We start from the raw sequence: 113,364 nt of genomic DNA, 5'->3' as shown, positions 1-113,364 counted from the left end.
TCTGCTCGATCTCCTCGTCCCGGCCGATCACCGGGTCGATACGGCCCCGGCGGGCGAGGTCGGTGAGGTCGCGGCCGTACTTGTCGAGGGTGGGCGTACCGGTCTCGACGCGCGGTCGCTGGTCGACTCGGGGCCGGGACTGGGAGCTGTCCGAGGCCTCGGGCGGCATGCCGGGGCCGGAGGGGGCGAAGCGGGCCGCGTTCAGGATGTGACCGGCGGCGGAGTCGGGGTTCGCGGCGAGGGCGCTGAGCACATGCTCCGGGCCGATGTAGCCGGTGCCCCGCGCCCGGGCCAGGTCGTGCGCGTCGAGCAGGGCCCGCTTGGCGGCCGGGGTGAGGGACAGCGACGTCGGCGGCGGGACCTCGCCCGGCGGGTGCTGGACCGGGCCCGACCGCTCGTCGATCTCCGTCGCGAGCGAGTCGGGGTCCGCGCCCGCCCGGGTGAGCAGACTCCGGGTCGGCTCGGCGGACAGCGCGGCACGCAGCAGGTGCTGGGTGTCCAGGTCGCGGCTGCCGTGCTCGGCGGCGTACTGGGCGGCGCCCTGCACCAGCTCGCGGGCCGGCTGACTGAGCAGGCGGCCGATGTCGATCTGGCGGGGGCCGGGGCGCGGTCCGCCGAAGAAGCGGGCGAGGAATTCCCCGAAGGGGTCGTAGTCTTCCGGACCACCAGTGAAGCCGCTGGTCATGGCGTTCCCATCCGGCGTCCCTGCGCGGGCAGGGTCGCCCTCGCTCATCGACGTGCCGGAGTCGGGTAACCCGGGCGCAAGCCGGTTACACCTGGCCGCGTTCGTAGAACACCTTCGCACGATCGGTGGCCGGGGGCACCTTCAGGGAAACGGCGCCCGAGGGCGCCCGCCGAGCCTCACCGGCGGGGGCGCCGCCTCAGCGTGCCGTGAGGATCCGGGGCCCCGACTCCGTGACCGCCACCGTGTGCTCCGCGTGGGCGGCGCGGGAGCCGTCGTTCGTGCACAGGGTCCAGCCGTCCGGTGCCGCGTGGTAGCCGTCCTCGCCGCCGGCGATGAGCATCGGCTCGATGGCGATGACCAGGCCGGCCCGCAGCGGCATGCCCCGGCCTGGAGGGCCTTCGTTCGGCACCGACGGGTCCTCGTGCATCTTGCGGCCGATGCCGTGCCCGCCGAAGCCGTCCGGGATGCCGTATCCGGCCGTCCGGCACACCGAGCCGATCGCGTGGGCGATGTCGCCGAGACGGTTGCCGACGACGGCCGCCTCGATGCCCGCCGTCAACGCCCGTTCCGCGGTCTCGATCAGGCGTATGTCGGCCGGGCGCGCGCTGCCGACCGTGAAGCTGATCGCCGAGTCGCCGGTCCAGCCGCCCAGTTCGGCGCCGCAGTCGATGGAGACCAGGTCGCCGTCGCGCAGGCGGTAGCCGGTCGGGATGCCGTGCACGATCGCGTCGTTCACCGAGGCGCAGATGACCGCGGGGAAGGGGACCGGGGCGAAGGAGGGGCGGTAGCCGAGGAAGGGCGACGTCGCCCCCGCGTCGCGCAGCACCTCGCGCGCCACCTCGTCCAGCTCCAGCAGGGAAACCCCCACGTCGGCGGCCTTGCGTACGGCGGTGAGGGCCTGGCCCACGACCTGCCCCGCCTCGTACATCGCATCGATCGACCGGTTCGTCTTCAGCTCCACCATGCCAATTACTATACCGGTATTAGAATGGTCGCATGGTGCGCACCCCTCTCACCCCCGAAGAGCGTGAACGCGGCGAGCGGCTCGGCCGGCTGCTGCGTGAAGCTCGCGGCGGCCGCAGCATGACGGACGTCGCGGCGAGCGCCGGCATCTCCGCGGAGACGCTCCGCAAGATCGAGACCGGCCGGGCGCCGACGCCGGCCTTCTTCACGGTGGCGGCGGTGGCGCATGCCCTCGGCCTGTCGATGGACGAACTGGTCGGGCGCTGCGCGCCGGTCGCCGAAGCGGCCGCCTGAGGCTGCTGACATGCGGCCCGAGAGGGTGTGCACGTCACGCTCCGGCAGCCTCGGCGTACTCTGCGTCCAGCCGGAAAACTCCTCGTAGCACGTTCGTAACATCACTGGTGTTGCCTAACGGACCGGAGTGCTCCGGTCTGGCGGGAGTTGGGCGATGTCAGTGGATCAACTCCCGGCTCGGATGCGGGAGTTCGTGGACTACCTGGACGGCCTTGTGGCGCGCCTGGACCAGGGCGGCGGCTGGTGCGGGGTGTTCTGGCAGCGCGACCCGGAGGGCATGCAGGCCTGCCTCGACGGACGCGAAGTGCCGCCCTGGGACGTGGTGGAGTCACTCCTGCACGACCTCGCCGGCCAGTACGGCCCCGGCGGCGCCGGCCCCGAGACGGAACGCGCCCGCGCCCTGCACACCGGTGCCCTCGCCACGTACGACGCCCGACCCGGCGGCCGTGACGCCCTCGGGGACCGCCTCGACGTCATGCTCCGCGAACAGCGCTACGCCACCGAACGGCAGGCGGAACTGGGCCGGTTGCTCGCCTCGGCTCCCGACCCCCGGGATGTCGACACCATCCGCCTGGACCTCGCCTGGGCCCGCGACGACCACGTACGTGCCACCGCTCGATGCGCCGAACTCCGCGCACGGATGGCCGACTCGGACCGCAGGGCGGCGCGGGCACGGGGGCAGGCGATACTGCGGGGCCGGTCGGGGGAGGAGGGCTTCTTCCGGGCCGACGTCGGGTTCGAGGGTGAGGGCTCCCAGGGTGGCGGCTTCGAGGGCGAGGGGTCCGGGGGCGCCGGCGTCGAGGGGGGCCGGTCCGGAGGTGACGGGTTCGGCGGAGGTGGACCCGGCAGCGGCGCATTCGGACGTGAGGGCCTCGGGGGAGGCCTCCAGGAAGGCGGTCCCGGACGCGATCGGTATGGACGCGATCGGTATGAGGGAGCCGGCCTCTCCGGACCGACCGCGCCCGGAGGCGACGGGTTCAGGGATGGCGGGCCCGGAGACAACAGGTTCGGGCGTGACGGCTTCGGGCGCGGCCCGTCCGGGGACGGCGGCCCCCAAAGCGACCGGTCCGCCACTGCGGGCACGGTCAGCGAGGGCTTCGGCGGCGAAGGGCCCGCGGCCGTCGACCGTACGCAGCCGAGCGAGGCCTATTCCGCCGGCGGTGGCAGTCACACCATGCCGCGTCAGCGCGCCGCGCAGCCGGGGGCGGCGGAGCATGGGAGGGCGTCCGGGGCGGCGCCGGAAACCTGGCGCGGAGGGCGTGGAGATGCCTCTGCCCCGTCGGCGGCCGAGCCGATGGCTGACGCGGCGCGCCCGGTCGAGGAGCAGGCAGACGCCTCCGTCCGCGAAGCCGGCCGGCCCGACGAGCGACCGGCGCCGCGCAAACGCCGTCGAGGCAGCGCCCGCTTCGCCGGGATCGACGAGGAGGAGGCCGCTCCCGTAGCCGTACCGCCGACCGCCCTGCCCAGCCTCCCCGCTCAGCCCGTCGCCACCCGCCGCACCCCACGCGGAGCCCGATTCGCCGGCGCCGCCGAGGAAGCGCCCGCTTCCCCGGACCTCCAGCCGCAGGCCGGGCCCGCCGATGCCGAGGACCGGCGGGAGGTCGCCGGCGTCGTGGAGACGCTGCTGCGCCTGCGCGCCGCGGGGCGTAGTGGTGAGGCGCACGCGCTGCTCGTCGAGGCCGCGTACTGGCCCGCCCGCCGCATCCCGCTGCTCGCCGCCCAGATGCAGCGTGCCGGTCTCGGAGCCGACTGGGCGACCCTGCTGTGGGAGGCCGCCTCGCTGCCCGCCGAGCGGCTCGTCGCCGCGGCCGACGCACTGACCGCGGCGGGGCGTGCCGACGACGGGGAGCAGATCCTGCGCCAGGGCGTGGTGCGGCCCGCGAACGAGATCGGACAGGCCGTCGTGGGGCTGGCCGGTGCGGGACGGCACCGCGAGGTCCGCGCCCTGCTCGACGCATACGTCCGCGTCCGCACACCGGAGGAGGCCGCCCGCAGCGCCGCACCCGACCCGAAGACGCTCGTACCGCTGCTCCTCGCAGCCGCGCAGGGTGTCTCGGACGAGTGCCAGTGGGACCTCGTCCACGCCCTGCGGGTGGCCGGCTTCACGGCGTGACGCCCTCGGTCCCCGGCGACAGGCGCCCCTGAGTGACGTCCACCCTGGCGCCACTACCGTCACACCCACCCCACCGGCCCCATCCATCACCCGCAGGAGTGTGAAACGTGATCGACTCAGCGGGTTAACGACGATGGTCTTGGCAAGGCTGTTCCAGGGGCTTACTTTCGAGCCTCTACGGCCCCCCTCTACGGGCGTAGAGGCTCTGACGTCCCGTCGAAGGAGCAGCTCATGGCCAACGTCGTACGCGCCGCTCTGGTCCAGGCCACCTGGACCGGGGACACCGAGTCCATGGTGGCGAAACACGAGGAGCACGCCCGCGAGGCGGCCCGGCAGGGCGCCAAGATCATCGGCTTCCAGGAAGTCTTCAACGCTCCCTACTTCTGTCAGGTCCAGGACCCGGAGCACTACTCCTGGGCCGAGCCGGTCCCCGACGGGCCGACCGTGCGGCGTATGCAGGAGCTCGCCCGCGAGACGGGCATGGTGGTCGTCGTCCCCGTCTTCGAGGTCGAGCAGTCCGGCTTCTACTACAACACCGCCGCAGTGATCGACGCCGACGGATCCTTCCTCGGCAAGTACCGCAAGCACCACATCCCGCAGGTCAAGGGCTTCTGGGAGAAGTACTACTTCAAGCCCGGCAACATCGGCTGGCCCGTCTTCGACACGGCGGTCGGCAAGGTGGGTGTCTACATCTGCTACGACCGCCACTTCCCGGAGGGCTGGCGGCAACTCGGCCTCAACGGCGCCCAGTTGGTCTACAACCCGTCGGCCACCCACCGCGGGCTCTCCTCCTACCTCTGGCGCCTCGAACAGCCCGCCGCGGCCGTCGCCAACGAGTACTTCATCGCCGCGATCAACCGGGTCGGTGTCGAGGAGTACGGCGACAACGACTTCTACGGGACGTCGTACTTCGTGGACCCGCGCGGCCAGTTCGTCGGGGAGACCGCGAGCGACAAGAACGAGGAACTCGTCGTCCGTGACCTCGACTTCGACGTGATCGACGAAGTGCGGCAGCAGTGGGCCTTCTACCGCGACCGCCGCCCCGACGCCTACGAAGGGCTGGTGCAGCCGTGACCAAGGACCTGCTGGGACGCCACCGCGCCGTCATGCCGGACTGGCTCGCCCTGTACTACGAGGAGCCGCTGGAGATCACCCACGGCGAGGGCCGCCACGTGTGGGACGCCGCGGGCAACCGGTACCTCGACTTCTTCGGCGGCATCCTGACGACGATGACCGCGCACGCGCTGCCCGAGGTGACGAAGGCGGTCAGCGAACAGGCCGGGCGGATCATCCACACCTCGACCCTGTACCTCAACCGGCCGATGGTCGAACTCGCCGAGCGCATCACTCAGTTGAGCGGCATCCCGGACGCCCGCGTCTTCTTCACCACCTCCGGCACCGAGGCCAACGACACCGCCCTGCTGCTCGCGACGGCCTACCGGCGCAGCAACACGATCCTCGCGATGCGCAACAGCTACCACGGCCGCTCCTTCAGCGCCGTCGGCATCACCGGCAACCGCGGCTGGTCCCCGACCTCGCTGTCCCCGCTCCAGACGCTGTACGTCCACGGTGGGGTGCGCACCCGCGGTCCCTACGCCGCACTCGGCGACGAGGACTTCATCGCCGCCTGCGTCGACGACCTGAAGGACGTCCTCGGCCACACCCGCCCGCCCGCCGCCCTGATCGCCGAGCCCGTCCAGGGCATCGGCGGCTTCACCTCCGGGCCCGACGGGCTGTACGCCGCCTTCCGCGAGGTGCTCGCCGAGCGCGGCATCCTGTGGATCGCCGACGAGGTGCAGACCGGCTGGGGCCGCACCGGCGACCACTTCTGGGGTTGGCAGGCGCACGGCCGGTCCGGTCCGCCGGACATCCTGACCTTCGCCAAGGGCATCGGCAACGGCATGTCCATCGGCGGTGTCGTCGCCCGCGGCGAGATCATGAACTGCCTGGACGCCAACAGCATCTCGACCTTCGGCGGCACCCAGATCACCATGGCGGCCGGCCTCGCCAACCTGTCGTACCTGCTGGAACACGACCTCCAGGGCAACGCCCGGCGCGTCGGCGGGCTGCTCCTCGAACGGCTGCGGGCCGTCGCGGCGCAGGTGCCGCACGTGCGGGAGGTGCGCGGCCGGGGCCTGATGCTGGGCATCGAACTCACCCGGCCCGGCACCGACGAAGCCGACCCGGTCGCCGCGGCGGCGGTGCTGGAAGCGGCCCGCGAGGGCGGCCTCCTCATCGGCAAGGGCGGCGGTCACAACACCACGGCCCTGCGCATCGCCCCGCCCCTGTCCCTCACCGTCGCGGAGGCCGAGGAAGGCGCCGCGATCCTCGAGAACGCTCTGAGGAGCATCTAGCAGGAGTCACCTGAGTACCTGTGAGTACCTGAGCAAGGGAACGCCGCCATGACCATCGCCTCGGAGCCTTGGGAGCCCTTGGAGCCTTCGGAACCCCTGGAACCCGCTCTGTCGGTCCGGCAGGTCCTCACCCTGGAGCGGGTGCTCGCCGGGGAGCCCGAGGTGGTGGCCGGCGCCGGTCAGCTCGACCGGCCGGTGCGCTGGGTGCATGTCGCCGAGGCGCCGGACGTCGGGGTGATGCTCAGCGGCGGCGAGATGGTGCTCACCACCGGGGTGCTGCTCGCCGGGGACGAGGACAAGCAGGCCGAGTACATCCGCTCCCTGCACCGGGCCGAGGCGGCGGCCGTCGTGCTGGGCCTGGGCCGGGCGTTCCCCGCACCGCCGGACGTGATGCGGCGGGCGGCCGAGCGGTGCGGGCTGCCCATGGTCGTCCTGCACCGGCCGTTCCCCTTCGCCGAGCTCACCGAGGAGGTCCAGTCGCGGCTCGTGCGGCGGAAGTTCGCCGCGGTCAGCCTCTCGGAGGCCGTACGGACCGCACTCACCGGACTCATCACCGCGGGCGCCCCGCTGCAACGGCTCCTCGACGAGGTCGCCTCGCACAGCGCCTGCCCCGTCGTCGTCACCAACCTCGCGCACCGCGTCCTCGCCACGGCGGGGGAGCGGTCGGCCGTGGACGACGTGCTGCGCGACTGGGAGCGGATCGCCCGTCAGGCCGGCGGCAGCGAGGGCGACGGCTGGATCCGGGCCGAGCTCGCCGGGCGCGGTGAGCGGTGGGGCCAGATCATGCTGTGCGGCCATCGCGGTGACACCGCCACCGGCCGGCTGCTCGCCGAGCGCGCCGCCGAGGCCCTCGTCCTGCACCGGATGCTCGGCGGCAACTCCGCGCACAGCTGGGAGGAGCAGTCCGCGCAGAGCCTGCTGACCGACCTCGTCAGCGGGGTCGTACCGGCGAGGCAGCTGCTGCCACGTGCGCGAGCCGCCGGTCTGCCGGTCAACCGGCGCACCTTCGTACCGCTGGTCGTGCGGGACTGCGAGCCGGCCCAACTGGAGCGCGTGCTGCGGATGCTGGGCCTGTCCGGGATCGCCGCCGAACTCGCCGAAGGGGCGACCGCCGTGCTGCTCAGCCTCGCCCGGGACCAGGACGCCGCCGTGCTCGCCGCGAACTTCGCCGCCCGGGTGCGCTCCGAATCCGGGGCCGAACAGACCGTCGTGGCCGCCGCCGACGCTCGCTGCGGTTGGGACGACGTGCCCGCCGGACTGCGCGAGGCCCAGCATGTCGCCGAAGCCGTCGCCGACTCCTCCACCGCCCTCGACCTCCCGGCCGTCGTCCGCCTCAAGGACGTCCATCTGCGCGGCCTGATCCGGCTGTTGCGGGACGATCCGCAGGTCCAGTCGTTCGCGGAGCGGGAGTTGGACGGGCTGCTGTGCGCGGCCGACGAGGACATGCTGGCCGTACTGCGGACGTATCTCGCGACCGGCCGCAACAAGTCCCGCACCGCCCAGCTCCACCATGTCTCGCGGCCCGCGCTCTATCGCCGCCTGGAGGCGATACAGACGCGGCTCAGCGTCGACCTCGACGACTTCGAGCAGGCCGCATCCGTGCACATCGCACTCCTCGCGCACGACGCGCAACAAGCCTGAAACCTGCCACGACCTGGGAAAACGGCGGTGAAACATGGGATCACGACAGGGTGACACCGTGGCACGCCGCATGCCCGTAGACGTGACACCGTGCAACTCAAACCGGCGTACCGGACTTCCTAGCCTTCTCGCACACCGAGCGACCGGAGGTCCCCATGAGCCGAGTGATCCGTGCCGCCCTCTTCCAGACCGCGTGGACGGGCGACAAGGAATCGATGATCCAGGTGCACGAGCAGGCGGCCCGCGACGCGGCCGCGCAAGGTGCTCAAGTGCTGTGCTTCCAGGAGCTGTTCTACGGGCCCTACTTCTGCCAGGTCCAGGACAAGGCGTTCTACGAGTACGCCGAGCAGATCCCCGAGGGCCCGACCGTCCGCCGCTTCCAGGCGCTGGCCAAGGAGCTGGGCATCGTCCTCGTGCTGCCGATGTACGAGGAGGAGCAGCCCGGGGTCCTCTACAACACCGCCGCAGTGATCGACGCGGACGGCTCCTACCTCGGCAAGTACCGCAAGACCCACATCCCCCAGGTCCAGGGATTCTGGGAGAAGTTCTACTTCCGCCCGGGGAACAGCGGCTGGCCGGTCTTCGAGACGGCCGTCGGGAAGATCGGCGTGTACATCTGCTACGACCGCCACTTCCCGGAAGGCTGGCGGGCGTTGGGCCTGGCCGGCGCCGAGATCGTGTTCAACCCCTCGGCCACCTCCCGTGGGCTCTCCCGCTACCTGTGGCAGCTGGAGCAGCCCGCGGCGGCCGTCGCCAACGAGTACTTCGTGGGCGCGATCAACAGGGTCGGCGTGGAGGACCTCGGCGACAACGACTTCTACGGCACCACCTACTTCGTGGACCCGGAGGCCCAGTTCGTCGGGGAGGTGGCCTCCGACAAGGAGACCGAACTCGTCGTGCGCGACCTGGACCTGGCCAAACTCCGCGAGGTCCGCGACCGCTGGCAGTTCTACCGCGACCGGGCGCCGGGGGCCTACACGCCGCTGACCGCCCCCTGACCGCACCGACCGCACCGTTCACATCGCGAGTCACACTGCGAGGAGAGGGACCATGACCAGCCGTACCGTCATCCGCGGCGGTCTCGTCATCACCGCGTCCGACGAGATGCACGCCGACGTCCTGATCGAGGACGGCCGTATCGCCGCCCTCGCCGCGAGCGGCACCCAGGTCGCCGAGGCCTGGACGGCCGAGCGGACCATCGACGCCACCGGGAAGTACGTCATCCCGGGCGGCGTCGACGTCCACACCCATATGGAGCTGCCGTTCGGCGGCACCTTCGCCTCCGACACCTTCGAGACCGGCACCCGGGCCGCCGCCTGGGGCGGTACGACCACGATCGTCGACTTCGCCGTGCAGAGCCAGGGCCACTCGCTGCGCGAGGGCCTCGACGCCTGGCACGCCAAGGCGGAGGGCAACTGCGCGATCGACTACGGCTTCCACATGATCGTCTCCGATGTGAACCAGGAGACGCTGAAGGAGATGGACCTGCTGGTGGAGGAGGGGGTGACCTCCTTCAAGCAGTTCATGGCCTACCCCGGCGTCTTCTACTCCGACGACGGCCAGATCCTGCGCGCCATGCAGCGCTCCGCCGAGAACGGCGGCCTGATCATGATGCACGCCGAGAACGGCATCGCGATCGACGTGCTGGTCGAGCAGGCGCTGGCGCGGGGCGAGACCGATCCCCGCTACCACGGCGAGGTCCGCAAGGCGCTCCTCGAAGCCGAGGCCACCCACCGGGCCATCAGGCTCGCCCAGGTCGCCGGCGCTCCCCTGTACGTCGTGCACGTCTCGGCCACGGAGGCGGTGGCCGAGCTGACGCGGGCGCGCGACGAGGGGCTGAACGTCTTCGGGGAGACCTGCCCGCAGTACCTGTTCCTGTCCACGGACAACCTCGCCGAGCCCAACTTCGAGGGCTCGAAGTACGTGTGCTCGACGCCCCTTCGGCCCAAGGAGCACCAGGCCCAGCTGTGGAAGGGGCTCAGGACGAACGACCTCCAGGTCGTCTCCACCGACCACTGCCCCTTCTGCTTCGTCGGCCAGAAGGAGCTGGGCCGGGGCGACTTCTCGAAGATCCCCAACGGTCTGCCGGGCGTCGAGAACCGGATGGACCTGCTGCACCAGGCCGTCGTCGACGGTCACATCTCGCGCCGCCGCTGGATCGAGATCGCCTGCGCGACCCCGGCCCGGATGTTCGGCATGTACCCGAAGAAGGGCACCATCGCGCCGGGTGCGGACGCCGACGTCGTGATCTACGACCCGCAGGCCGAGCAGGTCATGTCCGCCGTCACTCACCACATGAACGTCGACTACTCGGCGTACGAGGGCAAGCAGACCACCGGCCGGGTGGAGACGGTCCTCTCGCGCGGCGAACTCGTCATCACCGAGCGGGAGTACACCGGGCGCGCCGGGCACGGCGTCTACACGCCCCGCTCCACCTGTCAGTACCTCAACTAGGAGCGGAGCACATGGACTTCGGACTCGTCCTGCAGACCGACCCGCCGGCCTCGCGGGTCGTCAGCCTCATGAAACGCGCCGAGCGCAGCGGCTTCAGCCACGGCTGGACCTTCGACTCGGCCGTGCTGTGGCAGGAACCGTTCGTCATCTACAGCCAGATCCTCGCCAACACCCAGAAGCTGACGGTCGGCCCGATGGTGACCAACCCGGGCACCCGTACCTGGGAGGTCACCGCCTCCACGTTCGCCACCCTCAACGACATGTTCGGCAACCGCACGGTCTGCGGCATCGGCCGCGGCGACTCGGCCATGCGCGTCGCCGGCCGCAAGCCCAACACCCTGGCCCGCATCAGCGAGGCCATGAAGGTCATCCGCGCGCTCGGCAGCGGCCAGGAGGCCGACCTCGGCGGCGGCACGGTCGTCAGGTTCCCGTGGATCAAGCCGGGCGCCCAACTCCCCGTCTGGATGGCGGCGTACGGCCCGAAAGCCCTGAGGATGACCGGCGAGGAGGCCGACGGGTTCATCCTGCAGCTCTCCGACCTCTATCTGACCGAGTACATGGTCAAGGCGGTGAAGCAGGCCGCCGTCGAGGCGGGTCGTGACCCGTCCGAGGTGAAGATCTGCGTCGCCGCGCCGGCGTACGTCACCGAGGACGACTCGCCCGCGCAGCTCGCCCACGCCCGCGAGCAGTGCCGCTGGTTCGGCGGAATGGTCGGCAACCACGTGGCCGACCTGGTGTCGAAGTACGGTGAGCACTCCGCCGCCGTGCCCGACGAACTCACCGAGTACATCAAGGCCCGCGAGGGGTACGACTACTCCCACCACGGACGCGCCGACAACCCCGACACCGCGTTCGTGCCCGACGAGATCGTCGACCGGTTCTGCCTGATCGGCCCGGTCGAGAAGCACATCGAGAAGCTGAACGCCCTGCGTGAGCTGGGCGTCGACCAGTTCGCCGTCTACGACATGCACGACGCGCAGGAAGCCGTGATCGACGCATATGGCGCGTCGGTCATCCCGGCCGTCAACTCCTGATCCCCGCCCGCACCCTGGCGCCACCCGACCCCCCCACCCCCTTGTCTCCCTCCCCGCGGTCCGGGCCTCCCCGCCGCCGTCCTCGGGGAGGGCCCAAGGCCCCCGCGCGGCCTTTCCCGTCCCGTTCTGATCGATTGGCCTGCCCATGACCGAAACAGTCCCCACGGGGTCGCCGATATCCCAGTCCGCCGACGCCGGCGGACGGATCGAGCTCGCCCCCGAGGCATTCCCCGCCAACAGCCCCTTCGCCAACGAGGACCTGCGTCCCGTCCCGGTCGCCGAGCGCAAGTGGACGACGTACAACTTCGCGGCCCTGTGGATCTCCATGGCCCACTGCATCCCCAGCTGGACACTCGCCTCCGGCCTGGTCGCCCTCGGCATGGACTGGAAGCAGGCCGTCTTCACCATCGCCCTGGCCAACGTCATCGTGCTGCTGCCGATGCTGGCCACCGGGCACGCCGGGCCCAAGTACGGCATCCCGTTCCCGGTGCTGGCGCGGGCCTCCTTCGGGCTGCGGGGCGCCAACATCCCGGCGCTGATCCGGGCGGCCGTGGCCTGCGGCTGGTTCGGCATCCAGACCTGGATCGGCGGCAGCGGCATCTTCGCGCTGGGGTCCAAGCTCACCGGCGGCGGATGGGAGAACGCCGGGAAGATCGCGGGCAATCCATGGCCCCTGTGGCTGTGCTTCCTCCTCTTCTGGGCGCTGCAGATCGCGATCATCTACCGCGGCATGGACTTCCTGCGGCACTTCGAGAACTGGGCCGCGCCCTTCGTGATCGTCGGCGCGCTCGTGCTGCTGGTCTGGATCGCGGTCAAGGCGGACGGGTTCGGCGCGCTGCTCGACCAGCCGTCGAAGCTGGGCTGGGGCCCCGACTTCTGGCCGGTCTTCTTCCCGTCCCTGATGGGGATGATCGGTTTCTGGGCGACCTTGTCCCTCAACATCCCCGACTTCACCCGCTTCGGCGCGAGTCAGAAGGCGCAGACCTGGGGGCAGACGCTGGGCCTGCCCACCACCATGACCCTGTTCGCCATCCTCGCCGTCCTCGTCACCTCAGGGTCCGAGGTCGTCTACGGCGAGGCGATCTGGGACCCGGTCACCCTCGCCGCGAAGACCGACAGCACCTTCGGTCTGCTCTTCGCCCTGATCGTCGTCCTCGTCGCCACCGTCTCCGTGAACATCGCGGCGAACGTCGTCTCCCCGGCGTACGACCTGGCGAACCTGGCGCCGAAGCTCATCAACTTCCGTACCGGCGCGCTGATCACCGGTGTCGTCGGCATCCTGATCTTCCCGTGGAAGCTGATCTCCACCCCGGAGTTCTACATCTTCACCTGGCTCGGCGTGGTCGGCGGCCTGCTCGGCACGGTCGCGGGCATCCTGATCGCCGACTACTGGATCGTCCGCCGTACGGTTCTGCACCTCGCGGACCTGTACACGCCCGGCGGGCGCTACTGGTACACGTCCGGCTGGAACTGGCGCGCGATCCTGGCGTTCCTGGTCGGCGGCGTCCTGGCGGTCGGCGGTTCGTACTCGGGCGTCGGCGCCGACGGCTCGAAGACCGGACCGTTCCCGGCCGACGGACTGATCCCGTTCCTCAAGCCGCTGGCCGACTACGGCTGGGCGGTGGGCCTGGGCACCTCGCTGGTGCTGTACGTGCTGCTGATGGCCGGCCACAAGGAACGCGTCGAGGCCTGAGCCCCGGAGGACGGTCAGCCCTTCTGACCGTCCTCCAAGGCGGCCACCGCCTCCCTGGCCGCCTTGATCGCGCCCTTGTTGATCTCGGCCGTGGCAGGCGCCTTGTTCGACTCGAAGTCACTGCCGCTGTAGGTGATGGAGACAAGCGCGTTGGCCGCGCGGACCAGCACCACGCCCTCGCGGGTCTGCTGCTCGTCCTCGGTGGTGAGGTTCACGACGGAGTACCCCGCGTCGCCGACACCGGGGACCTCGCCGCCGCCGCTCTTGTCCGCGACGCGCTCCTTGTAGGACTTCTCCGCCGCCTCGTCGGACTCCGTGACCTCGTAGGACACGTCCAGCCACCGGTAGTCGAAGCCCTGGAGCGCGTTCCACGAGCAGGTGCGGCGCACCTTCGCGTCCGTGGACGGGATCTCCTTGCCGGCCGTCTTGGCGCCCGGGACGAGCTCCTTCACCGACTTCGAGCTCAGGCTGTCGCAGGGTGCGGGCGCGGCGGCGTACGTCTTCGACACGGCGGCCGTCGCGGGGGCCGAGGGCGACTCGTCCCCGCTCTTCTGCGTCGCCGTGTCCTCGGCGGCCGGTGTCGCGGGTCCGGACGACAGTGCCCAGCCCGCCGCGGCGAGCACGACGACGGGCGACAGGCGCGCGGTGAGGGCGAGCGGCAAGGGAAGAGAACGCACGGCGCACATTTCGTGGGGGACGGTGCGGAGGGAGTCCGCACTGCGGACGGGACGCCAGTGTCACATGACTCCCTGTGGGGCGGAAGTGCCAACTCGCTCCGTGCTGACGCGGTTACCGCCGGGTCGCCGGTCGGCCGCAATTACGTGGTGCCCTGGGCCACTTGCTCGGCATCCCGGACGATTTGCGAGGAAAGCGAGCTTTCGATGCGGTCCACGGCCGTGAAGGCGCCGTACGCGACGAGGTGCACCAGACAGTGGTCGGTGTGCTCCGGCCGGCGCCACGCCCGCACGTCCTCGTCCGTGATGCGGTACGGCGCGAGGGCGGCCAGCAGCGCCAGCCGCGCCCCCGGACGCTCCCTGCGGTCCGGGAACCCGTCGAGAGTGAGCGGCGGATGGGTGCCGTCCCAGTCCTGCAAGGTCGCCTCCACGAGGTCGTGGTCGTCGGCGTCGAGGAGGCCCGCGCCCGACATGGCCGCCCTGAGCAGCGCCGCGTACGCGAGGCCGACGGGCGTCCCGGCCGCCCACGCGGGGGCCTCGCCGGGGTCGATCGGGTCGAGCAGGGGCAGGGACACGCCGGGCCGGGCGGGGCGGCGTACGGACCGGGCGAGAGTACGGCCCGCGAGGCTGCGCACCGCCCGGAACCGCTGGACGCCGGCCGGGAGCAGGTTCTCGGTCAGCAGGGCCGACGCGATGCGGTTGATGAAGTGGAAGGTGAGCGCGGTGCCGAGATAGGCGGGGGCGTGCTCGCGCGGGAACGGATACGGCGTGAGGTCGGCGCCGGGCACGCGCGTGTGCCGCCCCCAGTCCAGCACGCGTGCGTGCTCCTCGTTCTCCGGTTGCTCCCCGCGGGCCAGCCGCTCGGCGAGCGCGTGGTCTCCGGTGGCGTGCAGGAGCACGGTGTGCGCGTCCACGCAGAACGGGCACTTGTTGGCGAGCGACACCCCGAGGGCCGCCAGTTCCTTGCCGGTCCGGCTGCCGGCCCCCGCGATCAGCGACTCGCGCAGCAACGCCCAGGCGGGGGCGAGCAGTCCGGGCGCGGAGGACAGCACCACGAAGGTGACGGGTTCGGCGATGCCGAAGTCGAGGGCGATCTGCGCGTACACCTCGGCGACGGTGCCGGTGGCCGACTTGGGCGGGAGGGGCTCGGTGTGACGGAAGGGTGTGGACATGGGCAGTAGCCTGCGCCGCCGGGGTGGGCCCGGTCGTCGTACCGGCGATGGCAGTCGGCGCTGCGACGGCGGGCCGGGCCGGTGCCGGGCACTACTGCGTGGGGAGTAGTCGCAGAGCCGTCCACAGGGGTGACGTCGCTGTCGGTGGCGCCGTCTAGTGTGCGGGCATGAGCGAGCACCGGGTCACACGCGAGCGGCTCGCCGACGCGGCCGTCGGGGTCGTGGTCGGCGTGATCGTGCTGCTCGCCGCCGTGGCGGACGACCGTGCCGGGCTCCTCGACTGCGCGCTGATCGCGCTCGGTTCGCTGGCCCTGGCCGCGCATCGCACGGCCCCGCGCGTGGTCCTCGCCGTCACCACCGGCGCTCTGCTCGCCGAAGTGCTCCATGCCGGGCCTGCCGCCACCCTGGCCATCCCCGTCGTGGGCGCCGTGCACACGGCGTCGCGGACCGGACACCGGGGCACCGCGGCGGCGACCGCCGCACTGTTCCTCGGCGGCTATGTGGCGGCGGGTTCGGCGACCTCGGCCATCGCTCAGGAAACGCTGCTGCTGGCGGGCTGGTTCCTGTGCGCGGTGGTGACGGGCCTCGCCGACCGCAACTGGCAGGCGTATCTGCGCCAGACGGAACAGCGCGCCCTGGAGGCCGAACGCACCCGGGAGGAGGCGGCGTTGCGCAGGGCGGGCGAGGAACGCCTGCGGATAGCGAGGGAGTTGCACGACTCCCTCACGCACAGCATCTCGATCGTCAAGCTCCAGGCGGGCGTCGCCGTGCACCTCGCCCGCAAGCGCCGCGAGGAGGTGCCGCCCGCCCTCCTCGCCATCCAGGAGGCGAGCGGCGAGGCCATGCGCGAGCTGCGCGCCACGCTGGAGGTGCTGCGCACCGACGAGTCGACGGGCACACCGGCGCTGCTCGTGGAGCGGGCGCGGGCGGCGGGGCTCGCGGTCGAGCTGACGGTGACGGGGGAGGAGCGGCCACTGCCGGCGACGGTCGACCGGGCCATGTACCGCATCGTCCAGGAGGCACTGACGAACGCGGCCCGGCACGCGGGTCCGGCGAAGGTCAGCGTTCAACTCACTTACGATGACGGTGACTTGACGATAGGCGTCGAGGACGACGGCGCCGCCGATCCGTCCCGTCCGCCCACCCCCGGCATCGGCCTGACCGGCATGCGCGAACGCGTCACGGCCCTCGGCGGCACTCTGGACGCCGCCCCGCGCGAGGAGGGCGGGTTCGCGGTGCGGGCACGGCTGCCCGTGGGGGAGGCGGGATGACGGACGGCGTGATCAGGGTGGTGCTCGTCGACGGCCAGGCGCTGATGCGGGCCGGCTTCCGGGCCCTGCTGGACGCCGAGGACGGCATCGAGGTGGTCGGCGAGGCGGCGGACGGTGAGCGGGGCCTGGCGCTGATCCGCGCGCAGGTGCCCGACATCGCGCTGATCGACGTACAGATGCCGGTGATGACGGGCATCGAGGCGACCCGCCACATCGCCGCCGACCCGGCCCTGTCCGGAGTCCGAGTCGTGATCCTCACCAACTACGGCCACGACGAGTACGTCTTCGAGGCGCTGCGGGCCGGTGCGAGCGGGTTCCTGCTGAAGGACACCGAACCGGCCGACCTGCTCCAGGCGATCGAGGTGGTGGCGGGCGGGGAGGCGTTGCTGTCGCCGTCGGTGACACGCACCCTGATCGGTGAGTTCGTCTCGCGGCCACCCGACCGGGCCACGGCGCCCGGCCTGGAGTGCCTGACCCGCCGCGAGCGTGAGGTGACGGCACTGGCGGCGCGCGGGCTCACCAACGAGGAGATCGCCGCGCACATGGTGATCAGCCCGTTCACGGCGAAGACCCACATCAGCAGGGCGATGACGAAGCTCGGCGCCCGCGACCGGGCCCAACTCGTCGTGTTCGCCTACGAGTCGGGGCTGGTGGCTCCGCGGGGTTCCGACGCGTCGGCGTGCTGAGCCGCCGGGCCCGACGGTCGCCCCGAGGGTGCCACCTCGAACGCCGCGAGGATCCGCTCGGCGGCCAGCGTCGCCGTCAACTCGCCGTTCCTGACCTGCTCTTCCAGTGTCGGCGCGAGCGCACGGACCGCCGGGTCGGCGTGCAGGCGGCCGAGGAGTTCGTCGCGGACCATGGTCCACGTCCAGTCGACCTGCTGGTCACGGCGCTTGGCGGCGAGCCGGCCGGTGGAGTCGAGCAGGGTCCGGTGCTGTTCGAGCCGGTCCCACACGCCGTCCAGGCCGACCGACTCGCGTCCGCTGCAATGCAGGACGGGCGGCGTCCAGGCGGCGTCCTTGCCGTGCATCAGCCTGAGCGCGCCCGCCAGTTCGCGCGCGGCGGCCCGCGCGTCGCGCTCATGGGGGCCGTCCGCCTTGTTCACGGCGAGCACGTCGGCCAGCTCCAGGACACCCTTCTTGATGCCTTGGAGCTGGTCGCCGGTGCGGGCAAGGGTGAGCAGCAGGAAGGAGTCGACCATGTTCGCGACCGCGGTCTCGGACTGGCCCACCCCGACCGTCTCCACCAGCACCACGTCGTAGCCCGCGGCCTCCATCACCACGATCGACTCGCGGGTGGCCTTGGTGACCCCGCCCAGCGTGCCGGCGGTGGGGGAGGGGCGGATGAACGCGGCCGGGTCGACCGACAGCCGCTCCATCCTCGTCTTGTCGCCCAGGATCGAACCGCCCGTACGACTGGACGACGGGTCCACCGCCAGCACCGCGACCCGGTGGCCGAGCGCGGTGAGCATCGTGCCGAACGCGTCGATGAACGTCGACTTCCCGACCCCCGGCACCCCGCTGACGCCGATCCGCCGAGCCCGCCCGCTGTGCGGCAGCAGCTCGGTCAGCAACTGCTGGGCCAGCACCCGGTGCTGGGGGCGGGTGGACTCGACGAGCGTGATGGCGCGTGCGACGATCGCCCGCTTCCCGTCGAGAACACCCTTCACATACGCGTCGAGATCGATCACAGCTCGTGCCCGAGGTCGGCACCCAGCCGCTGCACCAGGTCGTAGGCCGCGTCCGGGATCACCGTCCCGGGCGGAAACACCGCAGCCGCGCCCATCTCCAGCAGCGTCGCGACGTCCTGCGGCGGGATCACCCCGCCGACCACGATCATGATGTCCTCGCGGCCCTCATCGGCCAGCGCCTCCTTGAGCGCCGGGACGAGGGTGAGGTGACCGGCGGCCAGCGACGACACCCCGACGATGTGCACGTCGGCCTCGACGGCCTGGCGGGCCACCTCGGCCGGGGTCTGGAACAGCGGGCCGACGTCGACGTCGAAGCCGAGGTCGGCGAAGGCGGTGGCGATCACCTTCTGGCCCCGGTCGTGGCCGTCCTGGCCCATCTTGGCGACCAGGATGCGCGGGCGGCGGCCCTCGGACTCCTCGAAGTCGGACACGAGGGTGCGGGTGCGGTCCACGGACGGCGACTCCCCGGCTTCGTTGCGGTACACGCCGGTGATGGTACGGATCTGGCTCGCGTGCCGGCCGTACACCTTCTCCAGGGCGTCCGAGATCTCCCCGACGGTGGCCTTCGCGCGGGCCGCGTTCACCGCGAGCTCCAGCAGGTTGCCCTCGCCGCCGGCGGCCCGGGTGAGCGCGTCCAGCGCGTCCTGGCAGGCCGTCTCGTCCCGCTCCGCCCGCAGCCGCCGCAGCTTCTCGATCTGCTGGGCGCGCACGGAGGAGTTGTCGACCTTGAGCACGTCGATCTGCTCGTCGCTGTCGACGCGGTACTTGTTGACGCCGATGACCGGCTGCCGTCCGGAGTCGATCCGGGCCTGGGTGCGGGCCGCGGCCTCCTCGATGCGCAGCTTGGGGATGCCGGCGTCGATCGCCTTGGCCATGCCGCCCGCCTGCTCGACCTCCTGGATGTGCTGCCAGGCACGGCGGGCGAGGTCGTACGTCAGCTTCTCCACATAGGCGCTGCCGCCCCAGGGGTCGATGACCCGGGTCGTGCCCGACTCCTGCTGGATCATCAGCTGGGTGTTGCGCGCGATGCGGGCCGAGAAGTCGGTCGGCAGCGCGAGCGCCTCGTCGAGGGCGTTGGTGTGCAGCGACTGCGTGTGCCCCTGCGTCGCGGCCATCGCCTCGACACACGTGCGCGTGACGTTGTTGAACACGTCCTGCGCGGTCAGCGACCAGCCCGAGGTCTGCGAATGGGTGCGCAGGGACAGCGACTTGGAGTTCTGCGGCTCGAACTGCTTCACCAGCTTCGCCCACAGCAGCCGCGCCGCGCGCAGCTTGGCGACCTCCATGAAGAAGTTCATGCCGATCGCCCAGAAGAACGACAGCCGGGGCGCGAACGCGTCCACGTCCAGGCCGGCCTCACGGCCCGCGCGGATGTACTCCACCCCGTCCGCGAGCGTGTACGCCAGCTCCAGGTCGGCCGTGGCACCGGCCTCCTGGATGTGGTACCCGGAGATGGAGATGGAGTTGTAGCGCGGCATCCGCTGCGAGGTGAAGGCGAAGATGTCGGAGATGATCCGCATCGACGGCTTCGGCGGATAGATGTAGGTGTTGCGGACCATGAACTCCTTGAGGATGTCGTTCTGAATGGTCCCGGCCAGCTTCTCGGGCGGTACGCCCTGTTCCTCCGCCGCCACGATGTACAGCGCAAGCACCGGCAGCACGGCGCCGTTCATCGTCATCGACACGGTCATCCTGTCGAGGGGAATCCCGTCGAACAGCTGTCGCATGTCGTAGATCGAGTCGATGGCGACACCGGCCATGCCGACGTCGCCCGTCACACGCGGGTGGTCGCTGTCGTAGCCCCGGTGCGTGGGCAGGTCGAAGGCGACCGACAGGCCCTTCTGGCCGGCGGCCAGGTTGCGCCGGTAGAACGCGTTGGACTCCTCGGCGGTGGAGAAGCCCGCGTACTGGCGGATCGTCCAGGGCTGGTTGACGTACATCGTCGGGTACGGGCCGCGCAGATACGGCGCCATGCCCGGGAAGGTGCCCAGGAAGTCCAGGCCCTCCAGGTCACGGCCGGTGTACAGCGGCTTGACCGCGATGCCTTCCGGGGTCTCCCACAGGGGCTCGTCCCCGCCCGTGGCCTGCTTGACGGCCGTACGCCACTCGTCGGCGCCGCCCGCGGCGGCCGGGGTCCCCAGCTCGATCCCGGAGAAGTCGGGGATTCCCATCAGGACACTCCCATGCGGTCGAGGGCGGCGGACAGCACGGTGACCGCGTCGCAGCCCGCGAAGACGTAACTGTCGACATCGGTGTACTGCCCGGGGCGGCCCGCGAGGAACACGTGCGTGGCGCCCGCCGACCTGAACTCGGCGGCCACGGCCTCGGCCTGCTCCTCGTAGAGGGCGTCACTGGAGCACAGGCACACCTCCGTGGCGCCGCTCTCCTCGAAGGTGCCCTCGGTGACCGGCTCGACGCCGCCCGCCTGGAAGAGGTTCGAGGCGAAGGTGAGGCGTGCGGTGTGCGCGGCGGCCGGGCCGAGCGCGGCCAGGAAGATCCGCGGCCGGGAGCCCGTGGCGGCCAGGTGGGCGTCGGAGCGGGCGCGCAGGGCCTCGTACGCCTCGTCGCGGCGGACCCGCGGGAGGCCGCCGGACCGGGGCTGCGGCGCGGGCGCACGCTCCACGGGCGGCTCGGTGAGGTTCGGGAACTCGCTGACGCCGGTGATCGGTTCGCGCCGCTTGGCGAGCTTGCCGGTGCGCGCCTGCCACGTCTCGGCCAGGTCCTGGCCCAGCTGCCCGGAGCGCAACGCGGCCGTCTGGCCGCCGGCCTGCTCGATCCGCTGGAAGAACGCCCAGCCCGCCCGGGCCAGTTCGTCGGTGAGGGACTCCACGTACCAGGAGCCGCCCGCCGGGTCGATCACCCGGGCGAGGTGCGACTCCTCGATGAGGATGGTCGAGGTGTTCCGGGCGATGCGCCGCGCGAACGCGTCCGGCAGGCCGAGCGCGTGGTCGAAGGGCAGCACGGTCACGGAGTCGGCGCCGCCCACCCCGGCGGCCAGCGTGGCGACCGTCGTGCGCAGCATGTTCACCCAGGGGTCCCGGCGCGTCATCATCACCGGCGAGGTGACGGCATGCTGCACCTGAGCGCTGGGCGCCCCGCAGACCTCGGTCACCCGCGCCCACAGCCGGCGCGCGGCCCGCAGCTTGGCGATCGTCAGGAACTGGTCGGCGGTGGCCGCGTAACGGAACTCCAGCTGGGCGCACGCCTGTTCGGCCGTCAGCCCCGCCTCGGTGAGCTCGCGCAGATACGCGACACCGGTCGCCAGCGACGAGCCCAGCTCCTGGGCGGCCGAGCCGCCGGCCTCGTGGTACGGCAGCGCGTCCACGGTCAGCGCCCGCAGCCCCGGGTACTCCTCGGCGCACTGCCGAGCCAGCGAGGCGACCGGCGCGAACTGCGAGGACGTGCCCGTACGGGCCTCATGGCCGAGGGGGTCGGCGCCGAGGTTGCCGCGCGCCGCCTCCTTGGCGACGCCCCGCTCCTCGTACTGCCGCAGCAGCTCCCGCGCGGCGGGCTCCACGTCGGCTCCGGCGTCGAGGACGACGGGGGCCAGGTCGAGGTAGACGCCCTCCAGGGCCCGGCCGAGCGACGACACCGGGATGCCGCCCTCGCCGAGGACCAGCCAGAGCGAGGTGACGCCGTTCTCCAGGTCCGCGAGCACCAGGCCGTCCGTGAGCGCCGTGTGCCGCTGCCGCAGGTCCCAGCCGCCGGCCGTGCTGCCCTCGGCGCGACCGCCGCGGACGAACGGGGCGAATCCGGGCAGGCCGGGATCGGGCGCGGCTTCGCGCGAGGTGTAGAGGGGGCGGGTGCGCAGCCCGTCCTCCAACGCAGTGGACAGGGCGTCTTCCGCAGCCGGGCCCGAGACGTCCTTGCCCGACTTGCGCAGCACGCCTTCCACCAGGCGTTGCCATTGCTCATGGGTTGCGTCAGGGAACTCGGCGGCCAGCGAGAGCCCGTCGTCAGGCAGGACCGTCATGCTCGGATGCTAGGTCAGATCATCAAAGGAGCAGCAGAGGGCACGGCTGTGACCTTGCCCTCTTCCAGGTTGTGACCTGGGTCTCCGCACCCTGTCGGGCCGCCGGACACCCGAACGAACGACCCGGCCGCAAGCTGGGCTTGATAGCCTCCGAGAGCCAGTCGAGCCACACCCGAGGCCAGGGAATCCGGTGCGAATCCGGAACTGACGCGCAGCGGTGAGGGGGACCGGCGGGGCACAGACGCACGCCACTGGGAGACCGGGAAGGCGCCCCGTCGGGACGAACCCGAGTCCGAAGACCTGCTGGCACCTCCACGCCCGCGCGCGGAGGACGTCCGTAGGCCAGGCTCCGCGTACGAGCCCCGACAACCGAGGCACGCCTGTGTACCGATCTGCCCTCCGTCCCGCTGCCCTGCTGCTCGCGCCCGCCCTCCTGCTCACCGCGTGCGGCGGCTCGGGAAGCGGCAGCGCCGAGGACACCGGGAAGTCCGCCGCCGCGGGCTACCCCCTCACCCTCGACAACTGCGGCCACAAAGTCACCCTGAAGTCGCCCCCGAAGCGGGCCGTGTCCCTCAACCAGGGCACCACGGAGATCCTGCTCGCCCTCGGCCTCGCCGACCGGGTGGCCGGCACGGCGACCTGGACCGACCCGGTGATGAAGGGCCTGGACAAGGCGAACGCCTCCGTGCCGCGGCTCGCGGACAACGCGCCCTCCTTCGAGAAGGTCCTGGACGCCGAACCCGACTTCGTCACCGCCTCCTTCGTCTCCACCCTCGGCAAGGGCGGCGTCGCCACCCGCGAGCAGTTCGAGAAGCTGGGCGTGCCCACCTACGTCTCGCCCTCCGACTGCTCGGCGGGCAAGGACAACGACAGCGGCGGCGACGGCTCGCGCTCCACCCCGCTCACCCTCGACACCGTGTACGGCGAGATACGCGACCTGGCCCGCGCGTTCGGCGTCGCCGACCGCGGCGAGAAGCTCGTCGCCGAGCTGAAGGAGCGGGTGCGCAAGTCCACCGCCCAGCTGGACGTCTCCGATGTCACCCTCATGTACTGGTTCGCCAACTCCCAGTCGCCCTACCTCGCCGGCTGCTGCGGCGCGCCGGGTGCCATCACCCGCGCCGTCGGCGCGCGGAACGCCTTCTCCGACACCCACGACGAGTGGCCCCAGATCGGCTGGGAGACCGTCGCCGACCGCGACCCCGACGTCCTCGTGATCGGCGACCTCACGCGCAAGCAGCAGACCGCGGAGACCGCCGAGGCCAAGATCCGCTTCCTGGAGACCAACCCCGCCACCCGCAATCTGACCGCCGTGAGGAAGAAGCGGTACGTCCTGCTCAGCGGGCAGGCGATGAACCCGTCCGTCCGCACGGTCGAAGGGATCGAGAAGGTCGCCGCGGGCCTGCGCGACTTCGGGCTCGCCGGGCCCGCAGGATCCGCCAGGTGAGCGTCCGTACGCCGCTGCCGGCCCTCGGCGGCCTGGCGGCGGCGCTGCTCGCGTCGGTCGCCGTCGCCGTGACGATCGGGCCGGCCGACATCTCCACGGCGGACGTGTGGGCGTCCGTGGCCGCCCATCTCGGCCTCGGCGAGGGCACGTTGGCGCCGCTGCGGGACGGCATCGTGTGGAACCTGCGCATGCCGCGCACGCTGCTCGCCGCGGTGTGCGGGGCCGGGCTCGCCGTGTGCGGGGCGGTCATGCAGTCGCTGCTGCGCAATCCGCTGGCCGATCCGTTCGTCCTCGGCGTGTCCTCCGGTGCGTCCACGGGAGCGGTCGCCGTGGTCGTGCTGGGGGTCGGCGGGGGAGTGCTCTCGCTGTCGGCGGGCGCCTTCCTCGGCGCGCTGCTCTCCTTCGCCATGGTGCTGCTGCTCAGCCACGTCCTCGGCGGCAGCACGGACCGGGTCGTGCTGTCCGGGGTCGCGGCCATGCAGCTGTTCTCCGCGCTGACCTCGTTCATCGTGCTGACCTCCGCCGACGCCGAGACCACCCGGGGCGTGCTGTTCTGGCTGCTGGGCTCGCTCACCGGCGCCGACTGGGGACAGGTCCTGCTGTGCACCGCCGTACTGGCCGTGGTCCTCGCCCTCTGCCTCGGGCACGCCCGCACCCTGGACGCCTTCGCCTTCGGGGACGACGCCGCCGCCGGACTCGGCGTCCGCGTCGCGCGCACCCGGCTGGTCCTGCTCTGCGCGACCGCGCTGCTCACCGCCGCCCTGGTCAGCTGCGCCGGCGCGATCGGCTTCGTCGGCCTGGTCCTGCCGCACGCCACCCGGGCCCTCACCGGCTCCGGCCACGCCCGTCTGCTGCCGGTCACGGCACTGACCGGAGCCGTCTTCCTCGTGTGGGTGGACACCGCCGCCCGCACCGTCCTCGACCCCCAGGAGGTCCCCGTGGGCGTCGTCACGTCCCTCATCGGCGTACCGGCCTTCATCGCCGTGCTCTACCGAGGACGGAGGACGGCGGCATGACCAGCCTGCGCACGGACCGTGTCGTACGGCGCCTCGCCGACAAGGTCGTCGTCGACGGCGTCACGCTCACCCTGACTCCCGGCGAGACCGTCGGCCTGCTCGGCCCCAACGGCTCCGGCAAGTCGACCCTGTTGAGACTCCTCGCCGGGGTCCTCGCCCCCACCGCCGGGGTCGTCACCCTGGACGGACGCCCGCTGCCCGAGGTCGGCCGCCGCGCCACCGCCCGGCGTGTCGCCACCGTCGAACAGCACGCCCACACCCAGACCGAACTGACCGTCCGCGACGTCGTCGCCCTCGGCCGCATCCCGCACCGCCGTGCCTGGACGCCACCGACGGCCGCCGACGCCGAGGCCGTCACCGCGGCCCTCGCCCGCACCGGCCTCACCGACCGGGCCGCCCAGTCCTGGCACACCCTCTCCGGCGGCGAACGCCAACGCACCCAGATCGCCCGCGCCCTCGCCCAGGAACCCCGCGAGCTCCTGCTCGACGAACCCACCAACCACCTCGACATCCAGCACCAACTCGACCTGCTGGCCCTCGTCGCGAGCCTCCCGGTCACCACCGTGATCGCCCTGCACGACCTCAACCTCGCCGCGATGTACTGCGACCGCCTGCTCGTGCTGCGCGCAGGCCGCGCGGTCGCCGAGGGCACCCCGGCCGAAGTCCTGAAACCGGCGCTCATCGAGCAGGTCTACGGCGTCCATGCCGAGGTCACCGACGACCCCGGCCACCCGGTGATCCGCTTCCTGCGCCCGGCCGGCCCCGTGGGGCGGTGCTGACGTGCGGACACCCTCAGAACAGCCGGTGCCCAGCCGGATCGTGGTGTGCCGGGACTGCTGCTGCGGGACCCCGAAGGTGCCCGGAGTCGATCACGCGCAGCAGACCGCGCGACTTGCCGAGAACGCGCCCGTACGCATCTCCGAGTGCCTCGGCGTGTGCGAACACGCCAATGTGATCGTCGTCCAGCCCTCCGCCGCAGGCCGCGCCGCGGGAGCCCGCCCCGTCTGGCTCGGCCTCGTCAACGATCCCGACGCCACCGAGGACATCATCACCTGGGTCAGGGCAGGCGGCCCCGGCGTCGCACCCTGCCCCGACGTGCTCGACCTCTACACCTTCACTCCGCCCAGGCGCGCACGATGAATCGGACGAGCACTCACGGGCCACTCACCACTCACACCGAACCGGCCCCTGCCGGAAGGTTGAACCCCGAACGGGTAGTCCCTGAAGATCGGATGGACCGATCCGCGCGACAGCGAGGTGTCAGACCCGATGTTCACCACCCGCCCCACGCTCCAAGGCACGTTCGGCATGGTGTCCTCCACCCACTGGCTCGCCTCCCAGTCGGCGATGGCCGTGCTGGAGGGCGGCGGCAACGCGTATGACGCCGCCGTGGCGGGTGCGTTCGTGCTGCACGTCGTCGAGCCGCATCTCAACGGCCCGGCCGGCGAGGTGCCGATCCTGATCGCCCCGGCGGACGGCGAGGTGCGGGTGGTGTGCGGGCAGGGCGTGGCGCCCGCCGGGGCGACCGTCGCGCACTACCGGGGGCTCGGACTGGACCTCGTACCCGGGACCGGACCGCTCGCCGCCGCCGTGCCCGGCGCGTTCGACGCCTGGATGCTTCTGCTGCGGGACCACGGCACCAGGACGCTCGCCGACGTGCTCAAGTACGCCATCGGGTACGCCGAACACGGGCACGCGCCCGTGGAGCGGGTCGGCGAGACCGTAGAGACCGTGCGGGAACTGTTCGAGACGCAGTGGCCGTCGTCGGCCGCCGTGTACCTGCGGGACGGCAAGGCGCCCCGGCCCGGGGAGCTGTTCCGCAATCCCGCCCTCGCCGCCACCTGGAAGCGGCTGCTCGACGAGATCGCCGGGGCCGGGGACCGGGTCGCGCAGATCGAGGCCGCGCGGGAGGTGTGGCGCTCCGGTTTCATCGCCGAGGCCCTCGTACGGCAGGCCCGGCGCCCCACGATGGACACCAGCGGCGAGCGGCACTCCGGCACGCTCACGGCCGCCGACCTCGCCGGCTGGTCCGCGACCTACGAGGCACCGGCGACGTACGACTGGAACGGCTGGACCGTGTGCAAGGCCGGCCCCTGGAGCCAGGGCCCGGTCCTCCTCCAGCAGCTCGCGCTGCTCCCGCCCGAACTGCCCCGGTACGGGTCCGCCGAGTACGTCCATCTGCTGATCGAGGGCTGCAAGCTGGCCATGGCCGACCGGGAGGCCTGGTACGGCGACGCGGCCGACGTACCGCTCGCCGCGCTGCTGTCCGACCGGTACAACGCGGACCGGCGGGAACTGGTCGGCGAGAAGGCCTCCCACGAGCTGCGGCCCGGCAGCCCGGGCGGCCTCGCCCCACGGCTGTGCGCGCACGCGCGCGTGGCGGCCGCCGAAGGGCCCGGCCTCGACGCGCTGGGCGGCGGGGAACCGACCGTCGCCAAGCGGCCGACCTCGCCCGTGCCGGGAGAGCCCGAGACCTCCGCCGACGGGGGCACCCGCGGCGACACCTGCCACCTCGACATCGTCGACCGGTGGGGCAACATGATCGCGGCCACGCCCAGCGGCGGCTGGCTCCAGTCCAACCCCGTCGTGCCCGAACTGGGCTTCCCGCTCGGCACCCGGCTGCAGATGACCTGGCTGGAGGAGGGCCTGCCGAACTCGCTGACCCCGGGCCGGCGGCCCCGCACCACCCTCACGCCCTCCATCGCCCTGCGCGACGGCGTGCCCGTCATGGCCTTCGGCACGCCCGGCGGGGACCAGCAGGACCAGTGGCAGCTGCACTTCCTCCTCGCGGTCGCCCTGCGCGCCCCGGTCCGCGGCGGCCTCGACCTCCAAGGCGCGATCGACGCCCCGAACTGGCACAACGACAGCTTCCCCGGCTCCTTCCACCCGCGCGGCATGCGACCGGGGAGCGTCACGGTGGAGTCCCGGATGGACGCCGGGGTGGTGGAGGAGCTACGGCGGCGTGGTCATGCGGTGACCATCGGTGACGACTGGTCGGAGGGCCGGCTGTGCGCCGTAGCGAGGGACCCGGAGACCGGCGTCCTGTCGGCGGCGGCGAATCCGCGGGGCATGCAGGGGTACGCGGTCGGCCGCTGACCTGCAGATATCGGCACCACGAGTTCACGGCGATGCCATCCGGTGTCCATCCGGCGGGCGGGGGTTGTCAGTGGGACGTGCTCTCATGGAGGGGTGATCGAAAACAACGAAACCATCGACGAGTTTCTCGCACAGCACGCGGCAGACGTGGAAGAAGCGGTCCGCAAGGCGGCCGCGGCCGAGATCATGCCCCGCTTCCGGCAGCTCGCCGCACACGAGGTCGACCAGAAGAACGGACCGCACGACCTGGTGACCGACGCCGACCGGCTCGCCGAGCAGTACCTCACCGAGGCGCTCGGAGCACTCCTGCCCGGCTCGGTCGTGGTCGGCGAGGAGGCGGTGCACGCGAACCCCGCGTCGTACGACGCGATATGCGGCGACGCCCCGGTCTGGATCGTCGACCCCGTCGACGGCACCCGCCAGTTCGTGCACGGGGACGACGGCTTCTGCACCCTGGTCGCGCTCGCCCGGCACGGCGTCCTGCTCGCCTCCTGGACCTACGCCCCGGCCCGCGACCAACTGGCCACGGCGACAAGGGGCAGGGGCGCCTTCCTGGACGGCGAGCGACTGCGGTCCGGCGCGCCGGATCCCGGCCGTGACCTGCGGGTGGCCACGTCCCACCCGGACTACACGACCGACGAGCAGAAGCAGGCGCTGCTCGGCCTGTGGACCGAGGGCGTACGGCCCCGCGCCTGCGGTTCGGCGGGGCTGGAGTATCTCGCCGTCGCCCGGGGCGAGTTGGACGCGACCGCGTTCAGCTGGGAGGCCGCCTGGGACCATGCGGCGGGCATCCTCCTCGTCGAGGAGGCGGGCGGCGCCCACCTGACCCGCACGGGCGAACCGTTCCGCATCACGGGCGGCAACGAGCTGCCGTTCACGACGGCCCGGGACGCGGCCACGGCTCGGCGGGTGGTGGAATTGCTGTCGGACGGAGCCTGACCTGCGGGTGGGAGCGGCCGCCGACACGCAGGTCGACCACCTCGAACTGCGCGCGTGTGCCGTCCTCGGGCCACCGGCACCCCGCTTCCAGGAGCACCGCGGCGTCCACGAAGCCCAGGGCCGGCAGACCCACGTCGACGAACACGCCCGTCACCCCGGGCCCCCAGGGTGACCTGGTGAAGGTGCCGGTCAGACGCGTGCCGACGGGCAGGGGACCGCTGTCGTGCCGTACCTCGCACTGGCGGTGGGACCGGGCGCGGCCCCACGCGAGATCGAACTCCCGACGGTCCACCGGCCGTGCGTCCGGCGGCTCCACGACCGGTTCTCGCGCCGGCACCCCGTACACGACCTCGTACAGCCGAACGCCCCAGTCCCCGCACGTCTGCCGGGCCATGGCGAGCTCGGCGGCCTCGACGGCGACCACCGGCAGCGAGGCGTGCCCCCGGAACGAGATCTGCCGCACCACCCGGCCCGTCGCCCCTACCTCGAACCAGTGCCGGACATCGTCCTCGGGCACGTGGATGAGAAAGCGGCGCGTCACCCGGCGGACTTTACCCGTGCCCTGAGGCTGTCAGCGGCCCGGCATATCCTGACCCTCAATGGCCATCGGCTGACGAAGGAGTCCGAAGGTGCCGTCGATGCTCGATGCGGTCGTGGTGGGTGCGGGGCCGAACGGACTGACCGCTGCCGTGGAGCTGGCCCGTCGCGGCTTTTCCGTGGCCGTGTTCGAGGCGCGTGACACGGTCGGCGGAGGAGCCCGCACCGAGGAGCTGACCCTCCCCGGCTTCCGGCACGACCCGTGCTCCGCCGCGCACCCCCTCGGTGTCAACTCGCCCGTGTTCCGGACCATGCCGCTCGACCGCTACGGCCTTGAGTGGCTGCACCCCGAGCTGCCCATGGCCCACCCCTTCACCGACGGCACCGCGGCCGTGCTGGCCCGGTCGGTCGCCGAGACCGCCGCCTCCTTCGGGCCGCGCGACGCGGGCACGTACCGCAGGCTGGTGCATCCGTTCCTGAGCAAGTGGGACACCCTGGCCCGCGACTTCATGTCCCTGCCCCTCACCGCGCTCCCCCGGGACCCGGTCACGCTCGCCAGGTTCGGCCTGGTCGGGCTGCCGCCGTCGACGTGGCTGATGCGGCGCTTCCGCGACGAGCGGGCCAGGACCCTGTTCGCCGGCCTCGTCGCGCACGTCATGGCGCCCCTGGGCGGCTTCGCCACCGGCGCCATCGGCCTGGTCTTCGCCCTCGCCGCGCACGCCCGCGGCTGGCCCGTGGCCCGCGGCGGCTCCCAGTCCATCTCCGACGCCCTCACCGCCTATCTCAAGGACCTCGGCGGCACCGTCCACACCGACTACGAGGTCAAGCGGCTCGACGATCTGCCGCCCGCGCGGGCGTACGTCTTCGACACCTCGCCCACCGCGCTGGCCCGCATCGCCGGCTTCGGCCGCTACTACGAGGGCTTCCGCTACGGCCCCGGCGTGTTCAAGATCGACTACGCGCTGGACGGCCCGGTGCCGTGGACGTCGTCGGACGCCCGCCGCGCGGGCACGGTGCAGATCGGCGCGAACAGCGCGGAGATCGCCACCGCGCTGCGCGCCGCGTCCCGGGAGGGCCGGGCACCCGGCAAGCCGTTCATGATCACGGTGCAGCCCGGCGTCGTCGACCCCACCCGGGCCCCCGCGGGCAAGCAGGTCTTCTGGGCGTACGGGCACGTGCCGAACGGCTGGACCGGAGACCTCACGGACGCCCTCGAACGTCAACTGGAGCGCTTCGCCCCGGGGTTCCGCGACCGCGTCCTCGCCCGCGCGACGGCGGGCCCGGCCGAACTCGTCGCCCGCAACGCCAACTACATCGGCGGCGACATCGGCTCCGGCGCGGCCTCCGGACTCCAACTCCTGCTCAGGCCCAAGCTGTCGCTCTTCCCCTACCGCACCCCGCACCCGGCGGTCTTCATCTGCTCGTCGGCCACTCCGCCCGGTCCCGGCGTGCACGGCATGTCCGGGCACAACGCGGCCAAGGCGGTCTGGCGGCGGCTGCGGCAGGAGCCCTGAGACCGAGCCGACTCAAACGACCTACCTTTACCGGTAGTTCGGGACCCGCGTAAGAGAAATCCGTGTTCTCTTTGTCACTTCTCTTACCGGGCGGTAGGTACCTGAAGGGCCAACAGCCCCCGAGTAGGGTGCGGCCATGAAAGATCGGAAAGCGGTTGTCCGCTTCGGATCCCGGTCTGCCGTGCGCCTCGCCGACCTCGCGCAGCTTGTCAGGGCGCCGGCCGCGCTGAGTGTCCCCGGTGACGTGATCGCGGGTGCAACCGCCGCCGGACGCCCGCTGGGCGCCCGTACGTTCGGCGTGATCGGTTCCTCCGTCTGCCTCTACTGGGCCGGCATGGCCCTCAACGACTACGCCGACGCCACGGTCGACTCCGTCGAGAGGCCCGAGCGGCCGGTGCCGTCGGGTCGCGTTCCTCGGCGTACGGCTCTCGCGGTGGCCGGCGGGCTCACCGCGGCGGGGCTGGGGCTTGCGGCCGCCGCGGGGGGTCGTCGCAGTGTGGGCGCCGCGCTGCCCTTGGCCGGGCTGGTGTGGGCGTATGACCTGAGGCTCAAGTCGACCCCGGCGGGGGGCTTCGCCATGGCGGGGGCTCGGGTTCTGGACGTGTTGGCGGGAGCGGTTGTGCCTGGGCCGGGTGCGGAGTCGGTCGGCGTCGCGCTTCGTCGTGCCGCCGTGCCTGCCGGGCTGGTCGGCGTCCATACCGGCACGTTGATGGCGCTCAGTCGGCACGAGGTCGGTGGGGCGCCGGTGCGGGTTCCTGTCGGGACTCTTGCTGTGTCGGCAGTGACTGCGATTGCCACGGCCGTTCCAGTGGTCCGAGGCGAAGCCGGGAGTGCCGCGAAAAGTTGTGTGTCGTCTGCCGCGCCGTCGGGGCTGGTCGCGCAGTTCCCCGCGCCCCTGAAGGGCGTTGCCGTTGCCGCTCGTTCCAAGATGGTCCGCACCGCCCTCACCGCCGCCGCCTCCGGAAAGTTCCGGATCGCCGTCACCGCCGCCGGTGCTCTTGCCTACCTCGGCACCTACGGCACCGCCCAGGCCCGTGCCGTGCAAAAGCCCTCGGCCGAGAACGTACGGCGTGCCGTCGGGGCCGGGATCATGGGGCTGATGCCCCTTCAGGCGGCGCTGACCGCACGTGGCGGGGCGCCTGCCGTGGCCGCCGCGCTCGGCGTCGTCCATCCCCTCGCGCGACGGCTCGCCCGACGCATATCCCCCACCTGAGACCCACCACCTCCGTGTGAGGAACGCGCACCATGAGACCTCCCCCCACCCCACTCAAGTTCGGCTACGGCACCAACGGCTTCACCCACCACCGGCTGACCGACGTCCTCGTCGTCCTCGCCGACCTCGGCTACGACGGCGTCGCGCTCACCCTCGACCACGGTCACCTCGACCCGTACGCCGACGATCTGCCCCGGCGGGTCACCGCCCTCGCGCGGCAGCTCGCGCGGCACGGCCTGGACGTGACGGTGGAGACCGGAGCGCCGTACTTCCTCGATCCCTGGGGCAAGCACCTGCCCACGCTGATGTCGGACGGCTCCGAGCCGAGGATCGACCTGCTGCGCCGCGCCCTGCGGATCGCCGCCGACCTCGGCTCGCCCACCGTCCATCTGTGCAGCGGCCCGGCGCCCGTCGGGCTGCCCGAGCGGGACGCGTGGAAGCGGCTCGCGGCCGGTGTCGAGACCGTGCTGGAGTCGGCGGAGAAGTACGGGGTGGCGCTGGCCTTCGAGCCGGAGCCGTACATGTTCGTCGACACCGTCGAACGCTGTCTGCAACTCGCTCGGCTGGTCGGCGGGCACGAGCTGTTCGGTATCACCCTGGACGTCGGCCACGCACACTGTGTGGAGGAGCGTTCCGTGCTCGACTGCGTGCACCAGGCGGCACCGATCCTGCGCAACGTGCAGATCGAGGACATGCGGCGCGGCATCCACCAGCACCTCGAATTCGGCGCCGGCGAGATCGACTTCCCGCCTGTGCTGGATGCCCTGCGCGATCTGAACCACCGTGGTCCGGTCTCCGTGGAGATCCAGGGCGGCTCGCTCGACGCGCCCGACGTCGCCCGCCGCTCGATCGAGTTCCTGCGCGCGGCCGAACGTGCCGGCGCCCGCGTCTAGCCCCCTCCCCACCTCTTCCATTCGCCTCGACTCGCCCCACCCTCCCGGAAGTTGTCCCCCCATGGTTGTCACAACCGGCTCCCCCACGGCTCCGCCGGACCACCCCCGCCCCGCCCTGACCGACGTACTGGACCCCACCGCCCGCACCTGGCTGGACGACAGCGCCGCCAGGGTTGCCGCCGAACCCGGCGCCGTACGGCGTCTCTTCCCCGCCGCCCGAAGGCGCTGCGGACACGGGCGCCTCACCGCGTACTGGACCGTCGACGAGGCCGCCCGGGCCGTCCTGCTCACGGCCCTGCCCCTGCGCGGCCAGGCGCTCGCCGACGAGGTCACCCGCCTCCACCGGCACGGCGACCCGGCGGAGCAGCGCGCCGTCCTGCGCACCCTGCCGCTGCTCGACCTGGGCGACCTCGCGCTGCCCCTCGTACGGGAAACCCTGCGCGGCAACGACACCACCCTGATCGAGGCCGCCCTCGGCCCCTACGCCGCCGCGCACCTTCCGGACGCCGAGTACCGCCAGGCCGTACTGAAGTGCGTCTTCTGTGAGATCCCGCTCGACCGCGTCAGTGGCGTCGGCGCCCGCGCGGACCGCGAACTGGCCCGGATGCTCGCCGACTTCGCCCAGGAGCGGATCGTCGCGGGGCGGGACGTACCCGAGGACATCCTGCCCGTCGTCCGTGCCTTCCCGGACGTCATCGGCGCAGAACTCGACCAGGCACTCAAGGAAGAGGGCTGACCGTGCGGATCTTCGACCCCCATATCCACATGACCTCCCGGACGACCGACGACTACGAGGCGATGTACGCCGCCGGGGTGCGCGCGGTCGTCGAGCCCGCCTTCTGGCTGGGGCAGCCCCGCACCTCGCCCGAGAGCTTCTACGACTACTTCGACGGGCTGCTGGGCTGGGAGCCGCACCGCGCCGCCCAGTTCGGCATCCAGCACTTCTGCACCATCGCGCTCAACCCGAAGGAGGCGAACGACCCCCGCTGCCTCCCGGTCCTCGACGAACTGGACCGCTACCTCGCCAAGGACCGGGTCGTCGCCGTCGGCGAGATCGGCTACGACTCGATGACCCCGGAGGAGGACGAGGCGCTCGCCCGTCAGCTCCAGCTCGCCATCGAGCACGAGCTGCCGGCCCTCGTGCACACCCCGCACCGCGACAAGGCCGCCGGTACCCGGCGCACCCTGGACGTCGTACGGGAGTCGGGCATCGCCCCCGAACTCGTCGTCCTCGACCACCTCAACGAGCTCACCGTCGGCATGGTCCTCGACAGCGGCTGCTGGGCCGGGTTCTCGATCTACCCGAAGACCAAGATGAGCGAGGACCGGATGGTCGAGATCCTCAAAGAGCACGGGACAGCGCGGATGCTGGTCAACTCGGCTGCCGACTGGGGGCGTTCGGACCCGCTGAAGACGCGGAGGACCGCCGACGCCATGCTCGCCGCCGGGTTCGACGACGACGCCGTGGACGAGGTGCTGTGGCGCAACCCCGTCGCCTTCTACGGCCGGAGCGGACGGCTGGAGCTGGAGGAGCCCGAGCCGGACGAGGCGGCCACCTTCCAGGGCAACTCCATACGCCGCGGGGGAGCGTGAGCATCAGATGCGCTTCCTGCATCCCGACGGTACGACCGTCCACCTCGGCTACTGCAGCAACGTCCACCAGGCGGAGGACCTCAAGGGCGTGATCGCCCAGCTCGCGCAGTACGCCGAGCCCGTGCGTGAGCGCCTCGGCGCCGACCGGCTCGGGATCGGCCTGTGGCTGGCGCGCCCGGTGGTCACCGAACTCGCCGACGACGAAGCGGCGTTGGAGCGACTGAGGACGGAGCTGCGGGCACGCGGCCTGGAGACCGTCACCCTCAACGCCTTTCCGTACGCCGGATTCCACCGCGAGGTCGTCAAGAAGGACGTCTATCTGCCCGACTGGGCCGACGAGGCCCGGCTGAAGTACACCCTGGACTGCGCCCGCGTCCTGGCCGCCCTCCTCCCGGACGACGTCGGCCACGGCAGCGTCTCCACACTGCCGCTCGCGTGGCGCACCCCGTGGACGCGCGCCTGTGCCGACGAGGCCAGGCACGCCCTGGACCGGCTGACCACCGGGCTCGCCGCGCTGGAAGCGTGGACGGGCCGCCGTATCCGCGTCGGCTTCGAACCGGAACCCGGGTGCGTCGTCGAGACCACCACCCAGGCGGTACGGGAACTGCGCGGACTGGACCCCGACCGGCTCGGCGTCTGCCTCGACGCCTGCCATCTCGCCGTGCAGTTCGAGGAGCCGGCCGAGGCGCTGCGGCGGCTCGCGGAGGCCGGGCTGCCCGTGGTCAAACTCCAGGCGTCCTGCGCGGTGGAGGCCGAGCACCCGGCCGACCCGGCCGCCCGCGCGGCCCTGCACCGGCTCGCCGAACCCCGGTTCCTGCACCAGACCCGCACGCCGGCCGACGGTGACGTCCTCGCCGCCGACGACCTCCCGGACGCCCTCGACGGTGACCTGCCCGCCGACGGCGGCCCCTGGCGGGTCCACTTCCACGCCCCGCTGCACACCGAGCCCGAACCCCCGCTGCGCACCACCGCCGGCCAGCTCGACCAGGTCCTCGCCGGCCTGCTGGGCGCAGCCTCGGCCGGCTGCGACCACATCGAGGTCGAGACCTACACCTGGTCCGTCCTCCCCGAACCGCCCACCGACCTGCCCGGCGGCATCGCCGCCGAACTCGCCTGGGCCCGGGACCGGTTGACCGGCCTCGGCCTCAAGGAGGACCCCTCATGACCGCATCGGCGAACCGCGTGGTCGTACTCGACATCGTCGGTCTGACCCCGAATCTCCTCCGGCACATGCCCGCCGTGGCAGCCCTCGGCGAGCGCGGCTTCCAGTCCCGCCTCGACACCGTGCTCCCCGCCGTGACCTGCACCGTCCAGTCCACCCTGCTCACCGGCGAACCCCCGGCCACGCACGGCGCCGTGGCCAACGGCTGGTACTTCCGCGACCTCGGCGAAGTCATGCTGTGGCGCCAGCACAACGCGCTCGTCGGCGGCGAGAAGATCTGGGAGACGGCCCGCAAGGCGAACCCCGACTACAAGGTCGCCAACATCTGCTGGTGGTACGCGATGGGAGCCGACGTCGACTGGACCGTCACCCCGCGCCCCGTCTACTACTCCGACGGCCGCAAGGAACCCGACTGCTACACCTGGCCGCCGTCCCTGCACGACGAACTCACCGACCGGCTCGGCCCGTTCCCCCTCTTCACCTACTGGGGCCCGAACGCGGGCATGCCCTCCACCCAGTGGATCCTGGCCGCCGCCCGCCAGGTCTTCGACGAACACCGCCCCGACCTCACACTCGTCTACATCCCGCAGATGGACTACGAGCCCCAGCGCTCCGGCCCCGGCTCACCCGCCACCATCGCCGCGGCCCGCCGACTCGACGACGCCCTAAGCCCGTTGATCGACCACTTCCTGAGCGCGGGCGCCACCGTCGTCGCGCTCAGCGAGTACGGCATCACGCCCGTCTCCCGCCCGGTCGACATCAACCGCGCCCTGCGCCGGGCAGGCCTGCTGGAGGTGTACACGCAGGACGGCATGGAGTACCTCGACCCCTGGACCTCGCGCGCCTTCGCGGTCGCCGACCACCAGGTCGCCCACGTCTACGTCCGCGACCCGGCCGACATCGACGCGGTCGCGAAACTGGTCGGTGAACTCGACGGCGTGGACCAGGTGCTGGACGCCGACGGCAAGGCGGCCCACGGCCTGGACCACGAGCGCTCGGGCGAGCTCGTCGCACTCGCCGACCCCGACGCCTGGTTCACGTACTACTACTGGCTGGACGACGATCGGGCCCCCGACTTCGCCCGCCAGGTCGAGATCCACCGCAAGCCCGGCTACGACCCCGCCGAGCTGCTCTACGACGAGACCGTCCCCGCGGTGAAGCTGCGCGCCGTCGGCCAGGTCGCCCGCAAGAAGCTCGGCTTCCGCTACCGCCTCAAGACCGTCCCGCTGAACCCGTCCGGCGTCCGCGGCAGTCACGGCCGGCTGCCCGCCGACCCCGACCACGGCCCCGTACTGCTGTGCTCGGAGCCGGACGGAGCGAGGGAGGCGTACGCGGCGACGGAGGTCAAGTCGCTGCTGCTGGATCTCGCGGGCCTGCCCACGGAAGGAACGGAGAAATGACGATCCACCCGCCGCTCCCCACCATCCGGCCCCTGCTCGACCCGGCCCCCGAATACGCCAAGTGGCAGTCCGAGGAGCCGATCCGCCGGGTCACGATCCGGGGCGACAACAGCCCCTGGCTGATCACCCGGTACGAGGACGCCCGTACGGTCCTGGCCGACGAGCGTTTCAGCGCCGACGCCAACCACCCCGACTTCCCCCACACCCGACCGGGCGCCCCGCCGCAGGCCCCCGGCCTCTTCCACCAGATGGACCCGCCGGACCACACCCGGCTGCGCCGCATGCTGATCCCCGACTTCACCTTCCGGCGCATCGAGCAGCTGGACGGCGCCATCCAGCGGATCTGCGACGACCTCCTGGACGCGATGACCGGCGGCGACGCGACGGAGGCCGACCTGGTCGCCTCGTACGCGCTGCCCCTGCCCACCCTCGCCATCTGCGAACTGCTCGGCGTCCCCTACGAGGACCACGGCTTCTTCCGGGAGAAGTCCAACGCCCTCACCAGCGTCGCCGGCGACCCGGCCGAGGCGATGGCCGCCCGCATGGCGCTCTACGGCTATCTGCGCGGCCTCATCGAGCGGCGCACGCACGACCCCGCCGACGACCTGATCTCCCGTCTGGCCACGGAACGCGTCGCGACCGGCGAGGCCACGCTCGACGAGGCGACCGGCATGGTCTCCCTGCTCCTCCTGGCCGGCCACGAGACGACGGCGAACATGTTCCCGCTGGCCGTGATCGCCCTGCTGCACAACCCCGCCGGGCTGGACGCCCTGCGCGCCGACGACACGCTGTGGCCGGGCGCGGTGGAGGAACTCCTGCGCCATCTGACCGTCATCCACTCCGGGATACGGCGGGTCGCCACCGAGGACGTCGACCTGTCCGGCGTCCGTATCCGCGCGGGAGAAGGCGTGGTGGTGGCGTTGCAGTCCGCCAACCGCGACCCGTCCGTGTACGCCGACCCCGACGCCCTCGACGTCCGCCGGGACGCGAGCGGCCACGTCGCCTTCGGGCACGGCCTGCACCAGTGCCTCGGCCAGTCGCTGGCCCGCGCCGAACTCCGCCTCGGCCTGTCCACCCTGTTCCGCAGGCTCCCGAACCTGCGCATGACGGCCCCGCCCGAGTCGCTCGCCCTGTCGGCGAGCACGGTCCACGGGGTGCGCTCGCTGCCGGTCGCCTGGTCATGACCGGCCGACGGTGCCCATGGCTGCTATAGAGGCAGTCATGACCACCATCAGGCTCGTCCAGGGCGACATCACGCGAGAGTCCGTCGACGCGATCGTCAACGCCGCGAACTCCTCCCTCCTCGGCGGGGGAGGAGTCGACGGTGCGATCCACCGCCGGGGCGGCCCGGCGATCCTGGCGGAGTGCCGCGAGCTGCGCGCCTCCCGGTACGGCAAGGGTCTGCCGACCGGGCAGGCGGTCGCCACGACGGCGGGGGAGCTGGACGCACGCTGGGTGATCCATACGGTGGGCCCGGTCTGGGCGGCCACCGAGGACCGCTCCGAGCAGCTGGCCTCCTGCTACCGGGAGTCGCTTCGGGTGGCCGACGAGCTGGGTGCCAGGACGGTCGCCTTCCCCGCCGTCTCCACCGGCGTCTACGGCTGGCCGATGGACGACGGCGCCCGGATCGCGGTCGCGACCGTGCGGGCGGCGAAGACGTCGGTCGAGGAGGTCAGATTCGTCCTCTTCGACAAGGCGGCGTACGAGGAGTTCGCCCGGCAGGCCGGGTGAGCGCGGTCCGCCGTCAGAGGTCCAGCAGATCCCGCGTCCGTACCGGCAGGCCCGTCTCGAAGGAGCGGTTCGCGGCGAGGCCGGTGACCAGGGAGCGGGCGCCGTCGGCCGCGTCCGCCGCGCGGTGCAGGGGGTCCGGCGCCCGGGTGCCGAAGAGGTCCACCAGCATGCGTACGTCACCGCCGCCGTGCCCGCCCTCGCCGGTCGCCACCTTGATCTCGCGCGGCTTCTCCCAGAAGCGGCGCAGCAGCAGCTCGGTGCGTCCGGCGGTCTCCTCCACCTCGGCGCCGTGCAGGACGGGGTCGGAGGTGTCCGTGCGCGGCCGGGGGCGGGTCCACGTCGACTCCTCCACCAGCAGCTCCAGGCGCCCTTCGCTGCCGTTGAAGGCGATCCGGTAGCCCTCCCAGGGGGAGTACGCCGTCAGGTGGTAGGTGAGGGTGGCGCCGGTGGCGTAGCGGACCAGGACCGCCATGTCGTCCTCGATGCTCACGCCGGGCGCGAACACGTTCCGGTCGCGGTGGTAGCCGTCCTCCGCCTCCGCGTCCAGGTACAGGGCACTGAGCAGGGGCGAGTCGGCCAGGTGTACGGCGAAGGGGTCGGTCCCGGCGGCGGGGGAGCCGTGGGCGCGGTCGTAGTCACGGGCGAGGCCGCGGCGCCGGCCGGCCTCGTCGCCGTAGAAGAACAGGCCGCCCTGCGCGTAGACGGTCTCGGGACGGCTGCCCAGCCACCAGTTGACCAGGTCGAAGTGGTGTGTGGACTTGTGCACCATCAGGCCGCCGGAGTTGGCCTTGTCGCGGTGCCAGCGGCGGAAGTAGTCGGCGCCGTGCCGCAGATCGAGCAGCCACTCGAAGTGCACCGAGCCGACCTCGCCGATCTCCCCGGACGCGACGATCTCCCGTACCGCCGAATGCACCGGGTTGTAACGGTAGTTGAAGGCGACCCGCACCTCGCGGCCGGTGCGCTGCTGTGCGTCGAGGATGCGGCGGGCCTTGTCGGCGTCCGTGGTCATGGGCTTCTCGGTGACGACATCGCAGCCGGCCTCCAGAGCCCGCACGATGTAGTCGTCGTGGGTGTGGTCCACCGTGCACACCACGACCAGGTCGATCCGCTCGCGCCGCAGCATCTCGTCGAAGTCCCCGGCTCCGTACGACGGTACGGGCGCCCGGCCCGGGTGGGCATCCGCGAGCCAGGCGTTGTGGACGGCCATGCGGTGGGAGTTGACATCGCAGAATCCGGCCGGCTCGAACCGTTCCGCATGGGGACCGGCCAGGGCCTCGGTGAACAGCCGGGCACGGGCACCCAGACCGGCCACGGCGGCGCGACGGTGTGCGGTGTCGGGGGGCATGCAGGACTCCCATAGGTTCGGTATGTCGAACGTCATGCGTAACTGCGACCAGAACATAGGGGTGAGCGCTGACCCCGTCAATGAAACCGACCGCGTGCCTGTCTACCGTGGACCCATGACGGCATCCCTGGACGTGCTGGTGGTCGGCGCCGGGCCCACAGGGCTCGCGCTCGCCGCGCAACTGCGCTCCTACGGAACCGAGTTCCGCATCGTCGACCGCTCCCTCGACCGGGTGCGCGAGTCCAGGGCGCTCGGCATCCAGCCCCGCACCCTGGAAGCGCTGGCGGGGTTCGGTGTCACCGACCGGCTCGTGGCCCGGGGCAATCCCGCGGTGCGGCTGAGCCTGCACCTGACCCGGCGCACGGTGTCGGTGCCGCTCTTCGACATCGGGGTGACCGACACGCCGTACCCCTTCCTGCTGTTCCTCTCGCAGGCCGAGACGGAGAGCGTGCTCGCCGAGCATCTGGCGGCGGGGGAGGTGCCCGTCGAGCGCGGCACCGAGCTGGTCGGGCTGGAGCGGCAGGGCTCCCACGTCGTCTGCCGACTGCGCGGCCGGGACGGTACGGAGGAAGCCGTGACGGCGCGCTACGTCGTGGGCTGCGACGGCGCACACAGCACGGTGCGCGCCGAGGCCGGCATCGGCTTCGAGGGCTACTCCTATCCGCACACCTATCTGCTCGCCGACCTGGAGGTGGACGGGCTGGAGCCGGGCTCCGTGCACTCCTACATGACCGGGGGCGGGATGGTGTTCTTCTTCCCGCTGGTCACGCCGGCATCCTGGCGCATGCTCGCCGTGCGGCCGGCCGACGCACCGGACGGCGAGGTGACGGTGCCGCTGCTGCAACGGATCGCCGAGCGGTACGGCGCGCAGGGACTGGTCCTGCGGGATCCCGTCTGGATGACCGACTTCCGGCTCCACAACCGCGGGGCCGCCCACTACCGTTCCGGACCCGTTTTCCTGGCGGGCGACGCCGCCCACATCCACAGTCCGGCCGGGGCGCAGGGCATGAACACCGGCATACAGGACGCCCTCAACCTGGGCTGGAAACTCGCCCTCGGGTGCCGGGGCGCCGCACCGCAGGAGCTGCTGGAGACGTACGCGAGCGAGCGTGCCCCGGTCGGCCGCGAGGTACGGCGGTTCACCGACCGCGCGTTCGTCATCGGCACCAGCCCCCACCCCGTCCTGCGCTTTGCCCGCGAGCAACTCGTCCCGCGCCTGGCCCCGTTGGCGGTGCGCGCGACGATGCCCCGCCGCCGGGTCTTCCGTACCGTCTCCGAACTCGGCATCCACTACCGCCGCAGCCCCGCCTCGACGACGGGCACCCGATCGCTCCGCCGCGGACCACGCGCCGGGGACCGCCTGCCCGACCGGCCGCACGGGCTCCAGGCCCGCGTCGCCGCACCCGGCTGGCATCTGCTCCTGACCGGACCCCCGCGCCTCTGGCCGGACCAGCGGCTCGCCCCGCTCCTGGCCGGCCGGACCGATCTGATCACCGTGCACCGCCTCGCCGACCGGAGCCCCTGGCCGGGCGTCGCCCAGGCGCTCGTACGCCCCGACGGCCACGTCGGCTACGTCGCGCGCGGTGCCGGCCTGGAGGGGCTGCGCGCCTACGCCGCCCGCTGGCTGCCGATCGCCACCGCGTGACACCACGGGTGAACGGTTCGCGGCGCTGATCCGTACCACTCTGCGCGCCGTCACACCGAGGAAGCACCGGGGAAGAATCGTGCAGTCACACCGAGGAAGCATCGGCCGTATCGCGACGGTCGGCAGTCTGGCCCTCCTGCTCCTGACCACCGCGTGCGGCGGAGGTGAGGACGACGGAGCCGCCGCGAAGAGCACCCCGGCGAATGTCTCCGCCACCGTCGCCGGCGTCGTGGCCCCGGCGAAGGTCGAGGTGATCGCCGGCCTGACGGGCTGCAAGGTCAAGATCCGGACCGAGGCCGACGAACTGCGCGAGGGCGTCTGCCACACGAAGAAGGGCGACTACCTCATCACCACGTTCCCGCAGGAGAAGTTCAAGCTCACCTGGCTGGACGCGGCTGCCGTCTACGGCGGCAAGTACCTCGTGGGCACCCGCTGGGTGGTCAGCGCGAAGCCGGAGGTGCTGGACCGGCTCCGGCCCCAACTGGGCGGAAAAATCCAGCAGTTGCGGGGTGTGGGCCCGAAGCCCGCGCCGAGCGCGTCGTAGCGCCGCCGTCGGCGGAGGCGGCCCCGGGTCGTCCGGCGCGGCTCACTCAGTCGTGTCGCTGATGCCCAGGCGCAGATGCTCCACGTGGTACACGGCCTGGTCGAGCAGCTCGGCGACATGGTGGTCGTGCAGCGCGTAGACGACCGAACGACCGCGCCGCTCACCCACCACCAGTCCCAGGTTGCGCAGCAGCCGCAGCTGGTGCGAGCAGGCGGACTGCTCCATGCCCACCTCCGCCGCCAGCTCCGTGGCGGGCAGCGGCCCCTCGCGCAGTCGCGCCAGGATCAGCAGGCGGGAGGGGGTGGAGAGGGCCTGGAGGGTGGTGGCCACCTTGGCGACGTTGGCCGCGTCCAGGCGTACGCGCTCGGCTGCGTCCTGCGCGGCGGTGACGGCTCCATGACCCATGCCGGGTATCTTACTCATCGTACATGAACACATGAATGCTTCTTCATGTGTCTCGGATCGGGCTCGGGCGGGGCTCGGGTGATCCGGCGGCTCCCAGCCCAGCCGAGGTTGATGTCGGATTCTCGCCAGCCCGCCTCGCCCCGCGTGGACGATGCTGGACCCATGCAGAAGGGGATGCACACCGACACCGAGCGCTGCGTGCGCGCCGTCCAGTCCAAGGACGCCCGCTTCGACGGCTGGTTCTTCACCGCGGTCGTCACGACCGGGATCTACTGCCGGCCCAGTTGCCCGGTGGTCCCGCCCAAGCCGGAGAACATGCGGTTCCACCCGAGCGCCGCCGCCTGCCAGCAGGCCGGATTCCGGGCGTGCAAGCGCTGCCGGCCGGACACCAGCCCCGGCTCCCCGGAGTGGAACCAGCGCGCCGATCTCGTCGCCCGCGCGATGAGGCTCATCGCCGACGGAGTCGTGGACCGCGAGGGCGTCCCCGGCCTCGCCGCCCGCCTCGGCTACAGCACCCGGCAGATCGAACGCCAGCTTCTCGCCGAACTGGGCGCCGGCCCCCTCGCCCTGGCCCGCGCCCAGCGCGCCCAGGCGGCCCGCCTCCTCATCGAGACGACGCCCCTGCCCATGGCGGACATCGCCTTCGCGGCCGGGTTCGCGTCCATCCGCACCTTCAACGACACCGTGCGCGAGGTCTACGCCCTCGCCCCGACCGAGCTGCGCACCCGCGCGGCACCGCGCAGCAGCCCGGTGACTTCGGGATCTCCGGGGATTCCCGGGGTCTCGGCGAACACCGCCGGCGCCCTGACGCTGCGCCTGCCGTTCCGCGCCCCCCTCAACCCCGACAACCTCTTCGGCCACCTCGCGGCGACCGCGGTCCCCGGCGTGGAGGAGTGGCGGGACGGCGCGTACCGGCGCACGCTCAGGCTGCCGTACGGCCACGGCATCGTGTCGCTGACCCCCCAGCCCGACCACATCGCCTGCCGCCTCACCCTCAGCGACCTGCGCGATCTGACCGTCGCGATCAGCCGGTGCCGGCGGATGCTGGACCTGGACGCCGATCCGGTGGCGATCGACGACCAGTTGCGCACGGATCCGCTGCTGGCGCCCCTGGTCGACAAGGCGCCCGGCCGGAGGGTGCCGCGCACGGTCGACGAAGCGGAGTTCGCCGTACGGGCCGTGCTCGGCCAACAGGTCTCCACGGCGGCAGCCCGCACCCACGCGGCCCGTCTGGTCACCGCCCACGGCGAGCAGGTCGACGACCCCGAGGGCGGCCTCACCCACCTCTTCCCGGCCCCCGAGGCTCTGGCCTCGCTGGACCCGGAGACACTGGCGATGCCCCGCTCCCGCCGTACGACCTTCACCACCCTGGTCCGCCAACTCGCCGACGGCGAAGTCCGCCTGGGCCCGGACAGCGACTGGCCACAGACCCGGGCCCGGCTCCTGGCCCTGCCCGGCTTCGGCCCCTGGACGGTCGACGTCATCGCGATGCGCGCCCTCGGCGACCCCGACGCCTTCCTCCCCACCGACCTCGGAATCCGCCGCGCCGCCCAGGAGTTGGGCCTGCCGTCCACTCCCGCGGCCCTCACGGCCCGGGCGGCCGCGTGGCGCCCGTGGCGGGCGTACGCCGTCCAGTACCTGTGGGCGACGGACAGCCACCCGATCAACTTCCTCCCCGTCTGAGCACGTCAAGGACCTCCTGATGAAGCAGCACACCCTCATCGACAGCCCGTACGGCCCCCTCACGCTGGTCGCCGAGGACGGCGTCCTGTGCGGCCTCTACATGACCGACCAACGGCACCGACCACCGGAGGAGACCTTCGGCACCCGCGACGAGTCACTCTTCCGGGAGGCCGAGGACCAGCTGGAGGCCTATTTCGAGGGTGAGTTGAAGGAGTTCACCCTCGAACTCCGTCTGAGCGGAACACCGTTCCAGCGCAGCGTCTGGGAGCACCTACGGAAGATCCCGTACGGCGAGACCCGCTCCTACGGCGAACTCGCCGACACCCTCGGCAACTCCGGCGCCTCCCGCGCGGTCGGCCTCGCCAACGGCAAGAACCCGATCGGCATCATCGTCCCCTGCCACCGCGTCGTCGGCGCGAACGGCAGCCTCACGGGCTACGGCGGCGGCCTGGACCGCAAGCAGCGCCTGCTGGACTTCGAGAACGGAAGCGCGCTGTTCTGAGCCCCGGCTAGCCGACCCGCTCCGCAGCCCCGCGCTCCACGCAGAACTCGTTGCCCTCCGGGTCGGCCAGGACCGCCCAGCCCCGGCCGTCCGGGGTGCGGCGGTCGTCGACCAGGGCGGCGCCCAGGGTCAGGAGCCGCTCGACCTCCTCGTCACGGGTGCGGTCCTGCGGCTGAAGGTCCACATGGATCCGGTTCTTGAGGGTCTTGCGCTCCGGGACGGTGACGAACAGCAGGCCCGCGCCCTCGATCAACACCTCCTCGTCCCCGGGCTCGTCGTCCTCGTGCACGGGCAGGCCGAGCACCTGGGACCAGAAGCCGGCGAGGGCGTAGGCGTCGGCGGAGTCGATCGTCACATGGCGTATCCGAGAGGTCATGATCGCATTCTGGGCTACTCGCCCAGCCCGCGCAGCAGCTTCGGCAGCGCGGTGCCGATCGGCTCGCGGATCACCTCGTCGGCGCGGTCGTCGTACGGCGTCGGCTCGGCGTTGACGATGACGAGCCGGGCGCCGTGGTCGGCGGCGACGCCCGCGAGGCCTGCGGCGGGCTGCACCTGGAGGGTGGTGCCGACGGCGATGAACACCTGGCACGCCTTGGTGATCGCGACCGCCTCACCGAGGACCACCGGATCGAGCCGCTCGCCGAACATGACGGTCGCCGACTTGAGGACACCGCCGCACTCCAGGCACGGCGGGTCGTCCTCCCCCGCCTCGACCCGCGCGATCGCGTCCTCCATCGGCCCGCGGGCGTGGCACTTCGTGCAGACCACACTCCGCGCGCTGCCGTGCAGTTCGAGCACCTTGCGGGTGGGCATCCCGGCGAGCTGGTGCAGCCCGTCCACGTTCTGCGTGATCACCCGCACCGGCACCCCGGACCGCTCCAGCTCGGCCACCGCCCGGTGCGCCGCGTTGGGTTCGGCCTTGAGGGTGCGGTTCTTGCGTCGCATCTGCCACGAGCGCCGCCGGATCTCCGGGTCGCCCATGTAGTACTCGTACGTCACGAGCTTCTCGGCCTCGGGGTCCCGCCGCCACAGCCCGTTCGGCCCGCGGTAGTCGGGGATGCCGGAGTCGGTCGAGATACCGGCGCCGCTGAGGAGGGCGACGAGGGGCTTGGTCATGCTGCCGAGGGTAGGACGGGCGTCGTACGGGCCGCGAATGGATATTCGAGGTGCCCCGAGCCCGCCGCCGTCGGCCGGTCCGGTGCTCCCGCCGCCGGTCAGCCCACCCGGTGACCGTTCTCCAGCTCCACCGTTCCCCCGCCGTCCGCGAGCACGTCCAGTGCGGCCAGGACGCGGCGGCCCAGAGAGCCCGGCAGATGAGCCGTGATCTCCTCGCGCGCAACGAGCCGCCAGGACAGCAGCTCCTCCTCCTGCAACCGGATCGCCTTCAAGTCGTCCTCGCCGAGGACCCCGCCGTCGTACAGGTACGCCATCAGCGGCGGCCGCCCCGTGCCGTGCGACCAGTCCACCGCGAGCAGCCGGCCCAGGTCACGGTCCAGGCCGATCTCCTCGGCCGTCTCACGGCGCGCTCCCTGGCGGGGCGTCTCGCCGTCGTCGGACTCGATCGTGCCGCCCGGAAGCGCCCAGCCCTCGCGGTAGTTCGGCTCCACGAGCAGCACCCGGCCCTCGGCGTCCCGGAACAGGGCGGCGGCACCGGCGAGGATGCGGGGGAGCGTTGCGATGTACGCGGCGAAGTCAGGCGTGGTGGTCATTGGGGAAGCGTAACCAGCCCGGACACCCGGCCCCGCCCGTCGCCCGGACGACAGGCTAGGGCAACACCCCCTGTACCGCCGCCTCGGCCTCCGCCTCCGCCAGCCGCACCGTCCGCTCCGCCAGCTCGCTGATCCGCATCCCGTCGAACCCGAACACCGCACTGCGGACGGTGTCCTCCAGCGGCCCGGTCCACTGGTCCGGGATCGCCTGCGCCCCGGTCAGCACACCCGCCACCGAGCCGGCCGTCGCCCCGTTGGAGTCGGTGTCCAGGCCGCCGCGCACGGTGAGGGTGATGCTGCGGGTGAAGTCGCCGTCGCCGTACAGCAGCCCGGCGGTGAGCACGGCCGCGTTCGGGATGGTGTGGATCCAGCCGAGCCCGGCGGTCTCCTCGGCGACCGTGGTGAGCGTGTCCTCCCAGGTCATCCGGGTGTCGTGGAGCGAGACGACGCGGCGTACGGTGCGGGCGAGGCGGCTGCTCGCCGGGATGACGGCGAGCGCCTGGTCGACCGCCTGGCGGACCGTGGACGCCGTGAACGCCGCCGCGACCAGCGCCGCCGCCCACATCGCGCCGTACACCCCGTTGCCGGTGTGCGACAGCACCGCGTCCCGGCGGGCGAGGGCGGCGGCGCGACGCGGGTCGCCGGGGCACGTCCAGCCGTAGATGTCGGCGCGGATGAGGGCGCCGATCCACTCCTGGTAGGGGTTGTCGTACGTGGCGGTGAGCGGCGGTTTCAGACCGTTCGCGAGGTTGCGGTACGCGGCCCGCTCCGCCGTGAAGGTCTGCAGATACGGCAGCCGCAGCAGCCACAGGTCGCCGACCTGCTCGGTGCTGAAGCCGAAGCCGTGGGTCTCCAGCAGGTCGAGGCCGAGGATGGCGTAGTCGACGTCGTCGTCGCGGCAGCTGCCGTGGATACGGCCGCGCACGCACTGCCGCCACTCGGGGCGCAGCTCGAAGCCGTCGTCCTCGCTGACCGGCTCGGGGAGATAGTCGGTGAGGGGCAGGGCTGCGGCCTGCCGCAGATAGCGGTCGATACGGTCCCGCGTCCACAGGTCGCCCTGCTCGACCGGCTTGCCGAGCATGTTGCCCGCGATCCGGCCGAGCCAGCCTCCGAGTACGCGGTCGGCGAGCTCCGGCTCAGTGCCCACAGGGGTCATAGGACCGGTTTACCCAATTCCGGGGGCGTCCGCTCCGGGTTCGGCCGGTACGCACAGCGGGCCCGCAGGGCGTTCTCAGGCTCCGGGCAGGGCATGACGTCACGGGCCTCCTCCGGTTAAGGTCGCAGCGGCGCGACTGGCCTTGACATGCGCGAGGCCCGGAGAGCAAGGGGAAAACAGGTGACACAGCGCGTGCTCATCGCCGCGGACAAGTTCAAGGGGTCGCTGACGGCCGTGCAGGTCGCCGAGCGGGTGACGGCCGGTCTGCGCCGGGCCGTGCCGGGCGTCCGGGTCGAGGCCATGCCCGTGGCCGACGGCGGCGACGGGACCGTGGACGCGGCGGTCGCGGCCGGTTTCGAGCGCCGGGAGGTAAGGGTCGCCGGGCCCCTCGGGCACGAGGTGACGGCGGCGTTCGCGCTGCGCGGCGACACGGCGGTCGTGGAGATGGCCGAGGCGAGCGGCCTGCAGCGGCTGCCCGCCGGAGTCTTCGCGCCGCTCACGGCGTCCACCCACGGTTCGGGCGAGCTGCTGCGGGCCGCGCTGGACGCGGGCGCCCGCACGATCGTGTTCGGCGTCGGCGGCAGCGCCACCACCGACGGCGGCGCCGGAATGCTGAGCGCGCTGGGCGCGCGGTTCCTGGACGCGGACGGGGAGCCGGTGACGCCGGGCGGGGGAGGCCTGGGCGACCTGGCCACCGCGGACCTCTCCGGCCTGGACCCGAGGCTGGCCTCGGTCGAACTGGTGCTCGCCAGCGACGTCGACAATCCGCTGACCGGCCCGAAGGGCGCACCGGCGGTGTACGGCCCGCAGAAGGGCGCCTCGCCGGACGACGTGGCGACGCTGGACGCGGCGCTCGCGCACTTCGCGAAGGTGCTGGAGGAGTCGGTCGGCGCCAAGGCCGCCGAGCACGCCGCCGCACCGGGTGCCGGCGCGGCCGGTGGCATCGGCTACGGCGCCCTCCTCATCGGCGCCCGCTTCCGCGCCGGCATCGAGGTCATGCTCGACGTCCTGGGCTTCGCGCCCGCGCTGGAGCGGGCCGATCTCGTCATCACCGGCGAGGGCTCCCTGGACGAGCAGACCCTGCACGGCAAGGCCCCGGCGGGCGTCGCCGCCGCAGCCCGCGCGGCCGGCAAGGAGGTCGTCGCGGTGTGCGGCCGTTTGGCCCTCCCCCCGGATGCCCTGGGCCACGCGGGCATCCGCCGCGCGTACGCCTTGTCGGCGCTCGAACCGGACCCGGCGAAGTCCATGGCCCAGGCGGGTCCTCTCCTGGAACGCGTGGCGGAGTCGATCGCGCGGGACTTCCTGACCTGACCGTCGCCGGGACGGCAACCCCGGAGGCTGCCGTCCCGCACCCGGCCATGACCGGGACCGGCGCCGCCTGCGTACAACGCGGCCACGGAACCGGCCGGGCCACATGCTCCGGGCCGCTCAGGCGAGGCCCGACGCGGTTGGGGACATTGTCTGGCTGGTCCATCGCCGTGGTGCTTGCCGTGTCCGTCGTGATGGGGCCGTGGGCTGCTCGGATCGCCTGGCAGCAGGCACGCAACCGGCGAGCTTGGTTGCCACTTCCGGCTCGGCCCGCCTCCGGCGTCTCAGGCGTCGCATCAGACGCCCGAGGCCGACTTCGGCCGGTTCCGCCATCCCAAGGACCTGAACGACTCCATGAGCTGCCCCATCACCATCCTGCGGCGCTGCCCGCCGGGTCTGGCTGATACCACTGCCGTGGACCTCGCCCTGGGCCTGTGGGGGCTGTCCCGGCAGTACAGCGTGTGGCGGGACGAGGCCGCGACCTGGCAGATGGCCCGGCGGTCCGTCGCCGACATCTGGCTGCGGCGGGAAACCCGAGGGGCCCGGACCGAATCACGATTCGGTCCGGGCCCCTCGGGTTACGTACAAGCCGGCCTACGGGACCTGTGCCGCCCGCGCCTCGCGGCTCTCACGCCGGTTGTCACGGAAGGTATTCACCCGGCGAGCCGTGGCGAACAGCGGAATCGTCGCCGCCATCACGATCTGCAGCGCGCAGCCCATCTGCAGCAACACCTGGCCGCCCGGCGCGTCGAACGCCCACGCCGCCAGCATGCCCATGGCCGTCACGATCCAGCCGAGCACCGCCACTGCGAGGACGCCCCGTGGCTTCGGGTACTCGACCCGGCTCACCATCAGCCACGCGGTGCCGACGACCGCCAGCAGCGTCGCCTCGAACGGCAGCTCGAGCAGCACGATCGAGACGACCGTGAGTGCACCGAATGGCGAGGGCATGCCCTGGAACGTGCCGTCCTTCACGGTGACGCATGAGAAGCGGGCAAGCCGCAGCACCACCGCCAACAGCACAACGATCGCGCCCACCGCGGCGACCCGCTCATGCGCGTCCCTCGCGACCATGCCGTACACGAGCACGAAGTACGCGGGCGCCAGCCCGAAGCTGATCAGATCGGAGAGATTGTCCAGCTCGGCACCCATCGGCGACGACCGGAGCTTGCGGGCGACGAGGCCGTCGAACAGGTCGAAGACAGCCGCGCACAGCATCAGTATCACTGCCGTGGCCGCGCTGTTGCGGGCCATGCCCGAATTGTCACCCGTGAGGTGCGGGATCAGGATGCCGGTGGTGGTGAAGTACACCGCCATGAAGCCGCACGTGGCGTTGCCGAGGGTGAGGGTGTCCGCTATCGACAGGCGGAGAGAAAGAGGCATCTCCTCCTCTTCGTCGACCTCGTCGGCCTCGGGCACCCAGCCCGGCTGTGTCTCAGGATCAATCACGGTCAATGCGAGTCACCCCAGCCACGGTCTTCTGCCCGACCTCGACCGCGACCTCCACGCCCTCGGGCAGGTAGATGTCGACGCGCGAGCCGAAGCGGATCAGACCGATACGGTCGCCCTGCTCGACCTTCGTGCCCTGCGGGATGTAAGGAACGATGCGACGGGCCACCGCGCCGGCGATCTGGATCATCTCGATGTCGCCGAGTTCGGTGTCGAAGTGCCAGACTACGCGCTCGTTGTTCTCGCTCTCCTTGTTGAACGCCGGAACGAACCCGCCAGGGATGTGCTCCACGGACGTGACCGTGCCGGAGAGCGGCGCACGGTTGACGTGGACGTTGAGCGGGCTCATGAAGATCGCGACGCGGGTGCGGCCGTCCTTCCACGGCATGATGCTCTGCACCACACCGTCGGCGGGAGAGATGACCCGGCCCTGGGCGATCTCGCGCTCGGGGTCGCGGAAGAACCACAGCATGCCCGCCGCGAGCGCGGTGGCGGGCACGGCCACGGCCTTGGCGACGCCGGAGCGGCGTGCGCGGGCCAGGCTGAGGGCTGCGGTGGCGACGGTCGGGAGAAGCCACGGCGATGCTCCGCGCGCGAGGCGTACGCCGGCCCGGCTGTCGCGAGGTGCAGAGGTTTGGCTGTGGGGCATGGATGACCTTCGTAGCGGATGATGCCGCGCTTCGACGGGGGACGGCGGCTTTCCGGGGATCGTACCGGGCGCGGGCCACAACTGGGCAAGCCAGGAAGCCGAGTCGGCGGCTGAAGAGTATTGACGGGGTGTGATCTTCTTCTCGAAGAAAACACCCCGAACCCGTACATCTATCCCTGGAACCGATACTCTTCGAGCAACCTGCGACCGATGATCATTTTCTGGATCTCGGCGGTACCTTCACCGATAAGCAGCATCGGAGCCTCTCGGTAGAGGCGCTCGATCTCGTACTCCTTGGAGAAGCCGTAGCCGCCGTGGATCCGGAAGGCATCTTCGACGACCTCCTTGCAGTACTCGGAGGCGAGGTACTTCGCCATCCCAGCCTCGAGGTCGTTTCGCTCCCCGGAGTCCTTTTTGCGAGCCGCGTTCACCATCATGGCATGCGCCGCCTCGACCTTGGTAGCCATCTCGGCCAGCTTGAACTGGATGGCCTGGTGCTGGGCGATCGGCTTGCCGAAGGTGTGACGCTGCTGGGCGTACCGGACACCGAGTTCGAAAGCACGCTGAGCGACGCCGCAGCCACGCGCCGCCACATTGACGCGGCCGACCTCGACGCCGTCCATCATTTGGTAAAAACCTCGGCCGGTGACGCCGCCGAGCACCCGATTGGCCGGAATGCGCAGGCCGTCCATGATGAGCTCGGTCGTGTCGACGCCCTTGTAGCCCATCTTGTCGATCTTGCCGGGGATGGTGAGGCCGGGGCGGGCCTCTCCGAAGCCGGGCTCCTTCTCGACGAGGAAGGTCGTCATCGACTTGTGGGGCGCGGTGCCCTCGGGGTGTCCTTCGTCACTTCGGACGAGAACGGCGACCAGAGAGGACGTGCCGCCGTTCGTCAGCCACATCTTCTGGCCGTTGAGGACGTACTCCTCGCCGTCCTTCACCGCCTTCGACGTGATGGCCGACACGTCGGACCCCAGACCCGGCTCCGACATCGAGAAGGCACCGCGGATGTCGCCGGCCGCCATGCGCGGCAGGAAGTGGTCCTTCTGCTCCTGCGTGCCGTGCTGCTTGAGCATGTACGCCACGATGAAGTGGGTGTTGATGATGCCGGACACCGACATCCAGCCGCGGGCGATCTCCTCGACGCACAGCGCGTACGTCAGGAGCGACTCGCCCAGACCGCCGTACTCCTCGGGAATCATCAGGCCGAACAGGCCCAACTCCTTCAGACCGTCGACGATCTGCTGCGGGTATTCGTCGCGGTGTTCCAGCTCGGTGGCGACCGGGATGATCTCCTTGTCCACGAAGTCGCGGACGGTGGAGAGGATCTCCTGCTGGATGTCGGTCAGACCGGCGGTCTGGGCGAGTCGCGCCATGGCTACTTCTCCTGCTCCTTGAGCTCGGGGCGGCCCGGCTGCTCGCCGCCGCGCTCCTTGATGTACGTCTCGGTCGGCACCATCACCTTGCGGCGGAACACGCACACGAGCGTGCCGTCCTGCTTGTAGCCCTTGGTCTCGACGTAGACGATGCCGCGGTCGTTCTTCGACTTCGACGGCCACTTGTCGAGCACGGTCGTCTGGCCGTAGATCGTGTCGCCGTGGAAGGTCGGCGCCACGTGCTTGAGCGACTCGATCTCCAGGTTGGCGATGGCCTTGCCGGAGATGTCCGGGACCGACATGCCGAGCAGGAGGGAGTAGATGTAGTTGCCCACGACGACGTTCTTGCCGAAGTCCGTCGTCTTCTCCGCATAGTTGGTGTCCATGTGGAGCGGGTGGTGGTTCATGGTGAGGAGACAGAACAGGTGGTCGTCGTACTCCGTGACCGTCTTTCCCGGCCAGTGCTTGTACGTCGCCCCGACCTCGAACTCCTCGTAGGTGCGTCCGAACTGCATCGCGCTCAGGCCTCCGGGATCTCGAACTTCGACGTGCGCTGCATGCCGGCCGCGCGGCCCTTGCCGGAGATGACCAGCGCCATCTTGCGGCTGGCCTCGTCGATCATCTCGTCGCCGAGCATCGCCGAGCCCTTCTTGCCGCCCGCCTCGGACGTGTAGTAGTCGTACGCGTCCAGGATCAGCTCGGCGTGGTCGTAGTCCTCCTGCGAGGGCGAGAAGATCTCGTTGGACGCCTCGACCTGGCCCGGGTGCAGCACCCACTTGCCGTCGAAGCCGAGGGCCGCGGCGCGCTGGGCGACCGCGCGGTAGCCGTCGATGTTGCGGATCTGGAGGTACGGGCCGTCGATCGCCTGGAGGTTGTTGGCGCGGGCGGCCATCAGGATCTTCATCAGGATGTAGTGGTAGGCGTCCGCCGGGTAGCCGGGCGGCTGCTCGCCCACGACCAGCGACTTCATGTTGATGGACGCCATGAAGTCGGCCGGGCCGAAGATGATCGTCTCGACGCGCTGGGACGCCGTCGCGATCTCGTTGACGTTGTTCAGGCCCTGCGCGTTCTCGATCTGCGCCTCGATGCCGATCTTGCCGACCTCGAAGCCCATCGTCTTCTCGATCTGGGTCAGCAGGAGGTCGAGGGCGACGACCTGCTGGGCGGTCTGCACCTTCGGCAGCATGATGCAGTCGAGGTTCTGGCCGGCACCCTCGACGACGGTCACGACGTCACGGTACGTCCACTCGGTCGTCCAGTCGTTGACGCGCACGACCCGTGTCTTGCCCGTCCAGTCGCCCTCGTTGAGGAACTTGACGATGGTGTGCCGCGCCTCGGGCTTGGCGAGCGGGGCGCACGCGTCCTCCAGGTCGAGGAAGACCTGGTCCGCCGGCAGGCCCTGCGCCTTCTCGAGGAAGCGGGGGTTGCTTCCCGGGACCGCGAGACACGAGCGGCGGGGACGCAGACGGTTGACGGTCATGCGGGGACCTCCAGGGGGTCGAGCTTGTTCGCTTTCCGGATCTCGTCGACGATGCGGCCGATGATTCCGGTGATGTCGAAGTCCTTCGGGGTGAAGACGGCGGCCACACCCGCGGCCCTGAGCTGCGCGGCGTCGCCATTGGGGATGATCCCACCGGCGATGACGGGTATCTCTGTGGCACCGGCCACACGAAGGCGATCCAGCACGTCCGGCACGAGCTGGGCGTGCGAGCCGGACAGGATGGACAGGCCGACCGCGTGCACGTCCTCCGCGAGGGCCGCGTCCACGATCTGCTCGGGCGTCAGGCGGATGCCCTGGTAGACCACCTCGAAGCCGGCGTCACGCGCCCGCACGGCGATCTGCTCGGCGCCGTTGGAGTGTCCGTCCAGGCCCGGCTTGCCGACCAGGAACCGCAGCTTGCCGACGCCCATGTCCTTCGCCGTCAGGTCGACCCTGCGGCGCACGTCGGCCATGGCCGAGCCCTCCTCCGCGGGGACGGCAACCGGCGCCGACGACACGCCCGTCGGCGCCCGGAACTCCCCGAACACCTCGCGCAGCGCCCCGGCCCACTCGCCGGTCGTGACACCGGCGCGGGCGCACTCCAGGGTGGCCTCCATGAGGTTGGCGGTGCCCTTGGCGGCCTCCTTCAGCCGGTCCAGCGCCTTGCACGGGCGCGGGTGGTTGAAGGGCGGCTGGTAGCGGGTGTCGCGCCAGTGCTCGAGGGAGCCGATGACCCGGGCCTCGACGGCCGGGTCGACCGTCTGGATGGCCGTGTCGAGGTCGGCGGTGAGGGGGTTCGGCTCGGTCGTCTCGAAGATGTTGACGCCGATGATCTTCTCTTGACCGGACTCGATACGACCGCGGCGCTCCGCGTGCGAGGAGACGAGCTGCGACTTGAGGTAGCCCGACTCGACGGCGGCCATCGCACCGCCCATCTCCTGGATCCGGTCGATCTCGGCGAGAGACTCCTCGACGAGCTTCGCGACCTTCGCCTCGATGACGTGCGAGCCCTCGAAGATGTCCTCGTACTCCAGCAGATCGCTCTCGTGCGCCAGCACCTGCTGGATGCGCAGCGACCACTGCTGGTCCCAGGGCCGGGGCAGTCCCAGCGCCTCGTTCCAGGCGGGCAGCTGCACGGCACGCGCGCGTGCGTCCTTCGAGAGGGTCACGGCCAGCATCTCGAGGACGATCCGCTGGACGTTGTTCTCCGGCTGCGCCTCGGTCAGACCGAGGGAGTTGACCTGGACGCCGTAGCGGAAGCGGCGCTGCTTGGGGTTCTCGATGCCGTAGCGCTCGCGCGTGACCTGGTCCCAGATCCGCCCGAACGCCCGCATCTTGCACATCTCCTCGATGAAGCGGACGCCCGCGTTCACAAAGAAGGAGATACGGGCCACGACGTCCCCGAACTTCTCGACGGGGACCTGCCCTGAGTCGCGTACGGCATCGAGAACCGCGATCGCGGTGGACATCGCGTACGCGATCTCCTGGACCGGCGTGGCGCCCGCTTCCTGCAGGTGGTAGCTGCAGATGTTGATCGGGTTCCACTTCGGGATGTGGGAGACCGTGTACGTGATCATGTCCGTCGTCAGCCGGAGTGAGGGCCCCGGCGGGAAGACATGGGTCCCCCGCGACAGGTACTCCTTGACGATGTCGTTCTGGGTCGTGCCCTGGAGCTTGGTGATGTCCGCGCCCTGCTCCTCGGCGACGACCTGGTAGAGCGCCAGCAGCCACATGGCGGTGGCGTTGATCGTCATCGAGGTGTTCATCTGCTCCAGGGGGATGTCCTGGAACAGCCGGCGCATGTCACCGAGATGGGCCACCGGTACGCCGACCCGGCCGACCTCGCCGCGGGCGAGGATGTGGTCGGAGTCGTAGCCGGTCTGTGTCGGCAGGTCGAACGCGACCGACAGACCGGTCTGGCCCTTGGCGAGGTTGCGCCGGTACAACTCGTTGGACGCCTCGGCCGTGGAGTGACCGGCGTACGTGCGCATGAGCCACGGCCGGTCCTTCTCCCGCTTGCCTTCGGCGGGCTGACGCTCAGTCATCTATGACCTCGGGTGTCTCAGATGTTGCGGAAGCGGTTGATGGCGTCGATGTGCTTGGCGCGCATCTCCTCGTCGCGCACGCCGAGGCCCTCCTCGGGGGCGAGGCACAGGACGCCGACCTTGCCCTGGTGGAGGTTGCGGTGCACGTCGTAGGCCGCCTGGCCGGTCTCCTCCAGGGAGTAGACCTTCGACAGCGTCGGGTGGATCTTGCCCTTCGCGATGAGCCGGTTGGCCTCCCAGGCCTCGCGGTAGTTGGCGAAGTGCGAGCCGATGATCCGCTTCAGCGACATCCACAGGTAGCGGTTGTCGTACTCGTGGTTGTAGCCCGAGGTCGAGGCGCAGGTGACGATGGTGCCGCCCTTGCGCGTGACGTAGACCGAGGCGCCGAAGGTCTCGCGGCCCGGGTGCTCGAAGACGATGTCGACGTCCTCGCCGCCGGTGAGCTCGCGGATGCGCTTGCCGAAGCGCTTCCACTCCTTCGGGTCCTGGTTGTTCTCGTCCTTCCAGAACTTGTAGCCCTCGGCGTTGCGGTCGATGATCGCCTCGGCGCCCATCGCCCGGCAGATGTCCGCCTTCTGGTCGCTGGAGACGACACAGATCGGGTTGGCGCCACCGGCCAGCGCGAACTGCGTGGCGTACGACCCGAGTCCGCCGCTCGCGCCCCAGATCAGGACGTTGTCGCCCTGCTTCATGCCGGCGCCGTTGCGGGACACCAGCTGCCGGTACGCGGTGGAGTTGACCAGGCCCGGAGCGGCGGCCTCCTCCCAGCTCAGGTGGCCCGGCTTGGGCATGAGCTGGTTGGACTTGACGAGCGCGATCTCGGCGAGGCCGCCGAAGTTCGTCTCGAAGCCCCAGATGCGCTGCTCGGGGTCGAGCATCGTGTCGTTGTGGCCGTCGCTGGACTCCAGCTCGACGGACAGACAGTGCGCGACGACCTCGTCACCGGGCTTCCAGGAGTTGACGCCCGGGCCGGTCCGCAGGACGACACCCGCGAGGTCGGAGCCGATGATGTGGTACGGCAGGTCGTGGCGCTTGGTCAGCTCGGAGAGCCGGCCGTAGCGCTCCAGGAACCCGAAGGTCGACATCGGCTCGAAGATCGACGTCCACACCGAGTTGTAGTTGACCGAGGAGGCCATGACGGCCACCAGGGCCTCGCCCGGGCCGAGCTCGGGCAGCGCCACGTCGTCGAGGTGGATCGACTTGCGCGGGTCCTTGTCGCGGGTCTCCAGGCCCGCGAACATCTCCGTCTCGTCCTTGTGCACGGTGATCGCGCGGTACGACTCGGGGAGCGGCATGGCGGCGAAGTCGGCGGGCGTGGAGTCCGGCGACTGGATCGCGTCGAGGATGTCCTTCACGGTCACGGTGTTGCCTCCGGCGATACGCACCCTGAGGGAGGGGTGCTGAGGGTTACGTCGGTGCTGCTGAGGGTTTTGGTGGTTGCCGTCGGTTCGGCTGTTGTGCTGTTCGGCAGCGCTTTGTGGCGCGGGAGGTTGCCTGTGACGCAGGCGTCCGGGCGCGCAGGCCCCTGGAGGGGTTTGCGGGGACAGCCGACGTACGAAAGGTCTCTGCACGCCGGCCGCCCGGACACTTTCAACGTATGACACGCCGTGCCATCCGGCAAGGCACTGGGTGCCAGAACTTGCTCTCAGATGAAATCTTTACGTAACAAATGAGCGATGATCGATCAAAGCTACCGACGAGTAGGCGGTAATCGGGCGCTATCGGTCACCAATCGCCGTCAGCCGGTCGCCTGCGGGGCATCGGCCAGACATGCCAGGTACATGGCCATCGCGGTGCGTGCCTCGCGCACCCCGCGCCCGCTCAGCACGTCGATCTTCGTCAGCCGGTGGAGCAGGGTGTCGCGGTGGACGGCGAGGCGCTCCGCGGTCCGCACGAGCTGGAAGCCGCACTCCGCCCAGGCGATCAGCGTCTCCCGCAGCACCGGCCAATCCTCCCGCTCACGCAGGCCCGCAAGGAGCGCGGCCGCGTACCGGGCGCGCGTGCCGCACCACGACGTACGAGCCGACGATCCTCACCTCGCTCGGACTCGAACACGGCGACAGCGCCTATCTCGGGTCGGTGGCGCTGCAGATCTTCTACATCCTGGGCTCCCTCTCCGGGATCCTCTTCATCAACAAGGGCCGCAGGCCTCTGCTGTTGTGGAGCTTCGCGCTGTCGGCCGCACCGCTGCTGGTGCTGTCGGTGCTCGCCGACCCGGGGCCGGCGGCCGTCATCACGCTGTTCGCGGTGTTCGGGCTCGCGTCCTTCTCCAGCCAGTGCCTCCAGGCGATCCACCCGTCCGAACTGTTCCCGACGGGTGTGCGCGCCACCGCCAACGGCTTCGCCACCGGCGCCAGCCGCATCGGCGCCGCCGTCGGCACCCGGGGCACCCCCGTGGTCCTCGGCCACGGCACCCGCCTCGCCATGTTCCTCGGCGCGCTGATCTGCGGGCTCGGCCGGCTGGTGTCGTACCGGCTGGCCCCGGAGACCAGCGGGAAGAGCCTTGCCGAGGCGAGCGGTGACGGGAGTGTTCCGCCGGCCGACCTGCCCTCTGTGAAGGAGCTTTCGTGAGCCCGTCGCCCTCCTCGGTCCTCGTCGTCGGCGGTGGCGTCGTCGGCCTGGCCTGCGCGCACTGCCCCGGCCGGCCGGCCTCACGGTCACCGTCCTGGAACGGGACGGGCTCGGCAGCGGGGCGTCGCGGCCAAGGCCCTGACCGGTGTGTTCCGGCCGGACAGCCCGCTGTGGATCAACCCGGTGCCCAGCGTTGCGCTGCTGCGTTTCCTCGCCGGCCTCGGGCTGCGCAGCACGGCCCGGCACCACAGGTCCGGCGCCAACGCCCTGGCCGCCCTCGCCGGGGACACCTTCGGGCTCTTCGAGGAGCTGGTGGCGCTCGGGGTGGACGGCGGGGCCGGGAAGGACGGCTTCCTGTTCGCGTACCCGTCGTACGAGGACGCGGCGCACGGGCTGGCGGGCTTCCGCACGCTCGGCGCACCGGTCGCGCCGGAGGGGGTGCTCCGGAGTGCGGCGCCGGCCGAGACGGAGCCCGCCCTCGGGCCCGCTGCCCGGGCCGGGTTCCTGGTGGAGCGTCAATGGGCCGTGGATCCCGGGCAGTTCGTGGACACGCTCGCCGAGCGGCTGCGGCGCGACGGGGCCGAGCTGGTCGAGGGCGCTCGGGTGACGGCGGTCCGGGAGGACGCGGATCGCGTCGAGGCCCGTACGACCGCGGGGACCTACCGGGCGGACGCCGTCGTGATCGCCGCGGGCGTCTTGTCCCGGGAGGTGTGCGCCTCGCTCGGCGTACGGATCGAGATGGCCGCCGGGAAGGGCTACAGCTTCTCGGTGCCGGCCGAGTCGGTGCCGAAACGCCTGGTCCACCTGGGCTCGGCGAAGGCGGTGCTGGCGCCGCTGGGCAAGGGGGTGCGGGTCGCCGGGACCATGGAGTTCGACCGGGACTTGGACCGGTTCCGACAGGGCCGCGTGCAGGCGCTGGTGGCGGCTGGCCGGCCGTATCTGCCGGGCGCCGACTGGGAGCGGCGGGAGCAGGAGTGGATGGGGCCGCGCCCGATGACCCCGGACGGCCTGCCCCTGACCGGCCCGGTACCGGGCCGCCCCCGGATCCTGCTCGCCACCGGCCACAACATGCTGGGCCTGACGCTGGCCCCGGCGACGGGACGGCTGGTCACGGGGGAGGCGGACCCGGGACTGGCGGCGAGGTTCGCCCCGTCCCGATCGGTCCGGCTGCGCCGGGGACGGGGCCTGTCCGGCTGATCATGCCGCCGCGAGGTCTGGGACGCCCGCCCCGAGCGGTCGTCGCTCAGGGTGGCCCCGGTCCGCCCCGGTCAGCCGGGCCGGTCCTAGGCCCCCAGCCCGAGCAGGGCCACCTGCAGGGGGAGCGCCGGCTCCTCGGGGAGGGCGGGCGGCTCCTCGCCGCGGCCCGTGTGCGTGGGCGCGACGGCGCGCAGGCCCCCGATGCCGTCGGCGGCCCACTTCGCGTCCGTCGCGGGGAGGGACAGGGTCATGCGCCGCCCGTCGGCCAGCGTGGCCCGGAGCTTGGTCGGGTCGTTCGTCTGCATGGCAACCCACTTCCGTCGCACACCACGAAGATCATCCTTCGACATGGAGGACGGACGGGTCGGGCAATTGGTTCCCGCGGAGGGCCCCGCCGCCAGGAGGCCCCGCAGCCGCAGGAGGCCTCCCACAGCCCGGTGACGCTCTACGCCCGCTCCTTCAGCGCCTGCTCGATGGTCCGCATCACCTCGTCGAGCGGGGCGTCGGTCCGCGCCACGGTCACGAGCACCTCGCCCTGGCCGGCCACGGAGGCCGGCACCGTACGCGGCGCGGTCTCCCGCCCCGCACCGATCCCCGTCCCGAACGTCCGCCGCACGATCGCGAAGGCGTGGTCGAGCTGCGCCTCCACATCGCCCTGTCCACCGGCCCGCAGCCAGCGCCGCAGGACGTGGTTGTGCGCGGTGACCACGGCCGACGCGGCGACCTCCGCCAGCAGCGGGTCGTCGTTGGCGTCGTCGTCGTGGGCGTGCTCGTCGAAGTGGCCGAGGAGATAGCGGGTGAACAGGCGCTCATAGCGGGCCACCGACGCGATCTCCGCCTCCCGCAGGGTGGGCACCTCGCGTGTGAGCTTGTAGCGGGCCACCGAGATCTCCGGCCGGGCCGCGTACATCTTCATGACTTCCTTGATGCCCCGGCACACGGTGTCGAGCGGGTGCTCGTGCGCGGGCGCCGCGTTGAGCACCGCCTCCGCGCGGATCAGCGTGTCGTCATGGTCGGGGAAGATCGCCTCTTCCTTGGAGCGGAAGTGGCGGAAGAACGTGCGGCGGGCGACCCCGGCCTGCGCCGCGATCTCGTCGACGGTGGTTGCCTCGTACCCCTTGGTCGCGAACAGCTCCATGGCCGCGGCCGCCAGTTCGCGGCGCATCTTGAGCCGCTGGGCGGCCGCGCGACTGCCTGCGGCACTTTCCGGCGCGTCGGGCGTGGCTGGTGTACGTGAGGACTTGGCGGGCTGGGGCATGACCCGAACGTACTGCATGTGCGCAGCTTGATGCGCATGTACGGGGTTTCCCCCGCCCTCGGCGGGCGGGGGAGCGCCGGGTTCGGCGGGCGGGGCCGAGCCGCGCCGGGTGACCGGGGGAGAGCTGCCGGGATCCAGCAGCCCGCCCCACTCCTGACCCGCTCCGAACCAGTCCCCGGGCCGCTCAGCGCCGGGCATATTCGCGGAAGCCACGGCCCGTCTTTCGGCCGAGGCAGCCCGCGGCCACCAGGTGCTCCAGCAGCGGCGCCGGAGCCAGGCCCGGGTCGCGGAACTCGCGGTGCAGGACCTTCTCGATCGCGAGGGACACATCGAGCCCGACGACGTCCAGCAGCTCGAACGGGCCCATCGGGTAGCCGCCGCCCAGCTTCATCGCCGCGTCGATGTCGTCGAGCGTCGCGTAGTGCTCCTGCACCATCTTGATCGCGTTGTTCAGGTACGGGAACAGCAGCGCGTTGACGATGAATCCGGCCCGGTCGCCGCAGTCCACGGCGTGCTTCCTGATCCTGCCGCAGACCTCGCGGACCGTCGCGTGGACGTCGTCGGCCGTCAGCACGGTGCGGACGACCTCGACCAGCTTCATCGCCGGCGCGGGGTTGAAGAAGTGCATGCCGATCACGTCCTGCGGACGCGAGGTGGCGCGGGCGCAGGCGACGACGGGCAGCGACGAGGTGGTGGTGGCCAGCACCGCACCCGGCTTGCAGACCTTGTCCAGCGTCGCGAACAGCTGCCGCTTGATCTCCAGGTCCTCGGCGACGGCCTCGACGGCCAGATCGACGTCGGCGAACGCGTCGTACGAACCCGCCGCGGTGATCCGGTCCAGGGTCTGCGCGGCGACCTCGGCGGTCATCCGGCCCTTGTCGACAGAGCGGGAAAGGGACTTGCCGATACGGGCCTTCGCGGTCTGCGCCTTCTCCTCGCTGCGGGCGGCGAGCACGACCTCGTACCCGGCCTTGGCGAAGACCTCCGCGATCCCGGACGCCATGGTGCCGGAGCCCGCGACACCGACCGAGCGGACCTCACGGCCCGGCGTGAGGGCGGCGCCGTCCAGCGGCGTCAGCGCGTCCCGCACGACGGCGGCGCTGCCCGGCGCCTCGTACGTGTAGAAGCCGCGGCCCGACTTACGGCCCGTCAGGCCCGCCTCGCTGAGCTGCTTGAGGATCGGCGCGGGGGCGTGCAGGCGGTCGCGGGACTCGGCGTACATGGCCTCCAGGACCTTGCGCGCGGTGTCGATGCCGATCAGGTCGAGCAGCGCCAGCGGGCCCATCGGCAGTCCGCAGCCCAGCCGCATCGCGGCGTCGATGTCCTCGCGGGAGGCGTACTTCGCCTCGTACATCGCGGCCGCCTGGTTGAGGTAGCCGAACAGCAGCCCGTCGGCGACGAATCCGGGCCGGTCGCCCACCGCGACGGGCTCCTTGCCGAGGTCCAGGGCGAGGTTGGTGACCGCGGAGACGGCGGTCGGCGCGGTCAGCACGGAGGAGACGACCTCGACCAGCCGCATCGCCGGCGCCGGGTTGAAGAAGTGCAGACCGAGCACCCGCTCCGGGCGGGACGAGTCAGCGGCCAGCCGCGTGACCGAGAGGGCGTTGGTGCCGGTCGCCAGGATCGTCTCGGGGCGCACGATTCCGTCGAGCTCGCGGAAGATCTGCTGCTTGATCTCGTACGACTCCGGCGCCACCTCGATGACCAGGTCGGCGTCGGCCGCGGCCCGCAGGTCGGTGGAGGTGCGGACGCGGGCGAGGGCGTCGGCGCGCTCGTCCTCGGTGAGCCTGCCGCGCTCCACGGCGCGGGCGGTCGAGGCCTCCAGGGCGGCGACGGCCTTGGCGGTCGCGGCCTCGCTGATGTCGATGCCGATGACGTCGCGGCCGGCCTTGGCGAGGACCTCGGCGATGCCGGTGCCCATGGTGCCGAGGCCGACGACGGCAACGGTCTGCAGCGGGGACAGAGGGGTGTCGGACAGGGGAGTGGCCATCGCGGGACTCCAGGAATGAGGGTGACGACTGGGAGCGCGCCCGGGTGCGCCGAGGCCGGCCCAATCGAGGCCGAACTGTGAGCGCACCGGGTGCGAGAGGAGTGAGTGCGGGTGTTGCCGGGCTACTGGCGCACACGCCCGGTGCCGTCGCCGAGGGGCGTGCACACGCCCCGGGGAACGGAGGATCCGACCGGCCCTGTCCCGGAGCCGAGTCGTACTGAGGTACGCGATGTACCGAACCGACCAACACTCGCGGCGGCTGCGTCACCAGGCCGCTGCAAGCAAATCTGCGAGTGGGTGACTCGCTCGTATGAGCTTAACCGGTGGGTAACGAGCACGCCAGCCCCCGTCTTTGTGATGTAGGTCCCGAGAAGCGGGCCGCTTGCATACGCTCGCCTTCATGGACGAAGAGTTGCGATCACTCACGGAGCGCTTACGGCAGGAGTCCGGGGCGTCCGCCGCGTACGACCGCCTCGTGACGACCGGGGACCTGGGCGAACTGGCCGACGTGCTCACCGCGCCGGGGCAGCCGCTGTGGGCCAGGGAGCTGGCCGCGTTCCGGCTGGGCCTCGCCGGGGACCGGCGGGCCTTCGAGTCCCTCGTCCTGCTCCTCAACCATCGCGACCCGCAACGCTGCGCCTCCGCCGCCCACGCCCTCGCCCGCCTCGGCGACCCGCGCACCGCCCGCGCGGCCGCCGCCCTCGCCACCAACGAACTCCGCGTCGCCTACGCCCTGCACCCGGTCCGGCTCCTGGTCGAACTGCGTGCCCCCGAGGCCGTGCCCGCTCTGATCACCACCCTGGAGCGACGTCTGCGCCCGCACGACCCCTACCGCCGCGTGGCCCTCGCCTGCGTGGACGGCCTCGGCACCCTCGGCGACACCCGGGCCAGACGCATCCTGAACGAGGCCCTGGCCCACCCGACCCTCGCGGAGGCCGCGGTGCGAGCGCTGGCACGCATCCCGCACCAGCGGTGAGGCCCCGGCCGGCGGGCGGCAACGCGCAAGAACGGACGACGGCAACGCGTAAGAGCGACGCCCCTGTCAAGCGACGCCCCTGTCAGTCGGCCCTCAGCGCACGCGCGTACCGCACCTCGGGCACCTCGACGCCGTCCACCTCGAAGGGCTCCTCGGCCCCGTCCGGCCGGAAGCCCGCACGTTCGTAGAAGCGCCGGGCGCGGTCGTTGTCCTTGAGGACCCACAGGAGCATGCGGGCGTGTCCGGCGGCCGTGCACCGGCGTACCGCCTGCTGGAGGAGGGCCTGCCCGATGCCGGCCCCGTATCGCACCGGGTCCACGTAGATGGCGTACAACTCGGCGTCCCCGGTCCGCACTTCGCCGTCGCGGTACGGGCCGTGGCAGGCCCAGCCGACGATCCGGCCGTCGTGCTCGGCGACCAGGTCGACCACACTGCCGTCGGACTGCGAGAAGTAGCCGCGGCGGCGTTCGGCGTCCCGGGCCACGTCCAGGGCGTCCAGGTACGACTGCGGGATCAGGCCCTTGTAGGCGGTCTGCCAGCCGCCGATGCGGATCTCGGCGACGCGGTCGCAGTCGGCCAGGGTCATGGGGCGGATCCGGATCCCGTCGTCATCCATGACGGCACCGTAGTCACTCCCCGACCCGGCCTGCCCTCGATTAACCCGGCAGCACCGCGAACGCCTCGATCTCCATCAGGAACTCCGGGCGCACCAGCCCGGCGACCTGGACCGCCGACGCGGCCGGCAGTCGGTCGTCGGGTATGTGCTCGGCGCGGGCCGTGCGGAGGGCGGGCATGTGTGCCATGTCGGTGACGAAGTAGGTGAGCTTGATGACGTCGTCGAAGGTCGCGCCGGCCGCGGTCAGGCACCGTCTCAGGTTCTCGAAGACCTGGCGGGCCTGGGCCTCGGGGTCGCCCTCGCCGACCGGCTTGCCGTCCTCGTCCAGGGCGAGCTGTCCGGAGACGGCGACGAAGCGGCCGGTGCCGAGCACGACATGTGTGTACTGGGCGGCGGGGGCGACCCCGTCGGGGGCGGGAATCCTGGTCAGCTCACTCATGGGTCCATGGTGGACCATGGGTCTGACAACGCCCCCGACGGACCGTCAGGCGATCGGTGACCGGCGATCGGCGATCAAGCGCTCAGTGGCGGAAGCCGACCAGCCGGTGCAGCTCCGCGCCGCGCGCCGCCGCCGACACCACCTTGGAGCTCAGCGGCTTCGGGTCGGGCCGCGCCTCGCACACCGCGTCGACCTCACCTGCGCCGCGCGGCACCGTGCCGTCGGCGAGGTAGGCCGCGAGGTGCTTGTCCAGGCAGGAGTTCCCGCCCAGCGTGACGGCGTGGTTCCCACCGCCCCGCTCGACCACCAGGCTGGAGCGGGCCAGTTGCCGGTGCACCGTGACGGCGCCCTGGTACGGGGTGGCCGCGTCGTCGGTCGACTGGAACAGCAGCACCGGTGGCACCTTGCCGTTGGTGATGCTCACCGACGGGAGCGGGTCCTGCGGCCAGAACGCGCACGGCGCGTTGTACCAGGCGTTGTTCCAGGTCATGAACGGTGCCTTCGCGTGCACGGACCAGTTGTCCGTCCGCCACTGCTGCCAGTCGCGGGACCAGGCGGCGTCCCGGCACTGCACGGAGGCGTAGATGCTGTAGCTGTTCTCGTCGGACGCGTCGGTGGCGCCGAACCTCTCGTACGCCTCGACCAACGGGTCGGCGTTCCCGTCGTTCACATACGAGGCGAACGCCTCGGCGAGGTAGGGCCAGTAGCCGTTGTAGTAACCGCCGGGCAGGAAGGTGTCCTCCAGCTCGGAGGCGCCGACCTTGTCGCCGGCCGGCGTCCTGGCCAGGGCCGCCCGCATCCGGTACCACGCGGCCTCGACCCTCGACGGATCGGTGCCGAGCCCGTACGTCCGGTCGTACTTGGCGACCCATGCCAGGAACGCGCGGTGCCGGTCGTTGAAGGCGACGTCCTGCGCGAGGTTGGCCTCGTACCAGACGCCGGTGGGATCGACGACCGAGTCGAGGGCCGCGCGCCGCACCCGCTGCGGGAAGAGCTTGGCGTAGACCGCGCCGAGGTAGGTGCCGTACGAGTAACCGAAGTAGTTGATCTGCCGCGCCCCGAGTGCCGCGCGGATGCGGTCCATGTCGCGCACGGCGCTGACGGTGTTGAGGTGCGGCAGCACGTCCGCGTACTTCTTGCCGCAGGCCCGCGCGAAGGACTTGGCGCGCAGCAAATTGGCCCGCTCGATCCACGGTGTGCTCGGCAGGGAGTCCGGGCGCACCGGGGCGAAGTGGCCGGGCTTGCAGTTGACGGCAGGCTTGCTCCTGCCGACGCCGCGCGGGTCGAAGCCGATGACGTCGTACTGTGCCGCCACCGCCTTGGGCAGTGCGGAGGCGACGAATCCGGAGAGCATGAGACCGCTGCCGCCGGGGCCGCCCGGGTTGACCAGCAGCGGGCCCTGGTACTTATTCGCGGTGTGCGGGACGCGGGACAGCGCGAGGGTGATCTGCCGTCCGCGCGGTTCGGTGTGGTCGAGCGGCACGTCGAGGGACGCGCACTGCAGCGTCGGGTATTTCGTCGTGCCGCACTTCTTCCAGGCCAGAGGTGCGGTCTTGAAGGTGTCCGCGGTGTTCGTGGCGCTCGCTCCGGCGGGGACGGCCGTCACGGTTGCGGCCATGACGACGGCGGCGCCGCACAGCACGGCTGAGCGTCTTCCCATGGGGTCCTCCCAGGACGGAGGGTGCGGGACCGCGAAGGCCACGATCCCGGCCGCATTCATCCCGGAACGGGCGCCTGGAAGAACTGCTTCGGGCAAGACTTGACCCTATTGGGCCGAGAGATGCGCTCCAATGCCCGCCAGCGCTCTCAGATCAGCGAGAGCTGGGTCGGTTCGGACGGCGCGTGCTCCGCGGGGGCCGGCTCCGGCTCGCGGATCCGCCGGGGCATCCCCGCGCGCGTGGGGCCTATGCCGTACTCCTCCGCCAGGTCGTGCACCTGACGGGTGACCCGGCGCTGGTACCACTTTGGCGCGTAGGCGCCGTCCGCGTACAGCCGCTCGTACCGGCGCACCAGATACGGGTGCTCCCGGCCGAGCCAAGCCATGAACCACTCGCGTGCCCCGGGCCGCAGATGCAGCACCAGCGGCGTGACCGAGGTGGCCCCGGAGGCGGCGATCGCCCGCACGGTGGCCCGCAGTTGGGCGGGGCTGTCGCTCAGGAACGGGATCACCGGCGCCATCAGCACACCGCATCCGAGCCCGTGCTCGGTCAGCGTCCGTACGACGTCCAGGCGGCGTTCGGGGGCGGGGGTGCCCGGCTCCACGGTGCGCCACAGCTCGGGGTCGGTGAAGCCGACCGAGACGGAGACGCCGACGTCCGTCACCTCCGCGGACTGCTTCAGCAGCTCCAGGTCGCGCAGGATCAGCGTGCCCTTGGTCAGGATCGAGTACGGGTTGGCGTGGTCGCGCAGGGCGGCGAGGATCCCCGGCATCAGGCGGTAGCGGCCCTCCGCCCGCTGGTAGCAGTCGACGTTCGTGCCCATCGCTATGTGATCGCCCTGCCAGCGGCGCGAGCCGAGCTGGCGGCGCAGCAGCTCCGGCGCGTTCACCTTGACCACGATCTGGGAGTCGAAGCCGAGGCCCGTGTCCAGGTCCAGATAGCTGTGGGTCTTGCGGGCGAAGCAGTACACGCACGCGTGCGAGCAGCCCCGATAGGGGTTCACCGTCCACTCGAAGGGCATGCGCGAGGCGCCCGGCACCCGGTTGAGGATCGAGCGGGCCCGGATCTCGTGGAACGTGATCCCGGCGAACTCGGGCGTGTCGAAGGTGCGGGTGACCACCGCGTCCGCGCCGAACAGCGCGGAGTCGGCACGGCTGTGGTCGGACTCCAGGGTGAGGTTCTCCCAGCGCATGAGGCCTCCTCGGTAGCACTGCCCCCAGAATAGAACACATGTTCCCTTGATCGTGCGACCTATCTCCGGGCTTCGATTTCGATCACTGTGCGATCGCTTCGGAGAGCTGATCGGGACCCCGATTTGGGCGGTCCGGCAGCGGGGTGGTTGGCTTGCTCCAACCCCCGAGCATTCAGGTCCTGGAGGAAGTCAATGGCGCAGGTCGAGGCCACTACGGAGCGGGTCGTCGCGGCGGACGCGGAGAAGGTGTTCGACGCCCTCGCCGACTACAGCGGCACGCGGCAGAAGCTGCTGCCCGGGCACTTCAGCGAATACGAGGTGCGTGAGGGCGGCGACGGCGAGGGCACCCTCGTCCACTGGAGGCTCCAGGCCACCAGCAAGCGCGTACGCGACTGCCTCCTGGAGGTCAGCGAGCCCACCGACGGCGAGCTCGTCGAGAAGGACCGCAACTCCTCCATGGTCACCACCTGGCGGGTCACCCCGGCCGGTGAGGGCAAGTCCCTCGTCGTCGTCACCACCACCTGGCAGGGCGCCGGCGGTATCGGAGGCTTCTTCGAGAAGACCTTCGCGCCCAAGGGTCTCGGCCGGATCTACGACGAGCTGCTCGTCAAGCTCGCCACCGAGGTCGAGAAGTAAGTCCCAGGTGCCCGGGGGTCCTTGGTCCCCTCACTGGATCGAGTGGATCTCCGCCGTGTCCGGGACTGTGCCGTAACTCGCCGTGCTTGCTCGTAGTTGTCGCCTAATGCGGGAAATGTGAGCAGGTACGGCGAGGGGAGCGGTACGTGGGCGGCACGACTCTGGTGCAGGACGAAACCGTCACCGCACCACCTCAACAGGCCCCGCCCCAAGACGCAGATTCCCAACTGAGCCCGCGCCGGGTGCGGTTGGTCTTCTTCGCGCTGATGCTCGCGCTGCTGCTGGCCGCGCTGGAGCAGATGATCGTCGCCACCGCCCTGCCGAAGATCGTCGGCGAGCTGCACGGCCTGGACAAGATGTCCTGGGCGATCACCGCCTACCTGCTCACCGCCACCGTCGGACTGCCGATCTACGGCAAGCTCGGCGACCTCCTCGGCCGCAAGGGCGTCTTCCAGTTCGCGATCGTCGTCTTCGTCATCGGCTCCGCGCTCGCCGGGCGGGCCGAGACCATGGACCAGCTCATCGCCTACCGCGCGGTGCAGGGCGTCGGCGCCGGCGGGCTCATGATCGGCGTCCAGGCGATCATCGCGGACATCGTGCCGGCCAGGGAGCGCGGCCGGTTCATGGGCCTGATCGGCGCCGCGTTCGGCCTCGCCTCGGTCGCCGGCCCGCTGCTGGGCGGCTACTTCACGGACCACGTCTCCTGGCGCTGGTGCTTCTACATCAACGTCCCCTTCGGCCTCGTCACCCTGGCCGTCGTGGCCGTCGTACTGAAACTGCCGAAGCCGAGGACCAGGGCCCGGCTCGACGTCCTCGGCTCCCTGCTGCTGGCCGCCGCCTCCACCTGCCTGGTCCTGCTGACCAGTTGGGGCGGCATCGAGTACGCCTGGGACTCCCGTGTCATCCTCGGCCTCGCCGGGGGAGCGGCCGTCGCCTCGGTGCTCTTCGTCGTCGCCGAGCACTTCGCCGCCGAACCGCTCATCCCGCTGCGGCTGTTCAGGGACTCCGTCTTCAACGTCACCGGCCTGGTCGGCCTGGTGATCGGCGTCGCGCTGTTCGGCGCCGCCAGCTATCTGCCGACCTATCTGCAGATGGTCGACGGGGCCACGGCCACCGAGTCGGGCCTGCTGATGCTGCCGATGATGGGCGGCATCGTCGGCGCCTCGATCGTCTGCGGCCAACTCATCAGCCTCACCGGCCGCTACAAGATCTACACCGTGCTCGGCGGCGCGCTCTCGGCCGTCGGCATGTGGCTGCTGTCCCGCCTCGAAGCCGACACGCCCCGGCTGCACTACAGCCTCTGGATGGCCGTGCTCGGCGCCGGCATCGGCATGGTGATGCCGGTCCTGATCCTCGCCGTGCAGAACTCCGTACGCCCCGCCGACCTCGGCACCGCCACCAGCGCCAACAACTACTTCCGGCAGATCGGCGGCAGCGTCGGTGCCGCCATCTTCGGCACCCTCTTCGCCGACCGCCTCGCCGACGCCCTGGCCGAACGGCTCCCCACGCGCGCGGGAGCCGAGCTGCCCGACCCCGAGTCGATCACCCCGCAGCTCGTCCACACCCTGCCCCCGGCCCTGCGCGACGACTACATCCAGGCCTACGCCGACGCCATGCCGAGGATCTTCCTGTACCTCGTGCCGGTGCTCGTGCTGGGCCTGCTCATCGCCTTCTTCCTCAAGGAGAAACCGCTGGTGTCCCACAACGCCCAGGCCCCTCAGGCGGAATCGGCGCGGGTGAACGCCCCGATCCCGCCCGCCCGTTCGCAGTACGCCACCGGAGTCCCCGTCGGCGGCCTGGTGCAGCATCCCGACGGAACCGTCGTCCCGCGCGCGGCACTCACGCTTATCGACATCGGCGGGCAGCAGGTCGGGCGCGGCGCGAGCGGTGACGACGGCCGGTACGCGCTGGCGACGCCGGGCCCGGGATCGTACGTCATGATCGCCGCGGCGGGCGGCCACCAGCCGCAGGCCGTCACCGTTACCGTCGGTGAACGCCCCGTCGATCTGGACATCGTCCTCGGCGGCGCCGGACGCCTCGCCGGGCGGGTGCTCACCCCCGACGGCACGCCCGTGGACGCCACGGTCACGCTCACCAACGTGCAGGGCGAGGTCGTCGCCACCACCCGCAGCGGGCGCGAGGGCGGCTACGTCATCACCGAACTCGTCGCCGGCGAGTACACCCTCGCCGCGAGCGCCTCCGCCTTCCGCCCGGCCGCCGTCCCCGTCACCGTCAAGGCGGCCCGCGAGACCCGTCAGGACATCGAACTCGCCGGCGGCGCCCTGCTGCGGGGCACGGTGCGCGCGGGTGGGGGGCGGCCCGTCGAGGACGCGCGCGTGACGCTGCTCGACGCGGCCGGCAACGTCATGGACACGCTCACGACCGGGCCCGACGGGACCTTCCGGTTCGTCGACCTGTCCACCGGCGAGTACACCGTCATCGCCACCGGTTACCCGCCGGTCGCCACCGTGCTCCAGGTCGCCGGCGGAGGCCGTACGGAACGCGATCTTCAGCTCGGACACGAGGACTGAGCCGGCGCACCCGCACCTGGATTGTCCTGCGGGGACGCGGCGCGGGCGGGTCTTTCGGCCCCTGCGCGGGCCGTCTTGATCTCGTCATATCAATTCCCGTATTGCCGCACATCACGTCGGCCCGGAGCCGTACGGTGGTGTGGGCGCACAGATCTTGTGGAGCCGTGGGGAGAGAGGGCCTGGGCCATGGACCGTGGCACCGAGAGGGACGGCGCGGTGACGGAACACGCCGCGTCCGGACGGATCCCACTGGCCGTGGTCGTGGTGGACCGCGAGGGCCTCGTCTCACACTGGAGCTCCGGCGCACGCCGTCTGTTCGGCCCCGCCAAGGAGCAGGCGATCGGACGCGCGGCCGTCGATCTGCTGCCCGTCTCCGGCGCGCTGCCCGAGGACGACGACGTCTCGCTGTACGGCGCCTACTCGGCGTACGACGGTCTCGGCCACGATCTCGAGACGTCCCTCGACGGACGGCTGTACTACCCGGCCGCGGGCCGCGCCCGCCTCACCGTGCCCGAGCGAAGCGAGACGGGGAGCGACCGGGTCGACGTCCTGTGGTGGGCCTACCCGCTCGTGGGCCCCGGCCCGGAGCGGCTGCTGGTGCTGGGCGCCGACGTGGGCCGGCTCCAGCAGGAGGCCCAGGAAGAGGACACCGGCTACGAGCGCGTCGCCCCCGCATTCGCCCTGCACACCGACTTCCCCGGCGCCGAGGAACTCGCCGGGAGGCTCCCCGAGATCCTGCCCAGCATGAGCGTCGAGGAGAGCGCCCGCATCGTCGGCCAGATCCTCGAACTGGGCTATCCGGTACTGGAGTTCAGCCAGAACGACCGAGTGCCCGTCACGCCCGACTGGGGCGTGCCCCGGCGTGTCGAGCGCAGGGCGCGCCGCGAGCGGGCCGCCCGGTCAGCCGCTCAGGGCCTGCCGTTACCGCGGGAGTACACCGACGAGGCCGAGGACCTCGAGTACGTCGCCGTACGCGAACGCCTGGAGTTCCTGAACGAGGTCAGCGGCCGCATCGGCACCTCCCTCGATCTGTCCCGGACCATCGTCGAGGTCAGCAAGGCCGTCGTGCCCCGCTTCACCGACGTCGCCGGCACCTATCTGCGCGAACAGGTCGTCGCCGGCGAGGGATTCCCCGAGGGCGTGCCGGACACGACCACCATGTGGCATCGGGTCGCCCTCGAACACACCGACGAACCCGGCCGCTGGGAGGACGTCGTGCCGGTCGGCGAGGCCATGCCCTTCCCGGCGCACACGCCCTTCTTCCAGTGCATGACCACCGGCGACCCCGTGCTCGTGCCGCGCATCAGCGAGCAGATGGGGCACGCCATCGCCTCGCAGTTCGAGAAGCGGGACATCCGGCCGCTCATCACGGGCCGCTCCATGCTGGTCGTGCCGCTCAAGGCCCGCGACGTGGTGCTCGGCTTCATGATCCTGCTGCGCCACCCCGAGCGCGTCGAGTTCAACGACATGGACCGGGTCACCGGCGCCGAACTCGCCGCCCGCGCCGGCCTCGTGCTCGACAACGCGCGCATGTACACGTACCAGGAGAGCGTCGCCGAGACCCTCCAGGACAGCATGCTGCCGCACATCCCGCCGCGCATGGCGGGCTGCGACATCGCCACCCGCTATCTGCCGGGCACCCTGCTCGGCCGGGTCGGCGGCGACTGGTTCGACTCCGTCAAACTGCCCGGCGCCCGCACCGCCCTGGTCGTCGGTGACGTCATGGGGCACGGCCTCAACTCGGCCGCCATGATGGGCCAGTTGCGAACGGCCGTGCAGACCATGGCCGCCCTCGACCTGCCGCCCGCCCAGCTGCTGCGCAACCTCGACGACCTCGCCCAGCGCCTCGGCGACACCTACCTCGCGACCTGCCTGTACGCCGTCTACGACCCGATCGCCGGCGAACTCGACATCGCCAACGCCGGCCACATCCCGCCCGTCCTGGTCCGCGCCGTCAACGGGCGCAGCGAGCTGCTCGACCTGCCCACGGGCGCGCCGATCGGCGTCGGCGGGGTGCCCTTCGAGGCGGTACGCGTGCGCGTGCAGCCCGGCGACCGGATCGTGATGTGCACCGACGGACTGGTCGAGGTGCGCGGCGAAGACATCGGTGTCGGGCTCGCGACGCTGTGCGAGTCCGCCGCCCATCCGGCCGCGTCCATGGACGACGCCTGCGACACGATCATCCGCGCGCTCGCTGTGACATTCTCGGAAGCGGGCTGCGGCGGCCGCAAGGACGACGTGGCCCTGCTGATGGCCCGCCTCAACGGCATCGAGCCGGAGGACGTCGCCGAATGGCGGCTCGGCCTCGACCCGGCGGAGGTCGGCCGGGCCCGCGCCCTCGTCCGTGAACAGCTGCACGGCTGGGGCCTGTCGCGGCTCACCGACAGCGCCGAGCTGCTGGTCAGCGAGCTCGTCACCAACGCCGTACGCCACTCCCACAGCCGTCCCGTAGAGCTGCGCCTCGTCCGTGGTGAGACGCTGCTGTGCGAGGTGGACGACGACGACCATGAGCTTCCGACCCTGCTCCACGCGGGGCCGGACGACGAGACCGGACGCGGGCTGCGTGTGGTGAGCGTGCTCGCCCGCGCGTGGGGCACCAGCCGTACGAGCGCCGGAAAGGCCGTCTGGTTCGAACTCACCCTCCCGCGACGCTGACGCCTCGCCCCCAGGGGCGGACGGCTTGTGTCCCGAACGGCGTACGACGGCGCACGAGTCTCGAATGCGGAGTGAAGGAATGCGCCACGCGCTTGTAGCCGTCACCGGGCCGCGATAGACCGGACTCGCCCGTCACTTGACGACGGGTCGGCGTCGCAACCTGGGGAGTTGGGCACATGAGCGTGACGAGTCGGTACCGTCAGGCCTGGGAGGGCTTCTGGCGTGAAGCGAGCGGTGAACAGGGCGCGGTGTTCTGGGATGCCGAGCCTGCCCTGACCGCCGGCCGCCACCTGGCCCTCTTCGAGGCGCACCTGACCGATCCGGGCCTGCCGATGGTTGACCTGGGCTGTGGGAACGGCACTCAGACGCGTTTCCTCGCTGAGCGCTTCCCGCACGTCGTCGGCGTCGAGCTGTCCGCCGCGGCCCTCGACCACGCCCGGCAGGCGGACCCCGCCGGGCAGGCCACGTACCGGCTGTTCGACGCGGTGGAGAAGGCCGAGACCGAGACGCTGCACGCCGAACTCGGCGACACCAACATCTACATGCGGGGCGTGCTGCACCAGGCCGAGCCCGACGACCGGCAGCTGATGGTGAACGGGATCGCCACGCTGGTCGGCGAGCGCGGCCGGGCCTTCCTCGTCGAACTCTCCGAGTCCGCGAAGCCGATCCTCATGGGCCTCGCGCAGAGCCCGTCGGGTCCGCCGCCCAAGCTCGCGCCGATCTTCCGGCACGGCATCGCCCCCGGCGAGGTCGCCGACGCCTCCGTGCCCGAGTATCTGCGCGCGGCCGGGCTCGGCGTCCTGGCGAGCGGTGAACTGGCGCTGATCACCACGGAGTACGGGCCCGACGGCGCCCGGATCGAGCTGCCCTCGAAGTGGGTGGTGGCCGGCCGGACGGTGTGACGGCTGTGGCGGCGGGCGGGGCACGGTGACCCCGCCCGCCGCACCGGCAGCAGGCGTTGCGGCCCTTGCGGTACGCCGCCCAGCCGGCGGCGAGCAGCACGGCCGCGAGCACGGCGACGGAGAGCACAGTCACGCCGGTGGAGGCGAGGCTGCCGCCCGCGGTCGAGGTGCCGCCACCGCCGGAGCCGCCCGTGGTGGACGTCGTCCCCGTACCGCCGGTGCTCCCGCCGGAGCCGCCGTTCCCGCCCGTGCCGCCGGTGCCGTCGTCGGTGTCCACCGGGTCCTGCCCGGCAAAGCCGACCGGGGGACCCTGACGTCCTGGGAGCGGTCGCCGGAGAGGGTGTGGTCGTTGCGGGTGGCCAGCACGCAGCCGGCCTTGACGCAGTCGGTGTTCTCGTCCTTGGCGTCGACGGTCAGCTCGACCTCGAACGTGCCGCCCGCGCCGTACGGGATCGCCAGGTCCTCGCCGTGGTCCGGCGGGTCGGAGGAGATCCACGCGGAGGAGTGCGAGCCGCCGGCCATGTCGACGCCGCCGATGCAGGCGTGGGCGGTTCGCCGTCGCCGTTGTCGACGCAGAGGGCGACGTAGATGCCCTTCCTGGGGTAAGTACGAGTCCGGCTTGTTTGTCAACGGGGGTCGGGTGCCCTAACCACGGTATTCGGCAGGGGACTTGAGGGGGTGTATGCGGCCACCTGTGCGCTGAGCTCCATGGCGGCGCTGCGGACTCGGGGGCGGGAAAACATGAGAAAAGTTCACGACTGCAGCATCTGGCGACCGCGACACCCCCTGGGCTACCGTCGGTAACACCCGCTCTCGCAGCGGCCTCTCGTGTGTCTCCCGCCCCTTGCGCATCTCCCCGGAAGGCAGCCCATGGAGAACTCGTCAACCCCTGCCGCGATCACGCGCCGTCGTGCCCTGACCGTCGCCGGCGGGGTGCTCGCCGGTGCCGCCCTCGCGCAGGCCACGTTCCCGGCCTTCGCGGCCTCGGCCGGCTCGTCGGACGCGGACGCCATCGTGGTCGGCCACGGCCTCGCCGGGCTGGTCGCGACGGCCGAACTGGCCGCGGCGGGACGCAAGGTGCTGCTCCTGGACCAGGAGCCGGAGGCCAGTCTCGGCGGGCAGGCGTTCTGGTCCTTCGGCGGACTGTTCCTCGTCGACTCCGCCGAGCAGCGGCTGATGGGCATCAAGGACTCCCACGAGCTGGCCTGGCAGGACTGGCTGGGCACGGCCGGCTTCGACCGCGGGATCTCCGACCCGTCGGGCCAGGACCACTGGGCCCACAAGTGGGCCGAGGCGTATGTGGACTTCGCCTCCGAGGAGAAGCGGTCCTGGCTGGCCGGGCTCGGGATGCAGTGGTTCCCGATCGTCGGCTGGGCCGAGCGCGGCGGCGGTCTCGCGGACGGGCACGGCAACTCGGTGCCGCGCTTCCATGTCACGTGGGGCACCGGACCGGCCGTGGTCGAGCCGTTCGAGAAGAAGGTCCGCGCGGCCGTGGAGAGGGGCCTCGTGACCTTCAAGTTCCGCCACAGAGTCGACGAGTTGATCGTCACGGGCGGTGCCGTCACCGGCGTACGCGGCGCCGTCCTGGAGCCGAGCAGCGTCGGGCGCGGCAAGCCCAGTTCCCGTACCGTCGTCGGCGACTTCGAGCTGAACGCCCCGGTCGTGATCGTCACCTCGGGCGGCATCGGCGCCAACCACGAGCTGGTGCGCAAGAACTGGCCCGCCCGGCTCGGCACCCCGCCCAAGTCCATGATCACCGGCGTGCCCGCGCACGTGGACGGCCGGATGCTGGCGATCACCGAGAAGGCGGGCGGACGGATCGTCAACCCCGACCGGATGTGGCACTACACCGAGGGCCTCAAGAACTACGACCCGATCTGGCCCGGCCACGGCATCCGCATCCTGCCCGGCCCGTCCTCCATGTGGTTCGACGCCGAGGGCAAGCGCTTCTCCAGCCCCGACATCCCGGGCTACGACACCTTGCACACCCTCAAGTCGATCAGCGACAGCGGCTACGACTACTCCTGGTTCGTCACGACCCAGAAGATCATCGCGAAGGAGTTCGCACTCTCCGGCTCCGAGCAGAACCCGGACCTCACGGAGAAGAACATCTGGATGCTGCTGTCCCGCATCTGGCAGACACCGGAGCCGATCGAGCGGTTCAAGGAGAAGGGCGAGGACTTCGTCGTCGCCAAGACCCTGCCCGAACTCGTCACGGGTATGAACAAGCTGACCGGCGACAACCTCATCGAACTCGCGGACCTCAAGCGGCAGATCGAGGCCCGTGACCGCGAGATCGACAACCCGTACACCAAGGACGTCCAGGTCATGGGCATCCGCAATGCGCTCGCCTACCCGGGGGACACGCTCAGCCGGACCGCGTCCGCCCACAAGATCCTGGACACGAGTGCCGGCCCCCTCATCGCCGTGCGCCTCAACATCCTCACCCGCAAGACCCTCGGCGGCCTCCAGACCGACCTCTCGGGCCGTGTCCTGGACGCCTCCGGCACCCCGATCTCCGGTCTGTACGCGGCCGGCGAGGTCGCCGGCTTCGGCGGAGGCGGCGTCCACGGCTACCGCTCCCTGGAGGGCACCTTCCTCGGCGGCTGCCTGTTCTCGGGCCGCGTGGCAGGCAAGGCCGCGGCACAGGCCACCGCGACCTGAACCCAGCGGGTCACGGCTCGGTGGGCACACACAGGACGGGCGTACGGGACAGATGCAGCAGTTTGTGCGGTGTGGAGCCCAGCAGGGCCCCGCGCAACGGGCTCTCACCCCAGCTGCCGACCACGATGAACCTCGCCGCATGGCGCGTCGCGGCCTCGATCAGCGCCTCCGCCGGCTTCTGGTCGATGACCTCGACGGTGGTCCGCACACCGGCCTCGTCGGCCACCGCGACGGCGTGACCGAGTGCGGTGCGGCCGACCTCCTGGACGGCATCGCGGTGCGCGGTGTACTCCTCGCCGAGGGCGCCGGGCGCCGCCGCACCGTAGACCATCACGAGCGGCTCGCCGAACGCCGCCGACACCTCGATGGCGACGTGCAGTGCGCGGACCGCGCCCGGGGACTCGTCGTATCCGAGGACGATCGACATCTTCACTGCTCCTTGTCGCCGTGCACGAGATCGGGGTCGGCCACCTCGGGGCGTTCCTCCCAGAAGGTGGGGGCCATCAGGCGCCACACGACCATGAGGATCACCCCCGCGAGAGTGATGCCGATGCCGATGACCAGCGGCGGGCCGACCCCGAACCATGAGACACCGCTGTAGGAGTTCTCGGGGTCGGCCATGTCGCCGATCGACTCGACGAGCAGCCAGACCAGCAGTCCGGCACCGATCAGCGGGCCGAGGCCGATGAGCAGGAAGTTGTGCAGGCTCTCGGTGAGATGGCGGCGGTAGTAGACGGCGCAGGCGATGCCCGTGAGCGCGTAGTAGAACGCGATCAGCAGGGACAGCGCGGTGAGCGAGTCGAACAGGGCGTTCTCGCTGATCTGACGGACGACCAGATACCAGGCGATGGCGATGCCGGCCACCCACCACGTGCTCACGTCGGGGGTGCGGAAACGCGGGCTGATGTGTCCGTAGTGGGACGGCAGCGCGTGCCGGCGGGCCATGGACAGCGCCGTGCGCGAGGCGGGGATGATCGTCGTCTGCGTGGAGGCCAGCCCGGAGGTGGAGACCGCCAGCAGCACCACCCAGTCCCAGCCGCCCATCGCCTCGTCGGCGAGGATGGCGAAGATGAACTCCTCCTCCGCGGCGTTCTCGGACAGGAACGCCGGCCCGGCGTAGGCGACGACCGCGTAGGCGACTGCCACATACGTCACCAGCAGGATGACCGTCGACCAGACGGCCGCCTTGCCCGGAGCGGTGGCGGAGTTCTCGACCTCTTCGGTGAGATTGACCGCCGACTCCCAGCCCCAGTAGATGAACACGCCCAGCAGCAGGCCGGCCGTCAGCCCGGCGCCGCCCGCCCCGAAGGGGTCCAGCCAGCTGAACGCCGGGTCGACGGCGTCGAGGGTGCCGGTGTCGGCGTAGACCTTGTAGAGCGCCACCACGGCGAACGCGATGAGGCAGGCGACCTGCGCGAGGATGAGGACGTTCTGTACCCGCGCCGACACCTCGGTGCCGATGACGCACACGGCCGTCATCACGATGATGAGCAGCACCGTGAGCAACTGGCGCACGAACTCGTTCTCGGCCCAGCTGTCGAGACCGAAGGCCAGCAGGGCGAACGTCACCGCCACGTCCGCCAGCGAGCCGATCACCAGGACGCCGGTCATCGTGATGGCCCAGCCGCCGAGCCAGCCGGCCCACGGGCCCATCGCCCGGGTGACCCACGAGAAGGTCGTCCCGCAGTCCTGGTCGACCTTGTTGAGGTAGTAGAACGCCGAGGCGATCAGCAGCATCGGGACGAACGACGCGAGCATGACGCCGGGGGCGTAGACACCCACCAGCGCCACGACCGGGCCGATGGCCGCGGCCAGCGAGTACGCGGGCGAGGTGGCGTTGAGCCCGATGACGAGCGCGTCGACGAACCCGATCGCATCGGGCTTCAAGCTCGCGGACTGCGGCGGGCCCGCGTCCGCGATGTCTTCGGCCATGTTCCCTCACTCCCGTTGGACGTGAATCCATACAACAGGGAGCTGCGAAACATTCAAGACATTGATGCCCTTGGCGGGCATATATGTCGTGCCGGGACGGCCGCTACTCCGGTGCCGGGACGAGCGCCGCCAGGTCGTCCGGGGTGCGGGGGCCCGCCGACGCGTCGCCCAACAACCCCTGTGCCCGCAGGAGTTGGGCCGCCGCGACACCCCACGGGAGCCGCAGGCCGGCCTGCTGGAGGAGGTCGGTGCGGGCCAGCATCTCCGGTGCCGGCCCGATGCGTGCGCCGGACGGGGTGAGGAGCGCCGCGTCGTCGGCCCAGCGCAGGGCCAGATCGACGTCATGGGTGGCCATGACCACCGTGGTCCCGCTCGAACGCAGTCCGTCGAGCGTGGCGAGCAGGCGTTCCTGCCCGTCCGGGTCGAGCCCGGCGGTCGGCTCGTCCAGGATCAGCACCCGGGGCCGCATCGCCACCGCGCCGGCGATGGCCGTGCGCTTGCGCTGCCCGTACGACAGCAGATGCGTGGGCCGGTCGGCCAGCGCACTGATGTCCAGTGCGGCGAGCGCCTCGTCGACCCGCACCCGCACCTCGGGGTCGGACAGGCCGAGGTTCAGCGGGCCGAAGGACACGTCCTGGGCGACGGACGCGGCGAAGAGCTGGTCGTCCGGGTCCTGCACCACCAGCTGGACGGTCGTCCGCAGCCGGGTCAGCCCCTTGCGGTCGTACGTGACCGGCGTGCCCTGCACCGTCAACCGGCCGTCGTGCGGCCTGAGTCCGCCGCTGAGCAGCCGCATCAGCGTGGTCTTGCCGCTGCCGTTGCGACCGAGCAGCGCCAGCGCGCGCCCCTCGCGCACGTCGAAGTCGAGGCCGCTGAGCACGACGGGGCCGTCCTCGTAGGCGTAGGACGTGCCCCGCAGGGCGACCAGTGCGGTGGGCTCGCTCATGGCAGGGCCTTCTCCAGTACGAGGGTGAGGGCGGCCAGCGCTGCGAGGAGGGCGCAACTCGCGGCCGTGAAGCGGACGGAGACGCGGGCCTCGGGCACCAGGACACGCAGGGTGCCGTCGTAGCCGCGCCCGGCGAGCCCGGCCTGGAGACGGATGGCCCGGTCGAAGGCCCGTACGAAGGCGGTCGCGCCGAGCCCGGCCAGGGAACGCCACTCCGCGGCCCGGCTCGTGTGCCCCAGCCGGGCGGCCTGGGCGTCCCGGATGCGGCGCACGGAGTCCAGGAGCAGGAAGCTCATGCGGTACGTCACCAGGGCGACGTCCACGACGGGCGCGGGCACTCCCGCCTTCACGAGACGGGGCAGCAGGTCGGACATGGGGGTGGTGAAGGCGAACAGCAGCACCCCGAGCGAGGCCGCCGAGGTGCGCAGCAGCAGTTCCCCGGCCCGCAGCGGGCCGTCGTCCGCGAGGGACACGAAGCCTTCCGGCCCGCCCACCTGGACGAGCAGGGTGACCGCGCCGGTCACGCAGAAGCCCAGCGGCACGCGGTAGGCACGCCACAGCCGCCGGCCCGGCACGCCCGCCGGGCCCAGCAGCACCACGAGGGACGTCAGGAGCACCAGGGCCGCGCCCGGCCAGGGCGGCAGTGAGATCGCGAGCAGGGTGAGACCGAGCCCGAGCACGGCCTTGTCCACGGGGTGACGGCGGCGCCAGCGACTGCTGTGCGCCGCCGCGTCGATCGGCAGCACGAGGGATCAGGCCCTTTCGGCCGTGGACTCCTCGGCGGTCGCGGCGCCACCGGCCGCGCTCTCGGCGTCCCGCGCCCGCTCCAGCGCCCGCTGCTCGCCCTGCCGCCGGCCCCGGTGCACGCCGAAGTAGTAGGCGAGGACACCGGCACCGAGCGCCGCCTGGAGGGAGAACAGCGCCGATTCGATCTCACCGGACGGCGGCTCGTACAGCGGCGAGAACCACGGCTCGTAGTCCGGCTCGATCTCGGTGATCGCCGATTCCGCCTCACCGTCGGCGCCCGTGAACGGCTCCTCCTTGTGGTCGCCGAGACCCAGGGCCAGCGGCAGGACCGCGAGCGCGGCCACGACGATCAGCAGCAGGACGTTGATCTTCGTGTTCCTGCTCATCGGGCTCTTGCTCATCGGGCCACCGCCTCGGTCTCGGTCCGGGACTGCTTCTTGGCGAGGAGCACGCCGAGCCGGGTCAGCTCGCCCTTGCTGGACTGCACCAGCAGCCGCATCACGAGCACCGTGAGCAGTCCCTCGCTCACCGCGAGGGGGATCTGGGTGACGGCGAAGATGGAGCCGAACTTGCCGAGCGCGCCCAGGAATCCGCTGCTCGGGTCGGGGAACGCGAGCGCCAGCTGGACGCTGGTGACGCAGTAGGTGGACAGGTCGGCGACGAACGCCCCGAAGAACACCGCCACCATCAGCGGCACGTCGTAGCGGCGCAGCAGTTTGTAGATCGCGTATCCGGCCCAGGGGCCGACGATCGCCATCGAGAAGACGTTGGCGCCGAGCGTGGTCAGGCCACCGTGCGCGAGCAGCAGCGCCTGGAAGAGCAGGGTGATGGTGCCCAGTACCGCCATGATCGGTGGCCGGAAAAGGATGGCGCCCAGCCCGGTGCCGGTCGGATGCGAGCAGCTGCCGGTCACCGAGGGCAGCTTCAGCGCGGACAGGACGAACGTGAAGGCTCCGGAGGCGCCGAGGAGCAGCGTGCTCTCGGGGTGCTCCCTGACCTCACGGGTGAGCGAACGGACTCCGTGGACTACGAACGGCGCGGACGCGACGCCCCAGGCGACCGCGTGCGCCGGCGGGAGGAAACCCTCGGCTATGTGCATGGCTCAGCAGACCCTCTCCAGCACCTCGTGGATGGTTGACGCGCCTTGGCCGGTCTCCTGGCTGACGGGTACCACCGCCCGTGCTCCGCCTTCCCGGGTCCCGAAGGACCCAGTGGCTGCCCGTGAGGGCCAGAGCCGGACTTCCCGATTCACAGTGGCGAGGGCCGCACCGGCATCACACCGGATTTCCCGTTCACCAAGGCGTGGTGACAGTAGTGCCCGTACAGCGTGGCTGACAAGCGCGCCTCGGGGGCGTGAAAGGGGCGTTCGCCCGCTCCATGGCCCGGGCGCGCGGCCCGACGACTCCGCAACCGTGTGTAAACCCTGGGTAACCGAATGCGGATCACTTACCAGAAGTTTGTGAATGCGGTGATCTGTCCGCGTTTCGGTGCCGAATCAAGTGCATGGAGGAATCCACGGCCCTGCTGGACGGATGCGGTGAACCGGCCGGCATCGAGAGAACCCTCGCCGCGGTGCTGGCCGAAGTCGTGCGGAGCGAGCAGGTGCCGGTCGACGGTCACTTCTTCGACGACCTGGGCGCCGACTCGCTTGTGATGGCGCACTTCTGCGCACGAGTCAGGAAGCGCGCGGATCTGCCGTCGGTGTCGATGAGGGACGTCTATCGGCACCCGACGATCAGGAGCCTGGCGACGGCGCTCGCGGATGCCGAGCCCATGCCCCGGTCCGAACCGGCGGCCGCGGTCACGGCACCGGAGGCCCCGGCCCCGGCCCCGACCGCGGCGGGCAAGCGGCAGTACGTCCTGTGCGGGGCCCTGCAGTTCCTGGCCTTCATGGCGTACCTCTACCTCCTCGCCTTCGGCACCGCCCTGGGCTACGGGTGGATCTCCGCCGGATCGGGCGCACTCGATGTGTACCTGCGCTCGGTCCTGTTCGGAGGTGCGGCCTTCCTGGCTCTGTGCGTCCTCCCCGTCCTCGTGAAGTGGACCCTCGTAGGCCGGTGGAAGCCTCAGCGCATACCCGTCTGGAGCGTGGCGTACGTCCGCTTCTGGATCGTCAAGACGCTGGTGCGGGCGGATCCCATGGTGCTGTTCAGCGGCTCCCCGCTCTACCTGCTCTACCTCAGGGCACTGGGCGCGAAGGTCGGGCGGGGCGCCGTGGTCCTCTCCCGGAACGTGCCCGTGTGCACCGACCTGTTCACCATCGGTGACGGCACAGTCGTCCGCAAGGACTCGTTCTTCCCCTGCTACCGGGCGCACGCCGGACAGATCCAGACGGGCCCCGTCACCATCGGCAGGAACGTGCTGGTCAGCGAGGCCACCGTCCTCGACATCGACACATCGCTCGGCGACGGGGCCCAGCTCGGGCACGCCTCCTCACTGCACCGCGGGCAGGCGGTGCCCGACGGCGAGCACTGGCACGGGTCCCCGGCGCAGCGGACCGACGTGGACTACCAGGTGGTGGGCCAGGCCCGCTGCGGCGCGGTGCGCAGAGCGACCCACAGCGTTCTGCAACTGCTGGTCGCGCTGGTCGTGTACGTACCCCTGGCGGTCGGCGGTGTGGCCGCGCTGCTCGTGGAGGTCCCGCAGCTCAGCACGGCTCTGGATCCGGGACCCGCGGTCTTCGCCGACGGGTCGTTCTACATCGAGGCCCTGGCGATGTCCTTCGTGCTCGTCTTCGGCGCCGTACCCGCCGGTCTCCTCGTCCTGACCGCCCTTCCGCGCCTGCTCAGCCTGACCATCACGCCGGGCAGGACCTACCGTCTGTACGGCTTCCACTTCGAGGCGCACCGGACGATCACGCTCCTGACCAACTGGCGGTTCCTGAAGCGTCTGTTCGGTGACAGCTCCGCCATCGTCCACTACCTGCGGGGCCTCGGATACGACCTCTCCCGCGTCGAGCAGACCGGGTCGAACTTCGGCACGGAGATGAAGCACGAGACGCCGTACCTGAGCTTCGTCGGGCGCGGCACGATGGTCGCCGACGGCCTGTCGATCATGAACGCCGACTTCTCCAGTACCGCGTTCCGGGTGTCCCGGGTGTCGATCGGGCCGCGCAACTTCCTCGGGAACCGGATCGCGTATCCCACGCGGGGCAGGACCGGCGACAACTGCCTCCTCGCGACGAAGGTGATGGTGCCGGTCGACGGGGAGGTCCGCGAAGGCGTCGGCCTGCTGGGCTCGCCGAGCTTCGAGATTCCGCGTTCGGTCCTGCGGGACAGCACCTTCGACCGGCTCAAGGGCCATGAGGAGCTGCGGCACGGCCTTGCCGCCAAGAACAGGCACAACGTCGCCACCATGGCCTGGTACCTGCTGTCGCGTTGGATCTTTACCTTCGTTCTCATCCTTCTCGTCACAGCGGCCGCGGAGTTGTACGGGCCGCTCGGCGTGTCCGGGATCATGCTGGCCGACGTCCTGGTCGTGCTGTTCACCATCGCGTACTTCGTGCTGGTCGAACGCGTCGTCACAGCGGTCCGTCCCCTGAAACCCCTGTTCTGCTCGATCTACACGCCGGACTTCTGGCAGCACGAGCGCTACTGGAAGGTGCCGTCGGAGACGTACCTACGGATGCTCAACGGCACCCCGTTCAAGAACGTCGCCTGGCGGTTGCTGGGGGTGAGGCTCGGCCGCATGGTCTTCGACGACGGCTGCCATCTGACGGAACGGGCCATGGCTGCCATCGGGGACGGCTGCACGCTCAACCTGGGAAGCGTGGTCCAGTGCCATTCGCAGGAGGACGGCGCCTTCAAGTCCGACCGGAGCACGATCGGCTCCGGGTGCACCCTCGGGGTCGGCGCTTTCGTCCACTACGGCGTCACGGTGGGCGACGGTGCGGTGCTCGCCCCGGACTCCTTCCTGATGAAGGGGGAGGCGGTCCCGCAGGAGGCCTCGTGGGGCGGGAATCCGGCACGGCCGATCCGCCCGTACGGCGAGGACGAGGTGAGGTCGGGCCCATGACATCCACGGCATCGACGGCATCGACGACAGCGACTGCGGAGGCCGGCCGGGCGTACTGGCGGGGTGTGCTCGCCGCCGGCGGGGTCACCACCCTCCCACGGTGGACCCTCGACCCGGTGACCGGTGTCGCCGAGCACGAGGCGCCGCTTCCCCAGGATCTGACGGACGCGCTGAGCCGCCTGACGGACGATCTGGCGGTACCCCTGCGCACGGCGCTGCTCGCCGCGCACGCCAAGGTTCTCGCCGCCCTGTCCGGCGAACACGAGGTCACGACCGGTTACGTCGCCGTACCGGCCGCGCCGCCGCTGCCCTGCCGGCTGACCGTCGAACCCGGCTCGTGGCGGACGCTGGTGCTCCACACCCACCGGGCCGAGTCGGAACTGCTGCGGCACAAGGACTTCCCCGTCGACGGACTTCGGCGTGCGGCGGGCCTTCCCGGACCGGCCGGCGAGGCCGAGTTCGATCCGATCGGCGACGGCGGCGAACTCGCCGGGAACGCCGTGCTGCGGCTGGCCACACCGCGGCCGGGCGAGTCGCCCACGCTGCGGCTGCGGTACCGGACCGACGCGCTCGACGCGGACTGCGCCGCGAGGATCGTCGGCTACCACCTCACCGCGCTCACGCTCATCGCGGCCGATCCGGACGCCGCGCACGACCGGCAGAGCCTGCTCTCGGCCGAGGAGCACCGCTTCCAGCTCGAAGGACTCGCCGGCCCCCGCCGTGAACTGCCCGACCACCGCTTCCACGAGCTGTTCGAACAACGCGTCAGGACGCACCCCGACGCCATCGCGGCCGTACACGGCGACCAGCGGTGGACCTACCGGGAACTCAACGCGCGGGCGAACCGGCTGGGGCGTGCCCTCCTGGCGCGGGGGCTGGGCCGTGAAGGGGTCGTCGCGGTGGTGACCGAGCGGAACCTGGACTGGACGGCCGCCGTCCTGGCGGTCCTCAAGGCCGGCGGGGTGTACCTGCCCGTCGAGCCGCACTTCCCGGCCGACCGCATCGCGACCATGCTCACGCGGGCCGGGTGCCGACTCGTGCTGACGGAGCCGGGCAGCACCGCCATGCTCGACGGGGCCCTCGACGCGCTGCCCGCGGTCCGGGCGCTGTCCGTCGACGCCGCCTACGCGGAGGGCCACGCGGACTCCGACCTCGGCGTCGGCGTCGCACCGGACCAACTCGCCTACATTTACTTCACGTCCGGCTCCACCGGCGAGCCCAAGGGAGCCATGTGCGAGCACGCGGGCATGCTCAACCACCTCTACGCCAAGATCGACGACCTGGGGATCGGCGAGGGTCAGGTGGTCGCCCAGACCGCGCCCCAGTGCTTCGACATCTCGCTGTGGCAACTGGTCTCCGCGCTGCTGGCCGGCGGGCGGACCCTGCTCGTGGAACAGGACGCGATCCTGGACGTCCCGCGGTTCGTCGACACGATCGACCGCGGCGGGGTCGGCGTCCTCCAGGTCGTGCCGTCCTACCTCGACGCGGTCGTGGCCTACCTGGAGCGGCACCCGCGCGCGCTGCCGGACCTGCGATGCGTGTCGGTCACCGGCGAGGCACTGAAATGGGAGCTCGTACAGCGCTGGTTCGCGGCCGAGCCCGGCATCGGGCTGGTCAACGCGTACGGGCTGACCGAGACGTCGGACGACACCAACCACGAGGTGATGGACCGGGCGCCGGACAACGGACGGATCTCGCTCGGCTCGCCGATCAGCAACGTGCACGTCCACGTCGTGGACGAGCACCTGTCACCGGTGCCGCTCGGCGCCCCCGGTGCGATCGTCTTCTCCGGGGTGTGCGTCGGCCGCGGCTACGTCAACGACCCGGAGCGCACCCGGAAGGCCTTCGTACCGGATCCGCACCACGCGGGCCGACGGCTCTACCGGGGCGGCGACTACGGCCGCTGGGTGCCCGGGGGCAAGCTGGAGTTCCTCGGCCGCCAGGACACCCAGGTCAAGATCCGCGGCTTCCGGATCGAGATCGGCGAGGTCGAGAGCGCCATGCTGCGGGCACCCGGGGTCCGCGACGGCGCGGTGGTGGCCGTCGAGGGGGCCGGCCAGGGCGGACGCCTGGTGGCCTTCTACTCCGGTGACGGCTCGCTGGACGACGCCGACCTCAGGGACCGGCTGGGCCGGTCGCTGCCCGAGTACATGGTCCCCTCGGAGTTCCACTGGCAGGAGAACCTGCCGGTGACCGCCAACGGCAAGGTCGACAAGAAAGCGCTCACCGCGCTCGCCGCGCAGGTCAGCGCCGTGGTGCCGGATGCCGGATCCGCCGGCACCGGACTCGACATGGCCGAGGAGGGCCGCGACACGCCCCGCACGCCGACCGAACGGCGGCTGGCCGCCCTGTGGGCTCAGGTCCTCGGCATACCGGAGCACACGATCCGCCGGCACGACCACTTCTTCGACCGTGGCGGCACCTCCCTCGCGGCGGTGCGGCTCGCGATCGCCCTGGACCGTGCCGTGGACATCAAGGACCTCACGCGCCACCCGGTGCTGGCCGACCTGGCCCGCGTCGTCAACGGCAGGTCCCCAGCCGCCGCGCCACCGGCCTCCGCGGCCGGCGTCGGCCCCGCACCACCGGCTTCCTCCTGAACCCGCGACCGAAAGGAGACCGAGATGCCGACCTCGCCCCCTGTGCCGATGCTCGACGTCGACCTTCAGCCCGGCAAACCCCCCATCCTGCGCGCCGACTCCACCGGCGACGCGGTGAGTTGGGCCGCCGAGCACCGGGACGCGGTGCGCGCCGTCGTCGCCGAGCACGGGTCGGTCCTGGTCCGTGGCCTCGGGCCGGCCGACCAGGCCGGGACCGCCGCCGTCTTCCGGCGGCTGGCCGCCGGTCTGATGACCGAGAAGGAGGCTTTCGCATCCCGGCGGACCTACGCCGACGGCGTGTACTCCTCGTCGAAGTGGCCGCCGCACCAGCCGATGTGCATGCACCATGAGCTCAGTTACACCCTGGAGTTCCCCGGTCTGATGCTGTTCGCCTGCCTCAGTGCCCCCGACGTCGGCGGCGCGACCGCGCTGGCCGACGCACCGACCGTGCTGGGCGCGCTGCCCACCGATCTCGTCGAGCGGTTCCTGAGGGAGGGCTGGCTGCTCACCCGCAACTACAACGAGGAGATCGGGGCATCCCTGACCGACGCCTTCGGCAGCGAGGACCGCGGTGCGGTCGAGAGCTACTGCCGGGCGGCCGCGATCGAGTTCGAGTGGCAACCCGACGGCGGACTGCGGACCTGGCAGCGCCGCAGCGCCGTGGTGCGGCACCCGGTCACCGGCCGGCGCTGCTGGTTCAACCAGATCGCGTTCCTCAACGAGTGGACCCTGGCCCCCGAGATACGTGAGTACCTCGTCGACATCTACGGGGCCGACGGGCTGCCGTTCAACACCCGCTACGGGAACGGCGCACCGATCGGCGAGGACACCGTGCAGCTGCTGAACGAGGTCTACCAGTCCCACACCGTGCGCGAGCCGTGGCAGGCCGGCGACCTGATGCTCGTCGACAACGTCCGCACCGCCCACAGCAGGGAGCCGTACGAAGGGCCGCGCGAGGTGCTCGTGGCGATGGCGGACGCGGTCCGCCTGGCCGACTGCTCGCCGACCGTGGAGGTGATCACCCGATGACCACCACCCGCTCCGGCACCTGGGAGTCCGCACCGTCCGGGCCGGCCGCCGTGCCGCCGTTCGCGATCGTGCCGGGCGGCCAGGTCCAGCAGGCGCTGCAAGGGCGCGAGAAGCAGATCGTGGAGGTGGTCGAGGAAACCTACCGGCTGCACGACGACGGCGATTCGGTGAACCCGCCGTCCCACTTCCTGCGCTTCCCCGACCGCCCGTCGTCCCGGATCATCGCCCTGCCCGCCTCGATCGGCGGGGAGGCAGGGGTGGACGGCCTGAAGTGGATCTCCAGCTTTCCGCAGAACGTGGCGGCCGGCATCCCGAGGGCCTCGGCGGTGCTCGTCCTCAACGACCGCCACACCGGCTACCCGTTCGCCTGCATGGAAGCCTCGATCATCAGCGCCACGAGGACGGCCGCGTCGGCGGCACTGGCGGCGGACCGACTCAGCCGTGGCCGAGAGCGCCCGACCCGCGTCGGCTTCATCGGGACGGGCCTGATCGCCCGCTACATCCACACCTTCCTGACCGGGACCGGCTGGTCGTTCGACACCATCGGCGTGCACGACGTGTCCGCCGACAGCGCCGCCGGGTTCCGCTGCTACCTGGAGCAGTCCGGCGCCACCGGCTGGATCGTCCTGCACGACAGCGCCGAGCAGCTGATACGCCAGAGCGACCTGGTCGTGTTCGCCACCGTCGCCGCCCGGCCGCACATCCACGACCCGTCGTGGTTCGCACACCGTCCGCTCGTGCTGCACGTGTCGCTGCGCGATCTGGCCCCCGAGGTCGTGCTCGCCTCGGACAACATCGTCGACGACGTCGAGCACTGTCTGAGGGCGGACACCTCCGTTCACCTGGCCGAACAGCTCACCGGCAACCGCGACTTCGTGACGGGGACGCTGGCGGACGTGATGTCCGGACGCGTGTCGCCGTCGGCGGACCGGACGGTGGCGTTCTCGCCCTTCGGCCTCGGCGTGCTCGACCTGGCAGTCGGCAAGTACGTCTACGACGAGGTGGCCGGCTCCGGCGAGCTGCACGTCGTCGACGGCTTCTTCCATGAGCTGAGCCGGTACGGATGAACACCGTCCGAGCCCGGTTGCTCTTCAATCCGCGGAGGCCATCGTGTCAGTCATATCCGCCCCCTACACCTTCAACGAGGAGGATCTCTACGTCGACCTCCAGCCGATACTGGGGCACAGGCTCTTCCTGAAGTGCGAAGGCTTCAACTTCGCCGGCTCGATCAAGCTGAAGCCCGCCACCGAGATGGTGGAGGCTGCCGAACGGGCGGGGGGCCTGACCTCGCGGTCGGTCCTGCTGGAGTCCTCGTCGGGCAACATGGGCGTGGCACTCAGCATGATCGCCGCCAGCAAGGGCTACCGGTTCCTGTGCGTGACGGACTCCCGCTGCAACCTGTCGACCAGGCTGGTGATGGAGGCCCTGGGCGCCCAGGTGCACGTGGTCACGGAGCCGAGCGCCGACGGAGGCTTCCTCCGGGCGCGCCTCGACTACGTGCGCGCACTGTCCGCCCTCGACGACCGGTACGTATGGCTCAGCCAGTACACCAACCCGGGCAACTGGCGAGCGCACTACCGCAGGACCGCACCGGCCATCGCCCGCTCGTTCCCGGGACTGGACGTCCTGTTCGTAGGGGCCGGCACCACCGGGACACTGATGGGCTGCGCCCGCTTCTTCCGGCACTGGCACCGGCCCGTCCGCATCGTCGCGGTGGACAGCGCCGGCTCGGTGACCTTCGGCGGGACCCCGGGCCGCCGCATGCTTCCCGGCCTGGGCATGAGCGTGAGCCCGCCCCTGCTCGACGAGTCCTACGTCGACGAGGCGGTGCACGTCGAGGAGGCGGACACCATCCGCGCCTGCCACCGCCTGGCCAGACGCGGATTCCTCTTCGGCGGCTCCACCGGCACCGTCGTCAGCGGCGCGACACGCTGGCTGGCAGCGCACGACCCGGCCGGTCTGACCGCGGTGGCCATCGCCCCGGACCTGGGCGAGCGCTACCTGGAGACCGTCTACCAGACCAACTGGGTCCAGGCCCTCTACGGCGATGACGTGCTCCGTCCCGGTGGCCAGGTCGCCGCCGGTTCGCGGGTCGCCCGCCCCGCTCCACTGCGGGATGCGGACGACGGCCGGGACTCGGACACTTAAAGAGAGCGTAGGTGAACCGAACATGCTGGATCTGGGCATTTACACAGGTGGGAGAGGGTGTGGCGAAGCGGGAGGCTTCCGGGGCCCGGCGCATCGGTACGTCCGAGACCGATCGCCTGTTGGTATCCGTCGCCGCGGGCAGTCAGGACGCCTTCTCCCGGTTGTACGACGCGGCCGCCGGACCGATCTACGGAATCGCGTGCCGGGTCCTGCAGGACCCCGCGCACGCCGAGGAGGTCACCCAGGAGGTCATGCTGGAGGTCTGGCAGAGCGCCCCCCGCTACCGGCCCGAGAGCGGGCACGCCATGACCTGGATGCTGACAATCGCTCACCACCGAGCGGTGGACAGCGTCCGCACGCTGCAAAGGTCCGCCGAGCGCGAGCGCGCCGTCTCCCAGCACGAGTCGACGACGGCCTTCGACGACGTCGTGGACGCGGTGGAGGCGCTCGGGGAATGCGAACAGGTCCGCTCGTGCCTGAAGGACCTCAAGCCCGAGCTGCGGCAGCCGGTGGTGCTCGCTTACTACGAGGGCCTGACCCATACCGAGATCGCTTCGAGGCTGTCCCTGCCGCTCGGCACCGTCAAGAGCCGTCTGCGCAGGGCTCTGACCCGTCTGCGGAACTGCCTGGGAGCTCCGCCGTGATGACAGCCGACTCGCACGATGCACACGACCTCGCGGGTGCCTTTGCGGTGGACGCCCTCACCCGGGAGGAACGGGAGGCCTTCCGCCGCCATCTCGCCGACTGTGCCGACTGCGCCCACGAGACGCTCCGTCAGCAGGAGGCCGCGGGCTGGCTGGCGCTCGCGGCTGCCCGTACCCCGCCGCCGCGTCTGAAGGAACGCGTCCTCGCGGAGGTGGCCCGGACCCCCCAGCTCCCTCCGAAGCCCCCCGGTCCGGGCGGCCGCCGCATCCGACGATCCACACCGCCGCTGCTGCATCTCGCACTGGCCGCCAGCCTGGCCGCGGCCGCCGCGCTCGGCGGTCTGGCGGCCTGGCAGCACCAGGAGGCGCAGGAGGCACGCCAGGAGGCCCGGAGCCAGGCCGCCGACCTCGGCCGGCTCTTCGCGGCTCCCGACACCACCTTCGTCAAGAAGGACCTGGACTACGGCGGATCCGGCACCGTGGCGATTTCACGTGACCTGAACGAGGCCGTCTACTTCTGCCAGGACCTGGCCCCGCTGCCCGCGGACAAGACCTACCAGATGTGGTACGTCGACCCCGGCGACGCCGTCCGCTCCGCCGGGCTCCTCGCCGCCAAGGCCGGCCTCCAGTCCGCGTCCCTTCCCCCGCCCGGTGCCGCCGCCGCACTCGCTGTCACCGTCGAGCCGAGCGCAGGCTCCTCCCACCCCACCAGCGATCCGGTCGCCACCTGGCCCTTGCCCACTTCCTGATCGGGTGGGCCGGCCTCCTCCTGTCTCGTAGGAAGTTGCCTCGCCGACGCGTAACGTGAAGCAGCATGAGAATCCTCATCAGCGCCGACATGGAGGGTGCCACCGGCGTGACCTGGCCGGCCGACGTGCTGCCGGGGACACCTCAGTGGGAGCGGTGCCGGGGGATGTTCACCTCGGACGTCAACGCCGCCGTGCTGGGATTCTTCGACGGCGGCGCCGACGCGGTGCTCATCAACGAGGCCCACTGGACCATGCGCAATCTGCTGCTCGAACGGCTCGACGAGCGCGCGGAGATGCTGACCGGGCGGCACAAGACGCTGTCCATGGTCGAGGGCGTGCAGCACGGCGACGTGGACGGCATCGCCTTCGTCGGCTACCACGCGGGCGCCGGCACGGAGGGCGTCCTCGCGCACACCTATCTGGCGAACTCCATCACCGGGGTGTGGCTGAACGACGTACGGGCGAGCGAGGGGCTGCTGAACGCGCACGTCGTCGCCGAGTACGGCGTGCCCGTCGTGCTCGTCACCGGCGACGACGTGGCCTGCGAGGACGCGCTCGGATACGCGCCCGAGGCACTGAAGGTCGCCGTCAAGGACCATGTGTCGCGGTACGCCGCCGTGTGCCGTACGCCGGCCAGGACCGCGGCCGACATCCGCGCCGCGGCCAAGGAGGCGGCCGGGCTGGCGGTCCGTCAGGAGCCGGTGAGCGAGGGCCCGTTCACCATCGCGGTCGAGTTCGACGCCGAGCACCTCGCGATGGCCGCCACCGTCGTCCCCGGTGTCGAACGGATCGGTGAGCGCAAGGTGGCGTACACCAGCGAACGCATGTACGAGGGGATCCGTACCTTCAAGGCGGTCACCACGATCGTCTCGGCCGCGGTGGAGGAGCAGTATGGCTGACGGGCAGGCACTGGACGAGGTCGTGACGTTCACGTCCGACCTCATCCGCATCGACACGACCAACCGCGGCGGCGGCGACTGCCAGGAGCGCCCCGCCGCCGAGTACGCCGCCGCGCGGCTGGCCGAGGCGGGCCTCGCCCCCACCTTGCTGGAGCGCACCAGCGGACGCACGAACGTCGTCGCCCGGTTCGAGGGCACCGACCCGTCGGCGGACGCGCTGCTCGTCCACGGTCATCTGGACGTGGTGCCCGCGCGGGCCGACGAGTGGAGCGTGCACCCCTTCTCCGGGGAGATCCGCGACGGTGTCGTGTGGGGCCGGGGCGCGGTCGACATGAAGAACATGGACGCGATGATCCTGGCCGTCGTCCGGGCCTGGGCCCGCGAGGGCGTACGCCCCCGGCGGGACGTCGTGATCGCGTTCACCGCCGACGAGGAGGCGAGCGCCGAGGACGGCTCCGGATTTCTCGCGGACCGGCATGCGGAGCTGTTCGAGGGCTGCACCGAGGGCATCGGCGAGTCCGGCGCGTTCACCTTCCACGACGGCAGCGGCCGGCAGATCTATCCGCTCGCGGCCGGGGAGCGCGGCACCGGCTGGATCAAGCTGACGGCACGCGGGCGGGCCGCGCACGGCTCCCGGCCCAACCGGGAGAACGCGGTGAGCCGCCTCGCCGCCGCCGTCACCCGGATCGGCGCCCACGAGTGGCCGCTGCGGCTGACCCCGACCGTGCGCGCCGCCCTCACCGAACTCGCCGCGCTGTACGGCCTCGACGCCGACCTGGACGACGTGGACGGCCTGCTGGAGAAGCTCGGCCCGGCGGCCCGGCTCGTCGAGGCGACCGTCCGCAACAGCGCCAACCCGACCATGCTGGAGGCGGGTTACAAGGTCAACGTGATTCCGGGAGAGGCCGTGGCCTACGTCGACGGGCGCTGTCTCCCCGGCTTCGAGGACGAGTTCCGCGCGACCATCGACGAGCTCACCGGGCCCGACGTGGAATGGGAGTTCCACCATCGCGAGGTGGCCCTCCAGTCACCGGTGGACTCGCCGACGTACGCCCAAATGCGCGCCGCCGTCGAGGAGTTCGCGCCCGAGGGCCACACGGTGCCGTACTGCATGCCCGGCGGCACCGACGCCAAGCAGTTCTCACGGCTCGGCATCACCGGCTACGGCTTCTCACCGCTGAAGCTGCCGGACGGGTACGACTACGGGGCCATGTTCCACGGCGTCGACGAGCGCGTTCCGGTCGGGGCGCTGCACTTCGGCGTCCGCGTTCTCGACCGCTTCCTGCGGTCGGCCTAGGCGAGAAAAGGGGAGACAGTGCAGACGCTGGCGTACGGTTCCTGGCCCTCGCCCATCGACGCGGCCCTGGCCGCCAGTCACGACGGGCACCCCGAGTACGTGGGCTTCGTCGGCGACGAGGCGTGGTGGACCGAGCCGCGGCCCGTCGAGGGCGGGCGGCGCACACTGGTGCGGCGGCGGGCCGACGGCACGGAGGAGTCCGTGCTGCCCGCACCGTGGAACGTGCGCAGCCGGGTCGTGGAGTACGGCGGACAGCCCTGGGCCGGAGAGGTCGTCGACGGCCGGCCGCTCGTCGTCTTCGTCGACTTCGCCGACCAGCGCCTCTACCGGTACGAGGAGGGCGCCGAGCCACGTCCGATCACTCCCGTGTCCTCGGTGGGCGGCGGACTGCGCTGGGCGGAGCCGCAGCTGCGGCTCGACCTCGGTGAAGTGTGGTGCGTGCTGGAGGAGTTCACCGGCGAGGGGCCCACCGACGTGCGGCGCGTCCTGGCCGCGGTCCCGCTGGACGGCTCGGCGGCCGGGGACCGGGACGCCGTACGCGAACTCACCGACGGCCGGCACCGGTTCATCACCGGAGCGCGGATCTCGCCCGACGGGCGGCGCGCGGCGTGGCTCGCCTGGGACCATCCGCGGATGCCGTGGGACGGCACGGAGCTGCTGGTCGCCGACATCGGCGCCGACGGCACGCTCGCCGGCCCGCGGACCGTCGCCGGTGGCCCGGACGAGGCGATCGCCCAGGTCGACTGGTCGGCCGACGGCCGGCTGCTGTACGCGAGCGACCGCAGCGGCTGGTGGAACCTCTACCGCGACGGCGAACCGCTCTGTCCGCGCGAGGAGGAGTTCGGCGGACCGCTGTGGAAACCGGGCCTGCGCTGGTTCGCCCCGCTGGCGAGCGGACCCGTCGCCGTCGTGCACGGGCGCGGCTCGACCGCCCTCGGCGTACTGGACCCCGAGACCGGCGAGGTCGTCGACGCGGCCGGACCCTGGACCGAGTTCGCGCCCACCCTCGCGGTGTACGGCGAGCGGGTCGTCGCCGTCGGAGCCAGCCCCCGCAGCGCCTACGAGGTGGTCGAACTCGACACCTGCACGGGCCGGGCCCGGGTCATCGGAGCCGAGCACGACGACGCCGTCGACCCCGCCCACTACCCCGAGCCGCAGATCCGCACCTTCACCGGCCCCGCCGGCGACGACATTCACGCGCACATCTACCCGCCGCACAACCCCGGCTGCGTGGCCCCCGGCGACACACCGCCGCCGTACGTCGTCTGGGCGCACGGCGGCCCCACCGGCCGTGCGCCCCTCGTCCTCGACCTGTCGATCGCCTACTTCACCTCGCGCGGCATCGGGGTCGTCGAGGTCAACTACGGCGGCTCCACCGGGTACGGCCGGGCGTACCGCAACCGGCTGCGCGAGCAGTGGGGCGTGGTCGACGTCGAGGACTGCGCGGCCGTGGCGCTCGCCCTCGCCGACGAGGGCACCGCCGACCGCGACCGGCTCGCCATCCGCGGCGGCAGCGCCGGCGGCTGGACCACCGCCGCGTCCCTCACCAGCACCGACGTCTACGCCTGCGGCACGATCCTCTACCCCATCCTCGACCTGGCCGGCTGGGGCGCCGGGGAGACCCACGACCTGGAGTCGCAGTACCTGGAATCCCTGATCGGACCGCTCGCCGAGGTGCCGGGACGGTACGCGGAACGCTCACCCGCGGCGCACGCCGACCGTCTTACCGTGCCCTTCCTGCTGTTGCAGGGCCTCGACGACGTGATCTGCCCGCCGACCCAGTGCGAGCGGTTCCTCGCCCGCATGGAGGGGCGCCGGGTGCCGCACGCCTACATCGCCTTCGAGGGGGAGGGCCACGGATTCCGGCGGGCGGAGACGATGATCCGCGTCCTGGAGTCCGAACTCTCCCTGTACGCCCAGGTGTTCGGGCTCAACCCGCCCGGCATCCCCAGACTGGAACTCGCCAAGTGAACCCACTCGTCCGCCCTCCCAGGCTCGCCCCCGGCGCCCGCGTGGCCGTGGTCGCGCCCAGCGGACCCGTGCCCGAGGAACGGCTGCAGGCCGGCCTCGACGTGCTGCGCGGCTGGGACCTCGACCCGGTGGTGGCACCCCATGTGCTCGGCCGGCACGACGAGTTGGCGTACCTGGCGGGCACGGACGCCGACCGGGCCGCCGATCTGCGGACCGCCTGGTGCGATCCGGCCGTCGACGCCGTGCTGTGTGCCAGGGGCGGCTACGGGGCGCAGCGCCTGGTCGACCTCCTCGACTGGGAGGCGATGCGGGCGGCCGGACCCAAGGTGTTCGTCGGCTTCAGCGACGTCACCGCGCTGCACGAGGCGTTCGCCAACCGGCTCGGCCTGGTCACCCTGCACGGTCCGATGGCTGCGGGCGTCGACTTCATCAAGCATGCGCGGGCGCAGGAGCATCTGAGGGCCACGCTGTTCGAGCCGGAGTCGGTGCGCACGATCGCCTCCACCGGCTCCGCGCTGATCCCCGGCCGGGCGCGGGGAGTCACGCTCGGCGGCTGTCTCTGCCTGCTCGCCGCCGAGATCGGGACCCCGTACGCCCGGACCTGCGCACGCGGCGGTCTGCTGTGCCTGGAGGACGTGGGGGAGGAGACCTACCGGCTCGACCGTTACCTCACCCAACTCCTGCGTGCCGGCCTGTTCGAGGGCGTGCGCGGCGTGCTGCTCGGGTCGTGGCAGGAGTGCGAGCCGTACGAGCAGGTGCGTGCGCTGCTCCTGGACCGGCTGGGTGGCCTCGGCGTGCCCGTCGTGGAGGAGTTCGGGTTCGGGCACGGTGCAGGAGCGCTGACGATTCCCCTCGGCGTGAGCGCCGAACTCGACGCCGACGCGGGGACGTTGACCCTCGACGAACCCGCTCTGCGCTGAGCGGGCAGTTCACTGAATCTCCGTCAAGAAACCCCCGTCACGGCGATTGACCTCGCTTGACACGTGTCACACCATGACAACTGGCCAGTACTTACTGGTCGGTAAGCCGGGCTGTCCTCAGCGTGCCTCAGTGTGGAGGTCTCCGTGTCCCGTCGCGTGCCCAGATTTCGATCCCCACTTGCCCTCGTCCTCGGCGCCACGCTCACCGCTCCCCTCGCGCTCACCGCTCCGGCCGCCGCGAGCGGCCAGTTCACCGTCACGGCCCTGAAGTTCACCGTCCAGGCGGGCGGCCGCACCTGCACCGTCGACGCCGATCTGTACCGGCCCACGGGCGTGGACCGCGCCCACCCCGCGCCCGCCGTCCTCGCCACCAACGGCTTCGGCGGCAGCAAGTCCGACGGCTCGACCGACGCCATAGGAAAGGCCTTCGCCCAGCGCGGTTACGTCTCCCTGATCTATTCCGGCCTGGGCTTCGGCAGGTCCGGCTGCCTGATCTCGCTCGACGACCCCACCATCGACGGCGCAGCCGCCTCGCGGCTGATCGACTTCCTGGGCGGCAGGCGCGCCGCCGACGACGGCACCAAGGCGGACTTCGTCACCCTCGACGCCCCCGGCGACCCGCGCGTCGGCATGGCCGGCGGCTCCTACGGCGGGGCCGTCCAGACGGCCACGGCGGCCGTCGACCACCGCCTCGACGCGCTGGCGCCGATGATCACCTGGAACGACCTCGCGTACTCCCTCGACCCCAACAACGCCGTCGGCAGCGGCAGCGTGCCCGGCGTCTTCAAATGGCAGTGGGCCAACGGCTTCTACGTCATGGGTGAGGGGCAGCCGCTGCTGGAAGCCGGCGTCGACCCCTCCCGCATCAACTCCCTGGCCTGCCTGCATTTCGTCACCAAGGCCTGCGACACGATCCGCACGCTCAACTCCGGCCGCTACCCGGCGAAACAGACCGCCGAGCTGCTCGCCTATGCGCGCGGTGTCTCCCCGGTCTCGTATCTGAACCGCGTCAAGGCACCCACCCTCCTCGTCCAGGGTCAGGCCGACAGCCTCTTCAACCTCAACGAGGCGACGGCGACGTACAACACCCTCAAGCGCCAGGGGACCCCGACGAAGATGATCTGGCAGTCCTGGGGCCACAGCGGCGGCCTCACCGACCCGGCCGCCGGTGAACTCAACCTCGGCCAGGGCAATCTGGAGACCAGCTACGTCGGCCGGCGCATCCTCGCCTGGTTCGACCGCTACCTGGGGAAGAAGAACGTCGACACCGGGCCGGCCTTCGCCTACTACCGCGACTGGATCGACGACCCCGACAACACGTACGCCACCGCCGACCGCGTCCCCGCGCTCAGCCGGACGCTCTACCTCTCCGGCGACGGCAAACTCGTCGACAACCGCCGCAAGGTGGCACGCGGCAGCCGTACGTACACCAACTGGCTGACCCCCACCAGCCACTCGGAGAGCTCACTCGCCGCACTCCTCGGCATCGCGGACCCGGCGCCGTACGACACCCCGGGCACCTACCTGGGCTGGACCAGCGAGCCGCTCGCGCGCACCACCGACGTGGTGGGTGCGCCCCGGGCCACGCTCAAGGTCGTCTCCCCGAAGGCCGAGCGGACGCAGGCCTCGGCGGACGCCGCCGACAAGCTCGTGCTGTTCGCCAAGCTGTACGACGTGGCGCCCGACGGCACCCGGACGCTGGTGCACCGGCTGGTGGCACCGGTGCGGGTGCCCGACGTGACGAAGAGCTTCACGGTGACCCTGCCGGGGATCGTGCACCGGTACGAGAAGGGGCACCGGCTGCGGTTCGTGATCGCGGCGAGTGACGGTGCGTACTTCGGGAACCGGGGGATCAAGCCGGTGACCGTGGTCAGTGCGCCCCAGGACACGGGGGTGCTCCAGCTGCCGGTGCTCGGCTGAGCGCATGTGAAGGCCGCTCACCGTGCGTGATCGCTGATTCGGGAGCATCCTGGACCCATGACCGCGAAGACGTCGGAGAGCGGCAGGAAGGTCGACGGGCGCCGGGGTGGCGTACGCGGGGCGATGACTCCGGCCCGGGTCACCGTGCTGGTGCTCGTCGTCCTCGCCCTGATCTTCATCTTCGAGAACACCGGTGAGACCGAGATCCGGCTGCTGATCCCCCTGGTGACGATCCCGCTGTGGGCGGCGCTGCTCGCCGTGGGCATCATCGGCGCGCTGTTCGGGGCGTTCTTCATGCGACGGCGCCGCTGACCGGTCGTACGCTGTCGGAATGCCGCACCCTGCGTCCCGCTACCTAGCCGAAAGCCCCCGCGTGGGCATACGCCACTTCACCTACGAGGACGGTGGCGAGTTCACCGCGCGCGCCCGCGAGAGCAAGGAACTGCACCAGCCGTGGCTCTTCCCGCCGGACGGCGGCGCCGCGTACGCCGCCTACGCCGGGCGGCTGATCGAGGATCCGACCAAGGCCGGGTTCCTGGTCTGCGCGAAGGACGACGGCGGGGGCATCGCGGGGTTCATCAACATCAACAACATCGTCGAGGGCGCCTTCCAGAGCGGCGCCCTCGGCTACGGCGCCTTCGCGCACGCGGCCGGGCGCGGCCTGATGCGGGAAGGCCTCGACCTCGTGGTCGGGCACGCCTTCGGCCCGATGCGCCTGCACCGGCTGGAGATCAACGTCCAGCCGGCCAACGCCGCCTCCGTAGCCCTCGCCCGTGCCTGCGGCTTCCGCCTGGAGGGCTTCTCGCCGAGCATGCTCTTCGTCGACGGAGCCTGGCGGGATCATCAGCGGTGGGCGATCACCGCCGAGATGCGGGCTTGAAGTTGATCTTCATCGTGTCCAGGTCCGTGACGGTCGACCTCAGATCGCGGAAGCCGTGGCCCAGTTCCCGCAGCGCCCTCTCGGCCCGGTCCTCGGCGATCGCGCCGGCCATCTCCTCGCCGTCCGCCGCGTCGGAGACCACCACGTACCGCATCGAGAAGTGCTTGAGCGGCGACGGCTCGTAGGAGAGCGACCCCTCCTCGCTGAACCGCATGCTGGTCAGACCGTGCTCCGTGGCCTCGGCGAGCAACCGCGCGCGGGCCGTGTCGGTGAGGGCGTCCCAAGTGCCGCGGACGATCACCCGGTACGTGTGCTGCTCGCTCATGCTCCCTCTGCCTGCTCCCGTGTCGATGGCATTGAGCGTCGACTGTACGTCGGCGAGGATGAACCGCATGCGGAATATCGTCGTGCTCGACGCCCCCTCCAACCTGGGCCTGCGCCCGCCCGCCCCCGGCACCGTGCCCGGCTGCCACAAGCTCGCCGGGGCGTTGCGTGAGCAGCGGATCGTGCAGCGGCTGCGGGGCCTTGAGGGCGGGGTGGTCGTGCCGCCCAGGTACGACCGGGGGGACTGGCAGGAGGGGGACGGCGTGTTCAACGCTGCCGCCATCGCCGGGTACACCCGCAGGCTCGCCGACCGGATCGAGCACCATGTGCGCGCCGGGGACTTCCCGGTCGTCCTGGGCGGCGACTGTTCCATCAACCTGGGTGCCGCCCTCGCGCTGCGCCGGATCGGGCGCTACGGCCTGGCCGTCGTGGACGCCTCGCCCGACTTCCGGCACCCGGGCAACTCCGACCGGGTCGGCGCAGCGGGTGGCGAGGAGGTCGCCCTGGCCACCGGGCGCGGGCAGGAGGACCTGACGAACCTCGAAGGGCTCAGTCCCTATCTCCGGGACGAGGACGTGCGGTACTTGGGCATCCGCGACTACTTCGAGGAGGAGCGCGCCGAGCTCGCCGACCTGAAGATTCCCGTGGTGACCGTCGGCGACCTGCGCGAGTGGGGCGCGGAGGCGCTGGGTTCCGTCACCCGCCAGGCCTTCGAGATCCCGCAGCTGGACGGCTTCTGGGTGCACCTCGACGCCGACGCCCTCGACCCGTCGGTCATGCCCGCCGTCGACAGTCCCGACCCGGAGGGGCTCACGCCCGACGAACTCGTCGCGCTGCTCCGGCCGTTGCTCGCCTCCGCGCACTGCGTCGGCCTCAACGTCACCATCTACGACCCCGATCTGGACCCGGAGGGCACGGCCGGGGCGCTGCTCACCGACACCGTCGTGGCGGCCTTCGATCAGGACTGACGGTCCGCGTACTCGTAGATCGTCCCGTCCGGGTGCAGCGCCAGCAGGTTGCGCCCCACGGGCGTCGGCACCGGGCCCGCGATGATGTGCGCGCCCAGCTCGCTGAGCACTTGGTGCGCCTCGTCGACGTCCTTGACGGCGATCGTCGCCGCGACCTTGCGCAGCACCTCCAGCTCGGCCTCCGGACCGCTCATCAGCAAGAAGCAGCCGATCGCGGCCACCTCGACGCCGCCGCGTTCGAAGCGGAGGGCGGTGGCGCCCGCGAGCCGTTCGTAGAAGGGGACCGCGGTCTCCAGGTCGTCGACGCAGACACGCAGCGTGGTTCCCAGGATGTCCATACGGACGAGCCTAGTTGGGGGCGCCGGGGGAGTGTGATCGTTTCACGCGATCCCCTCACGCGGCTCGGGACGGAGCGCGTTACGCGCACTCCGGTACGGGTACTCGGCGCCCATGGACCGCTTGGATCACCTTGAGCACCTGGACAGGCAACTGGTCGACGAGCTGGCACAGGTGGCGCGTGAGACCGTCCGCGACGAGCTGCGCGAGCAGACGCGCAGGCAGCGCCGCCGGGCCACGCTGTACGCCGCGTCCGGCGCCGTCGCCCTGTACGCGGGCGCGGCTCTCGCGCTCGCGCTGGGACTCGGCCTCGCCGCCGGGCTGCCGGACTGGGCCGCCGCACTGATCACCGCGGTGATCCTCGGCGCGGCGGCGTACGCACTGCGCGGCGCGGCACGTCCGAACGCGTCCCGGCCGACAGCGGACGAGGCGGAACTGGCCGCCGCTCACGGACACACCGACGGCGGCATCGCACCGGTCATCCCGCCGAACGGGCTCGGCCTGCCGCATCCGCCGATGCCGCCCGCCCCGCCCAAGACCGCAGTGCCCGGCGGGGGTACGCCGGACGCAGCCGGCGCGCGCAAGCCGCACCCTGACGACATCGACCCCGAGCAGCCGCACCACCGGGCGTGACGCCCGTGCGCATGCCGTGGGAGAGGGCCCTGCCGAATCGCGGCAGGGCCCTCGTCGTGACCGGGGCACGATCGTCGGCTCCGCGCTCGCCCAGGTGCGTACGGCGATGGTGCAGCTGCCTGCTCCAACACCCCGCAGTTCGACCGGGTGGTGAACCGGCTCCCGGACCGGGCGCGGCCGGTGGCACCGGTGTACCGGCCGGAGGTGGCCGCGCGGGCGATCCTGCACGCGGCCGGGCACGGGCGGCGCCGGGAGTACTCGGTCACGCAGGCCTTGCCTAGGCGACCCGGTACTCCTGCACCTCCTCCGCCCGCAACGTCAGCCCATGGCCGATGCCCCGGGCCGGGGCCACCGCGCCGCCTGTCGGGTCCAGGGCGCCCGTGAAGAGCATGTCCTCCACGCGGACGTGGTCGTGGAACCACTCGATGTGGCGGAGGTTGGGGACGGCGGCCGCCGCGGCGGCGTGGGCGTGCGGGGCGCAGTGGGCCGAGACGTCCAGGCCATGGGCCTGGGCCAGGGCGGCGGCGCGCAGGAACTCCGTGAGACCGCCGCAGCGGGTGGCGTCGATCTGGAGGCAGTCGACCGCGCCCGCGGTGATCATGCGGGCGAAGTACGGGAGGTCGTAGCCGTATTCGCCGGCCGTGACGTCGCACGGCAGGGTGTCGCGCAGCAGACGCAGCCCCGTCAGGTCGTCCGAGGACACCGGCTCCTCGAACCAGCCGACGCCGTGCTCGGCGAGGGCATGGCCGACGCGGACCGCCTGCTTGCGGGTGTAGGCGCCGGCTGCGTCCACGTACAACTCCGCCTCGGGACCAATCACTTGACGCGCGGCCTCGACCCGGGCCACGTCGCGCAGCACCGCCCGGCCCCAGTCCTCACCGATCTTGATCTTCACGCGCGGGATGTGCTGGCCGTGCACCCAGCCGTTCAACTGCGCGGCCAGATGCTTGTCGTGGTACGTCGTGAAGCCGCCACTGCCGTAGACGGGGACGCGTTCGCGGCACATGCCGAGCAGCCGGGTCAGGGGCAGTTCGAGGAGGCGGGCCTTGAGGTCCCACAGGGCGATGTCCAGCGCCGAGATCGCGCACGCGGCGACGCCGGGGCGGCCCGCGTCGCGGATCGCGCGGGACATCGCCTCGTGCGCGGCCGGGATGTCCAGGGCGTTGCGTCCTTGGACGAGGGGTGCGAGGTGGTCGCGCAGGAAGTCGCCGATCGCCGCCGGGCCGTAGGTCCAGCCGGTGCCGGTCGCGTCGCCCGCCGCCACCTCGGCGATCACCACGGTCGTGGAGTCCCAGGCCAGCGTGCCGTCCGCCTCGGGGGCGTCGGTGGGGACCGTGTAGACGGAGACGACGGGGAAATGGAGTTTCATGAGGTCCTGTGCCGTCCCTCTCACCGCTGGAGCTGCGGCAGCACCTTCGTCCGGTAGAAGTCGAAGAAACCGCGTTGGCCGGGTCCGATCTGGTTGACGTAGATCCGGTCGAAGCCCGCCTCGGCGAAGGCGTTCAGCGCGGACACATGCTCGTCGGCGTCGTCCCCGCACACCGTGTTGTCGCGCACCATCTGCTCGGTGATCAGCGGCTCCAGCTGCTCGAAGTGGCTCGGCGAGGGCAGGATCTGGCCCATCTCGCCGGGCAGCAGCTGGTTGGACCACAGCCGGCGTACGGTGCGTACGGCCTCGTCGCGGTCGGTGCCGTAGCAGACCTTCGTGCCGCCCATGACCGGCTTGGCGTTCCCGCCGCCTTTGCGGAACTGCGTGACCAGTTCCTCGTCCGGCATCATCGTGATGAACCCGTCGCCGACCCGCGCCGCGAGGGACGTCGCCGCCGGGCCGAAGCCGGAGATGTCGATCTCGACGGGCTCGTCGGGGACGGTGTAGAGGCGGGCGTTCTCCACCCGGTAATGGTTGCCGTAGTGGCTGATCTCCTCGCCGGAGAACAGCCTGCGCATGATCAGGACGGCCTCCTCCAGCATGTCCATGCGCACGCTCGCGGGCGGCCACACATGGCCGAGGATGTGCTCGTTCAGGGCCTCGCCGGTACCGACGCCGAGCCGGAAGCGGCCGTTCGTCATCACCGCGCAGGTCGCGGCCGCCTGGGCCACCACCGCCGGGTGGATCCGCACGGTCGGGCAGGTCACGGCCGTCTCGACGGGCAGCGACACCGCCTCCGAGAGTGCGCCGATCACCGACCACACGAAGGGGCTCTGGCCCTGCGCGTCGTTCCACGGGTGGTAGTGGTCCGAGATCCACAACGACTGGAATCCGGCCTGCTCGGCCATCCGCGCCTGCTCGACGAGATCGGCGGGGCGGAACTCCTCCGTCGCCAGGAAGTAGCCGTACTCGGGCATGAGGGACACCTCCGGGAGTGCCGCGTCGGCGGCGGGGACGGTCGCCGTCCCGGGTACCCGGAGGCCCGGCCGGAAACCTGGGCCGGCCCCGGGGCGGACGTTTGGCGGTCCTGACCAGGGGGACGCGGAAGGCTCCCGAGGTACGCGACAGGCCCGGAGGCCAACCGTGAGTCGACCCCGCATCGTGATCGTCGGCGCCGGATTCGCCGGGTACCGGGCAGCACGCACCCTGTCCCGGATCACCCGAGGTCAAGCCGACATCACCCTGCTGAACCCGACCGACTACTTCCTGTATCTGCCCCTGCTGCCCCAGGTCGCCGCCGGCATCCTGGAACCGCGCCGGGTGACCGTCTCGCTCTCCGGCACCCTGCGCCATGTGCGGCTGGTGCTGGGCGAGGCCGACGGCATCGACCCCGACGGGAACACCGTCCACTACACGGGTCCCGAGGGCGACGTCGGAACCCTGCCCTTCGACCGGCTGATCCTCGCCGCGGGCAGTGTGAACAAGCTGCTGCCCATCCCCGGCGTCGCTGAGCACGCGCACGGCTTCCGCGGCCTTCCCGAGGCGCTGTATCTGCGCGACCACGTGACCCGGCAGGTGGAGCTGGCGGCCACCGCCGACGACCCCAAGAGCCGCGCCGCCCGATGCACCTTCGTGGTGGTGGGCGCCGGGTACACCGGCACCGAAGTCGCCGCGCAGGGCCAGCTGTTCACCGATTCCCAGGTGCGCAAGCACCCGTTGCGTACGGGCATGCGGCCACGCTGGCTGCTGCTCGACATCGCCGATCGCGTGCTGCCCGAGCTGGACGAGAGGCTGTCGCGGACCGCCGACCGGGTGCTGCGCCGGCGGGGCGTGGACGTGCGGATGGGCACCTCCGTGAAGGAGGCCACGCACAACGGGGTGGTGCTGAGCGACGGTTCGTTCGTCGACACCCGCACGCTCGTGTGGTGCGTGGGCGTACGGCCCGATCCGCTCGCCGAGTCCCTCGAACTGCCCATGGAGAAGGGCCGCCTGCTCGTCGACCCGCACCTCCAGGTGCCGGGCCGGCCCGAGCTGTTCGCCGCCGGGGACGCGGCCGCCGTGCCCGATCTGGAGAAGCCCGGCGAGTACACGCCGATGACCGCCCAGCACGCCTGGCGGCAGGGCAGGACGGTGGGCCGGAACGTGGCCGCGTCCCTCGGCATCGGCGAGCGGCGCGCCTACCGCCACCGCGACCTCGGCTTCGTGGTCGACCTCGGCGGCGTCAAGGCCGCCGCCAACCCGCTCGGCGTCCCGCTGTCCGGCGTGGCGGCGGGCGCGGTGACCCGCGGCTACCACCTCGCGGCGATGCCCGGCAACCGCGTCCGCGTCGCCGCCGACTGGCTCCTGGATGCCGTACTGCCGCGCCAGGCGGTGCAGTTGGGTCTGGTGCGGTCGTGGTCGGTACCGCTGGACACGGCGTCGCCGGAGCTGGCCCGGGTGCCGGGGCGGTCGGATACCGGAGCGCAGGGCAAGGGGGAGAGGCGCGGCGAGCCTCAGGGGAACCAGCCGGGCGGCGAGCCCGCCGAGAACCGGTTCGGCGGTGCCGAGGCAACCGAACCGCCCGACCCCGTCCAGGACCCCGACGCCGGCAAGCACCCCGAACCCCCCGGTCCCGTGAAGCGGACCGACTCCCGAGCGGGCGGCAGCGAGCCGAGCCCCGGTGCCGGCACCGGGGCCGACGCGGGTGGCCGGCCACCCCCCGGGACACCGGCCGTCCACAAACCGCACCCGGACGCGCCCATCGCCCCCGAACCCCGCTCCCAGCACCCTCCGAAAGGAGACTCATGAACACCGCTGAACTCGTCGAACTGGCCCAGCAGCTGCGTGTGGACAGTGTGCGTGCCTCCGACGCCGCGGGATCGGGGCATCCGACCTCGTCGATGTCCGCCGCGGACCTGATGGCCGTACTCCTCGCGGAGCACCTCCGCTACGACATCGACCGGCCCGCCCACCCCGGCAACGACCGCTTCGTCCTCTCCAAGGGACACGCATCGCCGCTGCTGTACGCCGCGTACAAGGCCGCCGGCGCCATCGAGGACGGCGAACTGGTCACCTTCCGCAAGCTCGGCAGCCGGCTCGAAGGGCACCCGACGCCGCGACGGCTGCCGTGGGTGGAGACCGCGACCGGGTCGCTCGGGCAGGGACTGCCGGTCGGCGTCGGCATCGCGCTGGCCGGGCTGCGGCTGGACCGGAGCGGGTACCGGGTGTGGGTGCTGTGCGGGGACAGCGAGCTCGCCGAGGGGTCCGTGTGGGAGGCCGCCGAGCACGCGGCGTACGAGCATCTGGACAACCTCACCGCCATCGTCGACGTGAACCGGCTCGGCCAGCGCGGCCCGACCCGGCACGGTCATGACCTCGACGCCTACGCCCGCCGCTTCCAGGCCTTCGGCTGGCACACCATCGAGGTCGACGGGCACGACGTGGACGCCATCGACCGTGCGTACAGCGAGGCCGAGTCCACCGTCGGACAGCCCACAGTGATCCTCGCCCGCACCCTCAAGGGCAAGGGCGTCGCGGCCGTCGAGGACCGCGAGGGACTGCACGGCAAGCCGCTGCCGGATGCCGACGAGGCCATCGCCGAACTCGGCGGACGGCGCGACCTGCGCATCCACGTCCACGAGCCGTCCGCCACCCGCATGCTGCACGCCGTACCCGGCGGACGCCTCGACCTGCCCCGCTGGGACAAGGGGGAGGAGGTCGCCACCCGCAACGCCTACGGCGAGGCGCTCGCCGCGCTCGGCACCGGTCGCGGCGACGTCGTCGCCCTCGACGGCGAGGTGAGCGACTCCACCCGCGCCGAGTTCTTCGCCAAGGCACACCCCGACCGGTTCTTCGAGTGCTACATCGCCGAGCAGCAGCTGGTCGCCGCGGCGGTGGGGCTCGCGACCCGCGGCTATGTGCCGTACGCCTCCACCTTCGCCGCCTTCCTCACCCGCGCCTACGACTTCGTGCGCATGGCGTCCGTCAGCGGCGCCGGCATCAACCTCGTCGGCTCGCACGCGGGCGTCGCGATCGGGCAGGACGGGCCGAGCCAGATGGGCCTGGAGGACCTGGCGATGATGCGGGCCGTGCACGGCTCGACCGTGCTGTACCCGTGCGACGCCAACCAGACCGCCCGGCTCGTCGCCGCCATGGCCGGCCTGGAGGGCGTCCGCTATCTGCGCACCTCGCGCGGCGCCGGCCCGGTCATCTACGGCCCGGACGAGGAGTTCCCGGTCGGCGGCAGCAAGGTGCTGCGCTCCAGCGACCGCGACCGGCTGACCGTCGTCGCGGCCGGCGTCACCGTGCACGAGGCGCTCGCCGCCGCCGACGCGCTGGACCGCGAGGGCATCCAGGTCAGGGTCGTCGACCTCTACTCCGTCAAGCCCGTCGACCGGGACACCCTGCGCCGGGCCGCCGAGGAGACCGGCTGCCTGCTCACCGTGGAGGACCACCACGAGGAGGGCGGCATCGGCGACGCCGTGCTCGACGCGTTCCTCGACGGGCGCCCCGTGCCCCGCCTGGTGCGCCTCGCCGTCCGCATGATGCCGGGCTCGGCCTCGCCGGACGAGCAGCTGCACGCCGCGGGCATCGACGCCGCGTCCATCGCCGCCGCGGGCAAGCTGCTGGTGGAGGAGGCGGTCGTACGGTGACCGACGACGGTACGACGAAGGTGCGGGCGGGCCGCCGTACCGTCGAGGTCAAACGCGTCGACAAGGTGCTCTTCCCCGGCGACGGGAGTGCGAAGGAGTACACCAAGGGCGACCTCGTGGACTACTACCGGGCCGTCGCCGCGTTCATGCTGCCGCACCTGCGCGGCCGCCCGCTGATGCTGGAGCGGCACCCCGACGGCGTGGACGGCCCGCAGTTCATGCAGAAGAACACCCCCGAGCACTACCCGGACTGGATCACCCGCGTCGAGGTCACCAAGGAGGACGGCACCGTCCGCCACACGGTCTGCGACGACGTCGCGACCCTCGTCTTCCTCGCCGACCAGGCCTGCCTCACCCTGCACCGCTGGCTGTCGCGCACCGACCACATCGGCCGGCCCGACCGCATGGTCTTCGACCTCGACCCGGCCGGGGACGACTTCGGGCAGGTGCGGGAGGCGGCCGGACTGCTGGGCGAACTGCTCGACGAGCTGAAGCTGCCGTCGGCGCCGATGACCACCGGTTCGCGCGGCCTGCACATCGTGGTGCCGCTGAAGGGGGAGGAGGACTTCGACCAGGTGCGCGAGTTCGCCCGGGACGTCGCCGACACCCTTGCCGACGCCCACCCGGACCGGCTCACCACCGCCGCCCGCAAGAAGGACCGCGGCGACCGTCTCTACCTCGACATACAGCGCAACGCCTACGCCCAGACAGCAGTCGCGCCCTACACCGTGCGCCCCCGTCCCGGCGCACCCGTGGCCACACCCCTGACCTGGTCCCACCTGGACGACCCGGACCTCGACGCCCGCCGCTGGACCATCGCGGACGCCGTGGAACAGGCCCGCACCAACCCATGGGAGGGGGTGATGAGCCGACCCCGCGCCCTGGGACCCGCGCGGCGCAGGCTCGACGCACTCCGTGGCTGACACAAGGGGACTGAGGGGTTTGGCCAACGCCTTTCGGGCCACTCGCGGTTGGAGGCGCCCATGACTGATTCACAGAACTCACCCAAATCATCCAGACAACGACAGGAACGACAGGGCGGGGCGGACGACAAGCCGTCGCCGATGGAGGTGCTGCGCCAGGCACGAGCCCAGCTCGCCGAACTCACCGGCAAGGACGCCGAGACGGTGTCCTCGTTCGAACAGACCGAGGACGGCTGGGCACTGGAGATCGAGGTCCTGGAGCTGTCCCGCGTCCCCGACACGATGAGCCTGATGGCGAGCTACCAGGTGGAACTCGACCACCAGGGACAGCTCACCGGCTATCGCCGTGTCCGCCGCTACGAACGCGGACGGTCCGACGCACGCAGGCCCGGCGGCCGCTAGGCCACTCACGCCCGTCACATCATTCCCAGACAAGGAGGAACGGCGGCATGACCGTTGTCCCGGCACAGCAGTCCGGAGGCGGAGGCGGCAGCAGCGGCCTCTACGACGTCCTTGAGCTCATCCTCGACAGGGGGCTCGTCATTGACGCATTCATACGGGTCTCCCTCGTCGGCATCGAGATCCTGAAGATCGACGTCCGGGTCGTCGTCGCCAGCGTCGACACCTATCTCCGCTTCGCCGAGGCGTGCAACCGGCTCGACCTGGAGGCCGGTCCGCGCAAGAGCCCGGGACTGCCCGACCTGGTCGGAGAGATCACCGAGTCCGGCGCACGCGGCAAGTCCAAGGGGGCGCTGTCCGGCGCCGCCGAGACCATCTCCGACGCCTTCAAGCAGGCGCGGGACGAACGGGACGACGGCGAGCGCGAGTCCAGGCCGCGCGCCCGCAAGTCCACCGCGTCCCGCAGGAAGGAGGAGCAGGAGTGAGCACGTACGTGTACGCCATCACCGCGAGCTCCCACCCCACACTCTCGAGCGCCGTGGGCGGCGTCGGCGACCCGCCCCGCCAGCTGCGCATGCTCAAGCAGGGCGACCTGGCCGCCCTCGTCAGCGACGCCCCGGAAGGGCTGCGCCCCAAGCGCAAGGAGCTGCTGGCCCACTCGAACGTGCTCGCCGAGGCGGGCGCGGTCGGCTGCGTGCTGCCCCTGCGGTTCGGCAGCGTCGCCCCCGACGACGACACGGTTGCCGGCGTCCTCGCCGAACGCGCCGAGCACTACAAGGAGCGGCTCACCGCCCTGGACGGCAAGGTCGAGTACAACATCAAGGCCAGCCATGCCGAAGAGGCAGTACTGCACCGGGTGCTCTCCGAGAACCCGGAGATCCGGTCCATGACGGAGGCCAACCGTCAGGCGGGCGGCGGCACCTACGAGGAGCGGCTGCGGCTCGGCGAGATGGTGGTCGCCGCCATCAAGGCCCAGGAGGCCGAGGACGCGACCGACGTGCAGCACACCCTGGAACCGGCCGCGGACGCGGTCAGCGTGGGCCCCGAATCCTCCGGCTGGCTCGCCAACGTGTCGTTCCTGCTGGACCGCGGCGAGGTCGAGACGTTCCTGACGGCCGTGGAGCAGCTTCGCAAGGGCCATCCGCACCTCGAACTGCGTCTCAACGGCCCGTTGCCGCCGTACAGCTTCGTCGAGCCCGGCCCCGCCGAGCCCGCGGGGACCACGATCGGCGCGGAGGGCGCGGAGGAGTGAGGCCGTGGGACTGGTCGGAGAGGTACTGCTGCTGCCGTTCGCCCCGGTGCGCGGCAGCGCATGGGTAATCGGACAGGTCTTGAACGAGGCGGAGCGCCTCTACTACGACCCGGCGACGGTACGCGCCGAACTCGCAGCGCTGGAAGAGGAGTTGACCTCGGGCGCGATCGACGAGGAGGAGTTCGACCGCCGGGAGGACGAACTCCTCGACCGGCTGGAGATCGGGCTCGCGCGACCGGCACCGGAAAACTGATGGGACGGCAGGATGAACCGATTGACACTCGGCCTCGCGGTAGGGGCCGGGTACGTCCTCGGACGTACGAAGAAGATGAAACTGGCATTCGCCATCGGCACCATGGTGGCCGGTAAGCGGATGCATCTGAGCCCGCGGGCGCTCGCGGACCTGGTGTCCCAGCAACTGCAGAACAACCCGCAGTTCAAGGAGATCGGGGACCAGCTGCGCGAGGACCTGCGCGGCGTCGGCCAGGCCGCGTCGGGCGCCCTCGTCGAGCGGCAGCTCGACGCCTTCGCCGACCGGCTGCACGGGCGTACCGCACAGGTGCGTGACCAACTGGAGGGCGTGGTTCCCGAGACGCCGGATCTCGGACTGCGGGACGAGGAGTCCGACGAGTCCGAGGCCGAGGAGTCCGAGGCCGTGGAGTCGGAAGAGAGGCCGCGTCGGAAGACGGCCAAGAAGGCTCCGGCGGCTCCGGCGAAGAAGACCGCCAAGTCGGCGGCCAAGAAGGCGCCCGCCAAGAAGACCGCGGCCAAGAAGACGACAGCGAAGAAGACGGCCGCGAAGAAGACGACCGCCGCACGCGGGGCCGCCCGGAGCGCGCGGGCCCGGGTGCCGAAGGGTGGTGGCGAGCGATGACCGAGACGCTCGGATCTGCGAGTTCGACCGCCCGCGGGGCGAAGGAATCGCTCAGCGGCGTCGCCCGGAGCGAGGCAGCCGACCGGCTCAAGGCCGAACTGCGGGACTACGTGGCCGCACAGGCCACGCGACTGCTGACCGGCGCCGGCCGCAAGCTCGGCGAGACCACGCTCAAGCTGAACGACATGGCCGACGGCAAGAGCCCGGGCTTCGCCAAGCTCGCCCTGGACGGCGGCCGCAAGATCGCCGAGGGCAAGGGCCCCCTGCGCTCCGCGCTGGAGCTGGGCGCCTCCCGGGCCAAGGACAGCGTGACCGGGGCGCTGAAGAACCTCGTCGGCGGCAAGGGCAAAGGCAAGGGCGGGGCGGGCAAGAAGCCCACCGTCATCCTTGAGTACGTCGATGTGGGCGTCCCGCTGCGCACCGCGTACGACCAGTGGACCCAGTACCAGGACTTCAGCACCTTCGCGAAGGGCGTGAAGAACGCGAACCGTGCCGACGACACGAGTTCCGACTGGCAGCTGAAGGTCTTCTGGTCCAACCGCAGCTGGAAGGCGCACACCACCGAGCAGGTGCCCGACGACCGCATCGCGTGGACGTCGGAGGGCGCCAAGGGCACCACGAAGGGCGTCGTCTCCTTCCACCGGCTCGCCGAGAACCTCACCCGTGTCCTGCTGGTCATCGAGTACTACCCCAAGGGCCTGTTCGAGAAGACCGGCAACATCTGGCGCGCCCAGGGCCGCCGCGCCCGCCTCGACCTCAAGAACTACGTCCGCTTCATCACCCTCAGGGGAGAGGCGGAGGACGGCTGGCGCGGGGAGATCCGCGACGGCGAGGTCGTCCGCAGCCATGAGGACGCGGTCGCGGAGGAGGACGAGGAGGCGTACGAAGGAGAAGAGGAGGAGAACGAGGAAGCACCTCGCGCCGAGGAGGAGGACGAGGACGCCGAGAGCGGGGAGTACGCGGACGAGGACGCGGAGGAACCGGAGGGCGAGTACGAGTCCGACAGCGAGGACGAGGCAGAGTACGCGGACGAGGACGAGGCCGAGGAGGAGCCCGAGGCCGAGTACGAGGCCGAGGAAGAGCCCGAGGCCGAGTACGAGGAAGAGCCCGAGGACGCGCACGCCGGTGGCGGGAGCCGCCGATGACGACTCCCGGGCGGCTGCCTCAGCCCTACGGCCACGACAGCGGCGCCAACCTGGCCGACATCCTTGAGCGCGTGCTCGACAAGGGCGTCGTCATCGCCGGCGACATCCGGATCAACCTGCTGGACATCGAACTCCTCACCATCAAGCTGAGGCTCATCGTCGCCTCGGTGGACAAGGCGAAGGAGATGGGCATCGACTGGTGGGAGGACGACCCGGCACTGTCCACTCGGGCCCGTCGTGACGAACTCACCCGGGAGAACGCCGAGTTGCGTGAACGCCTGGCCCAGCTGGAGCCCGCCCGGGCACAGAAGGAGGCCCCATGACCGCACTGCGCTATGTCTACGCCGTCTGCCGCCCCTTTCGCTCGGCCCTCCAGGTCCAGCTGACGGGGGTGGCCGGGGCGCCCCCGAAGCAGCTGACCCACCACGGCCTGATCGCCCTCGTCAGTACGGTGCCCGAGGCGGACTTCGCCGAGGAGCCGCTCCGGGCCCATCTGGAGGACATGGACTGGCTCACGGCGACGGCCCGCGCCCACCAGCAGGTCATCGACGCGCTCACCGTCGTCACCACCCCGCTGCCACTGCGGCTCGCCACCGTCTTCCGGGACGACAGCGGCGTACGCACGATGATGGAAGCCCGCGAGGAGGACTTCCGGCGCATCCTCGACCGGCTCGAAGGGCGGGTCGA

The 113,364-nt window shown here is 71.5% G+C and carries 106 protein-coding genes, 1 pseudogene and 2 riboswitches (2 of these 109 cut by a window edge); of the genes and pseudogenes, 67 read left to right on the top strand and 40 right to left on the bottom strand.

What is annotated here, in order from left to right; genetic code table 11:
• Positions 1-685 carry the beginning of an ATP-dependent Clp protease ATP-binding subunit gene (locus OG331_RS12775; protein WP_406195245.1) on the bottom strand. The gene continues 1,877 nt to the left of window position 1, outside the view, so 685 of the gene's 2,562 nt are visible here — the first part of the coding sequence; its start codon is at positions 683-685; its stop codon lies beyond the left edge, outside the window.
• A 196-nt stretch (positions 686-881) separates the two neighbouring features.
• On the bottom strand, positions 882-1,649 hold the full coding sequence (map, locus tag OG331_RS12770; RefSeq protein WP_406195242.1) for a type I methionyl aminopeptidase: 768 nt from the start codon (positions 1,647-1,649) through the stop codon (positions 882-884).
• A gap of 32 nt (positions 1,650-1,681) precedes the next feature.
• Between map and OG331_RS12765 the strand changes: the two genes are divergently transcribed.
• The 9 genes from OG331_RS12765 to OG331_RS12725 all read left to right on the top strand — a co-directional run bounded on the left by OG331_RS12765 (position 1,682) and on the right by OG331_RS12725 (position 13,231).
• On the top strand, positions 1,682-1,942 hold the full coding sequence (locus OG331_RS12765; protein ID WP_363045660.1) for a helix-turn-helix transcriptional regulator: 261 nt from the start codon (positions 1,682-1,684) through the stop codon (positions 1,940-1,942).
• A 154-nt stretch (positions 1,943-2,096) separates the two neighbouring features.
• The gene (locus OG331_RS12760) at positions 2,097-4,055 is read left to right on the top strand and encodes a hypothetical protein (RefSeq protein ID WP_406195240.1); all 1,959 of its coding nucleotides are present in this window, start codon (positions 2,097-2,099) and stop codon (positions 4,053-4,055) included.
• Positions 4,056-4,286: 231 nt separating this feature from the next.
• On the top strand, positions 4,287-5,129 hold the full coding sequence (locus tag OG331_RS12755; RefSeq protein ID WP_406195238.1) for a nitrilase-related carbon-nitrogen hydrolase: 843 nt from the start codon (positions 4,287-4,289) through the stop codon (positions 5,127-5,129).
• Entirely contained in the window at positions 5,126-6,409 is a 1,284-nt protein-coding gene (locus tag OG331_RS12750) for an aspartate aminotransferase family protein (RefSeq protein WP_406195236.1), read from the top strand. Before OG331_RS12755 ends, OG331_RS12750 begins: the two co-directional genes overlap by 4 nt.
• Before the next feature lie 48 nt (positions 6,410-6,457).
• Positions 6,458-8,050, top strand: a complete 1,593-nt coding sequence (locus tag OG331_RS12745) for a PucR family transcriptional regulator (RefSeq protein ID WP_406195233.1) — start codon at positions 6,458-6,460, stop codon at positions 8,048-8,050.
• 155 nt (positions 8,051-8,205) lie between these two features.
• Complete coding sequence (locus OG331_RS12740) at positions 8,206-9,048, top strand: nitrilase-related carbon-nitrogen hydrolase (RefSeq protein ID WP_383609668.1); 843 nt, start codon at positions 8,206-8,208, stop codon at positions 9,046-9,048.
• 52 nt (positions 9,049-9,100) lie between these two features.
• The gene (gene hydA, locus OG331_RS12735) at positions 9,101-10,504 is read left to right on the top strand and encodes a dihydropyrimidinase (protein ID WP_406195230.1); all 1,404 of its coding nucleotides are present in this window, start codon (positions 9,101-9,103) and stop codon (positions 10,502-10,504) included.
• Between the two features lie 11 nt (positions 10,505-10,515).
• Positions 10,516-11,538 (top strand): TIGR03842 family LLM class F420-dependent oxidoreductase, encoded by a 1,023-nt coding sequence (locus tag OG331_RS12730; protein WP_406195228.1) that lies wholly within the window; start codon positions 10,516-10,518, stop codon positions 11,536-11,538.
• Between the two features lie 145 nt (positions 11,539-11,683).
• Positions 11,684-13,231: an NCS1 family nucleobase:cation symporter-1 gene (locus tag OG331_RS12725; RefSeq protein WP_406195225.1), complete on the top strand. Its 1,548-nt coding sequence runs from the start codon at positions 11,684-11,686 to the stop codon at positions 13,229-13,231.
• Positions 13,232-13,245: 14 nt separating this feature from the next.
• On the opposite strand, the gene OG331_RS12720 is transcribed toward OG331_RS12725, so the two are convergent.
• Positions 13,246-13,908 carry a hypothetical protein gene (locus OG331_RS12720; RefSeq protein WP_406195223.1) on the bottom strand — a complete coding sequence of 221 codons (663 nt, stop codon included), beginning with the start codon at positions 13,906-13,908 and terminating at the stop codon, positions 13,246-13,248.
• 140 nt (positions 13,909-14,048) lie between these two features.
• Entirely contained in the window at positions 14,049-15,077 is a 1,029-nt protein-coding gene (locus OG331_RS12715; protein ID WP_406195220.1) for a carboxymuconolactone decarboxylase family protein, read from the bottom strand.
• Positions 15,078-15,244: 167 nt separating this feature from the next.
• Here OG331_RS12715 and OG331_RS12710 point away from each other — a divergent pair, with 167 nt between their 5' ends.
• Both OG331_RS12710 and OG331_RS12705 read left to right on the top strand, forming a co-directional pair.
• A complete protein-coding gene (locus tag OG331_RS12710) occupies positions 15,245-16,348 on the top strand; it encodes a sensor histidine kinase (RefSeq protein WP_406195217.1) in 1,104 nt (367 codons plus the stop codon).
• Positions 16,345-17,034: a response regulator gene (locus tag OG331_RS12705; protein WP_406195214.1), complete on the top strand. Its 690-nt coding sequence runs from the start codon at positions 16,345-16,347 to the stop codon at positions 17,032-17,034. Before OG331_RS12710 ends, OG331_RS12705 begins: the two co-directional genes overlap by 4 nt.
• Here the strand turns inward: OG331_RS12705 and meaB are convergent.
• From meaB to OG331_RS12690, 3 genes are read right to left on the bottom strand one after another with little or no spacing between them, the layout of a single operon-like run.
• Entirely contained in the window at positions 16,983-18,038 is a 1,056-nt protein-coding gene (meaB, locus tag OG331_RS12700; RefSeq protein WP_406195212.1) for a methylmalonyl Co-A mutase-associated GTPase MeaB, read from the bottom strand. The two genes, OG331_RS12705 and meaB, sit on opposite strands and share 52 nt — an antisense overlap.
• The gene (gene scpA / locus OG331_RS12695) at positions 18,035-20,209 is read right to left on the bottom strand and encodes a methylmalonyl-CoA mutase (protein ID WP_406195209.1); all 2,175 of its coding nucleotides are present in this window, start codon (positions 20,207-20,209) and stop codon (positions 18,035-18,037) included. The genes meaB and scpA overlap by 4 nt, the downstream gene beginning before the upstream one ends.
• Positions 20,209-22,011 carry a methylmalonyl-CoA mutase family protein gene (locus tag OG331_RS12690; protein WP_406195207.1) on the bottom strand — a complete coding sequence of 601 codons (1,803 nt, stop codon included), beginning with the start codon at positions 22,009-22,011 and terminating at the stop codon, positions 20,209-20,211. Before OG331_RS12690 ends, scpA begins: the two co-directional genes overlap by 1 nt.
• A gap of 141 nt (positions 22,012-22,152) precedes the next feature.
• Positions 22,153-22,334, top strand: a riboswitch (cobalamin riboswitch).
• A gap of 59 nt (positions 22,335-22,393) precedes the next feature.
• Here OG331_RS12690 and OG331_RS12685 point away from each other — a divergent pair.
• The 6 genes from OG331_RS12685 to OG331_RS12660 all read left to right on the top strand — a co-directional run bounded on the left by OG331_RS12685 (position 22,394) and on the right by OG331_RS12660 (position 28,506).
• The gene (locus OG331_RS12685; protein ID WP_406195205.1) at positions 22,394-23,455 is read left to right on the top strand and encodes an ABC transporter substrate-binding protein; all 1,062 of its coding nucleotides are present in this window, start codon (positions 22,394-22,396) and stop codon (positions 23,453-23,455) included.
• Positions 23,452-24,471 (top strand): FecCD family ABC transporter permease, encoded by a 1,020-nt coding sequence (locus tag OG331_RS12680; protein ID WP_406195203.1) that lies wholly within the window; start codon positions 23,452-23,454, stop codon positions 24,469-24,471. Before OG331_RS12685 ends, OG331_RS12680 begins: the two co-directional genes overlap by 4 nt.
• On the top strand, positions 24,468-25,250 hold the full coding sequence (locus OG331_RS12675; protein WP_406195200.1) for an ABC transporter ATP-binding protein: 783 nt from the start codon (positions 24,468-24,470) through the stop codon (positions 25,248-25,250). Before OG331_RS12680 ends, OG331_RS12675 begins: the two co-directional genes overlap by 4 nt.
• Position 25,251: 1 nt before the next feature.
• Positions 25,252-25,611 (top strand): (2Fe-2S) ferredoxin domain-containing protein, encoded by a 360-nt coding sequence (locus OG331_RS12670; RefSeq protein ID WP_406195198.1) that lies wholly within the window; start codon positions 25,252-25,254, stop codon positions 25,609-25,611.
• A gap of 129 nt (positions 25,612-25,740) precedes the next feature.
• Positions 25,741-27,567, top strand: a complete 1,827-nt coding sequence (locus OG331_RS12665; RefSeq protein ID WP_406195196.1) for a gamma-glutamyltransferase family protein — start codon at positions 25,741-25,743, stop codon at positions 27,565-27,567.
• Positions 27,568-27,660: 93 nt separating this feature from the next.
• Positions 27,661-28,506, top strand: a complete 846-nt coding sequence (locus OG331_RS12660; protein ID WP_406195194.1) for an inositol monophosphatase family protein — start codon at positions 27,661-27,663, stop codon at positions 28,504-28,506.
• On the opposite strand, the gene OG331_RS12655 is transcribed toward OG331_RS12660, so the two are convergent.
• The gene (locus OG331_RS12655) at positions 28,442-29,047 is read right to left on the bottom strand and encodes a hypothetical protein (RefSeq protein ID WP_406195191.1); all 606 of its coding nucleotides are present in this window, start codon (positions 29,045-29,047) and stop codon (positions 28,442-28,444) included. The two genes, OG331_RS12660 and OG331_RS12655, sit on opposite strands and share 65 nt — an antisense overlap.
• Before the next feature lie 97 nt (positions 29,048-29,144).
• Between OG331_RS12655 and OG331_RS12650 the strand changes: the two genes are divergently transcribed.
• From OG331_RS12650 to OG331_RS12610, 9 genes are all read left to right on the top strand, one after another.
• Positions 29,145-30,557 carry a phytoene desaturase family protein gene (locus OG331_RS12650; RefSeq protein WP_406195189.1) on the top strand — a complete coding sequence of 471 codons (1,413 nt, stop codon included), beginning with the start codon at positions 29,145-29,147 and terminating at the stop codon, positions 30,555-30,557.
• 136 nt (positions 30,558-30,693) lie between these two features.
• Positions 30,694-31,770, top strand: coding sequence for an SCO3242 family prenyltransferase (locus OG331_RS12645; protein WP_406195187.1), 1,077 nt, complete (start codon positions 30,694-30,696; stop codon positions 31,768-31,770).
• Positions 31,771-31,802: 32 nt separating this feature from the next.
• On the top strand, positions 31,803-32,663 hold the full coding sequence (locus OG331_RS12640) for a sugar phosphate isomerase/epimerase family protein (RefSeq protein ID WP_406195184.1): 861 nt from the start codon (positions 31,803-31,805) through the stop codon (positions 32,661-32,663).
• 61 nt (positions 32,664-32,724) lie between these two features.
• Positions 32,725-33,399, top strand: coding sequence for an EboA domain-containing protein (locus OG331_RS12635; protein WP_406195182.1), 675 nt, complete (start codon positions 32,725-32,727; stop codon positions 33,397-33,399).
• A 2-nt stretch (positions 33,400-33,401) separates the two neighbouring features.
• Positions 33,402-34,256, top strand: coding sequence for a TatD family hydrolase (locus OG331_RS12630; RefSeq protein ID WP_406195180.1), 855 nt, complete (start codon positions 33,402-33,404; stop codon positions 34,254-34,256).
• A 7-nt stretch (positions 34,257-34,263) separates the two neighbouring features.
• On the top strand, positions 34,264-35,421 hold the full coding sequence (eboE, locus tag OG331_RS12625) for a metabolite traffic protein EboE (protein ID WP_406195177.1): 1,158 nt from the start codon (positions 34,264-34,266) through the stop codon (positions 35,419-35,421).
• Positions 35,418-36,818, top strand: a complete 1,401-nt coding sequence (locus tag OG331_RS12620; protein WP_406195175.1) for an alkaline phosphatase family protein — start codon at positions 35,418-35,420, stop codon at positions 36,816-36,818. The genes eboE and OG331_RS12620 overlap by 4 nt, the downstream gene beginning before the upstream one ends.
• Positions 36,815-38,002 carry a cytochrome P450 gene (locus tag OG331_RS12615; protein WP_406195173.1) on the top strand — a complete coding sequence of 396 codons (1,188 nt, stop codon included), beginning with the start codon at positions 36,815-36,817 and terminating at the stop codon, positions 38,000-38,002. Before OG331_RS12620 ends, OG331_RS12615 begins: the two co-directional genes overlap by 4 nt.
• A 37-nt stretch (positions 38,003-38,039) precedes the next feature.
• On the top strand, positions 38,040-38,549 hold the full coding sequence (locus tag OG331_RS12610; RefSeq protein WP_406195170.1) for an O-acetyl-ADP-ribose deacetylase: 510 nt from the start codon (positions 38,040-38,042) through the stop codon (positions 38,547-38,549).
• A gap of 13 nt (positions 38,550-38,562) precedes the next feature.
• On the opposite strand, the gene OG331_RS12605 is transcribed toward OG331_RS12610, so the two are convergent.
• Positions 38,563-39,894, bottom strand: a complete 1,332-nt coding sequence (locus OG331_RS12605; protein WP_406195167.1) for a Gfo/Idh/MocA family protein — start codon at positions 39,892-39,894, stop codon at positions 38,563-38,565.
• A gap of 115 nt (positions 39,895-40,009) precedes the next feature.
• Between OG331_RS12605 and OG331_RS12600 the strand changes: the two genes are divergently transcribed.
• Positions 40,010-41,539, top strand: a complete 1,530-nt coding sequence (locus OG331_RS12600; protein WP_406195164.1) for an FAD-dependent monooxygenase — start codon at positions 40,010-40,012, stop codon at positions 41,537-41,539.
• 79 nt (positions 41,540-41,618) lie between these two features.
• Entirely contained in the window at positions 41,619-42,083 is a 465-nt protein-coding gene (locus OG331_RS12595; RefSeq protein WP_406195162.1) for a hypothetical protein, read from the top strand.
• A 42-nt stretch (positions 42,084-42,125) separates the two neighbouring features.
• Here the strand turns inward: OG331_RS12595 and OG331_RS12590 are convergent, their stop codons facing one another.
• On the bottom strand, positions 42,126-42,488 hold the full coding sequence (locus tag OG331_RS12590) for an ArsR/SmtB family transcription factor (protein WP_406195160.1): 363 nt from the start codon (positions 42,486-42,488) through the stop codon (positions 42,126-42,128).
• A 162-nt stretch (positions 42,489-42,650) separates the two neighbouring features.
• On the opposite strand from OG331_RS12590, the gene OG331_RS12585 reads away from it, so the two are divergent.
• Both OG331_RS12585 and OG331_RS12580 read left to right on the top strand, forming a co-directional pair.
• On the top strand, positions 42,651-44,171 hold the full coding sequence (locus OG331_RS12585; protein ID WP_406195158.1) for an AlkA N-terminal domain-containing protein: 1,521 nt from the start codon (positions 42,651-42,653) through the stop codon (positions 44,169-44,171).
• A 19-nt stretch (positions 44,172-44,190) separates the two neighbouring features.
• Positions 44,191-44,673, top strand: coding sequence for a methylated-DNA--[protein]-cysteine S-methyltransferase (locus OG331_RS12580; protein WP_406195156.1), 483 nt, complete (start codon positions 44,191-44,193; stop codon positions 44,671-44,673).
• A 7-nt stretch (positions 44,674-44,680) separates the two neighbouring features.
• On the opposite strand, the gene OG331_RS12575 is transcribed toward OG331_RS12580, so the two are convergent.
• The 4 genes from OG331_RS12575 to OG331_RS12560 form a co-directional block, all read right to left on the bottom strand.
• A complete protein-coding gene (locus tag OG331_RS12575) occupies positions 44,681-45,049 on the bottom strand; it encodes a VOC family protein (RefSeq protein ID WP_406195154.1) in 369 nt (122 codons plus the stop codon).
• Positions 45,050-45,063: 14 nt separating this feature from the next.
• Entirely contained in the window at positions 45,064-45,789 is a 726-nt protein-coding gene (locus tag OG331_RS12570; protein WP_406195152.1) for an SIR2 family NAD-dependent protein deacylase, read from the bottom strand.
• Positions 45,790-45,887: 98 nt separating this feature from the next.
• Positions 45,888-46,382, bottom strand: coding sequence for an NUDIX domain-containing protein (locus OG331_RS12565; RefSeq protein WP_406195149.1), 495 nt, complete (start codon positions 46,380-46,382; stop codon positions 45,888-45,890).
• Between the two features lie 55 nt (positions 46,383-46,437).
• Positions 46,438-47,538, bottom strand: a complete 1,101-nt coding sequence (locus OG331_RS12560) for an ADP-ribosylglycohydrolase family protein (protein WP_406195147.1) — start codon at positions 47,536-47,538, stop codon at positions 46,438-46,440.
• A gap of 192 nt (positions 47,539-47,730) precedes the next feature.
• Here OG331_RS12560 and OG331_RS12555 point away from each other — a divergent pair, with 192 nt between their 5' ends.
• Entirely contained in the window at positions 47,731-48,849 is a 1,119-nt protein-coding gene (locus tag OG331_RS12555) for a glycerate kinase (protein WP_406209980.1), read from the top strand.
• Between the two features lie 591 nt (positions 48,850-49,440).
• On the opposite strand, the gene pssA is transcribed toward OG331_RS12555, so the two are convergent.
• The 8 genes from pssA to OG331_RS12515 form a co-directional block, all read right to left on the bottom strand.
• Positions 49,441-50,301, bottom strand: a complete 861-nt coding sequence (gene pssA, locus OG331_RS12550; protein WP_406195145.1) for a CDP-diacylglycerol--serine O-phosphatidyltransferase — start codon at positions 50,299-50,301, stop codon at positions 49,441-49,443.
• The gene (locus OG331_RS12545; RefSeq protein WP_048579466.1) at positions 50,288-50,944 is read right to left on the bottom strand and encodes a phosphatidylserine decarboxylase; all 657 of its coding nucleotides are present in this window, start codon (positions 50,942-50,944) and stop codon (positions 50,288-50,290) included. Before OG331_RS12545 ends, pssA begins: the two co-directional genes overlap by 14 nt.
• A gap of 170 nt (positions 50,945-51,114) precedes the next feature.
• Positions 51,115-52,320, bottom strand: a complete 1,206-nt coding sequence (locus OG331_RS12540; protein ID WP_383231989.1) for an acyl-CoA dehydrogenase family protein — start codon at positions 52,318-52,320, stop codon at positions 51,115-51,117.
• 2 nt (positions 52,321-52,322) lie between these two features.
• On the bottom strand, positions 52,323-52,835 hold the full coding sequence (locus OG331_RS12535) for a MaoC family dehydratase (protein ID WP_030948303.1): 513 nt from the start codon (positions 52,833-52,835) through the stop codon (positions 52,323-52,325).
• A gap of 5 nt (positions 52,836-52,840) precedes the next feature.
• Complete coding sequence (locus OG331_RS12530; RefSeq protein ID WP_391396390.1) at positions 52,841-53,800, bottom strand: aldolase/citrate lyase family protein; 960 nt, start codon at positions 53,798-53,800, stop codon at positions 52,841-52,843.
• The gene (locus OG331_RS12525; RefSeq protein ID WP_406195142.1) at positions 53,797-55,845 is read right to left on the bottom strand and encodes a protein meaA; all 2,049 of its coding nucleotides are present in this window, start codon (positions 55,843-55,845) and stop codon (positions 53,797-53,799) included. Before OG331_RS12525 ends, OG331_RS12530 begins: the two co-directional genes overlap by 4 nt.
• Before the next feature lie 17 nt (positions 55,846-55,862).
• On the bottom strand, positions 55,863-57,200 hold the full coding sequence (gene ccrA / locus OG331_RS12520) for a crotonyl-CoA carboxylase/reductase (protein ID WP_406209977.1): 1,338 nt from the start codon (positions 57,198-57,200) through the stop codon (positions 55,863-55,865).
• Positions 57,201-57,583: 383 nt separating this feature from the next.
• On the bottom strand, positions 57,584-57,787 hold the full coding sequence (locus OG331_RS12515) for a helix-turn-helix domain-containing protein (RefSeq protein ID WP_406195140.1): 204 nt from the start codon (positions 57,785-57,787) through the stop codon (positions 57,584-57,586).
• A gap of 86 nt (positions 57,788-57,873) precedes the next feature.
• Between OG331_RS12515 and OG331_RS12510 the strand changes: the two genes are divergently transcribed.
• Both OG331_RS12510 and OG331_RS12505 read left to right on the top strand, forming a co-directional pair.
• Positions 57,874-58,416: an MFS transporter gene (locus OG331_RS12510; protein ID WP_406209974.1), complete on the top strand. Its 543-nt coding sequence runs from the start codon at positions 57,874-57,876 to the stop codon at positions 58,414-58,416.
• Between the two features lie 183 nt (positions 58,417-58,599).
• The gene (locus OG331_RS12505) at positions 58,600-59,613 is read left to right on the top strand and encodes an NAD(P)/FAD-dependent oxidoreductase (protein WP_406195137.1); all 1,014 of its coding nucleotides are present in this window, start codon (positions 58,600-58,602) and stop codon (positions 59,611-59,613) included.
• Between the two features lie 86 nt (positions 59,614-59,699).
• Here OG331_RS12505 and OG331_RS12500 read toward each other — a convergent pair whose 3' ends face one another.
• From OG331_RS12500 to OG331_RS12490, 3 genes are all read right to left on the bottom strand, one after another.
• A complete protein-coding gene (locus OG331_RS12500; RefSeq protein ID WP_406195135.1) occupies positions 59,700-59,918 on the bottom strand; it encodes a hypothetical protein in 219 nt (72 codons plus the stop codon).
• Positions 59,919-60,058: 140 nt separating this feature from the next.
• A complete protein-coding gene (locus OG331_RS12495; protein ID WP_362381512.1) occupies positions 60,059-60,871 on the bottom strand; it encodes a TetR family transcriptional regulator in 813 nt (270 codons plus the stop codon).
• Between the two features lie 184 nt (positions 60,872-61,055).
• The gene (locus OG331_RS12490; protein WP_406195133.1) at positions 61,056-62,861 is read right to left on the bottom strand and encodes a 3-hydroxyacyl-CoA dehydrogenase family protein; all 1,806 of its coding nucleotides are present in this window, start codon (positions 62,859-62,861) and stop codon (positions 61,056-61,058) included.
• A 400-nt stretch (positions 62,862-63,261) separates the two neighbouring features.
• On the opposite strand from OG331_RS12490, the gene OG331_RS12485 reads away from it, so the two are divergent.
• Entirely contained in the window at positions 63,262-63,837 is a 576-nt protein-coding gene (locus OG331_RS12485; protein WP_406195131.1) for an adenylosuccinate lyase, read from the top strand.
• 82 nt (positions 63,838-63,919) lie between these two features.
• Here the strand turns inward: OG331_RS12485 and OG331_RS12480 are convergent, their stop codons facing one another.
• From OG331_RS12480 to OG331_RS12465, 4 genes are all read right to left on the bottom strand, one after another.
• Entirely contained in the window at positions 63,920-64,453 is a 534-nt protein-coding gene (locus OG331_RS12480; protein ID WP_406195129.1) for a GNAT family N-acetyltransferase, read from the bottom strand.
• 40 nt (positions 64,454-64,493) lie between these two features.
• Complete coding sequence (locus tag OG331_RS12475) at positions 64,494-64,892, bottom strand: RidA family protein (RefSeq protein ID WP_406195127.1); 399 nt, start codon at positions 64,890-64,892, stop codon at positions 64,494-64,496.
• A gap of 82 nt (positions 64,893-64,974) precedes the next feature.
• Complete coding sequence (locus tag OG331_RS12470) at positions 64,975-66,552, bottom strand: alpha/beta hydrolase (protein ID WP_406195125.1); 1,578 nt, start codon at positions 66,550-66,552, stop codon at positions 64,975-64,977.
• Between the two features lie 146 nt (positions 66,553-66,698).
• Positions 66,699-67,742: an Rv2578c family radical SAM protein gene (locus tag OG331_RS12465; RefSeq protein WP_406195123.1), complete on the bottom strand. Its 1,044-nt coding sequence runs from the start codon at positions 67,740-67,742 to the stop codon at positions 66,699-66,701.
• A 192-nt stretch (positions 67,743-67,934) separates the two neighbouring features.
• Between OG331_RS12465 and OG331_RS12460 the strand changes: the two genes are divergently transcribed.
• The 4 genes from OG331_RS12460 to OG331_RS12445 all read left to right on the top strand — a co-directional run bounded on the left by OG331_RS12460 (position 67,935) and on the right by OG331_RS12445 (position 74,466).
• Positions 67,935-68,378: an SRPBCC family protein gene (locus tag OG331_RS12460; protein WP_406195121.1), complete on the top strand. Its 444-nt coding sequence runs from the start codon at positions 67,935-67,937 to the stop codon at positions 68,376-68,378.
• A gap of 146 nt (positions 68,379-68,524) precedes the next feature.
• A complete protein-coding gene (locus tag OG331_RS12455; protein ID WP_406195119.1) occupies positions 68,525-70,909 on the top strand; it encodes an MFS transporter in 2,385 nt (794 codons plus the stop codon).
• 186 nt (positions 70,910-71,095) lie between these two features.
• Positions 71,096-73,564: a SpoIIE family protein phosphatase gene (locus OG331_RS12450; protein WP_406195117.1), complete on the top strand. Its 2,469-nt coding sequence runs from the start codon at positions 71,096-71,098 to the stop codon at positions 73,562-73,564.
• 176 nt (positions 73,565-73,740) lie between these two features.
• Positions 73,741-74,466 (top strand): class I SAM-dependent methyltransferase, encoded by a 726-nt coding sequence (locus tag OG331_RS12445; protein WP_406195115.1) that lies wholly within the window; start codon positions 73,741-73,743, stop codon positions 74,464-74,466.
• Positions 74,467-74,595: 129 nt separating this feature from the next.
• Here OG331_RS12445 and OG331_RS12440 read toward each other — a convergent pair whose 3' ends face one another.
• On the bottom strand, positions 74,596-74,988 hold the full coding sequence (locus OG331_RS12440; protein ID WP_406195112.1) for a hypothetical protein: 393 nt from the start codon (positions 74,986-74,988) through the stop codon (positions 74,596-74,598).
• 348 nt (positions 74,989-75,336) lie between these two features.
• Between OG331_RS12440 and OG331_RS12435 the strand changes: the two genes are divergently transcribed.
• Positions 75,337-77,130, top strand: coding sequence for an FAD-binding dehydrogenase (locus OG331_RS12435; RefSeq protein ID WP_406195110.1), 1,794 nt, complete (start codon positions 75,337-75,339; stop codon positions 77,128-77,130).
• A 10-nt stretch (positions 77,131-77,140) separates the two neighbouring features.
• Here OG331_RS12435 and OG331_RS12430 read toward each other — a convergent pair whose 3' ends face one another.
• The 6 genes from OG331_RS12430 to OG331_RS12405 form a co-directional block, all read right to left on the bottom strand.
• The gene (locus tag OG331_RS12430; protein WP_406195108.1) at positions 77,141-77,557 is read right to left on the bottom strand and encodes a universal stress protein; all 417 of its coding nucleotides are present in this window, start codon (positions 77,555-77,557) and stop codon (positions 77,141-77,143) included.
• 2 nt (positions 77,558-77,559) lie between these two features.
• Positions 77,560-79,062, bottom strand: a complete 1,503-nt coding sequence (locus tag OG331_RS12425) for an APC family permease (protein WP_406195106.1) — start codon at positions 79,060-79,062, stop codon at positions 77,560-77,562.
• Between the two features lie 103 nt (positions 79,063-79,165).
• On the bottom strand, positions 79,166-80,008 hold the full coding sequence (locus tag OG331_RS12420; protein ID WP_406195104.1) for an ATP-binding cassette domain-containing protein: 843 nt from the start codon (positions 80,006-80,008) through the stop codon (positions 79,166-79,168).
• Positions 80,005-80,754, bottom strand: a complete 750-nt coding sequence (gene cbiQ, locus OG331_RS12415) for a cobalt ECF transporter T component CbiQ (RefSeq protein WP_406195102.1) — start codon at positions 80,752-80,754, stop codon at positions 80,005-80,007. The genes OG331_RS12420 and cbiQ overlap by 4 nt, the downstream gene beginning before the upstream one ends.
• 6 nt (positions 80,755-80,760) lie before the next feature.
• A complete protein-coding gene (locus OG331_RS12410; protein WP_406195100.1) occupies positions 80,761-81,141 on the bottom strand; it encodes an energy-coupling factor ABC transporter substrate-binding protein in 381 nt (126 codons plus the stop codon).
• 11 nt (positions 81,142-81,152) lie between these two features.
• Positions 81,153-81,854: an energy-coupling factor ABC transporter permease gene (locus tag OG331_RS12405; RefSeq protein WP_362381544.1), complete on the bottom strand. Its 702-nt coding sequence runs from the start codon at positions 81,852-81,854 to the stop codon at positions 81,153-81,155.
• 29 nt (positions 81,855-81,883) lie between these two features.
• A riboswitch (cobalamin riboswitch) is annotated at positions 81,884-82,070 on the bottom strand.
• Positions 82,071-82,258: 188 nt separating this feature from the next.
• On the opposite strand from OG331_RS12405, the gene OG331_RS12400 reads away from it, so the two are divergent.
• From OG331_RS12400 to OG331_RS12335, 14 genes are all read left to right on the top strand, one after another.
• On the top strand, positions 82,259-84,769 hold the full coding sequence (locus OG331_RS12400) for a Pls/PosA family non-ribosomal peptide synthetase (protein ID WP_406195098.1): 2,511 nt from the start codon (positions 82,259-82,261) through the stop codon (positions 84,767-84,769).
• Positions 84,766-87,366: a non-ribosomal peptide synthetase gene (locus OG331_RS12395; protein ID WP_406195096.1), complete on the top strand. Its 2,601-nt coding sequence runs from the start codon at positions 84,766-84,768 to the stop codon at positions 87,364-87,366. The genes OG331_RS12400 and OG331_RS12395 overlap by 4 nt, the downstream gene beginning before the upstream one ends.
• A 24-nt stretch (positions 87,367-87,390) precedes the next feature.
• Positions 87,391-88,395, top strand: a complete 1,005-nt coding sequence (locus OG331_RS12390; RefSeq protein WP_406195094.1) for a TauD/TfdA family dioxygenase — start codon at positions 87,391-87,393, stop codon at positions 88,393-88,395.
• Complete coding sequence (gene sbnB, locus OG331_RS12385) at positions 88,392-89,462, top strand: 2,3-diaminopropionate biosynthesis protein SbnB (RefSeq protein ID WP_406195091.1); 1,071 nt, start codon at positions 88,392-88,394, stop codon at positions 89,460-89,462. The genes OG331_RS12390 and sbnB overlap by 4 nt, the downstream gene beginning before the upstream one ends.
• A gap of 43 nt (positions 89,463-89,505) precedes the next feature.
• Positions 89,506-90,543 carry a 2,3-diaminopropionate biosynthesis protein SbnA gene (sbnA, locus tag OG331_RS12380; RefSeq protein WP_406195089.1) on the top strand — a complete coding sequence of 346 codons (1,038 nt, stop codon included), beginning with the start codon at positions 89,506-89,508 and terminating at the stop codon, positions 90,541-90,543.
• Positions 90,544-90,602: 59 nt separating this feature from the next.
• Positions 90,603-91,187, top strand: a complete 585-nt coding sequence (sigK, locus tag OG331_RS12375; RefSeq protein ID WP_406195086.1) for an ECF RNA polymerase sigma factor SigK — start codon at positions 90,603-90,605, stop codon at positions 91,185-91,187.
• A complete protein-coding gene (locus OG331_RS12370) occupies positions 91,187-91,936 on the top strand; it encodes an anti-sigma factor domain-containing protein (protein ID WP_406195084.1) in 750 nt (249 codons plus the stop codon). The genes sigK and OG331_RS12370 overlap by 1 nt, the downstream gene beginning before the upstream one ends.
• A gap of 65 nt (positions 91,937-92,001) precedes the next feature.
• Positions 92,002-92,835, top strand: coding sequence for a M55 family metallopeptidase (locus OG331_RS12365; RefSeq protein WP_406195081.1), 834 nt, complete (start codon positions 92,002-92,004; stop codon positions 92,833-92,835).
• Positions 92,828-94,132, top strand: coding sequence for a M20/M25/M40 family metallo-hydrolase (locus OG331_RS12360; protein WP_406195078.1), 1,305 nt, complete (start codon positions 92,828-92,830; stop codon positions 94,130-94,132). Before OG331_RS12365 ends, OG331_RS12360 begins: the two co-directional genes overlap by 8 nt.
• Before the next feature lie 18 nt (positions 94,133-94,150).
• Positions 94,151-96,103 carry a prolyl oligopeptidase family serine peptidase gene (locus tag OG331_RS12355; RefSeq protein ID WP_406195076.1) on the top strand — a complete coding sequence of 651 codons (1,953 nt, stop codon included), beginning with the start codon at positions 94,151-94,153 and terminating at the stop codon, positions 96,101-96,103.
• The gene (locus OG331_RS12350; RefSeq protein ID WP_406195073.1) at positions 96,100-97,023 is read left to right on the top strand and encodes an LD-carboxypeptidase; all 924 of its coding nucleotides are present in this window, start codon (positions 96,100-96,102) and stop codon (positions 97,021-97,023) included. Before OG331_RS12355 ends, OG331_RS12350 begins: the two co-directional genes overlap by 4 nt.
• A gap of 144 nt (positions 97,024-97,167) precedes the next feature.
• Positions 97,168-98,943, top strand: a complete 1,776-nt coding sequence (locus tag OG331_RS12345; RefSeq protein WP_406195071.1) for a CocE/NonD family hydrolase — start codon at positions 97,168-97,170, stop codon at positions 98,941-98,943.
• Positions 98,944-99,000: 57 nt separating this feature from the next.
• Positions 99,001-99,255 carry a DUF1049 domain-containing protein gene (locus OG331_RS12340; protein WP_406195068.1) on the top strand — a complete coding sequence of 85 codons (255 nt, stop codon included), beginning with the start codon at positions 99,001-99,003 and terminating at the stop codon, positions 99,253-99,255.
• Between the two features lie 19 nt (positions 99,256-99,274).
• Positions 99,275-99,823: a GNAT family N-acetyltransferase gene (locus tag OG331_RS12335; protein WP_406195065.1), complete on the top strand. Its 549-nt coding sequence runs from the start codon at positions 99,275-99,277 to the stop codon at positions 99,821-99,823.
• On the opposite strand, the gene OG331_RS12330 is transcribed toward OG331_RS12335, so the two are convergent.
• Entirely contained in the window at positions 99,801-100,148 is a 348-nt protein-coding gene (locus OG331_RS12330) for a DUF6204 family protein (protein ID WP_406209971.1), read from the bottom strand. The two genes, OG331_RS12335 and OG331_RS12330, sit on opposite strands and share 23 nt — an antisense overlap.
• A gap of 67 nt (positions 100,149-100,215) precedes the next feature.
• Here OG331_RS12330 and OG331_RS12325 point away from each other — a divergent pair, with 67 nt between their 5' ends.
• The gene (locus OG331_RS12325) at positions 100,216-101,115 is read left to right on the top strand and encodes an arginase family protein (protein ID WP_406195062.1); all 900 of its coding nucleotides are present in this window, start codon (positions 100,216-100,218) and stop codon (positions 101,113-101,115) included.
• Here OG331_RS12325 and OG331_RS12320 read toward each other — a convergent pair.
• The gene (locus OG331_RS12320) at positions 101,106-101,453 is read right to left on the bottom strand and encodes a VOC family protein (RefSeq protein WP_328878199.1); all 348 of its coding nucleotides are present in this window, start codon (positions 101,451-101,453) and stop codon (positions 101,106-101,108) included. The genes OG331_RS12325 and OG331_RS12320 overlap by 10 nt on opposite strands.
• A 112-nt stretch (positions 101,454-101,565) precedes the next feature.
• Between OG331_RS12320 and OG331_RS12315 the strand changes: the two genes are divergently transcribed.
• The gene (locus OG331_RS12315) at positions 101,566-102,084 is read left to right on the top strand and encodes a phage holin family protein (RefSeq protein WP_406195059.1); all 519 of its coding nucleotides are present in this window, start codon (positions 101,566-101,568) and stop codon (positions 102,082-102,084) included.
• A 94-nt stretch (positions 102,085-102,178) separates the two neighbouring features.
• Positions 102,179-102,348, top strand: a pseudogene (locus tag OG331_RS12310) (short-chain dehydrogenase); the annotation flags it as partial.
• A 13-nt stretch (positions 102,349-102,361) separates the two neighbouring features.
• Here the strand turns inward: OG331_RS12310 and OG331_RS12305 are convergent.
• Both OG331_RS12305 and OG331_RS12300 read right to left on the bottom strand, forming a co-directional pair.
• Complete coding sequence (locus OG331_RS12305; protein ID WP_406195056.1) at positions 102,362-103,453, bottom strand: enolase C-terminal domain-like protein; 1,092 nt, start codon at positions 103,451-103,453, stop codon at positions 102,362-102,364.
• A 20-nt stretch (positions 103,454-103,473) separates the two neighbouring features.
• A complete protein-coding gene (locus tag OG331_RS12300; RefSeq protein WP_406195054.1) occupies positions 103,474-104,430 on the bottom strand; it encodes an LLM class F420-dependent oxidoreductase in 957 nt (318 codons plus the stop codon).
• Between the two features lie 166 nt (positions 104,431-104,596).
• Between OG331_RS12300 and OG331_RS12295 the strand changes: the two genes are divergently transcribed.
• The 11 genes in view from OG331_RS12295 to OG331_RS12245 are tightly spaced (at most 60 nt apart) and all read left to right on the top strand, a layout consistent with a single transcriptional unit that may run on beyond the window.
• Complete coding sequence (locus OG331_RS12295; RefSeq protein WP_406195051.1) at positions 104,597-106,240, top strand: FAD-dependent oxidoreductase; 1,644 nt, start codon at positions 104,597-104,599, stop codon at positions 106,238-106,240.
• Positions 106,237-108,084, top strand: coding sequence for a transketolase (locus OG331_RS12290; RefSeq protein WP_406195048.1), 1,848 nt, complete (start codon positions 106,237-106,239; stop codon positions 108,082-108,084). Before OG331_RS12295 ends, OG331_RS12290 begins: the two co-directional genes overlap by 4 nt.
• Complete coding sequence (gene ligD, locus OG331_RS12285; protein WP_406195046.1) at positions 108,081-109,007, top strand: non-homologous end-joining DNA ligase; 927 nt, start codon at positions 108,081-108,083, stop codon at positions 109,005-109,007. The genes OG331_RS12290 and ligD overlap by 4 nt, the downstream gene beginning before the upstream one ends.
• A 60-nt stretch (positions 109,008-109,067) precedes the next feature.
• Positions 109,068-109,409 (top strand): gas vesicle protein, encoded by a 342-nt coding sequence (locus OG331_RS12280; RefSeq protein ID WP_406195043.1) that lies wholly within the window; start codon positions 109,068-109,070, stop codon positions 109,407-109,409.
• A 47-nt stretch (positions 109,410-109,456) separates the two neighbouring features.
• On the top strand, positions 109,457-109,891 hold the full coding sequence (locus OG331_RS12275) for a gas vesicle structural protein GvpA (protein WP_363045711.1): 435 nt from the start codon (positions 109,457-109,459) through the stop codon (positions 109,889-109,891).
• Positions 109,888-110,658: a GvpL/GvpF family gas vesicle protein gene (locus OG331_RS12270; protein WP_406195041.1), complete on the top strand. Its 771-nt coding sequence runs from the start codon at positions 109,888-109,890 to the stop codon at positions 110,656-110,658. The genes OG331_RS12275 and OG331_RS12270 overlap by 4 nt, the downstream gene beginning before the upstream one ends.
• A gap of 4 nt (positions 110,659-110,662) precedes the next feature.
• A complete protein-coding gene (locus OG331_RS12265; RefSeq protein WP_406195039.1) occupies positions 110,663-110,911 on the top strand; it encodes a gas vesicle protein GvpG in 249 nt (82 codons plus the stop codon).
• A gap of 12 nt (positions 110,912-110,923) precedes the next feature.
• A complete protein-coding gene (locus tag OG331_RS12260) occupies positions 110,924-111,532 on the top strand; it encodes a DNA primase (protein WP_406195037.1) in 609 nt (202 codons plus the stop codon).
• Positions 111,529-112,677 carry an SRPBCC family protein gene (locus tag OG331_RS12255; RefSeq protein ID WP_406195035.1) on the top strand — a complete coding sequence of 383 codons (1,149 nt, stop codon included), beginning with the start codon at positions 111,529-111,531 and terminating at the stop codon, positions 112,675-112,677. Before OG331_RS12260 ends, OG331_RS12255 begins: the two co-directional genes overlap by 4 nt.
• Positions 112,674-113,000 carry a gas vesicle protein GvpJ gene (gene gvpJ / locus OG331_RS12250; protein ID WP_406195032.1) on the top strand — a complete coding sequence of 109 codons (327 nt, stop codon included), beginning with the start codon at positions 112,674-112,676 and terminating at the stop codon, positions 112,998-113,000. Before OG331_RS12255 ends, gvpJ begins: the two co-directional genes overlap by 4 nt.
• Positions 112,997-113,364, top strand: the 5' portion of a protein-coding gene (locus OG331_RS12245) for a GvpL/GvpF family gas vesicle protein (RefSeq protein WP_406195030.1). Its footprint extends 421 nt past the window's final position; the window shows 368 of its 789 coding nt (coding positions 1-368); it begins with the start codon at positions 112,997-112,999; its stop codon lies off the right edge, out of view. Before gvpJ ends, OG331_RS12245 begins: the two co-directional genes overlap by 4 nt.

The organism is Streptomyces sp. NBC_01017, assembly GCF_045162795.1.
GTDB lineage: Bacteria > Actinomycetota > Actinomycetes > Streptomycetales > Streptomycetaceae > Streptomyces > Streptomyces machairae.
Note: the sequence above shows the minus strand (reverse complement) of the source record. Positions and strands in the feature narration are given on the sequence as shown.

Excerpts from the sequence above, each read along its gene's own strand:
- map (WP_406195242.1), bottom strand. The coding sequence starts at position 1,649 with ATGGTGGAGCTGAAGACGAACCGGTCGATCGATGCGATGTACGAGGCG.
- OG331_RS12765 (WP_363045660.1), top strand. The coding sequence starts at position 1,682 with ATGGTGCGCACCCCTCTCACCCCCGAAGAGCGTGAACGCGGCGAGCGG.
- OG331_RS12760 (WP_406195240.1), top strand. The coding sequence starts at position 2,097 with ATGTCAGTGGATCAACTCCCGGCTCGGATGCGGGAGTTCGTGGACTAC.
- OG331_RS12755 (WP_406195238.1), top strand. The coding sequence starts at position 4,287 with ATGGCCAACGTCGTACGCGCCGCTCTGGTCCAGGCCACCTGGACCGGG.
- OG331_RS12745 (WP_406195233.1), top strand. The coding sequence starts at position 6,458 with ATGACCATCGCCTCGGAGCCTTGGGAGCCCTTGGAGCCTTCGGAACCC.
- OG331_RS12740 (WP_383609668.1), top strand. The coding sequence starts at position 8,206 with ATGAGCCGAGTGATCCGTGCCGCCCTCTTCCAGACCGCGTGGACGGGC.
- hydA (WP_406195230.1), top strand. The coding sequence starts at position 9,101 with ATGACCAGCCGTACCGTCATCCGCGGCGGTCTCGTCATCACCGCGTCC.
- OG331_RS12730 (WP_406195228.1), top strand. The coding sequence starts at position 10,516 with ATGGACTTCGGACTCGTCCTGCAGACCGACCCGCCGGCCTCGCGGGTC.
- OG331_RS12725 (WP_406195225.1), top strand. The coding sequence starts at position 11,684 with ATGACCGAAACAGTCCCCACGGGGTCGCCGATATCCCAGTCCGCCGAC.
- OG331_RS12715 (WP_406195220.1), bottom strand. The coding sequence starts at position 15,077 with ATGTCCACACCCTTCCGTCACACCGAGCCCCTCCCGCCCAAGTCGGCC.
- OG331_RS12710 (WP_406195217.1), top strand. The coding sequence starts at position 15,245 with ATGAGCGAGCACCGGGTCACACGCGAGCGGCTCGCCGACGCGGCCGTC.
- OG331_RS12705 (WP_406195214.1), top strand. The coding sequence starts at position 16,345 with ATGACGGACGGCGTGATCAGGGTGGTGCTCGTCGACGGCCAGGCGCTG.
- scpA (WP_406195209.1), bottom strand. The coding sequence starts at position 20,209 with ATGGGAATCCCCGACTTCTCCGGGATCGAGCTGGGGACCCCGGCCGCC.
- OG331_RS12690 (WP_406195207.1), bottom strand. The coding sequence starts at position 22,011 with ATGACGGTCCTGCCTGACGACGGGCTCTCGCTGGCCGCCGAGTTCCCT.
- OG331_RS12675 (WP_406195200.1), top strand. The coding sequence starts at position 24,468 with ATGACCAGCCTGCGCACGGACCGTGTCGTACGGCGCCTCGCCGACAAG.
- OG331_RS12665 (WP_406195196.1), top strand. The coding sequence starts at position 25,741 with ATGTTCACCACCCGCCCCACGCTCCAAGGCACGTTCGGCATGGTGTCC.
- OG331_RS12650 (WP_406195189.1), top strand. The coding sequence starts at position 29,145 with ATGCTCGATGCGGTCGTGGTGGGTGCGGGGCCGAACGGACTGACCGCT.
- OG331_RS12645 (WP_406195187.1), top strand. The coding sequence starts at position 30,694 with ATGAAAGATCGGAAAGCGGTTGTCCGCTTCGGATCCCGGTCTGCCGTG.
- OG331_RS12640 (WP_406195184.1), top strand. The coding sequence starts at position 31,803 with ATGAGACCTCCCCCCACCCCACTCAAGTTCGGCTACGGCACCAACGGC.
- OG331_RS12635 (WP_406195182.1), top strand. The coding sequence starts at position 32,725 with ATGGTTGTCACAACCGGCTCCCCCACGGCTCCGCCGGACCACCCCCGC.
- eboE (WP_406195177.1), top strand. The coding sequence starts at position 34,264 with ATGCGCTTCCTGCATCCCGACGGTACGACCGTCCACCTCGGCTACTGC.
- OG331_RS12620 (WP_406195175.1), top strand. The coding sequence starts at position 35,418 with ATGACCGCATCGGCGAACCGCGTGGTCGTACTCGACATCGTCGGTCTG.
- OG331_RS12615 (WP_406195173.1), top strand. The coding sequence starts at position 36,815 with ATGACGATCCACCCGCCGCTCCCCACCATCCGGCCCCTGCTCGACCCG.
- OG331_RS12610 (WP_406195170.1), top strand. The coding sequence starts at position 38,040 with ATGACCACCATCAGGCTCGTCCAGGGCGACATCACGCGAGAGTCCGTC.
- OG331_RS12605 (WP_406195167.1), bottom strand. The coding sequence starts at position 39,894 with ATGCCCCCCGACACCGCACACCGTCGCGCCGCCGTGGCCGGTCTGGGT.
- OG331_RS12600 (WP_406195164.1), top strand. The coding sequence starts at position 40,010 with ATGACGGCATCCCTGGACGTGCTGGTGGTCGGCGCCGGGCCCACAGGG.
- OG331_RS12590 (WP_406195160.1), bottom strand. The coding sequence starts at position 42,488 with ATGGGTCATGGAGCCGTCACCGCCGCGCAGGACGCAGCCGAGCGCGTA.
- OG331_RS12585 (WP_406195158.1), top strand. The coding sequence starts at position 42,651 with ATGCAGAAGGGGATGCACACCGACACCGAGCGCTGCGTGCGCGCCGTC.
- OG331_RS12580 (WP_406195156.1), top strand. The coding sequence starts at position 44,191 with ATGAAGCAGCACACCCTCATCGACAGCCCGTACGGCCCCCTCACGCTG.
- OG331_RS12575 (WP_406195154.1), bottom strand. The coding sequence starts at position 45,049 with ATGACCTCTCGGATACGCCATGTGACGATCGACTCCGCCGACGCCTAC.
- OG331_RS12570 (WP_406195152.1), bottom strand. The coding sequence starts at position 45,789 with ATGACCAAGCCCCTCGTCGCCCTCCTCAGCGGCGCCGGTATCTCGACC.
- OG331_RS12565 (WP_406195149.1), bottom strand. The coding sequence starts at position 46,382 with ATGACCACCACGCCTGACTTCGCCGCGTACATCGCAACGCTCCCCCGC.
- OG331_RS12560 (WP_406195147.1), bottom strand. The coding sequence starts at position 47,538 with ATGACCCCTGTGGGCACTGAGCCGGAGCTCGCCGACCGCGTACTCGGA.
- OG331_RS12545 (WP_048579466.1), bottom strand. The coding sequence starts at position 50,944 with ATGCCCCACAGCCAAACCTCTGCACCTCGCGACAGCCGGGCCGGCGTA.
- OG331_RS12540 (WP_383231989.1), bottom strand. The coding sequence starts at position 52,320 with ATGGCGCGACTCGCCCAGACCGCCGGTCTGACCGACATCCAGCAGGAG.
- OG331_RS12535 (WP_030948303.1), bottom strand. The coding sequence starts at position 52,835 with ATGCAGTTCGGACGCACCTACGAGGAGTTCGAGGTCGGGGCGACGTAC.
- OG331_RS12530 (WP_391396390.1), bottom strand. The coding sequence starts at position 53,800 with ATGACCGTCAACCGTCTGCGTCCCCGCCGCTCGTGTCTCGCGGTCCCG.
- OG331_RS12525 (WP_406195142.1), bottom strand. The coding sequence starts at position 55,845 with ATGACTGAGCGTCAGCCCGCCGAAGGCAAGCGGGAGAAGGACCGGCCG.
- OG331_RS12500 (WP_406195135.1), bottom strand. The coding sequence starts at position 59,918 with ATGCAGACGAACGACCCGACCAAGCTCCGGGCCACGCTGGCCGACGGG.
- OG331_RS12495 (WP_362381512.1), bottom strand. The coding sequence starts at position 60,871 with ATGCCCCAGCCCGCCAAGTCCTCACGTACACCAGCCACGCCCGACGCG.
- OG331_RS12490 (WP_406195133.1), bottom strand. The coding sequence starts at position 62,861 with ATGGCCACTCCCCTGTCCGACACCCCTCTGTCCCCGCTGCAGACCGTT.
- OG331_RS12485 (WP_406195131.1), top strand. The coding sequence starts at position 63,262 with ATGGACGAAGAGTTGCGATCACTCACGGAGCGCTTACGGCAGGAGTCC.
- OG331_RS12480 (WP_406195129.1), bottom strand. The coding sequence starts at position 64,453 with ATGGATGACGACGGGATCCGGATCCGCCCCATGACCCTGGCCGACTGC.
- OG331_RS12475 (WP_406195127.1), bottom strand. The coding sequence starts at position 64,892 with ATGAGTGAGCTGACCAGGATTCCCGCCCCCGACGGGGTCGCCCCCGCC.
- OG331_RS12470 (WP_406195125.1), bottom strand. The coding sequence starts at position 66,552 with ATGGGAAGACGCTCAGCCGTGCTGTGCGGCGCCGCCGTCGTCATGGCC.
- OG331_RS12465 (WP_406195123.1), bottom strand. The coding sequence starts at position 67,742 with ATGCGCTGGGAGAACCTCACCCTGGAGTCCGACCACAGCCGTGCCGAC.
- OG331_RS12460 (WP_406195121.1), top strand. The coding sequence starts at position 67,935 with ATGGCGCAGGTCGAGGCCACTACGGAGCGGGTCGTCGCGGCGGACGCG.
- OG331_RS12450 (WP_406195117.1), top strand. The coding sequence starts at position 71,096 with ATGGACCGTGGCACCGAGAGGGACGGCGCGGTGACGGAACACGCCGCG.
- OG331_RS12445 (WP_406195115.1), top strand. The coding sequence starts at position 73,741 with ATGAGCGTGACGAGTCGGTACCGTCAGGCCTGGGAGGGCTTCTGGCGT.
- OG331_RS12440 (WP_406195112.1), bottom strand. The coding sequence starts at position 74,988 with ATGGCCGGCGGCTCGCACTCCTCCGCGTGGATCTCCTCCGACCCGCCG.
- OG331_RS12435 (WP_406195110.1), top strand. The coding sequence starts at position 75,337 with ATGGAGAACTCGTCAACCCCTGCCGCGATCACGCGCCGTCGTGCCCTG.
- OG331_RS12430 (WP_406195108.1), bottom strand. The coding sequence starts at position 77,557 with ATGTCGATCGTCCTCGGATACGACGAGTCCCCGGGCGCGGTCCGCGCA.
- OG331_RS12425 (WP_406195106.1), bottom strand. The coding sequence starts at position 79,062 with ATGGCCGAAGACATCGCGGACGCGGGCCCGCCGCAGTCCGCGAGCTTG.
- OG331_RS12420 (WP_406195104.1), bottom strand. The coding sequence starts at position 80,008 with ATGAGCGAGCCCACCGCACTGGTCGCCCTGCGGGGCACGTCCTACGCC.
- OG331_RS12410 (WP_406195100.1), bottom strand. The coding sequence starts at position 81,141 with ATGAGCAGGAACACGAAGATCAACGTCCTGCTGCTGATCGTCGTGGCC.
- OG331_RS12405 (WP_362381544.1), bottom strand. The coding sequence starts at position 81,854 with ATGCACATAGCCGAGGGTTTCCTCCCGCCGGCGCACGCGGTCGCCTGG.
- OG331_RS12400 (WP_406195098.1), top strand. The coding sequence starts at position 82,259 with ATGGAGGAATCCACGGCCCTGCTGGACGGATGCGGTGAACCGGCCGGC.
- OG331_RS12395 (WP_406195096.1), top strand. The coding sequence starts at position 84,766 with ATGACATCCACGGCATCGACGGCATCGACGACAGCGACTGCGGAGGCC.
- OG331_RS12390 (WP_406195094.1), top strand. The coding sequence starts at position 87,391 with ATGCCGACCTCGCCCCCTGTGCCGATGCTCGACGTCGACCTTCAGCCC.
- sbnB (WP_406195091.1), top strand. The coding sequence starts at position 88,392 with ATGACCACCACCCGCTCCGGCACCTGGGAGTCCGCACCGTCCGGGCCG.
- OG331_RS12370 (WP_406195084.1), top strand. The coding sequence starts at position 91,187 with ATGACAGCCGACTCGCACGATGCACACGACCTCGCGGGTGCCTTTGCG.
- OG331_RS12365 (WP_406195081.1), top strand. The coding sequence starts at position 92,002 with ATGAGAATCCTCATCAGCGCCGACATGGAGGGTGCCACCGGCGTGACC.
- OG331_RS12360 (WP_406195078.1), top strand. The coding sequence starts at position 92,828 with ATGGCTGACGGGCAGGCACTGGACGAGGTCGTGACGTTCACGTCCGAC.
- OG331_RS12340 (WP_406195068.1), top strand. The coding sequence starts at position 99,001 with ATGACCGCGAAGACGTCGGAGAGCGGCAGGAAGGTCGACGGGCGCCGG.
- OG331_RS12335 (WP_406195065.1), top strand. The coding sequence starts at position 99,275 with ATGCCGCACCCTGCGTCCCGCTACCTAGCCGAAAGCCCCCGCGTGGGC.
- OG331_RS12330 (WP_406209971.1), bottom strand. The coding sequence starts at position 100,148 with ATGAGCGAGCAGCACACGTACCGGGTGATCGTCCGCGGCACTTGGGAC.
- OG331_RS12325 (WP_406195062.1), top strand. The coding sequence starts at position 100,216 with ATGCGGAATATCGTCGTGCTCGACGCCCCCTCCAACCTGGGCCTGCGC.
- OG331_RS12320 (WP_328878199.1), bottom strand. The coding sequence starts at position 101,453 with ATGGACATCCTGGGAACCACGCTGCGTGTCTGCGTCGACGACCTGGAG.
- OG331_RS12315 (WP_406195059.1), top strand. The coding sequence starts at position 101,566 with ATGGACCGCTTGGATCACCTTGAGCACCTGGACAGGCAACTGGTCGAC.
- OG331_RS12305 (WP_406195056.1), bottom strand. The coding sequence starts at position 103,453 with ATGAAACTCCATTTCCCCGTCGTCTCCGTCTACACGGTCCCCACCGAC.
- OG331_RS12300 (WP_406195054.1), bottom strand. The coding sequence starts at position 104,430 with ATGCCCGAGTACGGCTACTTCCTGGCGACGGAGGAGTTCCGCCCCGCC.
- OG331_RS12290 (WP_406195048.1), top strand. The coding sequence starts at position 106,237 with ATGAACACCGCTGAACTCGTCGAACTGGCCCAGCAGCTGCGTGTGGAC.
- OG331_RS12280 (WP_406195043.1), top strand. The coding sequence starts at position 109,068 with ATGACTGATTCACAGAACTCACCCAAATCATCCAGACAACGACAGGAA.
- OG331_RS12275 (WP_363045711.1), top strand. The coding sequence starts at position 109,457 with ATGACCGTTGTCCCGGCACAGCAGTCCGGAGGCGGAGGCGGCAGCAGC.
- OG331_RS12260 (WP_406195037.1), top strand. The coding sequence starts at position 110,924 with ATGAACCGATTGACACTCGGCCTCGCGGTAGGGGCCGGGTACGTCCTC.
- OG331_RS12255 (WP_406195035.1), top strand. The coding sequence starts at position 111,529 with ATGACCGAGACGCTCGGATCTGCGAGTTCGACCGCCCGCGGGGCGAAG.
- gvpJ (WP_406195032.1), top strand. The coding sequence starts at position 112,674 with ATGACGACTCCCGGGCGGCTGCCTCAGCCCTACGGCCACGACAGCGGC.